General features: G+C 73.2%; 102 protein-coding genes and 5 pseudogenes (2 of these 107 cut by a window edge). 50 read left to right on the top strand and 57 right to left on the bottom strand.

The genetic code is table 11. The features are described from left to right. On the bottom strand, positions 1–3790 hold the 5' portion of the coding sequence (locus tag ABD981_RS35580; protein WP_046910757.1) for a GH92 family glycosyl hydrolase. 38 nt of this gene lie to the left of the window's left edge; only the first 3790 of its 3828 coding nucleotides appear in the window; it begins with the start codon at positions 3788–3790; its stop codon lies beyond the left edge, outside the window. Positions 3791–4172: 382 nt separating this feature from the next. Between ABD981_RS35580 and ngcE the strand changes: the two genes are divergently transcribed. The 9 genes from ngcE to ABD981_RS35535 all read left to right on the top strand — a co-directional run bounded on the left by ngcE (position 4173) and on the right by ABD981_RS35535 (position 16155). Further along, positions 4173–5612, top strand: coding sequence for an N-acetylglucosamine/diacetylchitobiose ABC transporter substrate-binding protein (gene ngcE, locus ABD981_RS35575; RefSeq protein WP_046910756.1), 1440 nt, complete (start codon positions 4173–4175; stop codon positions 5610–5612). Between the two features lie 44 nt (positions 5613–5656). Beyond that, positions 5657–6586 (top strand): carbohydrate ABC transporter permease, encoded by a 930-nt coding sequence (locus ABD981_RS35570; RefSeq protein ID WP_046910755.1) that lies wholly within the window; start codon positions 5657–5659, stop codon positions 6584–6586. 15 nt (positions 6587–6601) lie between these two features. Next, a complete protein-coding gene (locus ABD981_RS35565; RefSeq protein ID WP_046910754.1) occupies positions 6602–7555 on the top strand; it encodes a carbohydrate ABC transporter permease in 954 nt (317 codons plus the stop codon). 157 nt (positions 7556–7712) lie between these two features. After that, positions 7713–8924, top strand: coding sequence for an ROK family transcriptional regulator (locus ABD981_RS35560; RefSeq protein WP_046910753.1), 1212 nt, complete (start codon positions 7713–7715; stop codon positions 8922–8924). A 122-nt stretch (positions 8925–9046) separates the two neighbouring features. Next, complete coding sequence (locus ABD981_RS35555; protein ID WP_046910752.1) at positions 9047–10147, top strand: sugar ABC transporter substrate-binding protein; 1101 nt, start codon at positions 9047–9049, stop codon at positions 10145–10147. Positions 10148–10296: 149 nt separating this feature from the next. Next, positions 10297–11091, top strand: coding sequence for an ATP-binding cassette domain-containing protein (locus ABD981_RS35550; protein ID WP_046910751.1), 795 nt, complete (start codon positions 10297–10299; stop codon positions 11089–11091). After that, on the top strand, positions 11088–12389 hold the full coding sequence (locus ABD981_RS35545) for a sugar ABC transporter permease (protein WP_046910750.1): 1302 nt from the start codon (positions 11088–11090) through the stop codon (positions 12387–12389). The genes ABD981_RS35550 and ABD981_RS35545 overlap by 4 nt, the downstream gene beginning before the upstream one ends. 200 nt (positions 12390–12589) lie before the next feature. Then, on the top strand, positions 12590–14509 hold the full coding sequence (gene dxs / locus ABD981_RS35540) for a 1-deoxy-D-xylulose-5-phosphate synthase (RefSeq protein WP_046910749.1): 1920 nt from the start codon (positions 12590–12592) through the stop codon (positions 14507–14509). Positions 14510–14676: 167 nt separating this feature from the next. After that, positions 14677–16155: an amino acid permease gene (locus ABD981_RS35535; protein ID WP_382748022.1), complete on the top strand. Its 1479-nt coding sequence runs from the start codon at positions 14677–14679 to the stop codon at positions 16153–16155. Here the strand turns inward: ABD981_RS35535 and ABD981_RS35530 are convergent. The 6 genes from ABD981_RS35530 to ABD981_RS35505 all read right to left on the bottom strand — a co-directional run bounded on the left by ABD981_RS35530 (position 16152) and on the right by ABD981_RS35505 (position 23329). After that, complete coding sequence (locus tag ABD981_RS35530; protein ID WP_046910747.1) at positions 16152–16508, bottom strand: PIN domain-containing protein; 357 nt, start codon at positions 16506–16508, stop codon at positions 16152–16154. The two genes, ABD981_RS35535 and ABD981_RS35530, sit on opposite strands and share 4 nt — an antisense overlap. Before the next feature lie 67 nt (positions 16509–16575). Beyond that, positions 16576–18714, bottom strand: coding sequence for a 3-hydroxyacyl-CoA dehydrogenase NAD-binding domain-containing protein (locus ABD981_RS35525; protein ID WP_046910746.1), 2139 nt, complete (start codon positions 18712–18714; stop codon positions 16576–16578). After that, positions 18711–19937 carry a thiolase family protein gene (locus ABD981_RS35520; RefSeq protein ID WP_046910745.1) on the bottom strand — a complete coding sequence of 409 codons (1227 nt, stop codon included), beginning with the start codon at positions 19935–19937 and terminating at the stop codon, positions 18711–18713. Before ABD981_RS35520 ends, ABD981_RS35525 begins: the two co-directional genes overlap by 4 nt. Positions 19938–20274: 337 nt before the next feature. Continuing rightward, positions 20275–21558: a ribonuclease D gene (locus ABD981_RS35515; RefSeq protein WP_046910744.1), complete on the bottom strand. Its 1284-nt coding sequence runs from the start codon at positions 21556–21558 to the stop codon at positions 20275–20277. Positions 21559–21697: 139 nt separating this feature from the next. Then, positions 21698–22363, bottom strand: a complete 666-nt coding sequence (locus ABD981_RS35510; RefSeq protein WP_017242457.1) for a response regulator transcription factor — start codon at positions 22361–22363, stop codon at positions 21698–21700. Between the two features lie 261 nt (positions 22364–22624). Next, the gene (locus ABD981_RS35505; RefSeq protein ID WP_046910743.1) at positions 22625–23329 is read right to left on the bottom strand and encodes a DUF3000 domain-containing protein; all 705 of its coding nucleotides are present in this window, start codon (positions 23327–23329) and stop codon (positions 22625–22627) included. A gap of 91 nt (positions 23330–23420) precedes the next feature. Here ABD981_RS35505 and hemE point away from each other — a divergent pair, with 91 nt between their 5' ends. Then, on the top strand, positions 23421–24497 hold the full coding sequence (gene hemE / locus ABD981_RS35500) for a uroporphyrinogen decarboxylase (protein WP_046910742.1): 1077 nt from the start codon (positions 23421–23423) through the stop codon (positions 24495–24497). A gap of 140 nt (positions 24498–24637) precedes the next feature. Here hemE and ABD981_RS35495 read toward each other — a convergent pair whose 3' ends face one another. Both ABD981_RS35495 and ABD981_RS35490 read right to left on the bottom strand, forming a co-directional pair. Next, the gene (locus ABD981_RS35495) at positions 24638–26011 is read right to left on the bottom strand and encodes an FAD-dependent oxidoreductase (protein ID WP_046910741.1); all 1374 of its coding nucleotides are present in this window, start codon (positions 26009–26011) and stop codon (positions 24638–24640) included. A gap of 26 nt (positions 26012–26037) precedes the next feature. Continuing rightward, on the bottom strand, positions 26038–27099 hold the full coding sequence (locus ABD981_RS35490) for a DUF4349 domain-containing protein (protein ID WP_046910740.1): 1062 nt from the start codon (positions 27097–27099) through the stop codon (positions 26038–26040). Between the two features lie 138 nt (positions 27100–27237). Here ABD981_RS35490 and hemG point away from each other — a divergent pair, with 138 nt between their 5' ends. Both hemG and hemQ read left to right on the top strand, forming a co-directional pair. Further along, entirely contained in the window at positions 27238–28698 is a 1461-nt protein-coding gene (gene hemG, locus ABD981_RS35485) for a protoporphyrinogen oxidase (protein ID WP_345530514.1), read from the top strand. Positions 28699–28715: 17 nt separating this feature from the next. Continuing rightward, complete coding sequence (gene hemQ / locus ABD981_RS35480) at positions 28716–29429, top strand: hydrogen peroxide-dependent heme synthase (RefSeq protein WP_046908315.1); 714 nt, start codon at positions 28716–28718, stop codon at positions 29427–29429. A gap of 22 nt (positions 29430–29451) precedes the next feature. On the opposite strand, the gene ABD981_RS35475 is transcribed toward hemQ, so the two are convergent. The 5 genes and pseudogenes from ABD981_RS35475 to ABD981_RS35455 form a co-directional block, all read right to left on the bottom strand. After that, the gene (locus ABD981_RS35475; RefSeq protein ID WP_123954543.1) at positions 29452–31155 is read right to left on the bottom strand and encodes an alpha/beta hydrolase; all 1704 of its coding nucleotides are present in this window, start codon (positions 31153–31155) and stop codon (positions 29452–29454) included. A gap of 69 nt (positions 31156–31224) precedes the next feature. Beyond that, the gene (locus tag ABD981_RS35470; protein WP_046908401.1) at positions 31225–31965 is read right to left on the bottom strand and encodes a TIGR04222 domain-containing membrane protein; all 741 of its coding nucleotides are present in this window, start codon (positions 31963–31965) and stop codon (positions 31225–31227) included. A gap of 86 nt (positions 31966–32051) precedes the next feature. Beyond that, positions 32052–33149: a TIGR04222 domain-containing membrane protein gene (locus ABD981_RS39040; RefSeq protein ID WP_486389394.1), complete on the bottom strand. Its 1098-nt coding sequence runs from the start codon at positions 33147–33149 to the stop codon at positions 32052–32054. Further along, a pseudogene (locus ABD981_RS35460) lies at positions 33123–34460 on the bottom strand (MbnB/TglH/ChrH family RiPP precursor modification enzyme); the annotation flags it as partial. The pseudogene ABD981_RS35460 and the gene ABD981_RS39040, both read right to left, overlap by 27 nt. 115 nt (positions 34461–34575) lie before the next feature. After that, positions 34576–35265, bottom strand: a complete 690-nt coding sequence (locus tag ABD981_RS35455) for an NUDIX domain-containing protein (RefSeq protein WP_046908318.1) — start codon at positions 35263–35265, stop codon at positions 34576–34578. Between the two features lie 49 nt (positions 35266–35314). On the opposite strand from ABD981_RS35455, the gene ABD981_RS35450 reads away from it, so the two are divergent. Continuing rightward, complete coding sequence (locus ABD981_RS35450) at positions 35315–36073, top strand: DeoR/GlpR family DNA-binding transcription regulator (protein ID WP_046908319.1); 759 nt, start codon at positions 35315–35317, stop codon at positions 36071–36073. A 107-nt stretch (positions 36074–36180) separates the two neighbouring features. Then, a complete protein-coding gene (locus tag ABD981_RS35445; RefSeq protein WP_046908320.1) occupies positions 36181–36510 on the top strand; it encodes a hypothetical protein in 330 nt (109 codons plus the stop codon). A 74-nt stretch (positions 36511–36584) separates the two neighbouring features. Here ABD981_RS35445 and ABD981_RS35440 read toward each other — a convergent pair whose 3' ends face one another. Then, positions 36585–37298: an aminoacyl-tRNA hydrolase gene (locus tag ABD981_RS35440; RefSeq protein ID WP_046908321.1), complete on the bottom strand. Its 714-nt coding sequence runs from the start codon at positions 37296–37298 to the stop codon at positions 36585–36587. Between the two features lie 81 nt (positions 37299–37379). Between ABD981_RS35440 and ABD981_RS35435 the strand changes: the two genes are divergently transcribed. Further along, positions 37380–38057 carry an AIM24 family protein gene (locus ABD981_RS35435; protein WP_046908322.1) on the top strand — a complete coding sequence of 226 codons (678 nt, stop codon included), beginning with the start codon at positions 37380–37382 and terminating at the stop codon, positions 38055–38057. 67 nt (positions 38058–38124) lie between these two features. Here the strand turns inward: ABD981_RS35435 and ABD981_RS35430 are convergent, their stop codons facing one another. The 3 genes from ABD981_RS35430 to ABD981_RS35420 are packed head-to-tail and all read right to left on the bottom strand — an operon-like array spanning position 38125 to position 40690. Continuing rightward, entirely contained in the window at positions 38125–39087 is a 963-nt protein-coding gene (locus tag ABD981_RS35430; protein WP_240495260.1) for a polysaccharide deacetylase family protein, read from the bottom strand. 17 nt (positions 39088–39104) lie between these two features. After that, entirely contained in the window at positions 39105–40022 is a 918-nt protein-coding gene (locus ABD981_RS35425) for a PPK2 family polyphosphate kinase (RefSeq protein WP_046908323.1), read from the bottom strand. Positions 40023–40057: 35 nt separating this feature from the next. Next, positions 40058–40690 (bottom strand): TetR family transcriptional regulator, encoded by a 633-nt coding sequence (locus ABD981_RS35420; protein WP_046908324.1) that lies wholly within the window; start codon positions 40688–40690, stop codon positions 40058–40060. Positions 40691–40756: 66 nt separating this feature from the next. On the opposite strand from ABD981_RS35420, the gene ABD981_RS35415 reads away from it, so the two are divergent. Further along, the gene (locus ABD981_RS35415) at positions 40757–41686 is read left to right on the top strand and encodes an oxidoreductase (protein WP_046908325.1); all 930 of its coding nucleotides are present in this window, start codon (positions 40757–40759) and stop codon (positions 41684–41686) included. Between the two features lie 14 nt (positions 41687–41700). On the opposite strand, the gene ABD981_RS35410 is transcribed toward ABD981_RS35415, so the two are convergent. From ABD981_RS35410 to zapE, 3 genes are all read right to left on the bottom strand, one after another. Next, the gene (locus ABD981_RS35410; protein ID WP_046908326.1) at positions 41701–43068 is read right to left on the bottom strand and encodes an alkaline phosphatase PhoX; all 1368 of its coding nucleotides are present in this window, start codon (positions 43066–43068) and stop codon (positions 41701–41703) included. A gap of 120 nt (positions 43069–43188) precedes the next feature. Continuing rightward, entirely contained in the window at positions 43189–43614 is a 426-nt protein-coding gene (locus ABD981_RS35405) for an OsmC family protein (RefSeq protein WP_046908327.1), read from the bottom strand. A 34-nt stretch (positions 43615–43648) separates the two neighbouring features. After that, positions 43649–44734, bottom strand: coding sequence for a cell division protein ZapE (zapE, locus tag ABD981_RS35400; RefSeq protein ID WP_046908328.1), 1086 nt, complete (start codon positions 44732–44734; stop codon positions 43649–43651). Positions 44735–44770: 36 nt separating this feature from the next. Between zapE and ABD981_RS35395 the strand changes: the two genes are divergently transcribed. The 4 genes from ABD981_RS35395 to msrB all read left to right on the top strand — a co-directional run bounded on the left by ABD981_RS35395 (position 44771) and on the right by msrB (position 48036). Next, positions 44771–45541: a pyrimidine reductase family protein gene (locus ABD981_RS35395; protein WP_046908329.1), complete on the top strand. Its 771-nt coding sequence runs from the start codon at positions 44771–44773 to the stop codon at positions 45539–45541. A gap of 106 nt (positions 45542–45647) precedes the next feature. After that, the gene (locus ABD981_RS35390; protein ID WP_046908330.1) at positions 45648–46118 is read left to right on the top strand and encodes a hypothetical protein; all 471 of its coding nucleotides are present in this window, start codon (positions 45648–45650) and stop codon (positions 46116–46118) included. A 93-nt stretch (positions 46119–46211) separates the two neighbouring features. Then, the gene (gene murC / locus ABD981_RS35385; protein WP_046908331.1) at positions 46212–47612 is read left to right on the top strand and encodes a UDP-N-acetylmuramate--L-alanine ligase; all 1401 of its coding nucleotides are present in this window, start codon (positions 46212–46214) and stop codon (positions 47610–47612) included. 16 nt (positions 47613–47628) lie between these two features. Further along, positions 47629–48036, top strand: coding sequence for a peptide-methionine (R)-S-oxide reductase MsrB (msrB, locus tag ABD981_RS35380; RefSeq protein ID WP_046908332.1), 408 nt, complete (start codon positions 47629–47631; stop codon positions 48034–48036). Between the two features lie 54 nt (positions 48037–48090). Here the strand turns inward: msrB and ABD981_RS35375 are convergent, their stop codons facing one another. Next, complete coding sequence (locus tag ABD981_RS35375; protein WP_046908403.1) at positions 48091–48519, bottom strand: Fur family transcriptional regulator; 429 nt, start codon at positions 48517–48519, stop codon at positions 48091–48093. 205 nt (positions 48520–48724) lie between these two features. Between ABD981_RS35375 and katG the strand changes: the two genes are divergently transcribed. Next, the gene (katG, locus tag ABD981_RS35370) at positions 48725–50950 is read left to right on the top strand and encodes a catalase/peroxidase HPI (protein ID WP_046908333.1); all 2226 of its coding nucleotides are present in this window, start codon (positions 48725–48727) and stop codon (positions 50948–50950) included. A gap of 79 nt (positions 50951–51029) precedes the next feature. Here the strand turns inward: katG and ABD981_RS35365 are convergent, their stop codons facing one another. From ABD981_RS35365 to ABD981_RS35325, 9 genes and pseudogenes are all read right to left on the bottom strand, one after another. Then, positions 51030–51665, bottom strand: coding sequence for a contact-dependent growth inhibition system immunity protein (locus ABD981_RS35365; protein ID WP_046908334.1), 636 nt, complete (start codon positions 51663–51665; stop codon positions 51030–51032). 14 nt (positions 51666–51679) lie between these two features. Further along, positions 51680–51988, bottom strand: a complete 309-nt coding sequence (locus ABD981_RS35360; protein WP_046908335.1) for an RNase A-like domain-containing protein — start codon at positions 51986–51988, stop codon at positions 51680–51682. Further along, the gene (locus ABD981_RS35355; RefSeq protein WP_046908336.1) at positions 51989–52597 is read right to left on the bottom strand and encodes a hypothetical protein; all 609 of its coding nucleotides are present in this window, start codon (positions 52595–52597) and stop codon (positions 51989–51991) included. Between the two features lie 14 nt (positions 52598–52611). Continuing rightward, positions 52612–54327: an RNase A-like domain-containing protein gene (locus tag ABD981_RS35350; protein ID WP_131723874.1), complete on the bottom strand. Its 1716-nt coding sequence runs from the start codon at positions 54325–54327 to the stop codon at positions 52612–52614. Continuing rightward, positions 54327–54626: a WXG100 family type VII secretion target gene (locus tag ABD981_RS35345; RefSeq protein ID WP_046908337.1), complete on the bottom strand. Its 300-nt coding sequence runs from the start codon at positions 54624–54626 to the stop codon at positions 54327–54329. Before ABD981_RS35345 ends, ABD981_RS35350 begins: the two co-directional genes overlap by 1 nt. A 31-nt stretch (positions 54627–54657) precedes the next feature. Then, positions 54658–55050 (bottom strand): WXG100 family type VII secretion target, encoded by a 393-nt coding sequence (locus ABD981_RS35340; RefSeq protein ID WP_046908338.1) that lies wholly within the window; start codon positions 55048–55050, stop codon positions 54658–54660. Positions 55051–55141: 91 nt separating this feature from the next. Then, a complete protein-coding gene (locus ABD981_RS35335) occupies positions 55142–55912 on the bottom strand; it encodes an SDR family NAD(P)-dependent oxidoreductase (RefSeq protein ID WP_046908339.1) in 771 nt (256 codons plus the stop codon). Then, entirely contained in the window at positions 55912–56097 is a 186-nt protein-coding gene (locus ABD981_RS35330; protein WP_046908340.1) for a DUF397 domain-containing protein, read from the bottom strand. Before ABD981_RS35330 ends, ABD981_RS35335 begins: the two co-directional genes overlap by 1 nt. Continuing rightward, positions 56094–56252, bottom strand: a pseudogene (locus ABD981_RS35325) (transcriptional regulator); the annotation flags it as partial. The gene ABD981_RS35330 and the pseudogene ABD981_RS35325, both read right to left, overlap by 4 nt. On the opposite strand from ABD981_RS35325, the pseudogene ABD981_RS35320 reads away from it, so the two are divergent. The 5 genes and pseudogenes from ABD981_RS35320 to ABD981_RS35300 all read left to right on the top strand — a co-directional run. Next, positions 56226–56485 (top strand): annotated as a pseudogene (locus ABD981_RS35320) (hypothetical protein). The pseudogenes ABD981_RS35325 and ABD981_RS35320 overlap by 27 nt on opposite strands. A 127-nt stretch (positions 56486–56612) precedes the next feature. Further along, positions 56613–58646: an eCIS core domain-containing protein gene (locus tag ABD981_RS35315; protein WP_240495261.1), complete on the top strand. Its 2034-nt coding sequence runs from the start codon at positions 56613–56615 to the stop codon at positions 58644–58646. A gap of 171 nt (positions 58647–58817) precedes the next feature. Beyond that, a pseudogene (locus ABD981_RS35310) lies at positions 58818–59631 on the top strand (SDR family oxidoreductase). 322 nt (positions 59632–59953) lie between these two features. Next, the gene (locus tag ABD981_RS35305) at positions 59954–60676 is read left to right on the top strand and encodes a dienelactone hydrolase family protein (RefSeq protein WP_046908343.1); all 723 of its coding nucleotides are present in this window, start codon (positions 59954–59956) and stop codon (positions 60674–60676) included. Positions 60677–60821: 145 nt separating this feature from the next. Next, positions 60822–61280: pseudogene (locus ABD981_RS35300) on the top strand (SMI1/KNR4 family protein); the annotation flags it as partial. A gap of 268 nt (positions 61281–61548) precedes the next feature. Here ABD981_RS35300 and ABD981_RS35295 read toward each other — a convergent pair. The 4 genes from ABD981_RS35295 to ABD981_RS35280 are packed head-to-tail and all read right to left on the bottom strand — an operon-like array spanning position 61549 to position 65325. Next, positions 61549–62718 (bottom strand): ABC transporter permease, encoded by a 1170-nt coding sequence (locus ABD981_RS35295; RefSeq protein ID WP_123954546.1) that lies wholly within the window; start codon positions 62716–62718, stop codon positions 61549–61551. Positions 62719–62750: 32 nt separating this feature from the next. Next, on the bottom strand, positions 62751–63629 hold the full coding sequence (locus ABD981_RS35290) for an ABC transporter ATP-binding protein (RefSeq protein WP_123954547.1): 879 nt from the start codon (positions 63627–63629) through the stop codon (positions 62751–62753). Further along, complete coding sequence (locus ABD981_RS35285; protein ID WP_240495262.1) at positions 63626–64822, bottom strand: peptidoglycan-binding protein; 1197 nt, start codon at positions 64820–64822, stop codon at positions 63626–63628. The genes ABD981_RS35290 and ABD981_RS35285 overlap by 4 nt, the downstream gene beginning before the upstream one ends. Next, complete coding sequence (locus tag ABD981_RS35280; protein WP_123954548.1) at positions 64819–65325, bottom strand: hypothetical protein; 507 nt, start codon at positions 65323–65325, stop codon at positions 64819–64821. The genes ABD981_RS35285 and ABD981_RS35280 overlap by 4 nt, the downstream gene beginning before the upstream one ends. Positions 65326–65504: 179 nt before the next feature. Here ABD981_RS35280 and ABD981_RS35275 point away from each other — a divergent pair, with 179 nt between their 5' ends. Continuing rightward, a complete protein-coding gene (locus ABD981_RS35275; protein ID WP_046908345.1) occupies positions 65505–66158 on the top strand; it encodes a response regulator transcription factor in 654 nt (217 codons plus the stop codon). Positions 66159–66166: 8 nt separating this feature from the next. Beyond that, positions 66167–67291, top strand: coding sequence for a sensor histidine kinase (locus ABD981_RS35270; RefSeq protein WP_046908346.1), 1125 nt, complete (start codon positions 66167–66169; stop codon positions 67289–67291). A gap of 152 nt (positions 67292–67443) precedes the next feature. Here the strand turns inward: ABD981_RS35270 and ABD981_RS35265 are convergent, their stop codons facing one another. After that, a complete protein-coding gene (locus ABD981_RS35265; RefSeq protein ID WP_123954549.1) occupies positions 67444–69672 on the bottom strand; it encodes an ABC transporter ATP-binding protein in 2229 nt (742 codons plus the stop codon). 53 nt (positions 69673–69725) lie between these two features. Between ABD981_RS35265 and ABD981_RS35260 the strand changes: the two genes are divergently transcribed. Then, on the top strand, positions 69726–71675 hold the full coding sequence (locus tag ABD981_RS35260; RefSeq protein WP_123954550.1) for a S9 family peptidase: 1950 nt from the start codon (positions 69726–69728) through the stop codon (positions 71673–71675). Between the two features lie 88 nt (positions 71676–71763). Here ABD981_RS35260 and ABD981_RS35255 read toward each other — a convergent pair whose 3' ends face one another. Next, positions 71764–72993, bottom strand: coding sequence for a cupin domain-containing protein (locus tag ABD981_RS35255; RefSeq protein WP_046908347.1), 1230 nt, complete (start codon positions 72991–72993; stop codon positions 71764–71766). Positions 72994–72997: 4 nt separating this feature from the next. Continuing rightward, positions 72998–73144 (bottom strand): hypothetical protein, encoded by a 147-nt coding sequence (locus ABD981_RS35250; RefSeq protein WP_165590942.1) that lies wholly within the window; start codon positions 73142–73144, stop codon positions 72998–73000. Between the two features lie 268 nt (positions 73145–73412). Here ABD981_RS35250 and ABD981_RS35245 point away from each other — a divergent pair, with 268 nt between their 5' ends. Continuing rightward, the gene (locus ABD981_RS35245) at positions 73413–74282 is read left to right on the top strand and encodes a helix-turn-helix domain-containing protein (RefSeq protein ID WP_165590943.1); all 870 of its coding nucleotides are present in this window, start codon (positions 73413–73415) and stop codon (positions 74280–74282) included. 31 nt (positions 74283–74313) lie between these two features. Here ABD981_RS35245 and ABD981_RS35240 read toward each other — a convergent pair whose 3' ends face one another. Beyond that, a complete protein-coding gene (locus ABD981_RS35240; RefSeq protein ID WP_123954564.1) occupies positions 74314–74712 on the bottom strand; it encodes a VOC family protein in 399 nt (132 codons plus the stop codon). 76 nt (positions 74713–74788) lie between these two features. Between ABD981_RS35240 and ABD981_RS35235 the strand changes: the two genes are divergently transcribed. Together ABD981_RS35235 and ABD981_RS35230 are read left to right on the top strand one after the other, a co-directional pair. Next, positions 74789–75448, top strand: coding sequence for a nucleoside/nucleotide kinase family protein (locus tag ABD981_RS35235; RefSeq protein ID WP_123954552.1), 660 nt, complete (start codon positions 74789–74791; stop codon positions 75446–75448). A gap of 34 nt (positions 75449–75482) precedes the next feature. Further along, entirely contained in the window at positions 75483–76067 is a 585-nt protein-coding gene (locus ABD981_RS35230; protein WP_046908414.1) for an isochorismatase family protein, read from the top strand. Here the strand turns inward: ABD981_RS35230 and ABD981_RS35225 are convergent. Then, positions 76064–76831: a CTP synthase C-terminal region-related (seleno)protein gene (locus tag ABD981_RS35225; RefSeq protein ID WP_046908415.1), complete on the bottom strand. Its 768-nt coding sequence runs from the start codon at positions 76829–76831 to the stop codon at positions 76064–76066. The genes ABD981_RS35230 and ABD981_RS35225 overlap by 4 nt on opposite strands. A 96-nt stretch (positions 76832–76927) precedes the next feature. Between ABD981_RS35225 and ABD981_RS35220 the strand changes: the two genes are divergently transcribed. Genes ABD981_RS35220 through ABD981_RS35205 form a run of 4 tightly spaced genes read left to right on the top strand, consistent with a single transcriptional unit; the run spans position 76928 to position 80578 of the window. Beyond that, complete coding sequence (locus ABD981_RS35220) at positions 76928–77467, top strand: tetratricopeptide repeat protein (protein WP_046908349.1); 540 nt, start codon at positions 76928–76930, stop codon at positions 77465–77467. 15 nt (positions 77468–77482) lie between these two features. Further along, on the top strand, positions 77483–78373 hold the full coding sequence (locus ABD981_RS35215; RefSeq protein WP_046908350.1) for a LysR family transcriptional regulator: 891 nt from the start codon (positions 77483–77485) through the stop codon (positions 78371–78373). Positions 78374–78413: 40 nt separating this feature from the next. Beyond that, positions 78414–79385, top strand: coding sequence for a DUF1444 domain-containing protein (locus ABD981_RS35210; protein ID WP_046908351.1), 972 nt, complete (start codon positions 78414–78416; stop codon positions 79383–79385). A 59-nt stretch (positions 79386–79444) separates the two neighbouring features. Further along, positions 79445–80578, top strand: coding sequence for an aminopeptidase P family protein (locus ABD981_RS35205; RefSeq protein ID WP_046908352.1), 1134 nt, complete (start codon positions 79445–79447; stop codon positions 80576–80578). Positions 80579–80664: 86 nt separating this feature from the next. Here ABD981_RS35205 and treZ read toward each other — a convergent pair whose 3' ends face one another. Both treZ and ABD981_RS35195 read right to left on the bottom strand, forming a co-directional pair. Then, positions 80665–82416, bottom strand: a complete 1752-nt coding sequence (gene treZ / locus ABD981_RS35200) for a malto-oligosyltrehalose trehalohydrolase (RefSeq protein WP_046908353.1) — start codon at positions 82414–82416, stop codon at positions 80665–80667. A gap of 89 nt (positions 82417–82505) precedes the next feature. Beyond that, a complete protein-coding gene (locus tag ABD981_RS35195) occupies positions 82506–83462 on the bottom strand; it encodes a GNAT family N-acetyltransferase (protein WP_046908354.1) in 957 nt (318 codons plus the stop codon). 119 nt (positions 83463–83581) lie between these two features. Between ABD981_RS35195 and ABD981_RS35190 the strand changes: the two genes are divergently transcribed. Both ABD981_RS35190 and ABD981_RS35185 read left to right on the top strand, forming a co-directional pair. Further along, positions 83582–84151, top strand: coding sequence for an FHA domain-containing protein (locus ABD981_RS35190; protein ID WP_046908355.1), 570 nt, complete (start codon positions 83582–83584; stop codon positions 84149–84151). A 108-nt stretch (positions 84152–84259) separates the two neighbouring features. Continuing rightward, the gene (locus tag ABD981_RS35185) at positions 84260–85294 is read left to right on the top strand and encodes a cytochrome P450 (RefSeq protein WP_123954553.1); all 1035 of its coding nucleotides are present in this window, start codon (positions 84260–84262) and stop codon (positions 85292–85294) included. A 64-nt stretch (positions 85295–85358) separates the two neighbouring features. Here the strand turns inward: ABD981_RS35185 and ABD981_RS35180 are convergent, their stop codons facing one another. Both ABD981_RS35180 and treY read right to left on the bottom strand, forming a co-directional pair. After that, a complete protein-coding gene (locus tag ABD981_RS35180; protein WP_240495264.1) occupies positions 85359–85904 on the bottom strand; it encodes a hypothetical protein in 546 nt (181 codons plus the stop codon). 11 nt (positions 85905–85915) lie between these two features. Next, on the bottom strand, positions 85916–88282 hold the full coding sequence (gene treY / locus ABD981_RS35175) for a malto-oligosyltrehalose synthase (protein WP_046908357.1): 2367 nt from the start codon (positions 88280–88282) through the stop codon (positions 85916–85918). Positions 88283–88372: 90 nt separating this feature from the next. On the opposite strand from treY, the gene ABD981_RS35170 reads away from it, so the two are divergent. Continuing rightward, positions 88373–89587, top strand: a complete 1215-nt coding sequence (locus ABD981_RS35170; protein WP_046908417.1) for an MFS transporter — start codon at positions 88373–88375, stop codon at positions 89585–89587. Here the strand turns inward: ABD981_RS35170 and glgX are convergent. After that, positions 89556–91676: a glycogen debranching protein GlgX gene (gene glgX, locus ABD981_RS35165; RefSeq protein WP_046908358.1), complete on the bottom strand. Its 2121-nt coding sequence runs from the start codon at positions 91674–91676 to the stop codon at positions 89556–89558. The genes ABD981_RS35170 and glgX overlap by 32 nt on opposite strands. 147 nt (positions 91677–91823) lie before the next feature. Between glgX and ABD981_RS35160 the strand changes: the two genes are divergently transcribed. The 4 genes from ABD981_RS35160 (at position 91824) to ABD981_RS35145 (ending at position 96253) form a co-directional block, all read left to right on the top strand. Then, positions 91824–92657: a Tat pathway signal sequence domain protein gene (locus ABD981_RS35160; RefSeq protein ID WP_123954554.1), complete on the top strand. Its 834-nt coding sequence runs from the start codon at positions 91824–91826 to the stop codon at positions 92655–92657. Positions 92658–92749: 92 nt separating this feature from the next. Next, the gene (locus ABD981_RS35155) at positions 92750–94048 is read left to right on the top strand and encodes a copper amine oxidase (protein WP_046908359.1); all 1299 of its coding nucleotides are present in this window, start codon (positions 92750–92752) and stop codon (positions 94046–94048) included. A gap of 101 nt (positions 94049–94149) precedes the next feature. Beyond that, positions 94150–95403 (top strand): SAV2148 family HEPN domain-containing protein, encoded by a 1254-nt coding sequence (locus ABD981_RS35150; protein ID WP_046908360.1) that lies wholly within the window; start codon positions 94150–94152, stop codon positions 95401–95403. 118 nt (positions 95404–95521) lie between these two features. Next, positions 95522–96253 (top strand): 3'-5' exonuclease, encoded by a 732-nt coding sequence (locus tag ABD981_RS35145; protein ID WP_046908361.1) that lies wholly within the window; start codon positions 95522–95524, stop codon positions 96251–96253. Here ABD981_RS35145 and ABD981_RS35140 read toward each other — a convergent pair. Both ABD981_RS35140 and ABD981_RS35135 read right to left on the bottom strand, forming a co-directional pair. Continuing rightward, a complete protein-coding gene (locus ABD981_RS35140; RefSeq protein WP_046908362.1) occupies positions 96250–97122 on the bottom strand; it encodes an alpha/beta fold hydrolase in 873 nt (290 codons plus the stop codon). The two genes, ABD981_RS35145 and ABD981_RS35140, sit on opposite strands and share 4 nt — an antisense overlap. Positions 97123–97138: 16 nt before the next feature. Beyond that, entirely contained in the window at positions 97139–97996 is an 858-nt protein-coding gene (locus ABD981_RS35135) for a phosphotransferase (protein ID WP_046908363.1), read from the bottom strand. A 110-nt stretch (positions 97997–98106) separates the two neighbouring features. Between ABD981_RS35135 and ABD981_RS35130 the strand changes: the two genes are divergently transcribed. The 7 genes from ABD981_RS35130 (at position 98107) to ABD981_RS35100 (ending at position 104577) form a co-directional block, all read left to right on the top strand. After that, complete coding sequence (locus ABD981_RS35130) at positions 98107–99126, top strand: carbohydrate ABC transporter permease (RefSeq protein WP_123954556.1); 1020 nt, start codon at positions 98107–98109, stop codon at positions 99124–99126. Beyond that, positions 99123–99965, top strand: a complete 843-nt coding sequence (locus ABD981_RS35125) for a carbohydrate ABC transporter permease (protein ID WP_046908365.1) — start codon at positions 99123–99125, stop codon at positions 99963–99965. The genes ABD981_RS35130 and ABD981_RS35125 overlap by 4 nt, the downstream gene beginning before the upstream one ends. Then, positions 99962–101272 carry an ABC transporter substrate-binding protein gene (locus tag ABD981_RS35120; RefSeq protein WP_046908366.1) on the top strand — a complete coding sequence of 437 codons (1311 nt, stop codon included), beginning with the start codon at positions 99962–99964 and terminating at the stop codon, positions 101270–101272. Before ABD981_RS35125 ends, ABD981_RS35120 begins: the two co-directional genes overlap by 4 nt. 33 nt (positions 101273–101305) lie before the next feature. Further along, positions 101306–102499: a macrolide-inactivating glycosyltransferase gene (gene mgt / locus ABD981_RS35115; RefSeq protein WP_046908367.1), complete on the top strand. Its 1194-nt coding sequence runs from the start codon at positions 101306–101308 to the stop codon at positions 102497–102499. A 185-nt stretch (positions 102500–102684) separates the two neighbouring features. Further along, positions 102685–103251: a DUF1697 domain-containing protein gene (locus tag ABD981_RS35110; protein WP_046908368.1), complete on the top strand. Its 567-nt coding sequence runs from the start codon at positions 102685–102687 to the stop codon at positions 103249–103251. Positions 103252–103318: 67 nt separating this feature from the next. After that, positions 103319–103924 (top strand): mycothiol-dependent nitroreductase Rv2466c family protein, encoded by a 606-nt coding sequence (locus ABD981_RS35105; RefSeq protein ID WP_046908369.1) that lies wholly within the window; start codon positions 103319–103321, stop codon positions 103922–103924. An 83-nt stretch (positions 103925–104007) separates the two neighbouring features. Further along, complete coding sequence (locus tag ABD981_RS35100; protein ID WP_046908370.1) at positions 104008–104577, top strand: TIGR03086 family metal-binding protein; 570 nt, start codon at positions 104008–104010, stop codon at positions 104575–104577. A 15-nt stretch (positions 104578–104592) separates the two neighbouring features. Here the strand turns inward: ABD981_RS35100 and ABD981_RS35095 are convergent, their stop codons facing one another. The 10 genes from ABD981_RS35095 to ABD981_RS35050 form a co-directional block, all read right to left on the bottom strand. Further along, the gene (locus tag ABD981_RS35095; protein WP_046908371.1) at positions 104593–105333 is read right to left on the bottom strand and encodes a sirohydrochlorin chelatase; all 741 of its coding nucleotides are present in this window, start codon (positions 105331–105333) and stop codon (positions 104593–104595) included. Positions 105334–105338: 5 nt separating this feature from the next. Next, entirely contained in the window at positions 105339–106238 is a 900-nt protein-coding gene (locus tag ABD981_RS35090) for an ABC transporter permease (protein ID WP_046908372.1), read from the bottom strand. Next, positions 106225–107022 (bottom strand): ABC transporter ATP-binding protein, encoded by a 798-nt coding sequence (locus ABD981_RS35085; protein WP_046908373.1) that lies wholly within the window; start codon positions 107020–107022, stop codon positions 106225–106227. Before ABD981_RS35085 ends, ABD981_RS35090 begins: the two co-directional genes overlap by 14 nt. A 33-nt stretch (positions 107023–107055) precedes the next feature. Next, positions 107056–108168 (bottom strand): aliphatic sulfonate ABC transporter substrate-binding protein, encoded by a 1113-nt coding sequence (locus tag ABD981_RS35080; protein WP_046908374.1) that lies wholly within the window; start codon positions 108166–108168, stop codon positions 107056–107058. 212 nt (positions 108169–108380) lie between these two features. After that, a complete protein-coding gene (locus tag ABD981_RS35075; RefSeq protein WP_046908375.1) occupies positions 108381–109733 on the bottom strand; it encodes a sulfate adenylyltransferase subunit 1 in 1353 nt (450 codons plus the stop codon). Continuing rightward, positions 109733–110668 (bottom strand): sulfate adenylyltransferase subunit CysD, encoded by a 936-nt coding sequence (cysD, locus tag ABD981_RS35070; protein WP_046908376.1) that lies wholly within the window; start codon positions 110666–110668, stop codon positions 109733–109735. The genes ABD981_RS35075 and cysD overlap by 1 nt, the downstream gene beginning before the upstream one ends. Further along, a complete protein-coding gene (gene cysC / locus ABD981_RS35065) occupies positions 110665–111246 on the bottom strand; it encodes an adenylyl-sulfate kinase (RefSeq protein WP_046908377.1) in 582 nt (193 codons plus the stop codon). Before cysC ends, cysD begins: the two co-directional genes overlap by 4 nt. Further along, positions 111246–111962, bottom strand: coding sequence for a phosphoadenylyl-sulfate reductase (locus tag ABD981_RS35060; RefSeq protein ID WP_046908378.1), 717 nt, complete (start codon positions 111960–111962; stop codon positions 111246–111248). Before ABD981_RS35060 ends, cysC begins: the two co-directional genes overlap by 1 nt. Further along, positions 111959–112138 carry a hypothetical protein gene (locus tag ABD981_RS35055; protein ID WP_046908379.1) on the bottom strand — a complete coding sequence of 60 codons (180 nt, stop codon included), beginning with the start codon at positions 112136–112138 and terminating at the stop codon, positions 111959–111961. The genes ABD981_RS35060 and ABD981_RS35055 overlap by 4 nt, the downstream gene beginning before the upstream one ends. Continuing rightward, positions 112135–112760, bottom strand: the end of a protein-coding gene (locus ABD981_RS35050) for a nitrite/sulfite reductase (protein ID WP_046908380.1). The gene runs 1072 nt beyond the window's last position; 626 of the gene's 1698 nt are visible here — the last part of the coding sequence; the start codon falls outside the window, past its right edge — the gene reads right to left on this strand; the stop codon is at positions 112135–112137. The genes ABD981_RS35055 and ABD981_RS35050 overlap by 4 nt, the downstream gene beginning before the upstream one ends.

The raw sequence follows: 112760 nt of genomic DNA, 5'->3' as shown, positions 1-112760 counted from the left end.
CACCGGCCGGCACCAGCCGGTACCTCGCGTACGGCCCCGGCTTCGCCACCGAGAACACCCGGGTCTGCCGGTCCCAGGCGAAGGACTCGCCGGCCCGCCGGTCCAGGTCCCTCCAGGTGACGCCGTCCGCCGAACCCTGGAGCACCCAGCCCGCCGGCGCCTTGGCCCGGTCGGCCGAGGAGGTCAGCGTGTACTGGACGGCCCTCCCCGGGGCCGCCACCGGCAGCTCCACCGCGCCGGCCAGCGGGCCCGCCGTCGCCGACGTGTCGTCGAAGAGCGCGCCCGCGCCGCGGACCAGGTCGCGCCGGGGCGTCGGCACCTCGTCGTCCCGGGTGATCGAGACCGGGGCTGCCGAGCCGCCGGTGCCCCACGCCGAGGGCTTCGGGCCCATGTCGAAGCTCAGCCGGCCGCCCTTCGCGAGCAGGTCGTGCGGCAGCGCGGTCGACGTCCACCGCTTCCCGTTCAGCCTCACCCCCTGGACGTAGACGTTCCGGGCGCTGTTGCGCGGGGCCTCCACGACCAGCGTGCGGCCGTTGTCCATCCGGACCGTCGCCTTCGTGAACAGCGGCGAGCCGATCGCGTACTCCCCGCTGCCCATCACCAGCGGGTAGAAGCCGAGCGCGGAGAACAGGAACCAGGCCGACTGCTCGCCGTTGTCCTCGTCGCCGTGGTAGCCCTGCCCGATCTCGCTGCCGGTGTAGAGGCGGGAGAGGACCTCGCGGACCTTCTCGGCCGTCTTCCACGGCTGCCCGGCCGCGTCGTACATGTACGGCACGTGGTGGGCGACCTGGTTGGAGTGCCCGTACATGCCCATCCGCACGTCCCGCGCCTCGGTCATCTCGTGGATGACGCTGCCGTACGAGCCGGCGACGTCGGGGCTCGCGGTCTCGGGCGTCGAGAAGTAGGCGTCCAGCTTCTTCGCGAGGCCGGCCCGCCCGCCGTACAGGTTGGCCAGGCCCCGGGAGTCCTGCGGGGCGGTGAAGGCGTAGCCCCAGCCGTTGGTCTCCGTGTAGTCGTAGCCCCAGACGCGCGGGTCGTACGTCTCCGAGGGCAGCCGCCAGGCGCCCGCGGCGTCCCGCCCCTGGAAGAAGCCGGCCTTCGCGTCGAAGAGCGAGACGTAGTTCCGGGCGCGGTTGAGGAAGTAGGCGGACTCGTCCTTGTAGCGCTTCTTCCCGGTCTTCTCGTAGAGCGCCCGGCCCATCCTCGCGATGCCGTAGTCGTTGAGGTAGCCCTCGAGGGACCAGGACAGGCCCTCGTGGGTCTCGGTCGACGCGTAGCCGGTGAACGGGGAGGTCTCCATCCCCTTGCGGCCGACGCCCCGGCTGGGCGCGACGACGGTGGCGTTCTTCAGCGCCGCCTCGTACGCCGCCTCCGCGTCGAAGTCGACGCCCTTCACGTACGCGTCCGCAAAGGCCACGTCCGAGGAGGTGCCGGTCATCAGGTCCGCGTAGCCGGGGGAGGACCAGCGGGAGATCCAGCCGCCGTCCTTGTACTGCTGCACGAAGCCGTCGACCAGCTCGCCCGCCTTCCGCGGGGTGAGGAAGGAGTAGGCCGGCCAGGTGGTCCGGTAGGTGTCCCAGAAGCCGTTGTTGACGTACGCCTTGCCGTCGACGATCTTCGCGCCGGTCCGGGTCGGCGTGTCGGGCCCGGCCGGGGCGGAGAAGGGGCTGGCGTACCTGTAGCCCGAACCGACCTTCTCGAACCCGGAGTTGGGGTAGAGATAGAGCCGGTAGAGGCTGGAGTAGAGGGTGACGAGCTGGTCGTGGCTCGCGCCCTCGACGGTGACCCGGCCGAGCACCTCGTCCCAGGCGTCCTGGGCCCGCTCGCGGACGGTGTCGAAGCCGGTGCCCTCCGGGATCTCGTCGGCGAGGTTCGCCTTGGCCTGCTCGACGGAGATCAGCGAGGTCGCGATCCGCAGGCCGACCGTGCGGTCCGGGCCCGGGTCGAAGCGGAAGTGCCCCTTCACGCCCGGCTCGGCCGGCTTCCCGGAACCGGTGACCGGCGCGTCGAAGACGCCGTACACGAACATCCGGCCGGCCCCGGTGGACAGGCCGCTCTTCACGTCCGACCAGCCGGTGAAGGAGCTGCTCGCCGGGTCGAGGGTGAGTCCGCCCTGGTCGGTGACGTTGTCGAAGAGGACGCTCGCGTCGTCGCCGGGGTAGCTGAAGCGCATCGCCGCCGCGTGGTCGGTCGGCGCGATCTCCGCCTTCAGACCGTTCTCGAACGTGACGCCGTAGTAGTGCGGCTTCGCCGTCTCGTTCTCGTGCCGGAAGGGGAGCGCCCGGGCCGTCCGGTCGGCGGGCGGGGCGCCCGCGGCGGCCGAGGGCATCAGCTGGAAGGTCTGCCGGTCGCCCATCCAGGGGCTCGGCTCATGGCTCGCGGACAGCGCCTGCAGGGTCGGCAGGTTGTCGGCGTTGTTCCCCCGCGCGTACTCGTACAGCCAGCTCTGCGAGGCCGCGTTGGTCACCGGCGTCCAGAAGTTGAAGCCGTGCGGCACGGCCGTGGCGGGGAAGGTGTTGCCGCGCGAGAAGGAGCCGGAGGAGTTCGTGCCGCGGGTCGTCGAGGCGTAGTCGGAGAGCCGGGCGAGCGGCCGCTCCGGCGCCTTCGGGGCGAGGGACAGGTCGTCGATCCAGCCCTGGAACTTCGCCGGGCCCTTGGCGGAGTCGTACGCCACGAGGATCCGGTCCACGGTCTTCCCGTTCGCGAGCTCGCCGATCCGGGCGGTGACCTGGTTCCACTGGTTGACGTAGAGCCGCTTGGCGGCGCCCTGGCCCTGTGGCGTGAGGAGCCCGCCGTGGCTGTCGGTGGCGCCGAGCCCGCTCAGGTAGGTGCCGTCGGTGAAGGCCAGGTCGACGGCGACGTTCGTCGCCGGGTAGTTCAGGTCGGTCTCGTTCATCGCCGGGAAGATCCGGTACGACAGCTCGGTGTTCCGGACGATCCGGGTGTCGACGTCGAAGACCTTGTTGTACGACCAGGCCCGGCCCTCGCCCTTGTGGGTGCCCGCGTAGCGCAGCGCCCGCTTGCCGGTGAACCCCGCGCCGGCCTTGGCGGTGGGGGAGCCGCTGGGGCCGCGGTCCACCTGGCTGCGCATCTCCTCGGGGACGGGCTGGGAGGTGTCCCCGTTCGAGAACTGGACGTCGGCGAGCTGGGTCAGGCCCGCTCCCGCGTTCTTGGCGATCTCCAGGCGGTAGTGGGCGTAGGCCGTGCCGGCGCCGCCCGCGAGGTCGAACGAGCGGGTCTCGAAGCGCTTGGCGAAGGACTCGCCCGCGCGCGTGTCGAGGACCGTCCACTCCCTGCCGTCCGCCGAGCCCTTGAGGGTCCAGTCGCGCGGGTCGCGCTCGGCGGCGTCGTTCGCCGAGGTCAGGGCGTACGTGGCCAGCTTCACGGGCGCGTCGAGGTCGAACTCGATCCACGCGGTGGGCTCGAACACCAGCCACTTGGTGCCGGGTTGGAGGTCGACCAGGTTCTCCTTGACCTCGCCCGCGCCCGCGTGCTCGCCGCTGGCGCGCAGGGCCGTCACGCGGTCGGTGACGTTGCCGGGGATGCCGGTGACGAAGCCGCCGTCCACCCCACTCGTCCGCTTCTTGCCGTCCGGGCCGACTTCGACGGTGTTCCGCCAGGTCGGCTGGGTTTCGTCCGCTTCGAAGGAGGTGCTGAACTCCCGTACCGAGGTGTCCTGTTCGGTCGATTGGTCCGTTCGGCCCGGAAGCGCCTGAGCCACCGCGGGGGTGAGGCTCAGTACCAGTGCCGCCGAGGCTGCCAGGGAGACCGCTCTGAGAGGGGGACGCATGCCGTGTCGTCGCTCCTGCCGCTGATTCTAGACAACGTTGTCATCATCGCCGAGCAAGTCCCCAGGAGAAGGCCAAGTGAGGGGTGCTGTCAAGGGTGTTGACGGCAAAATCGGGGAGGAAACGGGGCAGAAGCACCCGCTGGATTCCGCAGGTCTCAACTCGGAGACGACTACCCGGGAAAGCTTGTTTCGATCTTGCTCCGGCAGCGGGAAGTGGACTATACCTGTCGGCATCTCGCCCGTCGTACCACTGCGCACGACGGCCCGACCCTTGTACGACCCAGCTGCAATTGACCGCGGTGGCGGGGCCCTTCGCCTGTGGCGAATCTGTACGGGCGACCGGTACACCGCCTGAGTCCTGAATGAAGGCGAGGACTTGAGCATGGGATCCACCTCCGCCCAGAACCATGAGGGCCTCGGCCGTCGCGACCTGATCAAGCGTTCCGCCGCGCTCGGTCTGATCGCCGTGCCGACCATGAGTTTCCTGTCCGCGTGTGCCTCCAGCGGAGGCGACGACGCGGGCAAAGACAAGCCCAAGGGCGAGAAGACGAAGGACAATCCGTTCGGCGTCGCCAAGGGCGGCAAGATCGACGTCGTCGTCTTCAAGGGCGGGTACGGCGACGACTACGCCAAGGCGTGGGAGGCCAGCTTCAACAAGAAGTGGGACATCACCGCCACCCACACCGGCACCCAGGAGATCACCGGCAAGCTCCAGCCGCGCTTCAACGCCGGCAACCCGCCGGACATCGTCGACGACTCCGGCGCCCAGAAGATCAAGATCGACGTGCTGGCGAAGAACGGGCAGCTGCTCGACCTCGCCGAGGTCCTCGACGCGCCGTCCGTCGACGACCCCGCCAAGAAGGTCCGCGACACCCTGATCCCCGGCACCATCGACGCCGGCCTCCAGGAGGGCAAGGTCGTGGCCCTCAACTACATCTACACGGTGTGGGGCCTGTGGTACTCCGGCAAGCTCTTCAAGGAGAAGGGCTGGACGGAGCCGAAGACCTGGGACGAGTTCATGGCCATCTGCAAGGAGGCCACCGCACAGGGCATCGGCGGACTCGCCCACCAGGGCAAGTACCCCTACTACATCAACGTCGCCATCATGGACCTGATCGCCAAGAAGGGCGGCCTGGATGCCATGAAGGCGATCGACAACCTCGACCCCAAGGCCTTCGTCGGCTCCGCCGCGGCCAAGGAGGCCGTCGAGGCGGTCTACGAGCTGGTGGAGAAGGGCTACCTGATGGCCGGCACCAACGGCCTCACCCACACCGAGTCGCAGACCCGCTGGAACCAGTACAAGGCCGCGTTCATCACCTGTGGCTCCTGGCTGGAGAACGAGCAGCTCAAGCAGACCCCGGCCGACTTCGACATGAAGTTCATGCCGATGCCGCTGCTGCCCGGCAGCGCGATGCCGTACGAGGCCATCCGCGCCGGATCCGGCGAGCCCTTCATCATCCCCTCCAAGGCCAAGAACCTGGCGGAGGCGAAGGAGTTCATGCGGATGATGCTCTCGAAGGAGTGGTCGACGCTCTTCGCGAAGGAGGCCAACTCCCTCACCATCCTCGCCGACGGCGTGGACCCGAGCGTCAAGCTGCGCCCCGGCACCCAGTCGACGGTCGTGGCCTCCAAGGCGGCCGGCACCAACACGTTCCGCTACCTGTACACCGAGTGGTACAGCGAGATGGACACCGAGATCCAGAACGCCTCCAACGAGCTCATGGCCAAGCGCATCCAGCCGGCCGAGTGGCTCAAGCGGGCCCAGGCCGCCGTCGACAAGGCCGCCAAGGACCCGGCGTCCAAGAAGAACCACCGCGACTGACCGCGACCGCGTAGCACACCGGGGACATCAGGGACAGGAACGCCATGCGCAAAGGGCAGTACCAGTTCGTCACGGGATTCCTCTTCATACCCGTGGCCCTCTATCTGGTCTTCGTCATCTGGCCGTACATCCAGACGATCGGCTACTCGCTGACCGACTGGAAGGGCCAGTCGCAGACCTTCTCCTTCGTCGGACTCGACAACTACGTCGCCCTGTTCCAGGACGACGTCTTCCTGGGAGCGGTCTGGCACAACATCCTGTTCCTGGTGTTCATCCCGGTGATCACCATCCTGCTCGCCCTCTTCTTCGCCTTCATGGTGAACGCGGGCGGGCGCAGCAGGGCCGGCGGCGTCGCGGGCGTCTCCGGGTCCAAGTTCTACAAGGTCGTCTACTTCTTCCCGCAGGTGCTCTCGCTGGCGATCCTCGCGGTGCTCTTCGGCGCCGTGTACCGCAGCGACACCGGCGGCATGCTCAACGGCCTGCTGCTCAAGCTCGGCCTCATCGACGCGGCCGAGCCGATCGAGTGGCTCAACGAGCCCGACTTCGTCCTGTGGGCGCTCATGGCGGTCGTCGTCTGGCACGGCGTCGGCTTCTACCTGGTGCTCTTCTCGGCCGCCATGCAGTCCATCCCCCGGGACATCTACGAGGCCGCGCTGATCGACGGCGCCGGCCGCGCCCAGTCCTTCTTCCGCATCACCCTGCCGTTGCTGTGGGACTCCGTGCAGACCGCCTGGGTCTACCTCGGCATCGTGGCCATGGACATGTTCGTCCTGGTCTCCACGATGACCTCGGGCGACTACGGCGGCGGCCCCGACCACCACAGCGAGACCATGTCGACGGTCATGATGCGCAACTTCCTCTACTTCGGTAAGAGCGGTTACGCCTGCGCCATGGGCGTGGTCATGCTGCTCCTCACCCTGATCGTGTCCGTGGTCACGCTGCGCGCCACCCGCCGCGAGCGCCTCGAGTTCTGAGCGGGAGAACAGACGATGACTGCACCCATCCAGAAGTCCGACGCGAGCCCGGCCGCCGGCCCGGGCGAGGGCTCCGTGCCCCGGCAGCGCGCGGCACGTACGGCGCACCCCCCGGCCCCGGGCCCCGCCCGCGAGGGCGTCGTCCTCAACGTCTTCTCGCACGGCTTCCTCGCCGTGTGGGCCCTGCTGATCGTGCTGCCGCTGCTGTGGCTGGTGCTCAGCTCCTTCAAGACCGACTCCCAGATCGCCGGATCGGCCTTCGGCTGGCCGTCCAACTGGTCGCTGGACGTCTTCGGCCGGGCCTGGAACAAGGGCATCGGCGACTACTTCGTGAACACCGTGATCGTCCTGGTGTTCTCGGTGCCGCTGACCATGCTCTTCGGCTCCATGGCCGCGTACGTCCTGGCGCGCTACCAGTTCTGGGGCAACCGGGTCATCTACTACTTCTTCGTCGCCGGCGCGATGTTCCCGGTCTTCCTGGCGCTGGTCCCGCTCTTCTTCATGGTGAAGATGCTCGGGATGCTCAACAGCTACCAGGGCCTGATCCTGGTGTACGTCGCCTACTCGATGCCGTTCACCGTCTTCTTCATGCACTCCTTCTTCAGGACGCTGCCGACGGCGGTCTTCGAGGCGGCGATCCTGGACGGGGCCTCGCACACCCGGGCCTTCTTCCAGGTGATGCTGCCGATGGCCAAGCCTGGCCTGCTCAGCGTGGGCATCTTCAACACGCTCGGGCAGTGGAACCAGTTCGTCCTGCCGACCGTGCTGATGCAGCCGCAGAGCGGTGACGATCCCGAGCGGTACGTGCTCACCCAGGGCCTGATCCAGCTCCAGCAGCAGCAGGGGTACGAGACGGACCTGCCGGTGCTCTTCGCCGGCGTCACCATCGCCATGATCCCGATGCTGGTGGTCTACCTGTCCTTCCAGCGGCAGGTCCAGGCGGGTCTCACTTCGGCCACGCTCAAGTAACGACACCGGCGCCCACAGGTCCGGTCCGGGGGACTCGTCCCCCCGGACCGGACCTTTTGCGTCCGGTTTCGGCTACCGTCGAGGACTTGACGGCGACAAGCCCTACGAAGGAGCTTGGAGTTCATAACTTGTACACGTCGTAGGGTGGAGAGAGTCAATGGAGACTCCGGGGTCGCAGTCGTCGCTGCACCGGGCCAATCTGGAGCGGGTCGTCCGGGCGGTCCGGATGGCCGGATCGCTCACCCAGGCGGAGATCGCCCGCGCGACGGGCCTGTCCGCCGCCACGGTCTCCAACATCGTGCGGGAGCTGAAGGACGGCGGGACCGTCGACGTCACCCCGACCTCCGCGGGCGGCCGCCGGGCCCGCAGCGTCTCGCTGAGCGGGGACGCGGGCATCGTCATCGGCGTCGACTTCGGCCACACGCACCTGCGGGTCGCGGTCGGCAACCTGGCCCACCAGGTGCTCGCCGAGGAGGCCGAGCCGCTGGACGTGGACGCCTCCGCCGCGGAGGGCTTCGACCGGGCCGAGCAGCTGGTCACCCGGCTGATCGCGGCCACCGGCATCGGCCGGGACAAGGTCGTCGGCGTCGGCCTCGGCGTGCCGGGCCCGATCGACGTCTCCTCGGGCACCCTGGGGTCCACCTCGATCCTGCCGGGCTGGAGCGGGATCAACCCCGCCGACGAGCTCTCCGCCCGCCTGGGCGTCCCCGTGCACGTGGACAACGACGCCAACCTCGGCGCCCTCGGCGAGCTGGTCTGGGGCAGCGGCCGGGGCGTGAAGGACCTCGCGTACATCAAGGTGGCCAGCGGCGTCGGCGCCGGTCTGGTGATCGACGGCCGGGTCTACCGGGGTCCGGGCGGCACGGCCGGAGAGATCGGCCACATCACCCTCGACGAGTCCGGTCCGGTCTGCCGCTGCGGCAACCGCGGCTGCCTGGAGACCTTCACCGCCGCCCGGTACGTGCTGCCGCTGCTCCAGTCGAGCCACGGGCCCGATCTGACCATGGAGCGGGTGGTCCAGCTGGCCCGGGAGGGCGACCCCGGCTGCCGGCGGGTGATCGCCGACGTGGGGCGCCACATCGGCAGCGGCATCGCCAACCTCTGCAACCTCCTGAACCCGAGCCGGGTGATCCTCGGCGGCGACCTGGCGGAGGCCGGGGAGCTGGTCCTGGCGCCCATCAGGGACTCCGTCTCGCGCTACGCCATCCCCAGCGCCGCCCGGCAGCTGTCGCTGGCCCAGGGGGCGCTGGGCGGCCGCGCGGAGGTGCTGGGCGCGCTCGCCCTCGTCCTCAGTGAAATGGGCGATTCGACGCTTTTGGAGGGCGGCTCCGGCGGTGCCGTGAACGCGGCCACGCTTGCGTTCACTTAGATAACGGATGGCACCGTTGTCATCTCGTTAAGGATTTACTCCTTGACGTCGACCCTGCGGCCGAGTTGACTTCCAGCCACCTCGGCCGCAACGTCGCGGCCTCGTCAGGGAGGCAACCCCACATGAACGCAATGACGCGTCGCGTCGTCATAGGCACGGCCGCGGTTTCCATGGCCCTCTCCCTCGCCGCCTGTGGCCAGGCGGGCGACAACGGCTCGGGCGATGCGAACGGCGGCGACGGCAAGACCATCGGTCTGCTGCTTCCGGAGAACAAGACCACGCGCTACGAGACCTTCGACCGCCCGATCATCGAGGCGAAGATCAAGGCCCTCTGCAGCGACTGCGAGGTCAAGTACAACAACGCCGCGCAGGACACCGAGACGCAGAAGAAGCAGTTCGACGCGCTCGTCACCCAGGGCGTGAAGGTCATCATCCTGGACTCGGTCGACTACAAGGCCACCAAGTCCTGGGTCCAGCAGGCCGAGAAGAAGGGCGTCAAGGTGGTCGCGTACGACCGCCTGGCCGAGGGCCCGATCTCCGCCTACGTCTCGTACGACAACGAGAAGATCGGCCGCCTGCAGGGCGAGGCCCTGGTGAAGGCGCTCGGCGCCAAGGCCAAGGACGCCAACGTTGTCATGATCAACGGCTCGCCGACCGACCCGAACGCCCCGCTGTTCAAGAAGGGCGCCCACAGCGTCCTCGACGGCGGCGTGAAGAAGGTCGTCTACGAGCAGGACATCCCGGACTGGTCCCCGGACGAGGCCAACAAGAAGATGGGCGCCGCCATCGACTCCCTGGGCAAGGAGGGCTTCCAGGGCGTCTACTCCGCCAACGACGGCATGGCCGGCGGCATCATCACCGCCCTCGGCAAGCAGGGCGTCAAGGTCCCGGTCGGCGGCCAGGACGCCGAACTCGCCGGTCTGCAGCGGATCCTGAAGGGCGATCAGTCCTTCACCATCTACAAGCAGATCAAGCCCGAGGCCGAGACCACCGCGGAGATCGCGGTCAAGCTCCTCAAGGGCGAGAAGATCGACGACCTCGTCCCGGTGAAGGTCACCAGCCTCACCGGCGAGTTCAAGGACATCCCGGCCAAGCTCTACGACGCGCAGATCGTGACCAAGGAGAACATCGCCTCCACGATCATCGCGGACAACGTCTACAAGGCGGCCGACATCTGCACCGCCGAGTACAAGGCGGCCTGCGAGGCGGCGGGCATCAAGTAGCCCGCCCCGCCCCCCACGGAAGACCGTCCGGCGCTCCCCGCCCCGTTCCACGCCCCGCAAGCGGGGGCGGGGCGCCGGACTCCCTCGCGGTTCCCGCGGTACTCCGCGGCACTTCGCACCACATCCCCGCCGGTCAGGCGGCGAAGGAGATGATTCACGTGTCCGCTACGCCCGTGCTGGCGTTGCGCGGGGTCTCCAAGCGGTTCGGCGCCGTCCAGGTGCTCACCGATGTCGATCTGGAGATCCACGCCGGAGAGGTCGTCGCCCTGGTGGGCGACAACGGCGCCGGCAAGTCGACCCTCGTCAAGACGATCTCGGGTGTCCACCCGATCGACGAGGGCACCATCGAATGGGACGGCCGCCCCGTCCAGATCACCCGGCCCCACGACTCCCAGAACCTCGGAGTCGCCACCGTCTACCAGGACCTGGCGCTCTGCGACAACCTCGACGTCGTCGCCAACCTCTTCCTCGGCAGCGAGCTCAGCTCCGCCAAGGTGCTCGACGAGATCGCCATGGAGAAGCGCGCCCGGGAGCTCCTGGACACCCTGTCCATCCGCATCCCCTCGGTCCGCATACCCGTCGCCGCCCTCTCCGGCGGCCAGCGGCAGGTCGTGGCCATCGCCCGCGCCCTGATCGGCGACCCGAAGGTCGTCATCCTGGACGAGCCCACCGCCGCCCTCGGCGTCGAGCAGACCGCACAGGTGCTCGACCTGGTGGAGCGGCTGCGCGAGCGCGGCCACGGCGTCATCCTCATCAGCCACAACATGGCCGACGTGCGCGCCGTCGCCGACAAGGTCGCCGTGCTCCGGCTCGGCCGCAACAACGGGGTCTTCGACGTCGAGGACACCACGCACGAGACGATCATCGCCGCCATCACCGGCGCCACGGACAACGCCGTGACCCGCAGGCAGGCCCGTACCGCAGCGAAGGAGGACTCCCAGTGAGCGACCTCGCCAAGACCCCCGAGGCCCCCGCCGAGGGGTCCGCCGCGCCCGCCCCGGCCGGTCCCGCCGTCCCCGCCGTGGACCCCCGCCTCCTCGTCCGCGAGGAAGGCGTCAAGGGCTACTGGACGGAGTTCACCCGCAAGATCCGCGGCGGCGAGCTCGGCTCCCTCCCCGTGATCCTCGGCCTGATCGTCATCGCGGTCGTCTTCCAGCTCCAGAACAGCAACTTCCTGTCCGCGAGCTCCGTCGCCAACGTCGCCGTGTACGCCTCCGGCCTCGGCATCATGGCCGTCGGCATCGTCTTCGTCCTCGTCCTCGGCGAGATCGACCTGTCGATGGGCTCCGTCGCCGGCGTCGGCGCCGCCGTCTGGGCCGGCCTGCAGGTCAGCAACGGGATGAACCAGTGGCTGTCCATCGTGCTCGCCGTGCTCGCCGGCACCGCGATCGGAGCGCTGCACGGCTTCTTCTTCGCCAAGATCGGCGTCCCCGCGTTCGTCGTCACCCTGGCGGGCTTCCTGGGCTGGATGGGCCTCCAGGAGTGGCTCATGGGCGGCGAGGGCTCCATCAACACGCCGTCCGGCAGCGTGGTGGAGAACCTCACCAACTACTTCTTCGCCGACAAGATCGCCGCCTACGGCCTCGCCCTGGCCGCCGTCGCCGTGTACCTGGTCTCGCTCCTGCGCGACAGCAGCCGCCGCAAGGCGGCCCTGCTCCCGGCCCGCCCGATCGCCGAGATCGCCCTGCGCACCGGCGTCGTCGCCGTCCTGGTCTTCGTCGTCGCGTACGTGATGAACGAGCCCGCCGGCGCCCGCGGCCTGCCGCTGGCCCTGGTGCTGTTCCTGGCCGTCCTCGTGATCGCCGACTTCGTCGCCCGCCGCACCCTCTTCGGCCGCAAGGTCTTCGCGGTCGGCGGCAACGCCGAGGCGGCCCGCCGCGCCGGCATCAACGTGGACCGGGTCCGGATCGCCGTCTTCGCGATCTCCGGCACCCTCGCCGCCTTCGGCGGCCTCTTCATCGCGAGCCTCTCCGGCGGCGCGACCAAGAGCCTCGGCGGCGGCAACACGCTGATGCTGGTCATCGCCGCGGCCGTGATCGGCGGCACCAGCCTCTTCGGCGGCCGCGGCAAGGTCTGGTCCGCGCTCCTGGGCATGATCGTGATCCAGTCGATCCAGCAGGGCCTGAACATGATCGGCATGTCCAACGCGATCCAGAACATGATCACCGGCGCGGTGCTGCTCGCCGCCGTCGTGATCGACTCGGTCTCCCGCCGCACGCAGAAGACCGCCGGACGCGCGTAACGCTCGCCACACTCCGCCCGGCGCCGAGAACCGGCGCCGGGCGCTGCTGCGTCCGGACCAGTGCACCGGCCGTGCGGATCAGCGGTGTGTCGGCCAAGCGGGTGGCGCTCGATCACCCGGCCCGATGCCCACGATCCAAGACGGAACATTAGACTCGACAAATCGGCAAGCTCGACCAGCTCAAACGCAAGGAGGCACGGGTGGCTCTGCTGACCCGTATCAGGGGACCGCGAGATCTGGACCGGCTCTCCTCGGAGCAGCTGGACCAGCTGGCCGGGGAGATCAGGTCGTTCCTCGTGGACGCCGTCTCCAAGACCGGCGGGCACCTCGGCCCCAACCTCGGCGTGGTCGAGCTGACCATCGCCCTGCACCGCGTCTTCGATTCGCCCAAGGACAAGGTCCTCTTCGACACCGGGCACCAGAGCTACGTCCACAAGCTGCTCACCGGCCGCCAGGACTTCTCCAAGCTCAAGATGAAGGGCGGCCTGTCCGGCTACCCCTCGCAGGCGGAGTCCGAGCACGACGTCATCGAGAACTCGCACGCCTCGACCGTCCTCGGCTGGGCCGACGGACTCGCCAAGGCCAACGAGATCCTCCGCAAGGACGACCACGTCGTCGCGGTCATCGGCGACGGCGCCCTCACCGGCGGCATGGCCTGGGAGGCGCTGAACAACATCGCCGCGGCCAAGGACCGGCCGCTCGTCATCGTGGTCAACGACAACGAGCGCTCCTACGCCCCGACCATCGGCGGCCTCGCCAACCACCTGGCGACCCTGCGCACCACGGACGGCTACGAGCGCTTCCTGGCCCGCGGCAAGGACATCCTGGAGCGCACCCCGGTCGTCGGGAAGCCGCTCTACGAGACCCTGCACGGCGCCAAGAAGGGCCTCAAGGACTTCATCGCCCCGCAGGGCATGTTCGAGGACCTCGGCCTCAAGTACGTCGGCCCCATCGACGGGCACGACATCGAGGCCCTGGAGTCGGCCCTCACGCGCGCCAAGCGCTTCGGCGGCCCGGTGATCGTGCACTGCCTCACCGAGAAGGGCCGCGGCTACCAGCCGGCCCTCCAGGACGAGGCCGACCGCTTCCACGCCGTCGGCAAGATCCACCCCGACACCGGTCTCCCGATCGCCTCCTCCGGCGCCGACTGGACCAGCGTCTTCGGCCAGGAGATGGTCGAGCTCGGCAAGGAGCGCGCCGACATCGTCGCGATCACCGCCGCCATGCTCCAGCCGGTCGGCCTCGACAAGTTCGCCAAGGCCTTCCCGGAGCGCGTCTTCGACGTCGGCATCGCCGAGCAGCACGGCGCGGTCTCCGCGGCGGGCCTCGCCACCGGCGGCCTCCACCCGGTCTTCGCCGTCTACGCGACCTTCCTCAACCGGGCCTTCGACCAGGTCCTGATGGACGTGGCCCTGCACAAGTGCGGCGTCACCTTCGTGCTGGACCGGGCCGGCGTCACCGGCACCGACGGCGCCTCCCACAACGGCATGTGGGACATGTCGATCCTCCAGGTCGTGCCCGGCCTGCGGCTCGCCGCCCCGCGCGACGCCGACCAGGTCCGCGCCCAGCTGCGCGAGGCCGTCGAGGTCACCGACGCCCCCACCGTGGTCCGCTTCTCCAAGGGCGCGGTCGGCCCGGCCGTTCCCGCGCTGCGCCGGGTCGGCGGCATGGACGTGCTCCGCGAGCCGGGCAGCCGGAAGCCGGACGTCCTCCTGGTCTCGGTCGGCGCCCTCGCGCCGATGTGCCTGGAGATCGCCGACCTCCTCGACAAGCAGGGCATCTCCACGACCGTCGTCGACCCCCGCTGGGTCAAGCCGGTCGACGAGGCCCTCGCCCCGCTCGCCGAGCAGCACCGCGTGGTCGTCACCGTCGAGGACAACAGCCGCGTCGGCGGCGTCGGCTCGGCCGTCGCCCAGGCGCTGCGCGACGCGGGCGTGGACGTCCCGCTGCGCGACTTCGGCATCCCGCCGCGCTTCCTCGACCACGCCTCCCGCGGCGAGGTCATGGCGGAGATCGGGCTCACCGCCCCGGACATCGCGCGCCAGGTCACCGGCCTGGTGTCGCGTCTGGACGGGCGCTTCGAGGCCAGTGCCAAGGCCGTGGAGCCCGCCCGGGACTGACCCGGCGACCCGGGAGAGAACTCACCCAGCGTCACCTTTGGGCCGGTCGGCTCACTCTTCGGAGTGCCGACCGGCCCATTCGCGTGCATTCTGGCCTGAGGGCGGGCAGCCCACTGGCAGGAGGTGCGACGGTGAGTACGGACCAGCAGCCACGCGCGAGTTCAGGGATGTTCCGGACCAAGACGGTCGAGCAGTCCATCCGCGACACGGAGGAGCCGGAGCACGCGCTCCGGAAGTCCCTCTCCGCCTGGGACCTGACGGTCTTCGGCGTCGGCGTCATCATCGGCACCGGCATCTTCGTCCTCACCGGCAAGGTCGCCAAGGAGAACGCGGGCCCGGCCACCGCGCTCGCCTTCGTCGCGGCCGGCATCGTGTGCGCCCTCGCCGCCCTGTGCTACGCGGAGTTCGCCTCCACGGTTCCGGTGGCGGGATCGGCGTACACCTTCGCGTACGCCTCCATCGGCGAGCTCCCCGCCTGGATCATCGGCTGGGACCTCGTCCTGGAGTTCGCGCTGGGCACCGCGGTGGTCGCCGTCGGCTGGTCCGGGTACGTGCGCTCGCTCATGGACAACATCGGCTGGCATCTGCCGGCCTCGCTCGAAGGCCCCGACGTCGCCGGCGGCACCTTCGACATCCTGGCCTTCCTGCTGGTCCTGGTGCTGACCGCGATCCTCGTCCTCGGCATGAAGCTGTCCGCCCGGATCACCGCGGTCGTCGTGGCCATCAAGGTGACCGTCGTGATGATCGTGATCATCGCCGGCCTGTTCTTCATCGTCGGCGACAACTACAAGCCGTTCATCCCGCCGGCCATCACCCCGCCCGGCGGCGGCTCCGGCTGGAACGAGCCGCTGGTCCAGCTGATGTTCGGCTACGAGCCGACCAACTTCGGCGTGATGGGCATCTTCACCGCCGCCTCCGTCGTCTTCTTCGCCTTCATCGGCTTCGACGTGGTCGCCACCGCCGCCGAGGAGACCAAGCTGCCGCAGCGCGACATGCCCCGTGGCATCCTCGGCTCGCTCGTCATCTGCACGATCCTGTACGTGGCGGTCGCGCTCGTCGTCACCGGCATGCAGAAGTACACCGAGCTCTCCACCAGCGCCCCGCTGGCCGACGCCTTCAAGGCCGTGGGCCATCCGTTCTACGCGGGCGTCATCAGCTTCGGCGCCGCCGTCGGCCTCACGACGGTCTGTCTGATCCTGCTGCTCGGCCAGACCCGGGTGTTCTTCGCGATGAGCCGCGACGGACTGCTGCCCCGCTTCTTCTCGGTCACGCACCCGCGCTTCAAGACCCCGTACCGGCCGACCATCCTGCTCGGCGTCATCATCGCCGTCGTCGCCGGCTTCACCAGCATCAACGAGCTGGCCACCCTGGTGAACATCGGCACCCTCTTCGCCTTCGTCGTGGTCGCCGTCGGCGTGATCGTGCTCCGCCGCACCCGCCCCGACCTGCACCGCGCCTTCCGCACCCCGTGGGTCCCGGCGCTGCCGATCATCTCGATCGCCGCCTCGGTCTGGCTGATGCTCAACCTGCCCGGGGAGACCTGGTTCCGCTTCGCCGTCTGGATGCTGATCGGCTTCGTCGTCTACTTCCTGTACGGACGCAAGCACAGCCGCCTCGGCAAGGAGAACCAGGAGGCGAGGTACTAGCCCGGCAGGCTACGGGGCCCGGCGCAGCGTGCGCCCGTCTCCTCCACCCGCCGCCGCAGCTCCCGGTCGGCCGTGATCACCAGACACGGCCGGCCGGCCGCGTTCCGGGCCAGTTCCACGATCAGGTCGTCACCGCTGCCCGGCGCCTCCTCGACCCGCACCCCCGGCACCGGGGCCACGCCCCGCGCACGGCCCTCCACCACGAGCACGATCTCGTACGGACCGCCCTCCGGGGGCCCGCCGTGCGCGGCCAGCCGGTCCCGCAGCCGCTCGGCGGCCCCGCGCCGGTCCTTCCACCATCCATCCGGAACGGACCCGACCACATTCGCCCCGTCGACGACCAGAAGCTCCATGCGCACAGCATGACGGCCCCGGCACCGCCGAAGCGGTACCGGGGCCGTCCTCACCCGTACGGGGGTGTTACGCGGGGACGCTCGCGACGCCCTGCGCGAGGAACCGCTTGCCGTTGACGCGCTCGGAGACGCCCTCACGGTCCAGGTACGGCGTGATGCCGCCCAGGTGGAAGGGCCAGCCCGCGCCCGTGATCAGGCAGAGGTCGATGTCCTGCGCCTCGGCGACGACACCCTCCTCCAGCATCAGGCCGATCTCCTGCGCGACCGCGTCCAGGACGCGGTCGCGGACCTGCTCCTCGGTCAGGACGACGTCGCCCTGCTTGAGGAGCGCGGCGACCTCGGGGTCGAGCTCCGGCTTGAAGCCGTTCTCCGGCTTGTAGACGTAGAAGCCGCGCTTGCCGGCCTCGACGACCGCCTTCAGGTTGGGGGAGACGACGAAGCGCTCCGGGAAGGCGCGGTTCAGGGTCTCGGAGACGTGCAGACCGATCGCCGGGCCGACCAGCTCCAGGAGCACCAGCGGCGACATCGGCAGGCCGAGGGGCTCGACGCCCTTCTCGGCGACGGCCACCGGGGTGCCCTCGTCGATGACGTTCTGGATCTCGCCCATGAAGCGGGTCAGGATGCGGTTCACGACGAACGCCGGGGCGTCCTTCGTGAGCACGGCCGTCTTCTTCAGCTTCTTGGCGACGCCGAAGGCCGTGGCCAGCGAGGCGTCGTCGGTCTGCTCGCCGCGGACGATCTCCAGGAGCGGGAGGATCGCGACCGGGTTGAAGAAGTGGAAGCCGACCACGCGCTCCGGGTGCTGCAGCTTCGAGGCCATCTCGGAGACCGACAGCGAGGAGGTGTTGGTGGCGAGGATCGCGTGCGCCGGGGCGACCGCCTCGACCTCCGCGAACACCTTCTGCTTGACGGACATCTCCTCGAACACGGCCTCGATGATGAAGTCCGCGTCCGCGAAGCCCTCGGCCTTGTCCAGGACGCCGGAGACCAGGCCCTTGAGGCGGTTGGCCTTGTCCTGGTTGATGCGGCCCTTGCCGAGCAGCTTCTCGATCTCGCCGTGGACGTAGCCCACGCCCTTGTCGACGCGCTCCTGGTCGATGTCGGTCAGGACGACCGGCACCTCCAGACGGCGCAGGAAGAGCAGGGCCAGCTGGGAGGCCATCAGACCGGCGCCGACGACACCGACCTTGGTGACCGGGCGGGCCAGCGACTTGTCCGGCGCGCCGGCCGGGCGCTTGCCGCGCTTCTGCACCAGGTTGAAGGCGTAGATGCCGGAGCGGAGCTCGCCGCCCATGATCAGGTCCGCGAGGGCCTGGTCCTCGGCGTCGTAGCCCTTCTGCAGGTCGCCGTCCTTGGCGGCCTCGATGATGTCGAGGGCGCGGTAGGCGGCGGGGGCGGCGCCGTGCACCTTGGAGTCGGCGATGGCGCGGCCCTTGGCGACGGCCTGGTCCCAGCCCTCGCCGCGGTCGATCTCCGGGCGCTCGACGGCGACGGTGCCGTTGAGGACGCCGGCCGTCCAGATGAGCGACTGCTCCAGGAAGTCGGCACCCTCGAAGAGGGCGTCGGCGATGCCGAGCTCGAAGACCTGCTTGCCCTTGAGCTGACGGTTCTGGTTGAGGCTGTTCTCGATGATGACCGAGACGGCCTTCTCCGCGCCGATCAGGTTCGGCAGGATCGTGCAGCCGCCCCAGCCGGGCACCAGGCCGAGGAAGACCTCGGGCAGCGAGAAGGCCGGCAGGGCCTTGGAGACGGTGCGGTAGGTGCAGTGCAGACCGACCTCGACACCGCCGCCCATGGCCGCGCCGTTGTAGTACGCGAAGGTCGGCACGGCCAGGCCGGCGAGACGCTTGAAGACGTCGTGGCCGCCCTTGCCGATGGCGAGCGCGTCGGAGTGCTGCTTGAGCAGCTCGACGCCCTTGAGGTCGGCGCCGACGGCGAAGATGAACGGCTTGCCGGTGATGCCGACGCCGACGATCTCACCGTTCGCGGCCTCGGCCTCGACCTGGTCGAGCGCGGTGTTCAGGTTCGCCAGCGACTGCGGGCCGAAGGTGGTCGGCTTGGTGTGGTCGAAGCCGTTGTCCAGCGTGATCAGCGCGAACCGGCCCGCACCCGCGGGGAGTTCGAAGTGACGTACGTGGGCCGAGGTGACGACCTCGTCCGGGAAGAGCTCGGCGGCGCCCTTCAGAAGCTCTGCGGTGGTGCTCACTTGCTGCCTCCGGCGTCCTTGTGGTTCGGGTTCTCCCAGATGACCGTGGCGCCCATGCCGAAGCCGACGCACATGGTGGTGAGGCCGTAGCGGACCTCCGGCTGCTCCTCGAACTGGCGGGCCAGCTGCGTCATCAGACGGACGCCGGAGGAGGCGAGCGGGTGGCCGTACGCGATGGCGCCGCCGTACTGGTTGACGCGGGCGTCGTCGTCGGCGATGCCGTAGTGCTCCAGGAAGGCGAGGACCTGGACCGCGAAGGCCTCGTTGATCTCGAAGAGCTGGATGTCCTCGATCGACAGACCGGCCTTGGCCAGCGCCTTCTCGGTGGCCGGGATCGGGCCGTAGCCCATGACCTCGGGCTCGACGCCGGCGAAGGCGTAGGAGACGAGGCGCATCTTCACCGGGAGGTCGTTCTCGCGGGCGAAGTCCTCGGAGGCGATGATCGAGGCGGTGGCGCCGTCGTTCAGGCCGGCCGCGTTGCCCGCGGTGACGTTGCCGTGGACGCGGAACGGCGTCTTCAGGCCGGCCAGCGACTCCAGCGTGGTGCCCGGGCGCATCGGCTCGTCGGCGGTGACCAGGCCCCAGCCGGTCTCGCCGGCCTCGGCGTTGGTGCGGCGCACCGAGATCGGCACCAGGTCCTGCTGGATCTTGCCGTCGGCGTACGCCTTGGCGGCCTTCTCCTGCGAGCGCACGGCGTACTCGTCGGCGCGCTGCTTGGTGATGGTGGGGTAGCGGTCGTGCAGGTTCTCGGCGGTCATGCCCATGAACAGGGCGGACTCGTCGACCAGCTTCTCGCTGACGAAGCGCGGGTTCGGGTCCACGCCCTCGCCCATGGGGTGACGGCCCATGTGCTCGACGCCACCGGCGATGACGGCGTCGTAGGCACCGAAGGCGATCGAACCGGCCACCGAGGTGACGGCGGTCAGCGCACCGGCGCACATGCGGTCGATGGAGTAGCCGGGCACGGACTGCGGCAGACCCGCGAGGATGCCCGCGGTACGGCCGAGGGTCAGGCCCTGGTCGCCGATCTGCGTGGTCGCGGCGATGGCGACCTCGTCGATCTTGGCGGGGTCGAGGCCGGGGTTGCGGCGCAGCAGCTCCCGGATGGCCTTGACGACGAGGTCGTCGGCGCGGGTCTCGTGGTAGATGCCCTTCGGGCCCGCCTTGCCGAACGGGGTACGGACGCCGTCGACGAAGACGACGTCCCTGACGGTACGAGGCACGATGGCTCTCCTCCAGGGTGCGGGATGGCACTGCTGCGGGCGCGCTGCCCGGCACGCGGCTAAGCGCGCGCTTGCTCCCCCCATGCTACTTGCGGGTAACCAGACTGCCCAGTCCCCCCGCCCCAAGCGGCGAAGGTCACACCCGGAGGGCCGCCCCCCGAGAGGGTCGCGGCCGGACTCCCGCCCCGTGATCCGGCTCCGGACGCGACGGAGCCCCCGGACCGGGATCCGGGGGCTCCGTCACGTCCGTACGAGCTCGCGTCCGTACGGACTCATCCGTACGAGCTCACATCCGTACGACGTCACATCCGTACTACGTCAGGTCCGTACGTCCTGGTCAGGCCTTCGCCGCCAGGGCGGTGACCAGGAGCGGGGTCACCAGGCCGACCTGCCACGGGCGGGCGCCGTGGCCGGTGAGGGCGGCGGCGACGGCGTCCGGGGTGACCGGGGCCGGCGGCTCCCAGCAGACCCGGCGGACCGTGTCCGGGGTGATCAGGTTCTCCTGCGGCAGGTTCAGCTCCTCCGCGAGCGCCGACACCGCGGCGCGCGCCGCGGAGAGCCGGGCCGCGGCGGCCGGGTCCTTGTCGGCCCAGGCGCGCGGCGGGGGCGGCCCCGCCACCGGCTGACCGGGCTGCGGCAGCTCCGACTCGGGCAGGGCCTTCGCCCGGTCCACGGCGGCCTGCCACTGCTCCAGCTGGCGCTTGCCCATCCGCTGGCCGTAGCCGGGCAGCGCCGACAGGGCGCCCGCGTTCGGCGGCAGCGCGAGGGCGGCCTCGACGATCGCCGAGTCGCTCAGCACCTTGCCGGGGGAGACGTCACGCCGCTGCGCGATCTTGTCGCGGGCCGTCCACAGCTCGCGGACCACCGCCATCTGGCGGCGCCTGCGCACCTTGTGCATGCCGGAGGTGCGGCGCCAGGGGTCCTTGCGCGGCGGGGCCGGCGGGGCCGAGGCGATGGCCTCGAACTCCTCCAGCGCCCAGCCCAGCTTCCCCTGCCGGTCGAGCTCCTTCTCCAGCGCGTCGCGCAGGTCGACGAGGAGCTCCACGTCGAGCGCGGCGTAGCGCAGCCAGGGCTCGGGCAGCGGGCGGGTGGACCAGTCGACCGCGGAGTGGCCCTTCTCCAGGGCGTACCCGAGGACGGACTCGACCATCGCGCCGAGGCCGACCCGGGGGAAGCCCGCGAGCCTTCCGGCGAGCTCGGTGTCGAAGAGCCGCGTCGGCACCATGCCTATGTCCCGCAGGCACGGCAGGTCCTGGGTCGCGGCGTGCAGGATCCATTCGGTGCCGGCCAGCGCCTCGCCGAGGGAGGACAGGTCCGGGCAGCCGACCGGGTCGATCAGCGCGCTGCCCGCGCCCTCGCGGCGGAGCTGGACGAGGTAGGCGCGCTGCCCGTAGCGGTAGCCGGAGGCGCGCTCGGCGTCCACGGCCACGGGGCCGCGGCCGGCGGCGAAGGCGGCGACCACCTCGGCGAGGGCCTCGTCGGTCGCCACGACGGGCGGAATGCCCTCGCGGGGTTCGAGCAACGGGATCGGCAGCCCATTCGCAGGGACGTCGTCGTCCGAGGGGGCGCCCCCGGTGGTTCGCAGCGCTGTGTCGCTTGCGGTGTCTTGGGCGTCGGTCACCTGTCAAGGGTATCTGCGAATGGCAAGCACCCGCCGACGGAACGGCCGGAACGACCGGTGTGGTCGCAGCGGAGGGAACGTTCCGTCGACAGGTGCCGGTCGTGTGTCGACCCTGTCGGCCCTCAGGGGGTCGACGTGCTCAGTGGATGATCCCGGTGCGCAGGGCCACGGCGACCATGCCGGCCCGGTCGCCGGTGCCCAGCTTGCGGGCGATGCGGGCGAGGTGGCTCTTCACGGTGAGGGCCGACAGGCCCATGGAGACGCCGATCGCCTTGTTGGACTGGCCCTCGGCCACCAGCCGGAGCACCTCGACCTCACGGCCGGAGAGCTCGCGGTAGCCGCCCGGGTGGCTCGGGGCACCCGGGGGGCGGCGGTGGCCGAGGCGGGCGGCCGCGGAGCCGATGGGGGCGGCGCCGGGGCGGGTGGGGTGACCGATGTTGGTGCGCGTACCGGTGACGACATAGCCCTTGACTCCGCCGGCCAGGGCGTTGCGCACGGCGCCGATGTCGTCGGCGGCGGACAGGGCGAGGCCGTTGGGCCAGCCCGCCGCGCGGGTCTCGGACAGCAGGGTGAGTCCGCTGCCGTCCGGGAGGTGGACGTCGGCCACGCAGATGTCGCGCGGGTTGCCGACGCGGGGACGGGCCTCCGCGATGGACGACGCCTCGATGACGTCGCGCACTCCGAGCGCCCACAGGTGGCGGGTGACGGTGGAGCGGACGCGCGGGTCGGCCACGACGACCATGGCCGTCGGCTTGTTCGGGCGGTAGGCGACCAGGCTTGCGGGCTGCTCGAGGAGAACGGACACCAGGCCTCCTGGAAAGGGGGTGCGGGACGGAGCCGGCTCGGGGAAGAAGCCGGGGGGCGAACCCGTGCTGTGAAGGGTCACTGACTCCTTCGGCAGCTGGGCCGCCCGCCTTTAGGGAAAGATCACGATTTGGTGAGTAATAATTGGGGCAATTCGGACGCGTGATCGATCATCGTACGAGCCGTACGCGCTCCGCGGCCGCATCTGTCCGGAAATCGACGTTACGAACGGGTCCCCACGGCTTCGGATGGCTTCGGACGGCTACGGCTGCTGCGGTCCCCGCCGCTGGGGCAGCGAGACGACCCCCGCGCCCGACGTCGTCCCCGCCCCCGGATCGGCCGACGACGGCGGCAGCCCGGCGATCTGGCAGAGCAGATCGCACCAGGCCGCCAGGTGGGCGCCGGTGTCCGGCACCCCGGCCGGCCCCTCCTGCGGCGTCCACGAGGCCCGGATCTCGATCTGGGTCGCGGGCCGGCGCTCCGCCAGCCCCCCGAAGTAGTGCGAGCCCGCCATCGTGACGGTCCCGCTCGCCTCCCCGTACGCCAGACCGCGCGCCTCGAAGGCCCCCGTCAGCCAGGACCAGCAGACCTCCGGCAGCAGCGGGTCGGCGGCCATCTCCGGCTCCAGCTCGGCCCTGACCAGCGTCACCAGCCGGAACGTGCCCTTCCAGGCCTCGTGCCCGGCCGGGTCGTGCAGCAGCACCAGCCGCCCGTCCGCGAGGTCGTCCTCGCCGTCCACCACGGCCGCCTCCAGGGCGTACGCGTAGGGGGCGAGCCGCTGCGGCGGCCGGGTCGGATCGACCTCGATCTCCGGCCGCAGCCGGACCGCGCGCAGCCCCTCGACCGCCCGCCCGAAGGCGGGGGGCACCGGGTTCGTCTCCGTGGGGTCCACCCTGTCGCCCGCCGTCTTCTCCGTCCCTCGATTGCCGTCGGAATGATCGGAAAAATGTCCCTGAGCCGCAGCCATGCGGGGAAGAGTAGGCGGAACGGGGCCCGTGCGCAGGGAGGGACACCCGGGCCGGGCGAGCGGCTTCTCGCCACATGCGAAGATTCTGGGCGTGAGCGCCATTGACAGCCCGAAGGGCCAGCAGACGAAGCACCAGCCGCAGACGTACGACTCCGCGTTCCTGAAGGCGTGCCGCCGCGAGGCCGTGCCGCACACGCCGGTCTGGTTCATGCGGCAGGCCGGGCGGTCGCTGCCCGAGTACCTCAAGGTCCGCGAGGGCATCCCCATGCTCGAGTCGTGCATGCGGCCCGAGCTGGTCACCGAGATCACCCTGCAGCCCGTGCGCCGCCACAAGGTCGACGCCGCCATCTACTTCAGCGACATCGTCGTCCCGCTGAAGGCCATCGGCATCGACCTCGACATCAAGCCGGGGGTGGGCCCGGTCGTCGCCGACCCGATCCGCACCCGCGCCGACCTGGCCCGGCTGCGCGACCTGACCCCCGAGGACGTGCACTACGTCACCGAGGCCATCGGGATGCTCACCGGCGAGCTCGGCGCCACCCCGCTCATCGGTTTCGCCGGTGCGCCGTTCACCCTCGCGAGCTACCTCGTGGAGGGCGGCCCGTCGCGCAGCCACGAGCACACCAAGGCGCTCATGTACGGCGACCCGCAGCTGTGGGCCGACCTGCTCGACCGCCTCGCCGAGATCACCTCGGCCTTCCTCAAGGTCCAGATCGAGGCCGGCGCCTCCGCCGTCCAGCTCTTCGACTCCTGGGTGGGCGCGCTGGCCCCCGCCGACTACCGCCGCTCGGTCATGCCGGCCTCGGTGAAGGTGTTCGACGCGGTCGCCTCGTACGGCGTCCCGCGCATCCACTTCGGCGTGGGGACGGGCGAGCTGCTCGGCCTCATGGGCGAGGCGGGCGCGGACGTGGTGGGCGTCGACTGGCGCGTCCCGCTCGACGAGGCCGCCCGCCGGGTCGGCCCCGGCAAGGCGCTCCAGGGCAACCTCGACCCCGCCGTGCTCTTCGCCTCGCGCGAGGTCGTGGAGGCCAAGACGGACGAGGTCCTCGCCGCCGCGAAGGACCTGGAGGGGCACGTCTTCAACCTGGGCCACGGCGTCATGCCGGCCATGGACCCGGACGCCCTGACCCGGCTCGTCGACTACGTGCACACCCGCACGGCCGTCTGACCGGCACCGGCCCGCACGGGCCGTACCGAGCCCGGCCGTCCGTCTGACCGGCACCGGCCGGCGCGGCGCGCGGCCGTCCGATCGGCCGGCACCGCCCGGGCCGCCCCCGCACCGCGAGGGGCGGCCCGGGCGGGCGTGGTTCAGCCCGCCGCCCGCACGGCGGCCACCGCCTTGCGGGCCGCCACCAGGACCGGGTCCCACACTGGCGAGAACGGCGGCGCGTACCCCAGGTCCAGCGCCGTCATCGCCTCGACCGTCATCCCCGCGGTGAGCGCCACCGCGGCGATGTCCACCCGCTTCGCGGCGCCCTCCCGGCCCACGATCTGCACCCCGAGCAGCCGCCCGGTGCGCCGCTCGGCCAGCATCTTCACCGTCATGAGGGCCGCCCCCGGGTAGTAGCCCGCCCGGCTCGTCGACTCGATCGTCACGGTCACGTACTGCAGGCCCACCGCCCGGGCGTCCTTCTCCCGCAGCCCGGTCCTGGCGATCTCCAGGTCGCAGACCTTCGACACCGCGGTGCCGACCACCCCGGGGAAGGTCGCGTAGCCGCCGCCCACGTTGGAGCCGATGACCTGGCCGTGCTTGTTGGCGTGGGTGCCCAGCGGGACGTGCCGCTCCCGGCCCGACACCAGGTCCAGGACCTCCACGCAGTCACCGCCCGCCCAGATGTTCCCGTGCCCGCGCACCCGCATCGACAGGTCCGTCAGCAGACCGTCGTACACGCCCAGCGGCAGCCCCGCCGCCCGCGCCAGCGAGGTCTCCGGCACCACCCCGGTGCCGAGCACCACCACGTCCGCCGGGTACTCGCCCGCCTCGGTCGCCACCACGCGGACCCGCCCGTCCGCACCGGTCAGGATCTTGGTCACCGGCGAGGAGCCCACCGTGGTGATGCCGAGCCCGTCCATCGCCGCGTGCACCAGGCGCCCCATGTCCGGGTCGAGCGTCGCCATCGGCTGCTCGCCCCGGTTGAGGACCGTCACCTCGAAGCCACGGCCGAGCAGCGCCTCCGCCATCTCCACGCCGATGTACCCGGCGCCCACGACCACCGCCCGGCGGCCCCGCGCCAGCCCCAGCGAGTCGAGCAGCGCCTGCCCGTCGTCCAGGTTCTGCACCCCGTGCACGCCCGGCGCGTCGATGCCCGGCAGCGGCGGGCGCAGCGGCCGGGCGCCGGTCGCGATCACCAGCTTGTCGAAGCCGGTCCACTCCTCGGCGCCCGACTCCAGGTCCCGGCTGCGCACCCGCTGCCGGTCCAGGTCGAGCGCGGTCACCTCGGTGCGCATCCGCAGGTCGATGTCCCGGGCCCGGTGCTCCTCCGGGCTCCGGGCGATCAGCTCGTCCCGGGCGGCGACGTCGCCGCCGACCCAGTAGGGGATGCCGCAGGCCGAGTAGGAGCTGAAGTGCCCCCGCTCGAAGGCGACGATCTCCAGCTCCCCGGGCCCCTTGAGCCTGCGTGCCTGGGACGCGGCGGACATGCCCGCCGCGTCACCGCCGATGACCACCAGTCGTTCCGTCATACGAACACGCTACGACGGGACGGGGGTTACGGGGCGTTCCCCCCGGCGCGGGAGCCGTCGACCGGCGCCTCGCCGGACTCCTCGCCGGACTCCTCGCCGGACGCCTCGGCCGGCTCGTCGGCGCGCGCCGCGGGAACGGGCACGCCGGTGGCGAGCCGTTCCACGCCGGCCGTCCAGGGCCGGGCCTCCGGCTCCGGACGCCGGGTGCGCCGCGGCAGCCGCGGCCGGACCACCCACCGCCACACCGCGTACCCCAGGACGAGCAGCGCCAGCCACGGCGCGAGCGCCGCGAGCACCACCAGCGTCCAGGCGATCGCCCCGACCAGCGCGTCCCAGCCGCCGCCCAGCGCCTCCAGGAAGCCGGGCCGGTCCTCGTCCTCGGCCGTGGCCGACTCCGGTTCCGACAGCTGGAGGGTGATCGTCGCCAGCGTCGTGCTGTCCTTCAGCGCGGCCTGCTGGGCGAGCAGCGACTCCAGGTCCGCCTGGCGGCGGCTCAGCTCCCCCTCCAGGGTGACCACGTCGCCCAGCCGGGTGGCCTTCTCCATCAGGGCCCGCACCCGCGCCACGCTCGCCCGCTGGGTGGCGATCCGGCTCTCCACGTCCACCACCTGGCCGGTGACGTCCTTGGCGTCCGCCTTGCGCGACAACAGCTTGCCCGTGCCCGCCAGTTCGGCGAGGACGGAGTCGTACCGCTCCTGCGGGACCCGGAGCACGACCCGCGAGTTCACATGGGACTCGTCCATCCGCTCGGTCGTCTCGTTCTCGACGTGGCCGCCCGCGCCCGCCGTCACCCGCCGGGCCGTGGCCAGTGCCTTCGTCGCGTCCTCGACCTCGACGTAGATCTCGGCGGTCCGGATCACGTGCTGCGGGGCCTGGACCGGCGCCCGGGTGCCCGGCTTGGCGTCGGGCGCCTTCTCGGACCCGTTCGCGCCGGCCGGCCCGGAGGCGGCGTAGGCGGGCTTGTCCGCGCCCGCGTCCGACTTCGCGTCGGCGGCCATGGTGTCCGACCCGCCCGATCCGGCGCAGCCGGTCAGGAACAGACCGCCCGCCAGCAGCACGGCGGCGACCGCTCTTCTCGAACCCCGCATACGTGACCCCCCAAGGTCGTGGTGACTGATGCCGGTTGGACGCGGGGCCCGCGCGGCGGGTTGCGGTCCCGGGATAGCGAAGCGGTCACGGTCCGGCCTCGGAACGGGGGCGCGTGGGCGATTTGAGAGAGTGGTCCCATGAACGCGAACGCGCAGCCCCCGGGCGGACCGGACGTCGTCGTCGTCGGAGGCGGCATCGCCGGCCTCGCCGCAGCCCACCGCCTCGTCACCGCGGGCGCGAGAGTCACCCTCCTCGAAGCGGACGGCCGGCTCGGCGGCAAGCTGCTCGCCGGGGAGATCGCCGGCGCCCCGGTCGACCTCGGCGCCGAGTCGCTGCTCGCCCGCCGCCCCGAGGCCCTCGCGCTGGCGGAGCGGGTGGGCCTCGCCGACCGGCTCCAGGCCCCCGCCACCACCACCGCCTCCGTCTGGTCCCGCGGCGAGCTGACCCCCATGCCCAAGGGGCACGTCATGGGCGTCCCCGCCGACGGCCGGGCCGTCGAGGGGCTGCTCTCCGCGGAGGGCGTCCGCCGGATCGCCCGCGACGCGGAGCTCCCGCCGACCGGGATCGGCGAGGACGTCGCCATCGGCGCGTACGTCGCCGAGCGCATGGGCCACGAGGTCGTCGACCGGCTCGTCGAGCCCCTCCTCGGCGGGGTCTACGCGGGCGACGCCTACCGCATCTCCATGAAGGCGGCCGTCCCCGCCCTCTTCGACGCCGCGCGCAGCCACCCCACGCTCGCCGCGGCCGTCCGCGCCGTCCAGCGGGCCGGCGCCGCCACCCCGGCCGACGCGGCGGGCGCCGCCACCGGACTCGGCGGCGCGGCCTTCGCCGGGATCCGCGGCGGCGTCGGCACCCTGCCCGGCGCCGTCGCCGACGCGATCCGCGCCGCCGGCGGCGAGATCCTCACCGGCACCCCGGTCACCGCGCTGCGCCGCACCGGCCCGCACGGCTGGCAGGTCGTCACCCCCGAGCGGGTCCTCACCCCCGAGGCCGTCGTCCTCGCCACCCCCGCCGGGCCCGCCGCCGCGCTGCTCGCCGACACCGCGCCCGGCGCCTCGGCCGAGCTCGCGGCCGTCGAGTACGCCTCGATGGCCCTGGTCACCCTCGCCTTCCGACGCGCGGACCTCCCCGACCTGCCCGGTTCGGGCTTCCTGGTCCCGCCCGTCGACGGGCACACGATCAAGGCCTCCACCTTCTCCAGCCGGAAGTGGGCCTGGGTCGCCGAGGCCGCGCCCGAGCTCTTCGTGCTGCGCACCTCCGTCGGCCGGCACGGCGAGGAGGAGCAGGTGCACCGCGAGGACGCCGACCTGGTCGACGTCTCCCTGAAGGACCTCGGCGCCGCCACCGGCCTCGCCGCCCGGCCGGTGGCCTCCACCGTGACCCGCTGGACCGGCGGCCTGCCGCAGTACCCGGTGGGCCATCTCGACCGGGTCGCCCGGATCCGCGCCGCCGTCGCGGGGCTGCCCGGACTGCACCTCGCGGGCGCCGCGTACGAGGGCGTCGGCATCCCCGCGTGCATCGCCTCGGGCCGGCGTGCGGCGGACGAGATCATCGCCACGTCCGAAACGGGCGACCCTGGTGCCGGGCACTCTTCGTGACGGGCGAGAATAGGCGTATGAGTGCGCCCGAAAAGATCCCGAACGCCGGTAAGAAGGCGAAGGACCTCAACGAGGTCATCCGCTACACCCTGTGGTCCGTCTTCAAGCTGCGCGACAACCTTCCCGAGGACCGCGCCGGCTACGCCGACGAGGTCCAGGAGCTGTTCGACCAGCTCGCCGCCAAGGACATCACGATCCGCGGCACGTACGACCTCTCCGGTCTGCGCGCCGACGCCGACGTCATGATCTGGTGGCACGCCGAGACGAGCGACGAGCTCCAGGAGGCGTACAACCTCTTCCGCCGCACCCGCCTGGGCCGCGCCCTGGAGCCGGTCTGGTCGAACATGGCGCTGCACCGCCCGGCCGAGTTCAACAAGTCGCACATCCCGGCCTTCCTGGCCGACGAGACCCCGCGCGACTACGTCTCGGTCTACCCCTTCGTGCGCTCCTACGACTGGTACCTGCTGCCGGACGAGGACCGCCGCCGGATGCTCGCCGACCACGGCAAGATGGCCCGCGGCTTCCCGGACGTGCGGGCCAACACGGTCGCCTCGTTCTCGCTCGGCGACTACGAGTGGATCCTGGCCTTCGAGGCCGACGAGCTGCACCGCATCGTCGACCTGATGCGCCACCTGCGGGCCTCCGAGGCGCGGATGCACGTCCGCGAGGAGATCCCGTTCTACACCGGCCGCCGCCGCAGCGTGGCGGACCTGGTGGCCGGCCTGGCCTGACGGCCCGGCCCACCGAACCCGGTCACCGCCCCGCTCCCAGCCGGGCGGCGACCCCTCGACCCGGAAGATCAGACGGCCGGCGGACCTCCGCCTGCCGCTCCAGCGACACCGGGTCCGGCTCCGGGTGCGGCGCGCACGACGCGCGCCGCACCGGCGTCCCTCCCTGCGGCTCCGCCGTCCCGCCGGGCACCGCCCCGGTGAGCAGATAGCGCTCCAGATGGCCGTTCACGCACGCGTTGTCCCCGCCGCCGATGCCGTGGGTCCCCGCGTCCCGCTCGGTCACCAGCGCCGCGCCCCACAGCCTGCGCTCCAGTTCCCGCGCCCCTTCGTACGGGGCCGCCGCGTCCCGCTCGGCCGCCAGGATCAGCACCGGCGGCAGCACCCCGGGACCGGTCCGCACGTCCAGCGGCTTCTGCCGCGGCGCCTTCCAGTACGCGCAGGGCAGGTTGGCCCACACGTTGTCCCAGGTCTCGAACGGGGCCAGCCGCGCGAGCCGGGTGTTGTCCCGGTCCCAGAGCGCGAAGTCCTCCGGCCAGGGCGCGTCGTTGCACTCCACGGCCGTGTACACGGCCGCCGCGTTCCCCGGGTCGGCGGTCCCCTCCTCCCCGCTGAGGGGCGCGTCGCCGGGTCCGGCCTGGGCGACCAGCGGCTTCGTGTCGCCCTTCAGGTACGCGCCGAGGGCGCCCGCCCGGGCCGCCCAGAAGCGGTCGTCGTACAGCGCCTGGAGCATCGCCCCGTGCAGCTGCCCGGGGCCGACCCTCCCGCCCGCCGGGGCGGCGGCCAGCTCGACCCGCACCTTCTCGTAGTTCTCGCCCACCTCGGCGGCCGTCGCGCCCAGGCCGTACACCGCGTCGTGCTTCGCCGCCCAGGTGCGGAAGTCGGCCCAGCGGCGCTCGAAGGCGAGCGACTGGTCGAGGTTGTTGGCGTACCAGATCTGTCGCGGCGCCGGGTTCACCGGCGCGTCGAAGACCATCCGGCGCACCCGGTGCGGGAAGAGCGTCGCGTACAGGGCGCCGAAGTACGTGCCGTAGGAGGCGCCCATGTACGTGAGCCGCGGCTCCCCGAGCGCGGCCCTCAGGACCTCCAGGTCGCGGGCGTTGTTGAGCGAGTGGTAGTGCCGCAGTGCCGTGCCGGTCCGGCGGGCGCAGCCCTGCGCGTAGGTGGTGGCGCGGGCGGTGCGCTCCTTCTTGTAGACCTCCGAGGGCAGCGTCGGCGCGAGCGTCGGGCCCTTGGTGCGGTCGGCCGGGTCCTGGCAGGAGACGGGCGCCGAGCGGCCCACCCCGCGCGGGGCGTAGCCGACCAGGTCGTAGGCGGCGGCGATTCGCTTCCATGCGGGGAGGCCGGCGGCCAGCGGGAAGTACGTGGAGGAGGCGCCGGGTCCGCCCGGGTTGTAGACCAGCGCGCCCTGACGGTCGCCGGCCGGTCCGGTGGCCCGGACCCGGCTGACGGTGAGCGGGATGCGGGTGCCGTTCGGGTCGGCGTAGTCCAGGGGCACCCGGACGGTGCCGCACTCGACGGGGGCCGGCAGCCGCTCCGCCGCCGGGCACGCCCCGAACGCGATGCCCTCGGCGGCCGCGGCCCGCGCCGCGACCGTGGTGCCCCGGGCCTCGGCGGGCGGCGCGTCGAGCCGCGGCAGGGCGACGGCGGGGGCGACGGCGCCCGGGGCGACCAGGACGGGGGTGACGAGGGCGGACAGCAGGAGCGTGTGCAGCGCGACGGACCTCATCGGCGCTTCCCTTCTAGCCACGGCAGCGTGACGACCAAGGGACCCCGGCGCGCGGACGAAGTAAAGGACCTACGGCAGGTGTTGCCTGTCATGTACCCGAAAGGCGGCACGCAGCTCCGGCTCCAGCACCCCGGTGCCCCGCTTCGCGAGCGCCGTCAGCGGATCGGCGAGCGAGAGCCCCGACAGCAGCCGCCGGCCCGCGGGCGAGGCCCAACAGGCGTAGCCGGGCGTGTCGGCGCGGGCGATCAGCAGACAGAGCCCGGCCGCCACCAGCGGCAGCGCGAACCAGGCGAGCACCTCGCCCCGCTCGCCCGCCGGCACGAGCAGCCCCGCGCCCGTCCCCAGGACCAGGGTCAGCAGGAACGCCGCCCGGACCGCCCGGGCGCCCGAGGCCACCGAGCGGCGTGCCTCCTCGGGCAGCGCGAGCCCGCGTGCGACCAGGCCGGCCGCCAGCGCCCGTACGCTCTCGTCGTCGGCGACCAGCGGCCGTACCGCCGGGATCCGCGACTGTCCGTCCGGGCCGATCGCCCCGAGCACCGCCCGCTCCAGCTCGTCCCGGCCACCCGTGTCGGCGACGACCGTCGCCCAGCCGGTGTGCGCGAGGAGCAGCAGCCGGGCCCGGTGCATGGAGACCAGGGTCAGATCGGTGACCCGCAGCGGCCCGCCCGCGAGATACGCCGCCTCGCAGACGTTGAGCTCGCCGCCGTCCCCGCCCGCCCGCGTGTCGGCCGCCACGGCGGCCCGGCACACCCGGGCGCAGCCGACACCGGAGACGACGAGGGCGACGAGGAGCAGCGGGACCCAGACCATGACCCGGTTGTACGGGAGGAGCGGGCGCCCCGCCACCGGAACGGGTGAGCGGGCGGACCGGGCGGCCCGGGACCGCCCGCGCGGGATCAGGAGCTGCTGCCGCAGGAGCTGCTGCTGGACGAGCAGGAGCTGGACGAGCAGGAGCTGGAGCTGGAGGAGCAGGAGCCGGACGAAGAGGAGGAGCAGGAGCTCCCGCCGCCCGAGCAGGAGCTGCCGCTGGAGCACGAGGTGCCCCCGGAACCCCCGGAGCAGGAGCCGCCGCTCCCGCAGCCGCCCCCTCCGCCGCTGTCGCCCCCGGCCGCCGCCGCGCACCACACGACCGGCAGGAGGGCCGCGTCCTGGGAGTCGGAGGATCCCGAGGAGTGGCGGTGGCTCCGGGGGAACGGGGTCGCGGGCCGGGACCTGGCCGCCGTCGCCAGCACCCCCCGCAGCACCGGGTCGCGCAGCGCCCGCAGCCCGTGCAGGGCGACCCGGGTGCCCGGGTCGTCCCGCCCGGCGTGCGCCCGCCCGAACGCGGACACGGCGGCCCGGCCCGCGGCCGACACCCGGCTCGACGCCGAGGCCCCGCACACCACGGCCGTGATCAGCACCCCGGCGATCACCGGCAGCACCTTCAGGATGAACGGCACCGGCGTGTCGCCCGCCGCGAACTGCACGACGGTGAGGACCACGGCGACCGGGATCATCGCCACGGCCGCGATGCCGAGGCCCACGCTCCAGCGGATCACCGCGCGCCGGGCCGAGGGCGCGGAGAGCAGTCCGCGCGCCGAGAGCCCGTCGCCGGTCTCCTGGACCGCCGGGTGCCGCATCACGGCGAACCGCAGGGTGGCGAGGTCGCCGTGCGGGGCGGCGGCGAGCTCCTGGAGCACGGCGCGCTCGACGGGGTCGTGCGCGGTGGTGCGGCGGACCCGGACGATGCCGGGGCCGCCGATCGCGATCCGGCCGTCCGCCTGGAGGGAGACGAGGGCGGAGTCGACGACCCTGGCCGGGCCGCCGTTCAGGAACGCCGCCTCGTAGCGGTCGTGGACCGGCCCGCCCGGGCCGCGCCGGGCGCGCCGCGAGAGGACGATCAGCAGGGCGACGGCGGCGGCGCCGACGGCGTAGAAGAGGACGACGGACGTGCTCACGGCCGCTTCCCCCCCTTTCCCGGAGTTTCCCAGAGCGGTACGGACACGGTGGGCCAGGCGCGCGGCGGGACCGGGCGGACGGATGCCGGCCCGGTCCCGCCACCAGGCGGTGAGGGCCCGGCGGGCCGCCGGGTCCTCCGGGCGGCCGGCGACGAGCAGCCCCTCGACGAAGTCCAGGGCGTCGTGCCGGTAGCCGTCGGTCATGGGGCGGTTCCTGGCGTACGAGAGGAACGCGGGCCGGTACTCCTCGCCGAGGATCTCCGGCAGCTCGGGCGCGACCTTGGCCACGACGTCCGCGCGCTTCGCGGCGAGCGCCCGGCTCTGCACCCCGAGCCGCCGCACGTCGAAGCCCTCCGGCGCGGGGGTCCCGGCCACCAGCGCGGACAGCAGCGAGGCCTGGGCGAGCCCGACCCGCTGGCGGGCGCCGGCGTCGGGAGCGGCGGACCGGCGGGGCGCCGCGGCGCGCGGCGCCGGGACCGGCACCCGTACCGGCATCGCCCCGCCCGAGACCCGGGCCCCGGCCCCGATCAGCAGCGGACGCCGGGCGGCCGTCGCCACCGTCGTGCGGATGGCGTCGAGTTCGGCGGCCAGCTCCTCGGGCGCCGGGAAGAGGTCGTCCCGTTCGAGCAGCACGCCCGGCGGGGAGACCCGCGAGGCCAGGTCGGCCAGGATGTCGAGGACGGGCCGGGACACCGGGTGGGCATGGGTGTCGTGCCAGACCCCGTCGCGCTCCAGGCCGCCGGCCACGTGCACGTACGCGAGGGCCTCGACCGGCAGCCCGGCGAGCGCCTCGGCGGGGTCCTCGCCGCGGTTGACGCGGTTGGTGTGCAGGTTGGCGACGTCGATGAGGAGCCGTACCCCCGTACGCTCCACCAGCTCCGCCAGGAACTGCCCCTCCGTCAGCTCCTCGCCCGGCCAGGAGACGAGGGCCGCGATGTTCTCCAGGGCCAGCGGCACCGGCAGGGCGTCCTGCGCGATCCGGACGTTCTCGCACAGCACGTCGAGCGCGTCCCGGGTCCGGGGCACGGGCAGCAGGTGGCCCGCCTCCAGGAGCGAGGATGCGGTCAGCGGCCCCCCGGCCCGTACGAACGCGATGTGCTCGGTCACCAGCGGTGCGCCGAGCAGCTCCGCCTTCCGCGCGAGCGCGTCGAGCCGCCCCGCGTCCGGCCGGTCGGCGCCGCCGAGCCCCAGCGAGACCCCGTGCGGGACGACCGTCACCCCGCGCGCCCGCAGCCGCTCCAGGGAGCCGGGCAGGTGGTCGGCGCACAGGTTCTCCGCGACGACCTCCACCCATTCGACCCCGTCCAGCGCCTCCACCGCGTCCGCGATCTCGGGGCGCCAGCCGATGCCGATACCGAGTTCCTTCATGTCCCCCTCCTTCGGTCCCTGAGCTGATGGCCCGGAATGCGACGTTCGAATCCGGACAGGGGGACGTTCAGAGGTTCATTTGAGGTTTCACGCCGGCGTGCTCCAGAGCGGGGCTTCACGCCGCCCGGGAGAAGGGCCCCTCCAGCGCGGCCCACTGCAGCAGCAGGATGGTCTTGCCGTCGGCGATCCGCCCGTCCCGGACCATGGCGAGGGCCTCGGTGAAGGGCAGTTCGAGCACCTCGATGTCCTCGCCGTCCTCCTCCAGGCCGCCGCCGCTCCCGGTGCGGTCGGCCGGGGTGTAGGGAGCAGCGTAGAAGTGCAGGCGCTCGGTGACCGAACCGGGGCTCATGTAGGCGTCGAGGACGTGGGTGAGCGGCCCGAGCTCGACCCCGAGCTCCTCGGCGCTCTCGCGGCGGATCGCCGCGAGCGGCTCGTCCTCGTCGAGCAGCCCGGCCGCCGCCTCGACGAGCATCCCGTCCGGGTGGTCGTTGACGTAGGCCGGGTAGCGGAACTGGCGGGTGAGCAGCACGACACCGCGTGCGGTGTCGTACGGCAGGACGACGGCGCCGTCGCCCCGGTCGTAGGTCTCGCGCTGCTGGGTGACCCAGCGCCCGTCGCGGCGCCGGTGCTCGTAGGTGGTGCGGCGGAGCACGTGCCAGCCCTGGGAGGTGAGCTCCACGTCGCGGACCACGACGTCGGGGTTCCGGTCCAGGTCGCGGCCGGCCCGGTCGAGGCCGGTCCGGCCGCGGTGGTCGGGGACGTCGATGCCGGGGCGGGGGCTCGCGGAGTCTGCGGTGTCGGTCATGGTGCGCTACCGTACACGCAGAAACGTGCAAGAACGGGAGAGAGTACGGATGCTGGCTGCTGAACGGCGCGACCACCTGCTCGGTCTGCTCGCCCGCGAGGGCAAGATCGTCGCCAAGGAGGTCGCCGCCGAACTGGGCATCTCGGAGGACAGCGTGCGGCGCGACCTGCGCGACCTCGCCGCCGAAGGGCTCTGCCACCGCGTCTACGGCGGCGCGCTGCCGGTCTCCCCGGCCGTGGCGGACTACGCGGCCCGCGCCGGCGTCACCCCCGAAGGCAAGCGGAAGGTCGCCGCGGTCGCCGCCGGTCTCGTCCGGCCGGGGAGCGCCCTGATCCTCGACGGCGGCACCACCGCCCTCGCCGTCGCCCGGGCCCTCCCGCCGGAGCTGGACTGCACCGTGATCACCCACAGCCCGACCATCGTGGCGGCACTGCTCGACCACCCGCGGGCCGGGCTCTACCTGCTCGGCGGCCGGATCTTCAAGCACTCGGCGGTCGCGTGCGGCGCCGCCGCGGTGGAGGCGGCACAGAACGTTTCGGCCGACCTCTGCCTGCTCGGCGTCACCGGCGTCCACCCGGACGCGGGGCTCACCACCGGCGACGCCGAGGAGGCCGCGATGAAGCGCGCGCTGGCCGCCCGGGCGGCGGAGACCTACGTCCTCGCCTCCTCCGAGAAGGTGGGCGCGGCCTCGCGCTTCCGCGTCCTGCCCTGGGCGGACGTCGCCGGCCTGATCACCGACGCCGACCCCCGCCACGAGGTCCTCGGACAGCTCGCGGCACGCGGCGTGGAGGTCCTGGCGGCGGGGTGAAAGTCGGTCAACCTCCCCGGGGCGCCCTGGTGATCGGCGACGGCCGCCCGTAGGTTCCCCGCCGGTGCCGCACACCGCGGTCACCCCGATGATCCGGGAGGCTCCACATGCAGGCACGTCAGCGCGTAGCGGGAGCCGTCGCCGCCCTCGTCCTCGGGGCGGGCGGCCTCCTGACGGCCGCGCCGCCCGCGGCGGCGGCGCCGTCCTCGGAGACGGCACTGAGCTGCTCGGCCCAGCTGATCACGGGCAGCGCCGGCCACAAGGGCGCGAACATCCGGTGCACCGGAGGGTCGTTCACCGGGGTCATCGACTGCCAGCGGACCGACACCGGCTACACCTACCGGCACTTCGGCAACCGCGCCGGCTCCGGCGGCACCTCCACCGTCTGGTGCGACCTCACCGCCCGGGTGATCTACGCGGGCGGCACGCCGAGCTGACCGGGCCCGCCACGGCCGCGACGGAGGGGCGGCCCTGTCTTGCGGACCGGCGCGCCCGACCCGGAAGACAGGGCCTAGCCGACCAGTCCCGCCGCCCCGTACTCGGACACCACCGTGCACGAGCCCGGCGCGATCTCGGTGAACCCGGCGTCCCGGACCACGGGCAGCCCGCTCGACGTGAGCCGCGCCCAGCGCTCCGGGTCCGCCGTCCGCACCGCGACGGGGAATCCGGCCTCGCGCCAGGTCTTGCGGGCGGCGTCGGACAGCGCCCACCACAGGAGCTGCGCCCCGTGGCCGGTCTGCGCCATCGTCTTGCCGGCGGACATGTCGAGCTCGGGGTTGAGCCACAGCACGGCCGCGCCCTCCGGCACCGGGCCCGGCTCGGCGGGGTCGTCCAGGTCGGTGCCGGAGACCTGGAGCTTGGCCAGCTCCTTGGGCCAGCCGTCCAGCGGGACCGGCGGGAAGACCCGTACCTCCGAACCGCCGGCGCCCGTCACCGTGATCCCCGGCAGGGCCACGGCCCGGCGCCACTCCGCACCGCGCGCCCGGCGCACCACCTTGCGGATCCGGGCGTCCTGCCAGTCCGTCATGGCCTGCGCCCACTCGCCCTCGCCCAGCGACCGGTCGTCGGCCAGGATCTCCAGGACCGCGCGGGCGGAGGTCTCCAGGGCGTCGGTACGGGCCGGGGGAGCGTCCCGCTCGATGCGGACGACCAGGGGGAGGACGTACTGCGGCTTCTCGTCGCGGGGGTCGGGGGAGGCGTCGGGGGCGGTGTCGTTGCTGCTCACCCGGCAAGTCTGCCACCGGCCCGGGCGCGGCCCGCACGCGTTTGTTGTGGGAATGAGGGCTTCCGGGCCAGGATGCCCTCCATGAAGAGTGATCTTTTCGCCAGCGAGCACCTCGCCGAGGCGGCGACGTTCCCGGGGATGACCCTCCAGAACGCCAAGTCGGTCAAGTACACCGTCCAGGGGGAGATGCAGGCCCTCCAGGGCTCGATGATCGCCTTCCGGGGGAACCTCCAGTTCGAGCACAAGAGCCAGGGCCTCGGCGGCCTGCTCAAGCGGGCCCTCACCGGCGAGGGCCTGCCGCTGATGACCGTCCGCGGCCAGGGCGAGGCGTGGTTCGCGCACGAGGCGCAGAACTGCTTCATCGTCGAGGTCGAGCCGGGCGACGCGCTGACCGTCAACGGCCGCAACGTGCTGTGCTTCGACTCGTCGCTGTCGTACGAGATCAAGACGGTGAAGGGCGCCGGCATCACCGGCGGCGGCCTCTTCAACAGCGTCTTCACCGGCCAGGGCAAGATCGCCCTGATCTGCGAGGGCAACCCGGTCGTCATCCCGGTCGCCCCCGACGCCCCGGTCCACGTCGACACCGACGCCGTCGTCGGCTGGAGCGAGCAGCTGCGCACCTCGCTGCACCGCTCGCAGTCCCTCGGCTCGATGGTGCGCGGCGGCTCCGGCGAGGCGGTCCAGCTGAAGCTGGAGGGCCAGGGCTTCGTCATCGTCCGCCCGAGCGAGCTCACCCCGCAGAAGAAGTCGGCCAACTGACCCCGGTCCGGCCTTCCCCCTGATCGCCGGCGCCCGCGCCGCCGTCACCCACCCCCCTGGCCGACCCTCAGCGGCTCATCAGCTCCGACACCTTCACGAAGCGGTAGCCCTTGGCGCGGAGTTCCGGGACGATGCGGCGGATCGCGCGCTCGGTGACCGGGGCGGCGCTGCGGGTGCAGTGCATGACGACGAGGGAACCGGGCTTCACGCCGTCGAGGACCTGGTCCGCGACCGCGTCCGGGTCCTTCGCGAAGGCGTCGCCGCTGACCACGTCCCACTGGACGGCCGTGACGCCGAGCGGGCCGAGGGCACGCAGGGCGTCGTCGTCGTAGCAGCCGCCGGGGAAGCGGAAGTACGGGACCACGTGGGTCGCCCCGGCGTCGCGGAAGGCGTCGAAGGCGCGCTGCACGTCGGCGGCCATGTCGGGGGCGGCCACGGTCGGGAGGCCGTAGCAGGGGGTCGCGAAGGCGTAGTGGCTGTAGGAGTGGTTGGCGATCTCGAAGCGCGGGTCGTTGCCGATGGACCGGGCCTGGTCCGGGTACTCCTCGGCCCAGCGGCCGGTCATGAAGACCGTCGCGTCGACCTTCAGGCGGCGCAGGGTCGCGATGAGCTGCGGGTTGTCGAAGTGCTCGCCCTTGGCCGCGCGCGGGCCCTGGTCGGCCGTCATGTCGGCGTCGAAGGTGAGCGCGACGACCTTCTCCGGGGCCCCTGAGGCCGGGGCCGGCGTGGCGCGGCGGCTGTAGACCGGGGTCAGGCCGCCCGGGCCCGGGGCCAGGGTCGGCGGGGCCTTCGGGGCGGGGGCCGCCTGGCGGCCCGGGGCGGGCGAGGCCGGCCCCGTGGGGCGGGGCGGCTTCGCGGTCGGCGCCGGTGTGCTCTTCGCGGATGCGGATGCGGATGCGGATGCGGATGCCGAGCCGGATGCCGCCGCGGGCGGTGCGGCCGCGGGCGCTTCGGCCGCGCCCCCGTCGCAGCCGACGAGAACGGCGCCCAGCAGGGCGAGCGCCGACAGTTTTCGTGCAGGAATGGTCACCCAGGGAAATTAACCGATCATCCGGCGAGCAATCGCCTCCGGCACTCCGCCACGTCGAAGTCGCCCTTCGGGTACTGCGGGTCCAGCTCCGCCAGGTGCTCCCCGAGCAGGGTGCTGATCGCCCAGTTGCGGTACCACTTGCGGTCGGCCGGGACCAGGTACCAGGGCGCCGCCCCCGTCGCGCAGCGTTGCAGGGCGATCTCGTACGCCTCCTGGTACGCCGGCCACAACGCGCGCTCCTCGATGTCGCCCGGGTTGAACTTCCAGTGCTTCTCCGGGTTGTCCAGGCGCTCCAGGAGCCGGTCGCGCTGCTCCTCGTACGACAGGTGGAGGAAGACCTTCACGACCGTGACGCCGTCCTCGGCCAGCGCCTTCTCGAACGCCTCGATCTCGCCGTAGCGCTCCTCCAGCTCCGCCGGCGGGGCCAGTGAGCGGACCCGGGCGATGAGGACGTCCTCGTAGTGCGAACGGTCGAAGATGCCGATCTCGCCCGGCTGCGGGAGCGCCTTGGTGACGCGCCAGAGGAAGGGGTGGCTCCGTTCCTCCGCCGTCGGGGCCTTGAAGGCCTGGATGCGGCAGCCCGACGGATTGAAGAGGCCGATCACGTGCTTGACCGTGCCGCCCTTCCCGCTCGTGTCCATGCCCTGGAGGACGAGCAGCAGCCGCCTGCGGTCGCCCGCCGTGCTCGCCGCGTACAGGCGTTCCTGCAGTCCGGCCAGGCCGGGGCCGAGCGCCGCCGTGGCGGCCAGGCCGGCCGCCTTGCCCCCGGGGCCGCCGGGGGTCGCGGCCGCGTCGTACGCGGAGAGGTCGATCCGCTCGCCCACGGGGAGCCGCAGCAGCTCGCGCAGCCCTCCGCCGGGGAGGGCGGTCCCGTTCCGGTCGCCGTCCTTCCGGGCTTCCCTCCGCCCGCCCTTCCGGGCTTCCCTCTTCGCCACGTCGGCCCCTTCCCGTCCGTTCGATCAGCGCGCCTTCACCGATCGTGCGCGTCCAGCGCCGGGGCCACCACCGCGAACGCCCGATCGAGCAGGACCGTCGGGTCCTCCGCCGCCCCGCTCTCGCTCCACCGCTGCAGCGCCGTCCGGAACGCGACCAGCGCGGTGCCGGCGGCCAGGCGCGGGTACAGGTCCGCCGGCGCGGCGCGGCCCTCGCGGCGGGCCAGCTCCTCCGCGAGCGTCTCCTGCCAGGCGGCCTGCCGCTCCAGGAAGCGGGCGAGCAGGGCGGGCGTGCCGAGGATCAGCCGGACCACGTTCAGCGCCCGGGCCGCGTGGTCCGGGTGCGCGTGGGTGCAGGCCAGCAGCGGGACCGCGACGGCGTGGCGCAGCGACAGGGACGCCGGCTCCGCCGCCGGGCGGCCCGCCAGCGCCGCGTGGATGTCGCTGCCCATGCCCGACAGGAACTGGACGACCACGTCCTCCTTGGACGCGAAGTAGCGGAAGAAGGTCCGCTTCGAGACCCCGGCGGCGGCCGCGATCTCGTCCACCGTGACCGCGTCGAAGCCCTTCTGGGCCAGGAGCTGGAGCGCCGATTCGGTGAGTTCGCCGGCGACGAGCAGGCGCTTGCGTTCCGCCAGGCTGACGGTCGGTTCGGTGGGCATGGGCCCCATCGTAGCCCGCGGTGTCACTCGGGGAACAGCTTGACACCGAGTGACACCAGAGGCAGCGTGTGACACATGACAGAGCAGCGGCGCTGGAACGCCGACCTCATCCCCGACCTGACCGGACGCGTCTTCGTGGTCACCGGGGCCAACAGCGGGCTCGGCCTCGCGACCACCCGGGAGCTCGCCCGGCGCGGCGGGCACGTGGTCCTCGCCGTCCGCGACGAGCGCAAGGGGCGGGCCGCCGCCGACGACGTCCTCCGGGCCCACCCGGGCGCCCTCCTCGACGTCCGCCGGCTCGACCTGGCCGACCTCGACTCCGTACGGGACTTCGCGGGCGGGCTGCGCGCCGAGCACCCGCGCATCGACGTCCTCGTCAACAACGCCGGTGTGATGGCCCCGCCCCGCACCCTCAGCGCCCAGGGCCACGAGCTGCAGTTCGCCGCCAACCACCTCGGCCACTTCGCCCTCACCGGACTGCTGCTCGACCGCCTCGCGGCCGGCCGCGACCCCCGGGTCGTCACGGTCAGCTCGCTGGAGCACCGCAGGGGGCGGATCGACTTCGACGACATCGACGGTGCGCGCCGCTACTCGCCCATGGGCGCCTACCGGCAGGCCAAGCTGGCCAACGCCGTCTTCGGCCGCGAACTCCAGGAGCGCCTGACGGCCGCGGGAAGCCCCGTGCGCAGCCTCCTCGCCCACCCCGGCTACACCGCCACCAACCTGCAGAAGGACACCCCGGTCGCCGTCGTCCGGCTGGTCTTCGGCCGGGTCCTCGGCCCGCTGCTCGCCCAGCGCCCGGAGACCGGGGCGCTCTCCCAGCTGTACGCGGCGACCGCACCGGACGCCGAGGGCGGCGCCTTCTACGGGCCGGACGGCCCGGGCGAGCTGCGCGGGGCGCCGCGGCGGGTCGCCCTCGCGCCGGCGGCGGCCGATCCGGGGACCGGCCGCCGCCTGTGGGAGCTCTCCGAGCGGCTCACCGAGGTCGTGTACGGGCGCTCCTGATCAGCGCCGGGGGCTCAGCGCCAGGGGCCCGTCACCGCGAACGTGGTGCCCGGGGTGTAGCAGTTGACGTACATGGTGCGGCCGTCCGGCGAGAAGGTCACGCCCGCGAACTCGCCCCACTCCGGGGCGTCCGGGGTGCCGATGTTCTGCGCACCGCGGGCGACCGCGTACACCTCGCCCTTCCGGTTCACGCCGTAGACGTGCTGGGCCCCGTCGCCGTCCTCGCAGACCATCAGGCCGCCGGACGGCGTCAGGCAGATGTTGTCCGGCGACTCGCCCGGCAGCTGGATGTCGGTGTCCGGGCCGAAGACCACCACCAGGGTGAGGCGGCGGCGGTGCGGCTCGTACTTCCACACCTGGCCGAAGTGGGTGGCGCCGGAGCCGTCCTTGGCGCGCGCGAAGGAGGACACGAAGTACACGGACCCGGGACCTCCGGCGCGCCCCGCACCCCAGTAGCAGCCCTCCAGCTTCTGCGCGTGGGTGATGCCCCGGGGCCCGAAGTCCTGGAGCCTGATGGGGGTCGTGGCGGCCGACGGGTCGGGCACCGGCACCCACTCCACGCCCTCGAAGCGGGCCCCGGTCTCCTGGATCACCGACAGGTCCGGCACCCCCGGCACCCGCATCGCCTCCAGTGCGCCGCCCGCGCGCAGCGAACCGGTGCCGCCGAGCGGCTTCGCGGGCAGGAAGCGGTAGAAGAGGCCGAAGGGGTGCTGGAAGGCGTCCTCCGTCTCGTAGACGATCCCGCTCCTCGGGTCGACGGCGACCGCCTCGTGCTGGAAGCGGCCCATCGCGGTGAGCGGGACGGCGCCGGTGCGGCGCGGGTCGGCGCCGTCGACCTCGAAGACGAAGCCGTGGTCCTTGGTGTAGCCGTTGGTCCCGGCCCGGTCCTCGGTCTCCTCGCAGGTGAGCCAGGTGTTCCAAGGGGTGGGCCCGCCCGCGCAGTTGACGGCGGTGCCGGCGACGGCGACCCGCTCGCCGAGGACCCGGTTGCGGCCGTCGAGTTCGAGCGCCGTGCAGCCGCCCTTGGCGGCCGGGTCGTAGGTGAGGCCCTCGACGGTGGGCACCCCGATCTTCCCGGTGACCCGGTTCTCGTGGTTCCGGACCAGGTGCACCCGGCCGCGGCGCCCCGGGAAGGCGGCCATGCCGTCGTGGTTGCTCGGGACGAGGCCCTCGCCGGAGCGGAGCGGGTCGCCCTGCCGGGAGAGGACCGTGTACGAGAAGCCGGCCGGGAGGTCGAGCAGGCCGGCCGGGTCGGGGAGCAGCGGGCCGTACCCGGCGTGGCCGCCGAGCGCGGCGGCGGAGGCGCTGCCGGCGAAGAGTTCGGAGACGGCGCCGGTGAAGACGATTCCCGCGGCGAGGATCTGACGTCGTGTTGCGGACATGAGGCAACCCACTTCCTGTTGGCGGACAGGGGGTGTGACGTGTGACCCGCACGTGTGTACCACGCGGTGGGGTGACAGGTGAACCGTGCGGGCCCCCACGGCCTCATGTGACGAGCGAGGTCAGAGCAGCTCGGCCGTCAGCGTGATCGTCGTGCCCGTCAGCGCCTGGCTCACCGGGCAGTTCTTCTTGGCCTCCTCGGCGAGGGCCTTGAACTGGTCGGCGTCCAGGCCCGGCACCTCGCCGCGCACGGTCAGGTGGATGCCGGTGATGCCCTGGCCGGGCTGGAAGGTGACGTCCGCCTTGGTCTCCAGGCGGACCGGCGGGTTGCCGGCCTTGGCCAGGCCGTTGGAGAAGGCCATCGAGAAGCAGGACGAGTGCGCGGCGGCGATGAGCTCCTCGGGACTGGTCTTCCCGTTGGGCTCCTCGGACCGGGCCGGCCAGGAGACCTCGTAGGAACCGATGCCGGAGGAGTCGAGCGTGACGACGCCCTTGCCCTTGAGGAGGTCGCCCTCCCAGACGGTGTGGGCGTGACGCACGGTGGCCATGGTGAATCCCTTTCGATCGGGTACGGCCCCCAAGCTACTGCGCGACCAGCCCCTTGGCGTCCCGGGCGAGCGCGGTGAGCCGGGAGATCGCCCGGAAGTACTTCTTCTTGTACCCGCCGTTCAGCATCTCGTCGCTGAACAGCCGGTCGAAGGGCATCCCGGAGGCGAGCACCGGTATCTCGCGGTCGTAGAGCCGGTCGGCGAGGACCACGAGCCGCAGCGCGGTCGACTGGTCCGGGACCGGCTGCACGTCGGTGAGGCAGACGGCCGCGAGGTCGTCGGTCAGCGCGCCGTAGCGGCTCGGGTGCACCCTGGCCAGGTGCTCGAGCAGGTGCGGGAAGTCGTCGAGCGAGGCGCCCGGGGTGGCGTACGCCGCCTTCGCGACGACCTCGTCGGTGTACGGGGCGGGGGCCTCCGGCAGACCGCGGTGGCGGTAGTCCTCGCCGTCGATCCGCAGCGGCCGGAAGTGCGCCGACAGGCCCTGGATCTCGCGGAGGAAGTCGGCGGCGGCGAAGCGGCCCTCGCCCAGCTTGCCGGGCAGCGTGTTCGAGGTGGCGGCGAGCGCCACGCCCGCCTCGACCAGCTTGCCCAGGAGCGAGGAGACGAGGACGGTGTCGCCCGGGTCGTCCAGCTCGAACTCGTCGATGCACAGCAGCCGGTGTCCGCTGAGGGTCTGCACGGTCTGCTGGAAGCCGAGGGCGCCCACCAGGTTGGTCAGCTCCACGAAGGTGCCGAAGGCCTTGAGCGAGGGCTCGGCCGGGGTGGCGTGCCAGAGGGAGGCGAGCAGGTGGGTCTTGCCGACGCCGTAGCCGCCGTCGAGGTAGATCCCGCGCGGACCTGCCGGGGCGGCCGGCTTCTTGGAGAACCAGCGCCGCTTGCCCGCGCCGGAGGCGTGGGCGCCGCCGAGCCCCTCGGCGAAGGAGGAGAGGACCTTGACCGCGTCGATCTGGCTGGGCTGGTTGGGGTCCGGTATGTAGGTGTCGAAGCGCACGCCGTCGAACCGGGGCGGCGGCACCATCTCCGCCACGAGCCGGTCGGCGGGGACATGGGGCTCTCGGGAGCAGAGCGAGAGCGGGGCCGCTTCGGTGGAAGCCGCTTCGGTGATGGCACGGGTCGACACAGTTCCCCACTGTAAGCGCCATGTCAGACTGCGAGGATGCGACGCCTGTTCCCTGTGACGGACATGACAGCCACGGCCCCGGACAGGGAGTGGTCCCTCGACGAGCTCGCCGACGCCTACGCGTACCCCGCGGAGGCCGCCTCCGGTCCCTGGCTCCGGGCCAACATGGTCTCCTCGCTGGACGGGGCCGGCCAGCACGACGGCCGCTCCCAGCCGCTCTCCTCCGACACCGACATGCGGATCTTCGGGACCCTGCGGGCGCTGGCCGACGTGGTGGTCGTGGGGGCGGAGACGGTACGGCTCGAGGGCTACCGCCCGGCCCGCGCGCGGGAGGCCTTCGCGGCCCGCCGGGCGGCGGCGGGGCAGGGCCCGGCGCCGGTGATCGCGGTCGTGACCGCCTCCCTGGACCTCGACTTCTCGCTGCCGCTCTTCACCTCGCCGCTGGTGCCGACCCTGGTCCTGACCGGGGCGGAGGCGCCCGCGGACCGGGTGGCGGCGGCCCGCGCGGCCGGGGCCGAGGTGCTGGTCGCGGGCGAGGGGCGCGGGGTCGAGCCGGAGCGGGCGGTGGCGCTGCTCGCGGAGCGCGGGCTGCGGCGCCAGCTGACCGAGGGCGGTCCCCGGCTGCTGGGGCAGTTCGTGGCCGCCGGGGTGCTCGACGAGCTGTGCCTGAGCCTCTCGCCGACGATGACGGCGGGAGGTGCCCAGCGGATCGCCGGAGGCCCCTCCGTAGCGGTTCCGCAACGCTTCGCCGTGGCGTCGCTGCTGGAGCAGGACGGCTTCCTGTTCACCCGCTACCGTCGGATCTGACAATCGGCGGAATTTGTCGTTCCGCTTTGCTTCCGCTGGGCACACTTACTCACGCAGTCCCCGTGCGGGCACGGGGAAGGATGGTTTCCGCAGAAGGGCTCCTGAGGTGTTCACAAGCGTTCTGATGATCGAGAAGCCCCTGACGGCCGTCGACGTGGATTTCGTCACCACCCTGCACGGCGAGGAGGGCGTTTCCTTCATCGTCCTGATGCAGCCGCGCGGTGACCAGGCCGATGTACTGCTGCGTGCCATCGACGACGTGGCCATGGGCGAGCTCAAGGAAGCCGCCCACGAGGGCGACGAACCGGAGGGCAAGGATGCCCGCAAGCCGGCCGAGCAGGCCCTGGAACACTCCCTCCAGGCGCTGAGAGACGCCGGCTGCGAGGCCGTCGGGCAGGTGGTCGAGGACCACCCCCTGAACAAGATGAAGTCCGTCGTCGAGGAGGCCGAGGCCGACGAGGTGATCGTCCTGACCGCCCCGCACTACGTGGAGGAGTTCTTCCACCGCGACTGGGCCTCCCGGGCCCGCCACAAGGTCGGCGTGCCCGTCCTGAAGCTCTTCGCGCACAGCGAGTAGCCGCGCGCCGTCGGGGCGGGCGTCCCGGGACGCCCGCCCCGACGCACTAGGCTGGAGGCTTCCAGCACAGACGCACCCCGGGGAGAGATCCGCATGGCACCCGCCATCCCTGCCGCCATGGAACGGCCGCACTTCATCGGCATCGGCGGTGCCGGAATGTCGGGCATCGCGAAGATCCTCGCCCAGCGCGGCGCCAAGGTGGCCGGCAGCGACGCCAAGGAGTCCGCGACCGCCGAGTCGCTGCGCGCCCTCGGCGCCACCGTGCACATCGGCCACGCCGCCGAGCACCTCGCCGACGACGCCTCCGCCGTGGTCGTCTCCAGCGCCATCCGCGCCGACAACCCCGAGCTGGCCCGCGCCGCCGAGCTCGGCATCCCGGTCGTGCACCGCTCCGACGCGCTCGCCTCCCTCATGGACGGCCTCAGCGCCGTCGCCGTCGCGGGCACCCACGGCAAGACGACCACCACCTCGATGCTGGCCGTCGCGCTCACCGAGCTCGGCCTCGACCCCTCGTACGCCATCGGCGGCGACCTCGCGGGCCCCGGCACCAACGCCCGGCACGGCGAGGGCGGGGTCTTCGTGGCCGAGGCGGACGAAAGCGACCGCAGCTTCCAGAAGTACGACCCGCAGGTCGCGATCGTCCTCAACGTCGAGCTCGACCACCACGCGAACTACGCCTCCATGGACGAGATCTACGAGTCCTTCGAGGCCTTCGCCGCCAAGATCCGCCCCGGCGGCACCCTCGTCGTCGGCGAGCACGCCGGCGCCCGCGAGCTGGCCCGCCGGGTGGCCGGACGCGAGGGCCTGACGGTCGTCACCGTCGGCGAGTCCGAGGACTCCGAGGCCCGCATCCTCAAGATCGTCCCCAACGGGATGAAGAGCGAGGTCACGGTCGCCCTCGACGGCGTCGAGCACACCTTCACGGTCTCCGTGCCCGGCCGCCACTACGCCCACAACGCGGCCGCCGCGCTCGTCGCGGGCTCCCGCGTCGGCATCGACCCGGCCGAGCTGGCCCAGGCCCTCACCGCGTACACCGGGGTCGGCCGCCGCCTCCAGCTGAAGGGCGAGGCCGCCGGCGTCCAGGTCATCGACTCGTACGCCCACCACCCCACCGAGATGACCGCCGACCTGGAGGCCATGCGCGGCGCCGCCGGCGCCTCCCGGCTCCTGGTCGTCTTCCAGCCGCACCTCTTCTCCCGCACCCAGGAGCTGGGCCGGGAGATGGGCGAGGCCCTCGCGCTCGCCGACGGCTCCGTGGTCCTGGACATCTACCCGGCCCGCGAGGACCCGATCCCCGGCATCACCAGCGAGCTGATCGTCGCCGCGGCCCGCGCGGCCGGCGCCGACGTCACGCCCGTCCACGACAAGACCGCCGTGCCCGACGTGGTGGCGGGAATGGCGAAGCCCGGCGACCTCGTTCTCACCATGGGCGCGGGTGACGTGACGGACCTGGGTCCGCGGATCCTGGACCGCCTGGACGAGTCGGCGAAGTAGCAGAGGGAGCGAGCTCATGGCGTACGAGGTCGAGAAGACGGACGCGGAATGGCAGGCCGAGCTGACTCCGTCGGAGTACCAGGTGCTCCGGCTGGCCGGCACCGAGCCCGCGTTCCGTGGTGAGTACACGGACACGAGGACCAAGGGCGTCTACTCCTGCCGGGCCTGCGGCGCCGAGCTCTTCACGTCCACCGAGAAGTTCGAGTCGCACTGCGGCTGGCCGTCCTTCTACGACCCGAAGGACAGCTCCGCGGTCGAGCTGGTCGCGGACACCTCCCACGGCATGGTCCGCACCGAGGTGCGCTGCGCCCGCTGCGGCTCGCACCTGGGCCACGTCTTCGAGGGCGAGGGCTACCCGACCCCGACCGACCAGCGCTACTGCATCAACTCGATCTCGCTGACGCTGGAGCCGACGGAGGGCTGAGCGGCGGCGGAGAGCGGAGCGGCAGTGGAGGGGCCCCCGGAAGGGGGCCCTTCTTCATGCGTGCTCCGGGTCCTCCGCGCACTCCGGACACAGCCCGCGGTACGTCACCTCCACCGCCGTGACCGTGAAGCCGAAGCGGTCCGTGTCCGCCAGGCCCGTCAGCGGGTCCCCCTCGGGGCGCACGTCCCGGACCGCGCCGCAGCCCGAGCACACCAGGTGCTGGTGGGACTCGTGGGCGTTCGGGTCGTAGCGCTTGGCGCGGCCGACGCTGGACACCTCCAGGACCTCGCCGAGCGAGACGAGCTCGCCCAGCGTGTTGTACACGGTCGCGCGGGAGATCTCCGGCAGTCTCGCGGTGGCGCGGGCCAGCACCTCGTCGGCGGTGAGGTGGATGTGCTCGCCGGAGAGGACCTCGGCGACCACCCGGCGCTGGGCCGTCATCCGCCAGCCGCGTCGACGGAGCCGCTCCAGAAGGTTGCTCATGATCACCAGCCCTTGCAGCGCGATTCGGCGCGAGTCAGCGCCGGTGCGGCGCGAGTAATCCGTACGGGTCCGGCTGTCGTATTGACTTGGACTGAGTCCACCATAGGATCGACTCCAGTAGTAGCCAAGAGGGTGTGCGCCGGTCACACCGACGCCTCAGCAGTTCCCGAGCTCCGTGATCCGAATGGTTCGGAAGGAAAGACCGATGTCTGAGCAGAAGCACGATCCGCTTGTCACCGAGGACGAGGCGGCGGCACAGGGTACGGGCGGCTGCCCGGTCGTCCACGGCCGCGCCGCGCACCCCACGCAGGGTGGTGGGAACAGGCAGTGGTGGCCGGAGCGCCTCAACCTGAAGATCCTCGCCAAGAACCCCGCCGTGGCGAACCCGCTCGGTGAGGAGTTCGACTACGCGGCGGCCTTCCAGGGCCTGGACCTCGCCGCCGTGAAGCAGGACATCGCCGAGGTGCTCACCACCTCGAAGGAGTGGTGGCCCGCCGACTTCGGCAACTACGGCCCGCTCATGATCCGGATGGCCTGGCACAGCGCCGGCACCTACCGCATCAGCGACGGCCGCGGCGGCGCCGGCGGCGGTCAGCAGCGCTTCGCCCCGCTGAACAGCTGGCCGGACAACGCGAGCCTGGACAAGGCCCGCCGCCTGCTGTGGCCGGTCAAGAAGAAGTACGGCAAGGCCATCTCCTGGGCCGACCTGATGGTGCTCACCGGCAACGTCGCCCTGGAGACCATGGGCTTCGAGACCTTCGGCTTCGGCGGCGGCCGCGTCGACGAGTGGGAGCCGGACGAGGACGTCTACTGGGGCCCCGAGACCGAGTGGCTCGGCGACGAGCGCTACACCGGCGACCGCGAGCTGGAGAACCCGCTCGCCGCCGTCCAGATGGGCCTCATCTACGTCAACCCCGAGGGCCCCAACGGCAACCCGGACCCGATCGCCGCCGCCCGCGACATCCGCGAGACCTTCGCGCGCATGGCGATGAACGACGAGGAGACCGTCGCCCTCATCGCCGGTGGCCACACCTTCGGCAAGACCCACGGCGCCGGCCCCGCCGACCACGTGGGCGCCGACCCGGAGGCCGCGCCCATCGAGCAGCTCGGCCTCGGCTGGAAGAGCTCCTACGGCACCGGCGTCGGCAAGGACGCGATCACGTCCGGCCTCGAGGTCACCTGGACCGAGACGCCCACCCAGTGGGGCAACGGGTTCTTCAAGAACCTCTTCGAGTACGAGTACGAGCTCTCCAAGAGCCCGGCGGGCGCCCACCAGTGGGTCGCGAAGAACGCCGAGGCGGTCATCCCCGACGCCTTCGACGCGTCGAAGAAGCACCTGCCGACGATGCTCACCACCGACCTGTCGCTCAAGCTCGACCCGATCTACGGGCCGATCTCGCGCCGCTTCTACGAGAACCCCGACCAGTTCGCGGACGCCTTCGCCCGCGCCTGGTACAAGCTCACCCACCGTGACATGGGCCCCGTCGTGCGCTACCTCGGCCCCGAGGTCCCGAGCGAGGAGCTGCTCTGGCAGGACCCGCTGCCGGCGCGCCAGGGCGAGCTGCTCGACGCCGCGGACGTCGCCTCCCTCAAGGAGAAGATCCTCGGCTCCGACCTGACGGTGACCCAGCTGGTCTCCGCCGCCTGGGCCGCCGCCTCCTCCTTCCGGGGCAGCGACAAGCGCGGCGGCGCCAACGGCGGCCGCATCCGCCTGGAGCCGCAGCGCAACTGGCAGGCCAACAACCCGGACGAGCTGGCCCAGGTGCTGCGTGTCCTGGAGGGCGTCCAGTCCTCCTTCAACGCGGCCGGCGGCAAGCAGGTCTCGATCGCCGACCTCGTGGTCCTCGCGGGCGGCGCGGCCGTCGAGAAGGCCGCCAAGGACGCCGGCTTCGCCGTCGAGGTCCCGTTCTCCCCGGGCCGCGTCGACGCCTCCCAGGAGCAGACGGACGTCGAGTCCTTCGCCGCCCTGGAGCCCCAGGCGGACGGCTTCCGCAACCACCTCGGCAAGGGCCAGCGCCTGCCCGCCGAGTACCTGCTCGTCGACAAGGCGAACCTGCTCACGCTGTCCGCCCCGGAGATGACGGTGCTCGTCGGCGGTCTGCGCGTCCTGGGCGTCACCCAGCCGCAGTCCTCCCTCGGCGTCCTCACCGAGACCCCGGGCAAGCTGACGAACGACTTCTTCGTCAACCTGCTCGACCTGGACACCGAGTGGCAGTCCACCTCCGACGACCAGACCACCTTCGAGGCCCGCGACGCCTCCGGCGCGGTCAAGTGGACCGGCACCCGTGCCGACCTGGTCTTCGGCGCCAACGCCGAGCTGCGCGCGGTCGCCGAGGTGTACGCCTCCGACGACGCCGGCCAGAAGTTCGTGACGGACTTCGTCGCGGCCTGGGCGAAGGTCATGGACCTGGACCGCTTCGACCTGCGCTGACCCTCCCGGTCACCGCGACCGCAGCGGACGCGGAGTGACGACGGCCCCGCCCCTTCCCAGGGGCGGGGCCGTCGTCCGCTCAGCGCAGCCGGTCCGCCAGTTCCGTCAGCCAGGCGCCCGGGCCCAGGGGTTCGGGCGGGTCGACCTCCATGCCGAGCTCGATCAGGGCGAGGGCGTGGTCGGACTCGTCCAGCGGGAGGGTGAGCAGGTCCCGGAGCTCGCCGACCAGCTGGGCGACCAGGCCGGGGTCGGTGGTCGCGAGGTAGTCGGCGAGGGCCGCGTCGTGGTCGCCGAACTCCTCCGGCATGTCCTGGCCGAACCAGCCGCCCAGGAACTGGGCCAGCTCCGGGAAGCGGGCCTGCCACTCCCAGTGGGTGCGCGGGGTGGCCGGCGGCGGGGCCTGGCCGGTCTCGACGCTGGCGCGCAGCCGGTCCGCGAGGCCCCGCAGCCAGTCCTGGAGCTCCTCGTCGGGCAGGCCCACGTCCGGCACCGGGTAGTACTCGCCGAGCCGCAGCCGCAGCCGCCCCGGCGGGTTCTGGGCGTACTCCCGCAGCTGGTGCTCGGCCACGCCGATCACCCACGGGCGGGTGCGCCAGCAGTGCCGGAGGTACGCCTCCAGGGCCTCGGGGTCGTCGGCGCGGCGCCCGAGGTGGGCGCGGACGACCTGGTCCAGCTCGCCGTACTTCCGGTCGTGTTCGAGGGGCTTGAGGGGCATGCGCTGCGGCCTCCCTACAGGTCGATCGGGACGGTGGAGTGCACGGTGAAGCCGAGCGGGCTCGTCCCGCTGCGCCGCAGCACCACGCGGGCGGCACGGACCTCGACGGAGTCCCGGCCGGCCAGCGCCATCGGGTCGGTCAGCACCCGCCCGACCGGCTCGGGGCGCGAGGGCCAGGCCGCCTCGATGACGAGCCGCTGCCGGGTGGACTGGGCGAGCCAGCGGTGGATCACCTGCTCGTTGCGGGTCACCACCTGCTGGGTGGCCCACTGGGCGGTCTCCCGGTCCGGGTAGGTCGCGGCGCGGTTCCGGCGCGCGGTCATTCAGTGCTCCCGCTGCATGTGGTCGTCGACGGTGGCCGTGATCGCGAGAAGCGCCTCGCGGTCGGCCCAGGACAGGCGGGGCCGCAGCCCCTGGGCGCCGGGGAACAGGACGCGGGCCCGCTGGGCCTCGCCCGCGTACCCGGCCGCGAGTTCCGTGCAGAACGGGTGCTCGTTGCCGAGCAGGGTCCCGACGACCTCGCCGACCGGGCCGGGCTCGTCCATGAGAAGGGCGTCGAGACCGAAGAGGAGCGGAAAGGTCTCCAGGAATTCCCAGCCGTCCAGCGGGATTTCCGAGAATTCCGCCACCCCGGCCCGGTCCTGCTCCCGCAGCGCTTTCGCGAGGGCCCGGAGGAATTCCGCCGGATCCGTGTCACCGGCGGCTCGCACGGCCTTCTCGCGGAACGCGGCGGGCGCCCCGCCGAGACCGTCGGCGGCCAGCTCCAGGGCCCCGGCCGCCGCGTACGGCGAGCAGTTCCACCGCGCGACGGCGTCGCCGCGCACCAGCCGTACGTACCGCCTGAGCTCGGTGTCGAGGGAGAGGCGGCCCGCCGAGTCACGTACCGACACGGCGAGGTCGAGGAGCCGGACCACCGGCCCGTCCGAGAACATGGCACACACCTCTCTCACGGTCCCTTGTGCGGCATGGCGGTCAGCACGATGAACGGCGGGTCGAGATCGTGCTTGTAGATGAGCCGCACCTGGACCCAGTCCGGGTTCGAGGCCTGGGCGTTCATGCCGTGCGTAGTGTAATCGTCGCGCGAGACGCTCTTGCCGACCTGGTCCCCGGGGAATTGCAGATAGAGCGGGGGCTGGATCTCGGATTTGTTCGGGTCGTAGTTCGGATTGTTCTGGATCTTCTTGCGGGTGCTGTCGATCCAGTCCGCGATCCGGTTCTCGTTCGCGTCGTTGCTGATCACGGCCTGGGTGTACTTCTGCGCCGCGGCGAGGTCCGTGAAGGACGAGGCCGCCGGCGCGCCCGGCTGGTCGCGCAGCCGCATCCGCAGCTGGTCCTCGGTGAGTCCGACGTGCTTGTCGATGGGATGGCTGTCGTAGAGCCCTTCCTGGCCGGCCAGGTCGATCGGGTAGTAGAAGTCGTCCTCGTTCTGCCCGGGCACCATGAACCTGTGCTCGTGCTTGAACTCGTTGAGCGAGCGCGCCCCGAAGGCCTGCGCGCGGGCCTGCTCGGACTGGTAGGTGGGGACGGCCCGTTGGGCCTCCTCCAGGGCGGGGATCAGCTTGTCGAGCCGCGCCACCACCGCCCGGCACTCGTTCTCGTACGTCGTCACGGCCCGGTTCATCGCGGCCTGGTCGATCTCCAGGGTGATGTTGATGCCGAGGTCGCGGCCCATGGAGAGGATGCTCTTGCCGATCTTCTTGAGATCGCCCATGTCGATGCCGTCCTTGATGTGCGGCAGCGCGTCCCAGACGGCCTTCTTCCAGATCCGCCACAGCTCGTGCCGCATCTTCGACGCGGCCACGGCGAAGGCCCGCAGCGCCTGGCTGACCTCCTGGGTGGTGTCGAAGAGGACCGACATGACGGGGTGGCTGGCGCTGGTGCCGGCCGAGGTCCCGGCGCCGCCGGAGTCGTGCTTCCACTCGTACCCGGCGGTCGAGGTGCCCCAAGCCGTCGTGCCCCACAGAGAACTGGTGAACGTGCGCATGGCGGCCTGCCATTCGCCGTTGTTCGGGTCGGAGATCGAGCTGACGGCCTGGTTGAGCATGCCCTCGACCTGGCCGACGGAGAAGCCGGGCTGCAGCCAGGCGAGCGCCAGCTTGTCGATCTCCTGGTAGTCGGGCAGCGGCAGGATGTCGGCCGCCTTGCCCCAGCGGAACACGTGGTGGAGCAGCTTGCGGATGATGTCCATCGCCCAGTCGGGCACGCCCTCCAGCAGCCAGGAGATGAGGCCGCTGGAGTAGTCGTCCATGTCGCCCCACTTCAGATCCGTGATCCGGGAGTAGTGGGGCGGGCTGTCGATGACGTGGGGGAGGGGGAACTGCTGCGGCTGGGCGGTGCCGGAGGGGTGGCTCGCGGCCTCGGCCCGCGCGTAGTTGTTGGCGGTGGTGACGAAGCCGGTGGCGACACCGCCGATGCCGGCGACGGCCTTGGCCCAGGTGTCGAGGAACGCGTTGCCGACCTTCACGTACGAGGCGGAGACGGCTTCCGCCGCCGAACCGTAGCCGCCGCAGTCCATGTACTGGCTGACGGCGTGCAGGAAGTCCTTGGCGGCTTTGTCCAGGTTGCCCTGCTGGATGACGACGGTCCCGGCCACCCCGTTCAACTGGGCCGGTGTGACGTCGAATCCGGCACCCTGGGCGGGCGGAGCGGTGGGGGTGCCCATCAGGCCGCCCCCCATCCGCGCAGCACCGCGCGGTGGGCGGAACCGTAGTTGGCCTGCCCGTTGGTCACGACCGCGTGCAGCCACTTCTGGGCGGCCTGGAGGTCCTGCATCTGCCGGTCCCACTGGTCGAGTTCGTCGACGAACGCGTCCCGGGCCTCGCCGTCCCAGGCGAGCACGACCTTCTCGGTGCGCTGGTAGAGCGTCTCCAGTTTGCTGTTGAGCTGCTTCAGGATGTCTTCGAGTTCGGTGGCGAGTTCGCCGAGCGTGCCGAAGTCGACGCCTATGTGGTCATCGGACAAGAGAGCCCCCGTGCTCTTCCGTGATGCGCGATCAGATGTCCAGGATGCCGCTGCGCGGCCCGGCGGTACCTGCCTCGGGAGCCTGGAGCTTGGCGGCCTCCGCCGCCACGTCCACGGAGCTCTCCATCTTCCGCAGGCTCCGCAGGTTCTCCATCTCCTGCTCGGTGAAGCCGTCGCGGCTCAGCCGCACGGCCTGTTCGAGCACGACGAGGATTTCGCGTATGCGTACGGCGTCCTCGGACGCGGCCCGGTGCAGGGACCGGTACGCCTTGCCGGTCTCGCCCTTCCAGCCGGCCTCGATACGATCGACGATGCCGTCCATCCGCCGTACCTGGCCGTCGATATGACGCTGCATCGTGTCGAGGTCGTCGGCGAGCCTCGTCAGATCGTCTTCCGAGGTCTTCAGGTGCGCGTCGATGGTCATGGCCCCCGCCTTTCGTCGCTGTCGCAACCTTAGCAACGGGCTGCGACAGCCGTTCGAGAGGCCGGGGCCATGAGGGGAGGCGGGCGTGGGGTCAGTGCACGGACAGCCCGCCGTCCACGAACACCGCCTGCCCCGTGACGTACCCGGAGGCCCGGCTCGCCAGGAAGACGGCGGCCCCCTCGAAGTCCTCGGCGAGCCCGTTGCGCCCGACCATCGTCCGCGCCGCGAGCGCGGCGACCCGGTCCGGATCGGAGCTCAGTCGCTCGTTCAGCGGCGTCATCACGAAGCCCGGCACGAGGGTGTTGCAGGTGACCCCGTGCGGCGACCAGGCCTCGGCCTGCGAGCGCGCCAGCGACTCCAGGCCGCCCTTCGACACCCCGTACGCCCCCGACTGCACGAACGCGCGGTGCGCCTGCTGCGAGGTCACGTGGATGATCCGCCCGAACCCCCGCTCGGCCATCTTCGGCCCGAACCGCCGGCCCAGGAGGAACGGCGCCTCCAGGTTCACGGCCATCGTCGCGTCCCAGACCTCGTCGGAGAGCTCGCCCATGGGCGGACGCAGGTTGATCCCGGCCGAGTTGACCAGGATGTCCGGCTCGCCGTACACGGCCACCGCCTCCTCGGCGGCGGCCCTCACCCCCTCCCGGGTGCCGAGATCCGCGCTCACCCATGCGGCCGTGCAGCCCTCCTGCGCGAGTTCGTCGACGGCCGCCTTCAGCTCCGCCTCCCGCCGCGCCACGATCACCACGGACGCCCCCGCCCGCGCGAGCGCCCGCGCGATGGCCTTGCCGATGCCGGAGCTGCCGCCGGTGACGAGGGCGGTGCGGCCGGCGAGGGAGAACAGCTCGTCGAGGTAGCCCATCAGATGCGCCCGCAGCCCGCGAGGAACGCGCCCCAGGCGGCGGGCCCGAGGGCCAGCTGCGCGTCCTGGGGGCGCTTGGAGTCGCGGACGTGGACGGTGGTGGGGCAGGCGGCGACTTCCACGCAGTCGCCGTCTCCACTGCTGCTGTAACTGCTCTTGAACCAGGCCAGGTCTGTGTCGCTCATGTGGCTCCTCGCATCTCCCGCAACAGGCTCTGGGAGTCTTCCAGGGTAAGAGCCTGCGAGCGCATCCTGGCATATCGAATCTGAAGGATGCCGACCTCTTTCGGGTCGGAGAAGAGGAGCCCGGAGCGCTGCCCTTCCCCGTACCCGAACCAGCGCGGCTGGCGCGCCGGCTCGCCCTCCATCAGCTCGACCGCTGGGGGGTCGCGCACGGGAGCGCCGCCTCGGACGCGACCGCCCAGATCGTCGCGGAGCTCGCCGCGAACGCCGTGACCCACGGGCGGGTGCCGGGGCGGGGCCTGCGGCTGGTCGACGCGCTCGCCATCCGCGGGAGGTCCTGGCGCGGGTGCCGGTCGGGAAGACGGTGCGGGCGGAGGTGGACCTGGCGTAGGGGGGGGCGGTGCGTGTGCCCGTTCGGTCAGCAGACACTGCCCGCACGCACCTGGCCCCGGCGGCGCTCCACCGCATAGGCAGGAGGGGACGTCAGGCATCCACGCCACACCACACCGGGGACCCCATTGCGTGACCACGAGAACGCCGCGACCGAACGGGCGGCCGACGCCGTACGTGCCCCCGCGAAGCAGCGGCCGACGGGCCTGTCCGGCCTGCAGGCCGCCGCCGGGAACGCCGCGGTCGTCCAGATGCTGCGCCAGGCCGGGCACGCCTGGGCCCAGCCCGACCAGCACCAGCACTCCGCCGGCTGCGGTCACCAGCAGAACGTGCAGCGGTCCGCCGTCCACGACGTCCTGCGGACGTCCGGACGCCCCCTCGACAGCGCCACGCGCGACGAGATGGAGGCACGGCTGGGGGCGGACTTCTCCGACGTGCGCGTCCACACGGACGCGGCGGCGAAGGCGTCCGCGGCGGAGGTCGGCGCCCGCGCCTACACGTCCGGGAGTCACGTCGTGATCGGCGAGGGCGGCGGCGACAAGCACACCCTCGCCCATGAACTGACCCATGTGATCCAGCAGCGGCAGGGCCCGGTCGCCGGCTCGGACGACGGGAGCGGGCTGAAGGTGTCCGACCCCTCCGACCGCTTCGAGCGCGAGGCGGAAGCCAACGCCACCCGGGTCATGTCCGGCCCGGTGCCGTCCGAGCCCGGACACGAGCACGCGGTCCAGAAAGCGTCCGCGCCGACGGGCGGTTCCGCCCGGGCGGTGCAGCGCCTCGTCGGGTTCGAGGTCGAGGTGAGCGCGCCGAGCTACGAGTACGTCGCGCCCGACGCCCGTCTGGCGACCCACCCCGGGGTCGACGCGCAGGCCATGGGAGCGATCAACACGCTGTTCTTCGGTGGCCTGCCCTATGCGACCCAAGTCCTCGACAGAAGCGGCGACGGGTGGTCCTTGACCACCGACCACAACCCGCTCCAGCGGCACGGAAGGAACCTGTACCTCGCTATCGCGCGGGCGGGGCTCCAGCGCAATCAGAAGATCGTCTCGGATCCGTCGGGATACGTGTCGGTCAGCAACCTGGAGTACGTCAGCCATCCCCTGGACGAGATGGCGGCCGGGTCCGACCGGATGTTCACACACCAGCTGGACAGCATCAGCCAGCACATCGGCGCGATCTTCGCCGGACAGCCGCGTGTCGGGATGCAGCCCCTGCCCGGCAGCCAGTACCTCACGGGATTCCCCGACCAGGCCCTGCGGCAGTGGCTGGGCGACGACATCTACAACGCCGTGAAGGCGGAGCGCGAGGCCTTCGCCAACGCCATCGACGTGTCGCTGAGCATCCAGGCCACGGCCGGTGTGCTGCCTTCGGGGATGCCGGACCTGTACGCCACGCAGGCCACCCGGCTCGGCGCGGAGGGCGCTGCTCCCGGTGCGGTGGACGCCCTCCGGGCACGCGGGGACGCGGCGGCGGCGGTGCCCCACTACATCACGACGCTCTTCGACGACCCGGCCTTCCAGCAGCAGTTGGGCGGCATGGACGAGTTCCAGCGCAGGCAGGTCCACGGACTGCTGAGCCTCGGTCTCTCGTACGTCATCGGAAACGCCATGAACCAGACCCAGCTGTTCGGTGCGACCAGCACCACCAAGAACGCGGTCCCGCTCCTGGTCAAGCTGGAGGACCTCGCCCAGGTCCACAGCTCGGCGTTGGGCGACGCCGGGGCCGTCACCGCGTCCCCGCAGCTGATCGATCACATCGCGGACTGGTTCCACAACGCCGTTCCCCAGACCTCCACCGCCTACTGGACGCAGACGTACAAGGTGGGCATGGGCACCTCCGACAGCCGTGGTCCGATCCACGGGGACGCGAGCGATCCGAGGGCGGGCACCAGGCAGCTGCTGAGGGCGCTGTTCCGTGGCGAGACGGGCTTCGAGACCGTCAGGCCCGGCCGGCCGCTCGCCCGCCCCGACCAGCCGTCGCCGCAGATGGGAGCCCAGGCTCGTGGCCAAGGGGGTGTCCCGATGGAGTTCCGCTGGGGCGGCAAGGCCGGAAGCATCGGGGAGTTCCAGAACAAGACCCGGCAGTTCATCGAGGAGGTCCGTGCGGCCAACCTGGCGCACCTGGGCGAAGCGGAACGGAACGCTCTGCGGCAGGCGTTCTGACCGTAGGACCTTCGCGGACGGGGGGAGCGGACGCGGGACCGGACGACTGCGGAGGCGCAGAAAGGCCGCCCGCCGGCGTGTCGATGTCACATTCGGGAGGGCTCGCACGGTCCTCCTGGTGGCGGGCGCTCCATCGGGGGGCGTCCGCCCTGTGAAAGGACGGCGACTGCGATGACCACGATCCTGGTGACCGGCGGCACCGGAACCCTCGGCCGGCTCGTCACCGAGCGGCTGCGCGCGGACGGGCACGAGGTGCGGGTGCTGAGCCGGCACGCGCAGCCGTACGCCGTGGACCTCCGGGCGGGCGGGCCGGGGCTGGCCCGGGCGGTGGCGGGGGTGGACACGGTCGTGCACTGCGCGAGTTCGCCCAAGGGCGGGGACGAGGAGGCGGCCCGCCATCTGATCGAGGCGGCCCGCGCGGCCGGGGTGCGGCACCTGGTGTACATCTCGATCGTCGGGGTCGACCAGGTCCCGCTCGGCTACTACCGCAGCAAGCTCGCCGTGGAGCGGCTCGTCGAGGAGTCGGGGCTCGGCTGGACCGTGCTGCGCGCGACCCAGTTCCACGAGCTCGTGCTGCGGGTCCTTCAGGGCGCGGCGAAACTGCCCGTGATGCTGCTCCCGGCCGGCGTCTCCGACCAGCCCGTCGAGGTGGCCGAGGTGGCCGCCCGGCTCGCCGCCCTGGCCGCCGCCGCTCCCGCGGGCCGCGTCCCCGACCTCGGCGGCCCGGAGGTCCGCACCCTGCCGGACCTGGCCCGCTCCTACCTGCGGGTGAGCGGCCGCCGCCGACGGGTGGTGGAGGTGCCGCTGGCCGGCGGGGCCTACCGCGGTTTCCGGGCGGGCGGACACCTCGTACGGGAAGGAGCGGGAGAGCCGGAAGGGGGGGCACGGCAAGGTCACGTTCGAGGAGTTCCTGACCGAGCGGGCCGAGCGTGCCGGGCGGGCCGGGCGTGCCGGGCGGGCCGGGCGTGCCGGGCGGGCCGGCTGAGGCCGGGCTTCCGCGCGGGGATGAGGCCGGCCGTGCCGGTCGGCGCTCCGGTGCGGCCGCTCGTGACCACGGTGGTGCCGGGTTCGGCGGAGGGCCTGGCACAGCGCATGGCCGACCTGACGAGGCGGCGGCGCGGATGCTGGTGGAAAACCGTTGGTGACGCGCGGCGGGCGTTGTTAGCTTGGCGGTGACCGTGTGAGGAAAACGAGGAGGTGGTACCCGTGATCGCAGTATCGACGTGGGTGCTCCCCTCCGGGGTCACGGTCGGGCGATAGGCAGGTCGTCCGGGAGCGCCGTTCATGAGCTCCCGAAAGGCACGACCATGCGTCTCACCTCCGAGCAGCGCCTCGACGACGGCGTCCTCGAAAGCGAATTCACCCTCGGCGAGATTCCCGGCACCCTCTGGACGCCCGGATCCGCCGCACCCGTCCCGCTGGTCCTGATGGCCCACAACAACGGGCTGCCCAGGAAGGACCCCCGGCTGGTGGCCCGCGCCCGGCACACCGCCGCGGCCGGGTACGCGGTGGCCACCATCGACGCCGCCGGGTGCGGCGACCGGCCCCGTTCCGCCGCCGACGAGCGGATCCGGGCCGAGCTGCGCCGGGCGGTGCAGGCCGGCGAGCCGGTCGACGAGATCTTGGAGTCGCTCGTCGGCCCGCTGGTCGAGAGGGCGGTCCCGGAATGGCGGACCGCCCTGGACGCCCTCCTCGCGCTGCCCGGCATCGGCGGCCCGGTCGGCTACTCGGGGTGGGCCGCCCTCGGCATCCGCCTCGCCGTGGCCGAGCCGCGCATCGCGGCCGCCGGGTTCTTCGCCGGGGGGTACGTGCCCCACGCCCAGCGCGAAGAGGCCCGGCAGGTCACCGTTCCGCTGCTGTTCCTGCTGCAGTGGGACGACGAGGGGAACCCCCGGCAGCGGGCCCTGGACCTGTTCGACGCCTTCGGCAGCGAACGGAAGACCCTGCACGCGAACCTCGGCGGGCACGTCGGCACCCCCTGGTTCGAGGTGGAGGACGGCTGCCGGTTCTACGACCGGCACCTGAGGTGAGCCCGGGCCCCGGGCCCCGGCCCCCTTCCTGACCACCACAGTGCCGAACGCCGCCTCCGCGCGGGACTCGCCGAGGGGACCCTCGCGCGGGCGACGGGGCGGGGGTCACGGGGGTGGCCGCATACGGCGTTGTTACGGTCGTCCCATGGGGATCTGGGACGAGGGCCGCGTCCGCGCCCGGCTGCGCGAGATGGCCGCACGGGACCCGGGGCGGGAGCGCTTCGGGGCCGACACGCACGGGTACGTGCTGGCGCCCCCGCTGCCGGAGGCGGAGATCCGGGCGTTCGAGGAGGCGCACGGCATCGAGCTGCCGCCCGAGTACCGCTCCTTCGTCGCGGAGGTGGGCGACGGCCCCGCCGGGCCCTGCCACGGGCTGATGCCGCTCACCGCGCCCCGGCCCGAGGCCGACGAGGAGTGGGCCGTGGACGCCGAGTGGGCGCTCGACCGCGGGCCGGGCCGGCTCGCCGCCCCGTTCCCCCTCGACGGACCCCGCCCCGGCCGGATCGGAGCAGAGGCGGCGAACGCGCTGACCCCGGGCACCCTCATGCTCGCCGAACAGGGCTGCGGCATGTTCGTCCGGCTGGTCCTGAACGGCCCGCACGCCGGCGAGGTCTGGCAACTCGATCCGGACTGGGGCGGTTTCACCCCGCTCGGCCTGGGTCCGGGGCGGGGCTCCGGCCCGGGCCCAGGCTCCGGCCCGGGCCCCGGCTCCGGCCCGGGCCCGGGTCCTGCCCCGGGTCCTGGCCCCGGTGGCGCGGGCTCCGGCCCCGGCTCAAGTCCCAGCCCCGGCCCCGGCCGCAGCCCCGGCCCCGGCCCCAGCCCCGGCTTCCGTGACTGGTACGTCCGGTGGCTGGAGCTCCCGTGGCCGCGCGTCACACCGCCCCCAGCGCCTCCGTCGGCGTCAGCCGGGCCGCGCGGCCCGCCGGGTAGAGGCCCGCCGCCGTGCCGATCAGGGCCGCCGCCGTCACGCCCGCCAGCAGGATGTCCACCGGCAGTACCAGCGGCCAGCCCTGAGACAGCGACCAGCCCGCCGTGACCAGCGCGCCCAGCGCCACGCCGGCCGTGCCGCCCGCGCCCGAGAGCGCCACGGACTCAGTCAGGAACTGGAGGCGGATCTGGCCCCGGCCCGCACCCAGCGAGCGGCGCAGGCCGATCTCCGGGCGGCGTTCGAGGACGGAGATGACCATCGTGTTGGCCACCCCGACGCCGCCGACGAGCAGCGCGACCGCACCCAGCCCGAGGAAGAGCGACGTGAACGCGGACTTCGCCGCCAGCTGCGCCTCCAGCGCGTCGGACGGGCGGCTGACCTTGACGTCCTGCGGGCTCTCCGGGTTCGCCGTCGCCGCCAGGACCGCGCGGACCGCCTCCACCGACTCGTCGGGGGAACGCTCGTACACCGTCGTCGGATGTCCCTCGAAGCCGAACAGGGTGCCCGCCGCCTCCCAGCCGATCAGGGCCGAGCGGTCGATCTCCGGCGCCAGGGCCACCGGGTCGAGGAGCCCGGTGACGGTGAACCACCGTTCTCCCAGATAGACCTGACGGCCCGTCCGGTCGATGCCGAGGCGCTGGGCGGCCACCGAGCCCAGGACCACCGCCGGGTAGCGTCCGGTGGCCCCGTTGAGGAACTCGCCCTCCCGTACCGTGCCGCCGATCGTGCCGAGCAGATCGGTGCGGGCCGCGCTGACGCCGATCCCGCCGCCGGCGAGAGGGTCGATGCGGTCGGTGCGGCGCACCGTCACGCCCGGGAGCGCGCCGGTCGCGGTCACCGACTGCACCGGGCCGATGCGGCGGACCATCTCGACCGCGTCCTTCGGCAGCCGCGCCTCGTCGCCGAACAGGTCCCGGCCGGGGGAGACCGTCAGCAGGTTGGTGCCGAGCCTGCTGATCCGGTTCATCAGCTCGGCCTGGCCCGCGTTGCTGATGCCGAGGACCGCCACCATCGCGGCGATCCCGATCGCGATGCCCAGGGCCGACAGCACCGCCCGGGTGGGCCGGGCCCGCATTCCCACCAGGCCCACGCGCAGGACGTCGGCCGGCGGCATCCGGGCGGGGCGGGGGAGGGGGGTCGGGGTCCTCACGGCATCACCCCCGGCGCCGGGGCCGGGGCCGGGTCAGGGGTCCGGGCCCGGGGGCGGGCCTGTGTGTCGGCCTGGGGGTGGGCCCGGGCGGCGGTCGCGGGCGGCCGCTCCCCGGCCGAATCGGAGCGGATCCGTCCGTCCAGCACCTCCACCCGGCGCGGCAGGACCGCCGCGAGCCCCGGGTCGTGCGTGATGACCACGATCGTCGTCCCCCGCGCGTTCAGCTCCCGCAGCAGGTCGAGCACGCCCGCCCCCGCCGCCGAGTCCAGGTTGCCGGTCGGTTCGTCGGCGAGGATCACCGAAGGGCGGATCGCGACGGCCCGGGCGATCGCCGTCCGCTGCCGCTCGCCGCCCGACATCTCGTGCGGCCGGTGGTCGAGCCGGTGCCCCAGGCCCACCTGGCGCAGCGCGGCCACGGCGAGCGCCCGGCGCCGCCGGGCCGGGATGCCGTGGTAGAGCAGCCCCTCGGCGACGTTGTCGACGGCGCTGCGGCCGGGCGACAGGAAGAACTGCTGGAAGACGAAGCCGATCCAGCGCGCCCGCACCGCCGAGAGCCGGCGGTCGGTCAGCGTCGCCACGTCGTGGCCGCGCAGCAGCACCCGCCCCGCGCTCGGGGCGTCCAGCGTGCCCATCAGGTGCAGCATCGTCGACTTGCCCGACCCCGAACGGCCCACCACGGCCAGGAGTTCGCCCTCCCGGACGGTCAGGTCGACCCCGTGCAGGGCGCGGACGCCGCCGGGGTACGTCTTGGAGACCGCCTCCAGGGCGATCACGGGCTCGGCCGCGCCGGCCGCCCGGATGGCCGCGGACCCGGTCGCGCCGGCCGCCCCGATGGCCGCGGACCCGGCCGCGCCGCTCCTCACGTGCTCCGTCACGGCAGTGGCACCTCCACCCGCATTCCCTCCCGCAGTCCCGCGCCCGCGACCTCGACCCGTCCCTGTGCGAACACTCCCAGAGTCACCGGCACCAGCCGGCCCTCCGGGGTCTCCACCGCGTACCCGCCCTCCGCCAGGGCCAGCAGCGCCGGGACCGGGACGGCGAGCACGTCGTCGCGGCGCTCGCTCGTGAAGTCGACCTGGACCGGGGCGCCGTCCAGCGCCCCCGCGTCCGCGGGCTTCGACAGCGTCACCTCGACCGGCACGGTCGCCTCGCCCGCCGCGCCCTGCGACGCCTGCCGGTCCGGGCCGCCCGTCGCCGCGGCCCGGGCCACCGTGCCCACCCGGGAGACCTTGCCGTCCGTCGCCTTCCCGCCGGGCAGCCGTACGCGCACGGCGGCGCCGCCCCTGGCCAGTTGCTGGCGCCCGACCGGCATGTCCACCGTCACCACCCGCCGGGTGCCGGAGAGGCGGAGCAGCGGACCCTCGGCCGGGGCCCCGACGATGCCCGGGATCTCCGTCACCCGCACGGCGCCCGGCTCCACCAGCACGTCGCCGGGGGCCACCTTCCCGGTGCGCTCGCGGCCCCGGTCCTCCTGCCAGTCCCGTACCGCCTCCGCCGTGCCGGACGTGAAACGGGCGTCGTCGGCGAGCCCGTCCCCGTACCCGAGCGCCTTCAGGTTGCGCTTGACGACCCGTACGTCCGGGCCGTCGTCCACCCCCTCCTCCAGGGGGCGGTAGAGCGGGGTCGAGCCGTAGAACAGGGGCACGGCGACGCCGTCCACGGCGTACGCGCGCTGCCCGCGGGCGATCGTCACGCCGACGTCCGGCAGCCAGGTCACGATGCCGCCCGCCCGGGGCGCGGTCACCGTGTAGGCGCCGGCGTAGCCGAGCGTGCCGTCGATCCGCTCGCTCTGCACGAGGTCGGTGCGGACCACCGTCGCGGTGCCCGTGCGCGGTCCGGAGGCCGGGGCGGCCGGACCGTCCGTACGGGAGGACAGCACGACCGCGCCGGCCGCGACCGCGCCGAGGACCAGCACGGCGGCGCCGAGGAGGAACCCCCGGCGGCCCCGCCCGGGCCGCCGCGCCGCGCGCTCGTCGTGCTCGTCGTGGTCGCCATGGTCCCCGTGGTCCCGGTGGTCCCCGTGATTCCCGTGTTCCTCGTCGGCGGGGAGGGTCAGCGGCTCCTTCACCGGACCGACGCCCTGCACTCGGTGATCGCGGCCCGCGCCTTCGGGTCGTTCGCCGCGCCGCTCAGCTGCAGCGGCTTGCCCGGCTCCGGGTCCGCCACGTCGAGGCCATTCTCCCGCAGGCACCGGGCCAGCCGGACGGCCTTGTCCTGGGCCGTGGCGTCCGTCCCCTCCTTGCCCCCCGCGCCCAGCAGCCCCTGGCACTCGGCGAGCGCCTTCTGGGTCCGCCCGTCGCCCTTGGTGCCCGGCGGCAGCTGGACGTTCTCGTCGCCGGGGGCCGGGTCCGCCACCTGGATGCCGTGCTCGCGCATGCAGCCCGCGAAGGCCACGAGCTGGTCCTGCCGGCTGCCGCCGGGAGACGCGGAGGCGGAGGCCGACACCGACCTGGTCCCACCGCCGCTCGCCACCCCCGGGGTGTCGCCGCCCCCGCCGCCGCACCCCGTGGCCAGGGCCGCGAGGGCGGCCACCGCCAGGGCCCCGTGCCGGATCCGTCCCGTGATCGCCATGTGCGCTCCCTTCCTCGGTGCTCCGTGGTGACAGATGTACCGAGGGCGGGGTTGCCGGGCCGTCTCCGTACCCGCATACGGTGGCGAAACATCGCGACGGGTATCACGAAGTGCCGTACGGGCCGAGGGCCGTGGTCCGCGGGCCGAGGCGTGACGAGTGACGACGGAAGGACGCGCACATGCGGGTACTGGTGGCGGAGGACGAACGGATGCTCGCGGAGCTGGTCGCGGAGGGGCTGCGCGCCCACGGCATGGCCGTCGACGTGGCCCTCGACGGCGACGCGGCCCTCGAACGGCTCACCGTCAACGACTACGACGTCCTCGTCCTCGACCGCGACCTGCCCGGCACCCACGGGGACGAGGTCTGCCGCGAGGTCGTGGCCTCCGAGGCCCGCACCCGGATCCTCATGCTCACCGCGGCGGGCCAGACCACCGACCTCGTCGCCGGGTTCGCGCTCGGCGCCGACGACTACCTGTCCAAGCCCTTCGAGTACCCCGAACTCGTCGCCCGCGTGCAGGCCTTGGGGCGGCGCGCCACCCGCGCCCTGCCGCCCGTCCTCCAACGGGCCGGGATCACCCTCGACACCCCGCGCCGCCAGGCCTTCCGCGACGGACGCTATCTGCGGCTCTCGCCCAAGGAGTTCGCCGTCCTGGAGGTCCTGCTCGCCGCCGAAGGGGCCGTCGTCTCCACCGAGGAGCTCCTCGAACGCGCCTGGGACGAGAACGCGGACCCCTTCACCAGCGCCGTCCGCATCACCATGAGCAAGCTGCGCGCCAAGCTCGGCGAACCCCAGCTCATCGAGACGCTGCCCGGCAGCGGCTACCGGATCTGAGGGCCCCCGTGACCGCCCTCCGCGTCCCCCGGCCCGGCCAGCGCTCCCTGCGGCTGCGTCTCACCGCGCTCTACAGCGGACTCTTCTCCGTCACCGGGCTGCTCCTGCTCGGCCTCACCTACCTGCTCTTCCGCGAACGCCTCACCGGCACCACCGTCCTCGTGCTCCCCAAGGACGCCCCGTACGCCGACACCGCCCCCTCCCTGTCCAAGGCGCAGGTCGCCGCCCTCGCCCGGCGGCTCCGCGAGGACGCCCTCGACCAGCTGCTGATGATGTCGCTGCTCGCCCTGCTGGTCATGCTCGTCGTCTCCGTGGCGCTCGGCTGGCTCGTCGCGGGCCGCGCCCTGCGGCCCCTCCACACCATCGCCGCGACCGCGCAGCGGCTGTCCGCCGCCACCCTCCACGAGCGCATCGGGCTCACCGGGCCCGACGACGAGCTGAAGAACCTCGCCGACACCTTCGACGCCCTCCTCGACCGGCTCCACGCGGCCTTCGAGGCGCAGCGCCGCTTCGTCGCCAACGCCTCCCACGAGCTGCGCACCCCGCTCGCCGTGCAGCGGGCCGCGATCCAGATCCGGCTCGGCCGGGCCCGCCCGGAGGACCTGCCCCGCATCCAGGAGGAGCTGCTGGAGACCAACCGGCGCAGCGAACGGCTCATCGAGGGGCTGCTGACCCTGGCCACCAGCGACCGGGGGCTCGACCGGCGGGAGCCCGCCGACCTGGCGCGGATCGCCGCCGAGGCGGTCGGGCAGAGCCGTCCGGCGATCCATACGGCGGGGCTGCGGCTCGCCCTCGACCTGCGGCCGCTGCCGGTGACCGGGGACCCGGTCCTGCTGCACCAGCTCGTCGGCAACCTCGTGCAGAACGCCGTGCGCCACAACGTGCCCGGCGGGTCGGTCGAGGTCGCCACCGGGCCGGACGGGGCGCTCACCGTGCGCAACACCGGGCCGGTCGTGCCGGCGGGGGAGGCCGACAGCCTGCTCGAACCCTTCCGGCGGCTCTCCCGCAGCGGCGACGGCGTGGGCCTCGGCCTGTCCATCGTCCGCTCCATCGCCCTCGCGCACGGCGGCACGGTCGACCTCACCGCCCCGGCGGACGGCGGGCTGGTCGTCCGGGTCACGGTGCCGGCGTGACCGGGCCGACGGGAGCCCGGTCACGGGCCGTTTCACAGGCTTGGTCACGGGCCGTTTCACAGGCTTGGTCACGGGCCGGTTCACAGGCTTGGTCACGGACCGGGTCGCGGACCCGGTCACCGGCCCGGTCACGGGCCTGGTTACGGGCCTGGTTACGGGACGATCTTCCCCTTCGCCGCGAGCGCGGCCGCGATGGCGGCGGCCTTGGCCGCACCGGGGCCCGGTCCGGGGCCGGTTCCAGGGGCGGTTCCAGGAGCGGCGCCTGGCCCAGGTCCCGTGACGGGCACGGCGGCCCCCGCCCGCCCGGGCGCCGCGGCACCCGCCGGAGCGACGGCCCCGCCCGCCTCACCTGCCCCGCTCGCGCCGCTCGCCCCGCCCGCCCCGGGCGCGTCCGTGTACGCCGCCGCCTGGAGCGCGAAGAGGCGCGCGTACGAGCCGCCCAGTCGCATCAGCTCCTCGTGCGTACCCTGTTCGGTGGCCCGGCCGTCCTCGATCAGGACGATCAGGTCGGCCCGCCGCACGGTCGAGAAGCGGTGCGAGATGTAGACGGTGGTGCGGCCCGCGGCCAGTTCCCGCAGCCGGGCGAACAGTTCGTGCTCCGCCTCCGCGTCGAGCGCCGACGTCGGCTCGTCCAGGACGAGCAGCGCCCCGCGGCGCATGAACGCCCGCGCCAGCGCGACCTTCTGCCACTCGCCCCCGGACAGCTCGACCCCGGTGTCGAACCACTTGCCGAGCGCCGTCCCGTACCCCTGCGGCAGCCGCTCGACGAGCCCGGCGGCCCCGGCGCGCCCGGCCGCCTCGGCGATCCGCTCGGGGTCCTCGAGGCCGGGCAGGTCGCCGAGCCCGATGTTCTCGGCGACCGTGGCCTGGTAGGTGACGAAGTCCTGGAACATGGCCGCCACTTGGCGCCGCAGCGCCTCCGGGTCCAGCTCGCGGATGTCCGTGCCGTCCAGGAGGATGCGGCCGGAGTCCGGCTCGTACAGCCGGCAGAGCAGCTTGATCAGGGTGGACTTGCCGGCCCCGTTGCGGCCCACGACGGCGAGCGTGGCGCCGGCCGGGATCTCCAGGCAGACGTCGTCGAGGGCCGGCCGCTCGGCGCCCGGGTAGCGGAACGTGACGTGTTCCAGGACGAGATGGCCGCGCACCGGGCCCTCCAGCGGCCGGCCGCCCTCGGAACCGGTGCCGACGGCGAGGAGTTCGTACAGCTTCCGCAGGTAGAGATGGTGCTCGTACATGCCGGAGGCGCCGCCGAACACGCCCTGGACGGCGGTGGCCACGGCGGTCGCCGCCGAGGTGTAGAGGATGAGGTCGCCCAGGCTCAGCCGCCCGCGCACCGCCTGCAGCGCCACGTACAGGTACGTCAGCGCCCCGGCCAGCGTCGTCAGCAACGACCAGGCGTTGCCGACGAGGTGGCGGGCCGTCACCACGCCGCGCAGGCCGCGGTAGGCCGCCGCGCCGAGCAGCCGGAAGCGCTCGGTCAGGAACGGCGCGAGGCCGAAGACCTTGATCTCCTTCGCGTACGCGTCGGTCGACACCAGCCGCGACAGGTACTCCATCCGGCGCCGGATCGGCGAGGACCACAGCGTCACCTGGAAGCCGCGCATCCCGTACCGCGCGTCGGACACGAAGGCCGGGACGGGCGCGAGCAGCGCCACCACCGCGACCAGCGGCCCGAGCCCGAACAGCAGCCCCACCATGCTCGCGAAGGTCACCGTGTGCTGGAGCAGCGTGAACGCCCCGCCGATCATCATCACCGGCCGGGTCGACGCCTCCTGCTGGGCCTGGCGCAGCAGGTCGTACGAGGCGGAGTCCTCGAAGAACGACAGCGGCAGCCGGCCCGCGTGCTCCATCACCCGCACCTGCACGCTCTGCGTCGCCCGCTCCTGCAGCAGCTGCTGGGCGATGCTCCGCACCGCCGTCGCGAGCGCGCTGAGCGCGAACACCCCGCACTGCACGGCGGCCAGCGCCACCAGGGCCGTCACGGTCGTCGTCGCGGGCGGGTGCCAGGTGAATCCGGGGAGGTCCACGGCGAGCCCGATGCGGTCGGGGCGGCCCGAGCCGTGGAGCGCGGCGCCCCGGACCACCGTGTCGACGAGCAGCCGCGCCGTGATCGCGACCGCCGCCGGGACCAGCCCGACCAGGACCGTGGAGAGCGCGAGCGCCGTCGTGAGCCCCGGGCTCGCCGCCCACACCAGCGCCAGCACCCGGCCGAGCCCGGCCACCGTACGGGCCGTCGCGCGCCCCGCGCCCCGCAGCGCGGCCACCGGACCGCGCCGCCCGGACCCCTCCGGGCCGCCCGGGACGGGGAAGTCGACGGGGCCGGTCAGACCGCTGCCGCCACTGCTCGCCGCCTCCCGGGCCGTGAACACCATCTGCCGCATCAGCACTCCTCCCGCTCGCCCGCCGCATGGCCCCACACGACAGGACGTGCTCCATGACGAACACGCCGGACCTGCCCACCGCGACGAGCACGTCGAACGCGCCGGCCGCACCGCCCACTCCGGCCGCACCGCCCACTCCGGCGACGCCGTCCCCGGCGCCCCTCATCCCGCGATCCGTGCTCTTCGGCAACCCGCACCGCATGAGCCCCGCCCTCGCCCCCGACGGCGAGCGGCTGGCCTTCCTCGCGCCCGCCGCCTCCGGCGTCCTCAACGTGCACGCCGGGCCCTGGCGCGCGCGGGACTTCCGCCCCGTCACCGCCGACGCCGGCCGCGGCGTCCGCGCCTTCGCCTGGTCCGGCGACGGGCGGCACATCCTGTACGTCCAGGACCGGGACGGTGACGAGAACACCCACCTGTACGCCGTCGACCCCGCCGAGGGGCCCGGCTCGGCCCGCGACCTCACCCCCTACGAGGGGGTCCAGGCCAGGATCGTCTCCCTCGACCCGCGCCGCCCCGACCGGCTGCTCGTCGGGCTCAACCTGCGGGACCCGGCCGTGCACGACGCCTACCGGCTCGACCCGGCGACCGGGGAGCTCGAACTCGCCGCCGTCGACGAGGGCTTCAGCCGCTGGATCGCCGACGACCGGCTGCTCGTGCGCGGCGCGCTGCGGCCGCACCCGGACGGCTCCGTCAGCCTGCTCGTGCGGGACGGTGCGGCGGCGCCGTGGCGCGAGCTGCACCGGGCCGGGCCCGAGGACGCCCCGGCGCTGCGCCCGTTCGGCTTCACCACCGGCGGCCGGACGCTGCTGCTGCTCTCCTCCGAGGGCTCCGACACCGCCCGGCTGCTGCGCCTGGACACGGTGACCGGCGCGACGGAGGAGGTGTACGCGGACCCGGCGCACGACGTCGAGGGCGTCGGCGCCCACCCGGTCACCGGGGAGCCGCAGTTCGTCCTCGTCCGGCGCGCCCGCAACGACCTCGAACTCCTCGACCCGTCCCTCGCGGCGGACTTCGCGGCGCTGCGGGCCGCCGCCCCCGGCGACGTGAGCGTGCTGGGCCGCGACCGCGCCGACCGGCACTGGCTGGTCCAGCACAACACCGACGACGCGCCCGCCGGTTTCCGGGTGCTGCACCGGGGCGGGGCCGGCCGGGCGGCCCGCACCGAGTACCTGTTCAGCCATCTCCCGGCCCTGGAGGGGCGCCCGCTCGCCCGGGTCGAACCCTTCTCCTTCGCCGCCCGCGACGGGCTGCGCGTCCACGGCTACCTCACCTTCCCGCCGGGCGCGGGCCGCGACCGGCTGCCGACCGTCCTGAGCGTCCACGGCGGACCGTGGACCCGCGACCAGTGGGGCTTCCGCGCCGAGGCGCAATGGCTCGCCGACCGCGGCTACCTCTGCCTCCAGGTCAACTTCCGCGGCTCCACCGGCTACGGAAAGGAGTTCACCCGCGCCGGCGACCGCGAATGGGGCGGACGGATGCAGGACGACCTCCAGGACGCCGTCCGCCACGCCGTCGGCCTCGGGCACGCCGACCCGGACCGGGTCGCGATCTACGGCGGCTCCTACGGCGGCTACGCGGCGCTCGCCGGGGCGGCCTTCACGCCCGGCGACTACCGGTGCGCCGTCGCCGTCGCCGCTCCCTCCTCGCTGCTCACCTTCATCGAGTCCGTGCCCGCGACCTGGGGGCCGATGGCGGCGATGCTGCGCCGCCGGGTCGGCTCGCCGGAGACCGACGCGGAGTTCCTGCGCGCCCGCTCCCCGCTGTTCGCGGCCGACCGCATCCGGATCCCGCTGCTCATCGGCCAGGGGGCACGGGACCCACGGGTGCGGCGCGAGGAGTCGGAGCAGCTGGTCGCCGCGCTGCGCAGGAGCGGCGTTCCCCATGAGTACCTGCTCTTTCCCGACGAGGGGCACGGCTTCGTCCGGCCCCGCAACCGACTGGCGTTCCACGCGGCCGCCGAACGCTTCCTCGCGGAACACCTCGGCGGCCGGTACGAGGAGTAGGGGTCCGCGGCCGGGTCCGGGCCGAGGGCGTGGCCGGGTCCGGCCCGGCCGGGGCGGCCCGGACCCGGCCGGGCCGGACCCGGTCGGCTCACGCCAGGGTCAGCAGACCCTCCTGGACCAGCCGGCGGACCAGGACCAGGCGGCCCTCGACGTCGAGCCGGCCGGTGACGTCGCGGGCCGTGAACGGGGCCCGGGCGTCGAGCACGTACCGCAGCTCGGGCTCGATCCTGGCCGGCAGGCGCACCACCTTGCCGTGGAACTCCAGCTGGAGGCCCGTGTCCTCCGGCCGCAGCGACCACAGCAGCTCGGCCCGGCGCCGCACCCGGGTGTCGGGGCCGAGCGTGCGCAGCCCCTCCAGGTCGAGCAGGTGTCCGTCCAGGACCGGACGGCGGCCCACCAGGGCCCGGCTGGCGGCCCGTTCGACGAGGTCGGCGGGGTCGACGGAGCCGGCGACCGAGGCCAGCAGCTCCGCGAGGGTCGCGGCGGCCCCGGCCCGGAGCTCCGGGTCGAGCGCGAAGCCCGGCGGCAGGGCGGCCCGGTAGCGGGGGTCGCCCTCGATGGCCCGGTCCAGGGCGTCCTTGAGCACCGTCGACCAGAGCACCGGCAGCACGCCGAGCGTGATGTGCAGCGAGGCCTCGTCGTTGGAGGTGGCGTCGTGCACGGTGCCGCGCGGCATGTACATCAGGTCGCCGGGCCGCAGGTCGAACTCGCGGACCGGGGCGCCGGGGCCGTCCTTCGGCCTGCGGTACGGCTGGTTGGCCAGCGGCAGTTCGTCCGGCGACTCGTACAGCCGCCAGTGCTTCGACCCCCACACCTGGAGCACGAAGACGTCGTGGGTGTCGTAGTGGCTGGTGAGGCCCTGGGCGCCGGCCGGGGTCAGATAGGCGTTCGCCTGAAACCCGGCGCTGAACTCGCCCGACAGTGTGCGGCACAGTCGGCCGAGCGGCTCCCAGCGCTCGTGCAGGAACTTGAAGACGACGGTCGAGCCGCGCCGGTAGAGGTCGTAGAGGACTTCGAGTCCATTGCTCGGACCGCCGGGTCCCGACGCGGCCATTTCGACGAGCGGAATCTCCTGCCCGTTCACCACGACCTTGAGTTCGGAGGAACGGACGCTGGAAGTCGAAAGAATATGGTCGACATCGCGGAAACTCAGTGAAGCCGCGTAATGGTCGGGATTCTCCCGGTGGACGACCAGGGGTTCCCGTTCCCAGTAGGAGCGCTTGAACTCGTCGGGGGTCACGGGGGACAGGAGGCTGCTGAGGCCGAGCGAAGGCTGCGCCTGGGGCGCAGCCTTCCACCCGCCGTGGGTCACGGCCATGCGGTCAGATCACCGGGTCCGACGGGTCGTTGTCGGCGATCACGAAGACCGGGTCGGTCGGGTCGTTGTCCGAGATCACGAAGTCGGGCGTCGCGATCGGGGACGGCGAGACCTCGATCTCGTCCGGCCGCAGCGAATTGCGCTCTTCCATGTTCCCTCCCGTTTCCTGGTGTTTCAGGAACTCCGTACGACGGTGCGGAGCGGCACCGATACTCGTCAGCGGCGCGGAGCGGTGTCAACGCTGCAAGGTTTAATGTCCAATTACCTTCCCGGGGGTTTTGGAGGGGGTCCCGTGTCAGGAGTTCCACGACATTCCTGACATGGTTCCGGCGGAACGGAGACATCGCTGAAACGTGCCGTGGTCTACACCGTTAGACGGGAGTCGGACCGGAGCGCTCCGACGCGAGGGAGGGGGATCGGTGACCCGACACGTGAGCGCGGCACAGCGCCACCGGGCCGTGCGGGAGGTGCTCGCCGGGCGGCCCGTCGCCGAGGTCGCGCGCCGCCACGGCGTCTCGCGCCAGACGCTCTACGCCTGGCGGAAGCGGTACGCGGCGCACGGCGAGGGCGGTCTGGCGGACCGGTCCCGGCGCCCGCACGAGAGCCCGGCGCGGATCCCGCCCGCGGTGGAGGCGCTGATCTGTTCGCTGCGCGAACGGCACCCGGACTGGGGTGCGGGACGGCTGCGCGGGGCCCTCGACCGGCTGGGTGTGCCGGACGCGCCCTCGCGGACCACGATCCACCGGGTGCTGGTCCGCAACCGGCTCCTCGTCCGCCCGGACCCGGCGGCCGGCGAGGAGCTCGGCGGGCTGATCGCGGCGGCCCGCGAGGCCCTGCGGCAGCTGGGCGCGGCCCTGGACGGGCTGGAGGCGGAGGCGGCGGGGGAGCCGGAGGAGGGCGTGGGCGAAGGGGAGGCGGTGCGGCTCGGGAGGGAGCCCGGGGCGACGCTCGGGAAGGAGCTCGCGGCGGCGCCCGGGAGGGAGCTCGCGGCGGCGCCCGGGAGGGAGCCCGGGGCGGCGCCCTCCCGTCCTTCCGTGCCCTCGGTGCCTCCTGCGCCTTCCGGTGAGGAGGCCGGGGGAGGGGGGACCGGGGGAGGGGAGGAGCCCGGTGCCGGGCCCTGCGGGACCTGCGCGGTGTGCACCCCGCCGGTACGGCTCTTCGAGCGGGGCCCGGTGCCGCCGCCCGCGTCAACCATCTCCCGGTACGGTACCCTCATCCCCACCCCGCGCGAAGTCGGCCGCAGGGCGGGCCCGTTGACCGAAACCGCACGGTGCGCGTCCGACGGCTGAGATCCGCCGGGCGCGTCCGTGCGGGCCGGGGTCAGGCTCCGGAGGGGGCCGGCTGGAGGAGGTCCCAGCGGTTGCCGTACAGGTCCTCGAAGACGGCGACCGAACCGTACGGTTCGTGGCGCGGGGCTTCCAGGAAGCGGACGCCGGCGGCGGTCATCCGGGCGTGGTCGCGCGCGAAGTCGTCGGTGTGGAGGAAGAAGCCGACCCGGCCGCCGGTCTGGGCGCCGACGGCCGCCGCCTGGGCCTCGTCCTTGGCACGGGCGAGCAGCAGGCCGGTGCCGTGGGCGCCGCGCGGGCGGACGACGACCCAGCGGGTGCCGTCGCCGCGGTCGGTGTCCTCGGCGAGGTCGAAGCCGAGGGCGCGGGTGTAGAAGTCGACGGCCTCGTCGTAGTCGCGGACGACGAGGGTGACCAGTGCGAGGGCGGGCAGGGCGGGGGGCAGGTCGCTCATGAGGGAAACGTAATACGTATGACGTCGCCGACGCCAACGGACGCGCGGTGCGACAATGCCCCGCATGGACACGACGGGACTGGAGACGGGACTGGAGACGGGACTGGACCGGCTCGTCGAGCGGGCCGCGGCGCTCGCCGACGCCGGAGGACGGCGGGTGCTCGGGATCGCCGGGCCGCCCGGCGCCGGCAAGTCGACCCTCGCCGCCCGGCTGGCCGCCCGGCTCGACGGGCGGGCCGTCCTCGTGCCCATGGACGGCTTCCACCTGGCCCAGGCCGAACTGGAGCGGCTGGGGCGGGCCGGCCGCAAGGGCGCCCCGGACACCTTCGACGCCGCCGGGTACGTCGCCCTGCTCGCCCGGCTGCGCGCCGCCGAGCCCGGCACCACCGTCTACGCGCCCGCCTTCGACCGCTCCCTGGAGGAGCCCGTCGCCGGCTCGACGGCGGTGCCGCCCGAGGTCCCGCTGGTGATCACCGAGGGGAACTACCTCCTGCACGACGAGGGCCCCTGGGCCGCCGTGCTCCCGCTCCTCGACGAGGCCTGGTACCTCGACCTCGACGCCGGCCGCCGGGTCCCCCGGCTCGTCGCCCGCCACGTCCGCTTCGGCAAGGACGAGGAGCACGCCCGCCGTTGGGTGGCCGACTCCGACGAGGCCAACGCCCGCCTCGTGGAACGCGGGAGGGGGCGGGCGCACCTGGTGGTGCGGGGGGAGTGAAGGCCTGCGCCGGGTGGGCGCGTACGGTGACCCCATGACCCACGCGCCGGCGCTCCTCGTCATCGACATGCAGAACGCCCTCGCCGAGATCGCGCACCGCGCCCCCGAGACCATCGCCGTGATCGCGGGGCTGCGGGCCCGGGCCCGCGCCGCCGGGGTGCCCGTCGTCACCGTGCAGCACCACGGACCGGCCGGCGGCGAGCTGGCGCCCGGCAGCGACGGCTGGCGGATCGTCCCCGAACTGGCCCCGGAGGACGGCGAGTCCGTCATCGCCAAGACCAGTGCCGACGGCTTCCTCGACACGGAGCTCGACGCCGCCCTCGCCGCCCTCGGCGTCACCGAGCTCCTCGTCACCGGCTTCGCCACCGAGATCTGCGTCGACACCACGGCCCGGCAGGCCCTCAGCCGCCGCTACGACCTCGTCCTCGTCGCCGACGGGCACACGACCTCGGTGCGCGGCGCCGACGGGCCGTACGCCGAGCCCGACCGGTCCGTCGCCCACCACAACGAGATCTTCCGGCACCTCGACTTCCCCGGCCGCAGCATCCGCGTGCTGCCCGCGGCCGAGGTCGACTTCGGCGCCCCCGTACCCGCGTCCGCCCCCGCCGGAGCGCGCTAGCGCGCCGCGCGCACCCCGGCCGCCCGGGCGAGCGCCCGCACCACCGGGTGCGGCCTGCTGCCGTCGCCCGCCAGCTCCGGCTGGAACAGGGTCGCCAGGAAGAAGGGGTGGCCGGGCAGCTCCGCGATCCGGATCTGCCCCTCGTCGTCCGCGCCGGTGAACCGCATCCCGTGCCGCTCCAGCGTGTCCAGGTGGCGGCCGTCCGGGCCGTACGCGCAGTGGTAGCGCTCGGTGGTCCGCTCCGCGCCGAACACCGACTCCGCGAGCGAGCCGGGCGTCACCCGCACCGCGCCCTCGTGGCCGATGAGCGAGCAGGCGAGCGGGGCGAGCAGCAGGTCCTCCGGGTCCGCCCCGGGGTCGTTCTCGGCGTGCGCGGCCCGCTCCAGACCGCACACGTTGCGCGCGAACTCGACCAGCGCGTGCTGGAATCCGGCGCAGGTCCCGAGGAACGGGATGCCCTCCTCGCGCGCCGTGCGGATCGCCGCGAGCGCCCCGGCCTCGCTCGCGTACGGGCTGCCCGGCAGCAGCCACACCGCGTCGAAGCCGCTCACCGCGCCGGGCTCCACCGCGTCGCCGGACGGGATCCAGTACGCGTCGAGGACGAGCCCGTCCCGCTCGGCCAGCGCGTCGAGCAGCAGCGGGACGCGGACGTGGGACTTCACGTGCGGGGAGCGGTCCCCGACCAGGGCGATCCGGGGGGTCCGGGAGGCTCCGGCGGGGCGGGCGGGCGGCAGGGTGCCGGTGGCGGCTGAGATGGAGTTCATGGCCACCATGCTCGGCGCCCGCTCACGTTCACGTCCAACGATGATTCCTGCACTCTCCATCACGATCACTGATCTCGCGGTCGGTAGGCTGACGCCATGACGACCAGCAGCGACACCGGGGACTGGGAGCGCCGCGTCGACGCCCTCTGGGCCGCGCTCGACACGTACGAGGATCCCGCCGCCTTCCGCGCCCGGATCGCCGAACTCGCCGACGAGCGCCCGGCCGACGACCCCGCCGCCCTCTTCGAGCGCGGCGCCGCCCACGACTCCACCGGGCTCCCGGAGGAGGCCGTGGGCCTCTACCGCCGGGCGCTCGACGGCGGCCTCACGGGGCTGCGGCGGCGCCGGGCCGTCGTCCAGCTCGCCAGCAGCCTGCGCAACCTCGGCCGTCCCGACCTGAGCGTCGAACTCCTCACCGAGGAACGGGCGATCCCCGCCGAGCGGCTCGACGCCGACGAGACCGCCCTGGCCGGCGCCGTCGACGCGTTCCTCGCGCTCGCCCTCGCCGACACCGGCCGCGACCGCGAGGCCGCCTCCCTCGCGCTCGGCGCCCTGGCCCCGCTGCTGCCCCGCTACAACCGCTCCCTCGCGCACTACGCCCGGGCGCTGCTGCGCGCCGAGCCCGACGCCTCCTGACCCGAGCCGCCCCCCATGGACCCCCACCTCCTGCGCACGTACCTCACCGTCGCCCGGCTCGCCTCCTTCTCGGAGGCGGCCCGGACGCTGGGCTACACCCAGTCCGCCGTCTCCCAGCACATCGCCGCGCTCGAAGCGGACCTCGGCCTCCCGCTGCTCACCCGCAGGCCCGTCGGCCCGACCCCGGCCGGTGAACGGCTCCTGGAGCACGCGGGCTCGCTGCTGCTGCGGCTCGACGCGGCCCGGGCCGACCTCGCGCGGTTCGCCGCCGCGCCCCGCGAGACGCTCACCCTCGTCGCCGCCCCGCTGGCCCTGTCGCCGCACGCCCTCGCCGCGCTGCCGGCCACCGGGGTCACCCTGCGGACGCTGCCCCGCGACGAGGTGCCGGCCGCCGTCGCCACCGGGGACGCCGACCTCGGGCTCGTCGACGGCATCGCCGCCCCCAGCGACCCGCTGCGGCTCCCCGACGTCGCCCCGTACACCGCCCGGCGGGTCGCCGAGGAGCCGCTCGCCGTCGTCCTGCCCGCCGGCCACCCGCTCGCCGGGCGCCCCGGGCTCCGGCTCGCCGATCTCGTCGACGCCCGCTGGCTCGACGCCCCCGGGGCGGCCTTCCCGCTCGACCGGCTGCGCGCCGCCCACGCCGGGCCCGCGGGCCACGGCTTCCGGCCCGCCCTGCGCTACGAGGGCACCGACGCCCGGACCGTCGCCGCCCTGGCGGCCGCCGGCCACGGGCTGGCCCTGCTGCCCTTCTCGGCGGCCGCCGGGATCCCGGGCGCCGCCGCCGTGCCGCTCACCGCGCCGCGGCTGGTCCACCGCACCGAGCTCCTGCGTCCGAACGGTGAACCCACGGGCCTCGCCGCCGAGTTGATCGCCCGACTCGGTGCCCCGCCCCCGGCCACTCGCTAGTCTGACCCGAACGGGTACGGACGACGAGAGGCGGGCGGACGTGGGGTGGTTCCGGCGAGGGCCCAGGAGGGACGACGAGGACGCCCCCAGGGACCCGGGCTTCTCGTACTTCTCCGAGCGCGAGGCCGCCCTCTTCCGCGGCCGGGTCCGCGAGGCCTTCGCGGAACTCGGGCTCGAAGTGACCGTGTACGCCGACGCCGTGACCGACGACTCCGGGCGCCGCTTCGGCCTCGGCACCCTCGCCGCCGTCTGCCACCAGGACCCCCGCGGCACCCCCGTCTGGCCCGAGCTGGTCCGCCGCCACGTGCGGCTGTGGGTGCGCGCCCTGGACGGGCCCTCCGCCCTCGACACCCTGCCGCCCGAGCAGATCCGCGCCCAGCTCTACCCGCGGGTGGTCAGCGGCGAGGGCATCGACCCCGGCACCTTCGGCTACGCCCGTACGGTCGCCCCCGGCCTGTACGAGGTGCTGGCCCTCGACCTGCCGGAGAGCGTGATGACGCTCACCGATGAGGCCCTCGAACGCCTCGGCGACCCCGCGCGGCTGCGCGAGCGGGCCCTCCACAACCTGCGCGACCTGCCGGTGGAGGGGCACGAGACCGTCAAGGACACCGACGGCATGCGCTTCGAGGTCATCCTCGGCGACTCCTTCTACACGGCCAGCCGGGTGCTCGACCTCGACGCCGTCGTCCGCCGGGTCACCGGCCGGGCGCTCGGCGAGGACGGCGCGCTGGTCGCGCTGCCCTTCCGGCACCAGCTCGCCTTCCACCCCATCCGCGACACCAGCATCGTGCCCGCGCTCGGCGCGATGGCCTCCTTCGCCGCCTCCGGCTACGAGGACACGCCGGGCGCCATCAGCCCGTACGTCTTCTGGTGGCGGGCCGGGACGCTCACCCAGCTCAGCGAGCACGCCGAGGAGGACGGCCAGCTGCGGATCGTCGTCGGCGACGACTTCCAGGAACTCCTGGAACGGCTCATCGTGCGGGGCCCCGGACGGTCCGGCGAGCGCGGCTGACCGGTCGCGCCCGCCGCCCGGGCCGGGCAGGATGCTGTACGTCGAGGAGGAGATCCCCCATGTCCGAGAGCACCGCACCCGCCCCCTTCACCGCCGAGGACTACCGGGCCCGGATGGCCCGCGCCGCCGACTCCGCCGCCGAGGCGGGACTCGCCGGCGTGCTCGTCGCACCCGGCCCCGACCTGGTCTACCTGACCGGCTACCAGCCCACCGCGATCACCGAGCGCCTCACCGTCCTCGTCATCGCCCCCGGCCAGGACCCCGTGCTCGTCGTCCCCACCCTGGAGGCCCCGGACGCGGAGAAGGCCGTCGGCGCCCCCGCGCTCACCCTGCGGGACTGGACCGACGGCAAGGACCCGTACGCGGTCACCGCGCCGCTGCTCGACGTCGAGGGCCGCTTCGGCGTCAGCGACAACGCCTGGGCCATGCACCTGCTCGGCCTCCAGCAGACGCTGCCCACCACCTCGTACGTGTCGCTCACCGAGGCCCTGCCGATGCTGCGGGCGGTCAAGGACGAGCACGAACTGGCCCGGATCGCCGCCGCCGGGGCCGCCGCCGACCGGGCGTACGGGGAGATCCTCAAGGTCCGCTTCGCCGGCCGGAAGGAGACCGAGGTGGCCGCCGACCTGGCCCGGCTGCTCATCGAGTTCGGCCACTCCCAGGTCGACTTCACCGTCGTCGGCTCCGGCCCCAACGGCGCCAACCCGCACCACGAGGCCGGTGACCGGACCATCGAGCGCGGCGACATGGTCGTCCTCGACTTCGGCGGTCTCAAGCACGGCTACGGCTCCGACACCACCCGCACCGTGCACGTCGGCGAGCCCACCGACGAGGAGCGGCGCGTCCACGACCTCGTACGGGAGGCCCAGCAGGCCGGGTTCGAGGCGGTCCGCCCCGGGATCGCCTGCCAGGACGTGGACCGGGCCGCCCGCAAGGTCATCACGGACGCCGGCTACGGCGAGTACTTCATCCACCGCACCGGTCACGGCATCGGCGTCACCACCCACGAGCCGCCCTACATGATCGAGGGCGAACAGCGCCCGGTCGTCCCCGGCATGTGCTTCTCCATCGAGCCGGGCGTCTACCTGCCGGGCCGCTTCGGCGTGCGCATCGAGGACATCGTGACCCTCACGGCAGACGGCTCCGGCCACCGCTTCAACAACACGCCGCGGGAGATGGCGATCGTCGAGTAGGCGCCCGCCGCGTTGCACGGCCTTCCGCGCTGCGTGGTGGCGAGCCCGCTCGCCGTGGAGGTCATGCCCTCCTGGCGGCGCCGCCCTCAGCCGTCCGTCAGGATCACCGCCGACTCCGCCGGCAGCCGCAGCAGGCCGTCGCGGCCGGGGGGCTCCGTGCGGTCCCAGGCGGCGAGGACCCGGTCGCGGCCGTTGGAGCCGAGTGGGATCTCGGCCGGCCCCCGCGCCAGGTTGACCGCCACCCGGACGTCACCGCGCCGGAACACCAGCCAGCGGGCCTCCTCGTCGTACGCCACCCTCACCCCGGCCAGGTCGGGGTCGGTGAGGTCCGGGAGGGTGCGGCGGAGCGCGATCAGCTCGCGGTACCAGGCGAGCAGCCGTTTGTGCGGGTCGCGTTCGCGCTCGGTGCGGTCCAGGACCGAGCGGTCGCGGGTGGTGGGGTCCTGCGGGTCGGGGACGTCCTCCTCCGCCCAGCCGTGCGCCGCGAACTCCCTGCGCCGGCCGCGCCGGACGGCCTCCGCGAGCTCGGGGTCGGTGTGGTCCGTGAAGTACATCCAGGGCGTCCGCGCCCCCCACTCCTCGCCCATGAACAGCATCGGCACCGAGGGGCCGGTCAGGACGAGGGCGGCCGCGCAGGCGAGCAGGCCGGGGGAGAGGGTGGCCGAAAGGCGGTCGCCGGTCGCCCGGTTGCCGATCTGGTCGTGGGTCTGGGCGTAGCCGAGGAAGCGGTGCGCGGGGGTCCGCTCGCGGTCCACCGGGCGCCCGTGGTGGCGGCCACGGAAGCTGGAGTAGGTGCCGTCGTGGAAGAAGACCCGGGTGAGGGTCTTGGCGAGCGCGGCGAGCGGGGCGCGCGCGAAGTCCGCGTAGTAGCCCTGCGACTCGCCGGTCAGGGCGGTGTGCAGGGCGTGGTGGAAGTCGTCGTTCCACTGCGCGTGGACGCCGAGGCCGCCGTTCGCGCGGGGGGTCGTGGTGTGCGGGTCGCCCGCGTCGGACTCGGCGATCAGGAAGTGCTGTCGGCCCTGCTCCCTGGCGAGCTCGTCGACGGCCGCCGACAGCTCCTCCAGGAAGGTCAGCGCCCGGGTGTCGGCGAGGGCGTGCACCGCGTCGAGCCGCAGCCCGTCGATCCGGTAGTCGCGCAGCCAGGCGAGCGCGCTGCCCAGGAAGTACGCCCGGACCTCGTCCGAGCCGGGCGCGTCCAGGTTGACCGCCGCGCCCCACGGGGTGTGGTGGGCGTCGGTGAAGTACGGGCCGAAGGACGGCAGGTGGTTGCCGTCCGGGCCCAGGTGGTTGTGCACCACGTCGAGGACCACGCCCAGGCCGAGGCCGTGGGCCGTGTCCACGAAGCGCTTGAGCGCCTCGGGTCCGCCGTACGGCTCGTGGACCGCCCACGGCGCCACCCCGTCGTACCCCCAGCCGCGCACCCCGGGGAACGGGCACAGCGGCATCAGCTCCACATGGGTGATGCCGAGCCCGGCGAGCTCCCCGAGCCGCTCCGCCGCCGAGTCGAGGGTGCCCTCGGGGGTGAAGGTGCCGACGTGCAGCTCGTACAGGACGCCGCTGCGCATCCGCAGCCGGGGGGCGGCGTTCCGCCAGGTGTACGCGTCGTGGTCGACGACCGCGGCGAGACCGTCCGGGCCGTCGGGCAGGCGCCGGGCCCGGGGGTCCGGCAGCAGGGGGCCGTCGTCGAGGGAGAAGCCGTAGCGGGCGCCGTCCGCCGCGGGGGCGACGCCGGTCCACCAGCCCGGGCGCTCGGCGTCCCGCTCCAGCGGGTGGCCATTGCCGTCGAGCTCCAGCGTCACCCGGTCACGGGCGTGCGGCGCCCACACCTCGAACAGCACGGGACGGTCCCCTCGTCGACTGGTCAACGGCTACGGGACCATCCTGGCAGCCGGAGGCACGCCCCGCCCGACGCATCGGCGATCTTGCGTCAGTGCTGCGGCGGGGCGTCCCACACGTAGTTGACCGCGCGCTCGAAGGTCACGTACCCCGCGCGGGCGAAGGACTTCGCCATGGGGACGTTGCCCAGGTCGGTGGCGGCCCGGATGGTGGGCACGCCCTCGGCGGCGAGGATCCGGGTCCCCTCGGCGAGGATCTCGTCGATGTGGCCGTGGCCGCGATGGGCCGGCAGAACACCCAGGTACGCGATGATCGGGTGGTAGTTGTTGCGCGCGGGGACGACGAAGCCGACCGGCTCCCCGGTCCCCGGCAGCTCCGCGATCCGCCACCAGTCACGGGGCGTCGAGAAGTGCGCGAGCTCCTCGTCGTAGTGCAGCTCGGCCGCCTCGCGCGGCGAGAGGCCGCTCGCGAGGTCCGCCTGCCCGTGCGCGTCGAGGGTGCCCTCCATGACCGGGGCCATCAGCGCGAGCAGGTCCTCGCGGTCCCGGACCGGGCGGAACACCAGCCGTCCGGCCGGCTCCGGCACGGGCCCGCCCGCCCGCCACTCCAGGCGCAGCCGCTCCACCAGCGGCCGGGCTCCCGAGGCCGTCAGCACGCCGAAGAGCGTCTCCAGCGCCGCGCGGGTCTCCGGGACCTCGCGCCAGTCCGCCGGTATGAACCGGCCGAACTCGGGGCGGGCCGCGCCCGCCGGGACGACGGCGGCGGTCGCCGTCTCCAGGAGGCGCAGGCCGACCGCCGCCGCCTCGTCCGCCGGGAGCGCCGGGTCCAGGTCGAAGAAGTCGAGCGCCTGCGGGCCGGCGCCCTCCTGCCCGGTCCACCACGAGATCCGTCCGAGCAGACGGTCGCCGCGCAGCGCCACCCACATCCAGTCGGGGCGGCGGCGGCCGGTGGCCAGGTCCTCGGCGAGCTCGTGGTCGAGCACGTAGTCGAGACGCTGGAAGAGGTCGAGCTCGTCGGGTCCGGCGAGCGGTCGGACGACAACAGTCATGTACGGGGGTCCCCCTGGTAGTCGAATCGGCAGACCGTATCAGCGCAGGTGGGCGGGGCGCCTCCGAGAATTCGGGGCCCTTCTGGACACCCCGGGGCCGTCCGTCCGACAATCACAGGGTGACGACACCCTTCGAGCTCCCGGCCAATCCGCCGGCCGGTCCGCCGGACGCCCCCCGGCTCACCGACGCCGAGCGCGACCGCGCGCTCGCGGTGCTCCGCGAGGGTGCCGCCCAGGGGCGTCTGTCGCACGACACCTTCGTGTTCCGCATGGAGCGGGCGCTCGCCGCCCGGCACTCCGACGAACTCGCCCTGCTCACCGCGGACCTGACGAGCGAGTCGCCCTGGACCCGGCGGGTGGTGGGCGTGGTCGAGAGGATGTCCGCGTTCACCGTGAGCATCCGCCGCGCCTGGCGGGCCGAGCGGCTGCCCAAGCTGCTCCTGCCCCTCCCGGGACCGCAGCCGCTGCGGATCGGACGCGACCCGGTGAACGGGCTGCGGCTCAGCCACGAGACGGTCTCCCGCCTGCACGCCGAACTGTCCCTGCAGGGCGGTCTGTGGGTGCTGCGCGACCTCGGCTCCACCAACGGCACCACGGTCAACGGGCGCCGGGTGACGGGCGCGGTCGTGGTGCGGGCCGGGGACATGGTGGGCTTCGGCCAGATGAACTTCCGGCTCTCGCCGAACTGACGCACCGACACCTCCACGTATCACCCGATCGGCGGTATACCTGCTGCGACCGGGTCTGCCCGGTGATGGGCTGGGGAGACGCGCGCCGCTGACCGACGAGGGGGCGAGATGAGCGACGAGCCGAACCACCCGCACGCACCGTGGCGGGACCACTGGGCCGCACTGCCGACGATGACACCCGCCAGACGCGGGGCCGCCGTCGGTGCCGGGGACCACGCGGTCCGCCGGATCGCACCCAGCCCGCTGGAGCCGGGCGCCACCCGCGACCCGTACCGCACCTACCGGGTGCTGCGGGAGGAGTTCCCGCTCACCCACGACCCGCTGCTGCGGGCCTGGGTGCTCAGCCGGTACGCCGACGTGGCGAGCGCCCTCACCGACGCCCGCTTCACCCACGGGCACCGGCCCGGCGACCCGCCCTGCGCCGAGACCCACGGCGCGCCCGACGCGGCCGCCGGGGCCGAGCTGCGGGCCGCCACCGAACGCACCGCGTTCGTCCTCGCCCGCCGGATCGCCGCCCGCCCGCAGGCCGACCTGGTCGCCGACTTCTGCCACTGGCTGCCCGCCGGAACCGTGGCCGCCGCCGTCGGCGTGCCGTACCGGGACATGATGCGGCTGGTCCGTGGCCGGGCCGCGTCCGCGCTCGTCGGGCAGTGCACCGGCCAGATCGCCGTGCGGGAGAAGGCCCTGGCCGCCTTCCTCGCCGCCGTCCTCAGCGACCCCGACCAGGTCGAGGCGCTCCGGGACGCCCCCTCGGGCCTGGTCGCCCGCGCCTGGACGGAGTCGCTGCGCCGCGACCCGCCGGTCCAGATCGTGATGCGCCGCACTCGCGGCGAGGTGCGCACCGGATCGGGGGTGCTGCCCGCCGGCGCCCAGGTCGCCCTCCTGATCGGCGCCGCGGGCCGCGACCCGGAACGCTTCCGCGAACCGGACCGCTTCGACCCGCTCCGCGACGACCCGGGCCAGCTGACCTACGGATCCGGCCTCTGCCCCGCCGTCGACCTGGCCGCCCTGGAGGCCGAGTACGCCCTGCGCGCCCTCTTCCAGGCCATGCCCCGCCTCCGCCTCGCGGACGGCTTCCGCCCGGAGTGGACCGGCGTCATCACCCGTGCCCCGCGGAGCATCGTGGTCCGGCCGGGCGGCTAGCTCGTGTCCGGAGGGTAGCGCCGTCCGCCCGCAGGCGAGCCGGGCGGGACCTTCCGGACACGCACTAGGACGCCACCGGCGTGGTGGCCGCGGCAGGAGCCGGCCACCACGCCGAACCGAGCAGGAGCGCCCCCGGCAGGATCCCGGCGACCGTCGCGGTCGCGGCCGTGGACGCTCCCGAGGCGGCGAGGGCCAGGCCGGCCGCACCGCAGGCCGCCAGCCCCGCGCCCAGGACGTGCAGCCGCGGCCGTCGCCAGGCGGCCGCGAGTCCGAAGAAGTGCACGCCCACCACGAAGGCGATCCAGCCCACGACGGCGTGCGGGGCGTGCAGGACCCGGCTGATCACGACCAGACCGGCCACCAGGGCGAGCGCCTCGGCCGCCACCACGTACCAGTAGCCGCGGCCGAACCCGGCGCCGCCGCCCGCGGGGCGGGCCGTGTCCCCGGAAGCGCCACGCCGTCCCCCGAACACCACCAGGGCGACGAACGCGGCCCCGGCGAGCCCCCGCAGCGGTGCGCCGATCCGGGTGGGCAGGGCGCCCGCGTTCGCCTGGACGAAGAACAGCCCGAAGGAGGCGCCGATGATCCGGCCGGTTCGATCCCTATTCATGATCATCAGTATTACTCCGCCCGCACCAGCAGCCCCACGGGCCTCCCTTCGAACAGAGACGCCAGCTTCACGGGGGTCTCCGCCCCGCCCGTGAACTCCCGCACCCCGTCCAGGAGGTCGCGCCAGCGGCCCTCCGGGAGCGTCAGGGTCGTGTCCTGCCAGCCGCCCGCCTCGGTGAGGCGCAGCGACAGCCGGGTGACGGCGGTCAGGACGTGGCCGGAACGGGTGAAGGCGAGGCAGTGCGGGGCGGCCGGGCCCGTGGCCGTCACCGGCTGGTACGTGGAGAGCGGGCCGAACAGGCCGGGGCGGGCGCGCCGCAGGCCGAGCGCGGCGCGGACCAGGGCCGTCTTGTCGTCGTCCGGCCCCGGCGCGAAGGGCGCCCGGTTGTCCGGGTCGACCAGGGCCGCGTACGCCCGCTCCGTGCCCTGGTAGAGCTCCGGCACCCCCGGCATCGTCAGGTGGACCAGCGTCGAGCCGAGGATCTGCGCGCGGATGTGGGGCTCCAGCGCGAGCGCCGCGGGCGAGGCGGTGCGCAGCGGGATCCGGCCCGGCCCCGCCGCCACGAAGTCGGCGACCGCCCGCTCGTACGCCTCGTCCGGCTCGGTCCAGCTGGTGTGGAGCCCGGCCTCCCGCACGGACTTCAGGACCGCGGGGACCAGCCGCGCCGCGTCCGGGGCGCCGAAGCCGAAGGCGGTCTGCCAGGCGGTCCAGGCCAGATGGGGGTCGGGCGCGGGCACCCCGGAGGCCTCCTCCAGGAGCTCGGCCCAGCGCTGCGGGCACTGGGCGAGGACCGCGATCCCGGCCCGTACGTCCGCGCTGCGCTTGGTGTCGTGGGTGGTCAGGACCGTGCCCGTGCCCGGCCAGTCGCGCGCGATGCGGGCGCAGTGGGCGTGGAACTCCTCCGGGAGGACCGCGGGGCGGCCCGGGTCGCCGCCGACCTCGTTGGCCGAGAGCAGCGGCGTGTAGCGGTAGAAGGCGGTGTCCTCGACCGACTTGGCCCGCAGCGCCGAGGAGGTCTGCGCGAACCGGGCCCGGAACGCCCGCCGGTCGGGCCCGTCGCCGAGCGTCCCGAGCGCCAGGTCCCGCACGGTGTCCACCGCCGTCGCCTCCTCCGGCACCGCGAACGCCGCCTTCGCGCCGCGCGCCGCCTCGGGGGTGAGCACCCGCTCGCCGCCGCTGCGGTACGTCCGGTACACCGGCACCCGGACCAGGAGTTCGCGCACCGCCGTGTGCAGCGCCCAGGGCGCGTGGTCGCGCAGGCTCGGGTCGGCGGCGCAGATCCGGCCGGCGAGCCGGGTCAGCGCCGCCGTCTCCGCGGCCAGTTCATGGGTGACGACCTTGTACGCGGCGCGCCGCGCGGTCGCCTCCCAGTAGCCGCCCCGGTCCCCGGCCCGTCCCACGAACTCGCGGTAGACGTCGGCCAGTTCGTCGGTGCCCAGCGGGTCGGTGAACAGCCCGTCCAGGTACCGCAGCGCGTCGTAGCCGGTGGTGCCGGCCACCGGCCAGGACGCGGGGAGCGGTTCGGTCCCGGTGAGGATCTTCTCCACCACCGTCCAGCACCGCCCGCCCGTCGCCGCGTCGAGGCGCTCCAGGTAGCCCTCCGGGTCGGCGAGCCCGTCCGGGTGGTCGACGCGCAGCCCGTCGACCACGCCGTCCGCGACGAGTTCGAGGATCTTGGCATGGGTGGCGTCGAAGACCCCTGGGTCCTCTACGCGCACCCCGATCAGCTCGGAGATGGTGAAGAAGCGGCGGTAGTTGAGCTCGGTGCGGGCCAGCCGCCACCAGCCGAGGCGGTACCACTGGGCGTCGAGCAGCGCGTCGAGCGGCAGCCCCTCGGTACCCGGCCGCAGCGGGAACTCCTGCCCGTCCAGGGACAGTACGCCGTCCGCGACCCGCATCCGGTCCCGTACCTCCGGGAGCCGGGCGGGCAGCACCGGCAGCAGCATCCGCCCCTCGCCCGCCTCCCAGTCGATGTCGAACCAGCGGGCGTACGGGGAGTCCGGGCCGTCCCGGAGCACCTCCCGCAGGGCGTGGTTGTGCCGGGGCGAGGCCGCCATGTGGTTGGGCACCAGGTCGAGCACCAGGCCGAGGCCGTGCCCCCGGGCCGTCGCGGCGAGTGCCCGCAGCCCCGCCTCGCCGCCGAGTTCGGCCCGTACGGCACGGTGGTCGGTCACGTCGTAGCCGTGCGTCGAACCGGGCACGGCCTCCAGGACCGGCGAGAGGTGGAGGTGCGAGACCCCGAGACCGGCCAGGTAGGGCACGGCGCGCTCGGCGGCGGCGAAGGGGAAGTCCGGCTGCAGTTGGAGGCGGTACGTGGCGGTGGGCAGCGTCCGCTCAGACGAGGGGAGTCCGGGCCGGACCGGCGAAGAGGACGTCATGCGAACGTACGTACCCGGCCGGGAGGCTTCTGTGTCATCGACGCATGCGCCCGTTCGAGTGCATCGCGTTACGTTCGCGTGATGCTCCGGATGTATCGCGACACGCTGTCCCTGCTCGGGCCGGTCCTGCCGGTCGTCTCCTTCCTCGGGCGGCTGCCGACCGCCATGTGCCAGCTCGGCAGCCTCCTCCTGGTCGCCGAGACCAGCGGCTCCCTGACCACCGCCGGTCTCGCCGGCGGCGCCCTCGCCGCCGGGCAGACGCTGGCCGGCCCGGTGATCGGACGGCTCGCCGACCGGCACGGCCAGCGGCCCGTGGTGCAGGCCGCCGCCCTCGCCAACGCGGTCGCCGTCACCGCCCTCGTGCTCGCCGCCCTCGACCGGGCCGGCACCGGCCCGCTCATGCTGCTCGGCGCGCTCGCCGGGGCCACCGTCCCGCAGATCGGCCCGCTCGCCCGGACCCGCTCGGTGAACCTGGCCCGCGCCGCCGGTGCCGACGACCGTGCCGTGGGCACCGTGCTCTCCTTCGAGGGCACCCTCGACGAGGTCTCCTTCGTCCTCGGCCCCGCCCTGGTCGGCCTGGCCGCCGCCGTCGCCCACCCGGCCGCCGCCCTGCTCACCGCCGCCGCGCTCCTCGCGGGCTGCGGCACCGCCTTCGCCCTGCACCCCACCGCCCGGCCGGCCACCGTCCGCGAGGCCACCCGTACGAGTGCCGCCGAACGGACGCGGCTGCCCGCCGCCACGTACGCCCTGCGGGTCACGATGGTCCTCCAGGGCGCCATGTTCGGCGCCTCCCAGGCAGGGATCACCGCCCTCACCGAACGGCTCGGCGCGCCCGGACAGGCCGGTCTGGTCTACGCCGCCATGGGCGTGACGAGCGCCGCCGCCGGGTTCGCGATGGCCGCCGTGCCCGCCCGGATCGGCCTGCCCACCCGCTGGCGCGCCGCCACCGCCGCCCTCGTGGTGCTCGCCGTGCCCCTGGTCCTCGTCGACACGCTGGGCGGGCTCTACGCGGGCGTCGTCGTCCTCGGCGTCGCCTACGCCCCGCACCTCATCACCGTCTTCGGCCTCACCGAGCGGACCGTGCCGGCCGCCCGGCTCGCCGAGTCCATGGCCTTCCTCACCAGCGGGATCGTCGGCGGCCAGGCCCTCGCGCTGGCCGGCTCCGCCCGGCTCGCCGACACGCACGGCGCCCCGGCCGCCTTCGCGGTGGCGGCCGGGGCGGCCGTGGCCTGCGCCGTGCTCTCCTGGGCGGTCCGGGTCCGTACGGACGGGGTCAGGCCGGCCGTCGCAGCACCGTCAGCGTGAGCGGGGCGAGCGCGACCCGCTCGCCGGCCGTCACCGTCGGGCCCGCCTCGGGCGGCATGCCCTCCGGGTGGGAGGTGTCCACCACGACCTTCCAGGACTCGCCGTGGCTGTCCGGGACCTCGAACTCCAGCTCCTGCGCGGAGGCGTTGAACATCAGCAGGAAGGAATCGTCGGAGATCCGCTCGCCCTGCGGGCCCGGCTCCGAGATCGCGTTGCCGTTGAGGAAGACGGTCAGTGCCTGGGCGTTGCCCGCCTGCCAGTCCCGGGCGGTCATCTCCCCGCCCTCGGGCGTGAACCAGGCGATGTCGGTGAGCTCGTCGTGGGTGCCCTCCACCGGCCGCCCGTGGAAGAAGCGGCGTCGCCGGAACACCGGATGGTCCCGGCGCAGCCGCACCATCGCCCGGGTGAACTCCAGCAGCGTGGCCTCCGGTTCGCCGCCGGGCTTCGGCCAGCGCACCCAGGAGACCTCGTTGTCCTGGCAGTAGGCGTTGTTGTTGCCGCCCTGGGTGCGCCCGAACTCGTCCCCGTGGCTGAGCATCGGGACGCCCTGCGACAGCATCAGCGTGGCCAGGAAGTTGCGCGTCTGGCGGGCCCGCAGCTCGCCGATCCCGATGTCGTCGCTGTCGCCCTCGACGCCGCAGTTCCAGGAGCGGTTGTGGCTCTCGCCGTCCCGGTTGCCCTCGCCGTTGGCCTCGTTGTGCTTGTCGTTGTACGAGACCAGGTCGCGCAGGGTGAAACCGTCGTGGCAGGTCACGAAGTTCACCGAGGCCAGCGGGCGCCGCCCGTCGTCCTGGTAGAGGTCGGAGGAGCCGGTCAGCCGGGAGGCGAACTCGGCCAGCGTCCGCGGCTCGCCGCGCCACAGGTCCCGCACGCAGTCCCGGTACTTGCCGTTCCACTCGGCCCACTGCGGCGGGAAGTTGCCCACCTGGTAGCCGCCCTCGCCCAGGTCCCAGGGCTCGGCGATCAGCTTCACCTGGCTGACCACCGGGTCCTGCTGCACCAGGTCGAAGAAGGACGACAGCCGGTCCACCTCGTGGAACTGCCGGGCCAGGGTGGCCGCCAGGTCGAAGCGGAAGCCGTCCACGTGCATCTCGGTCACCCAGTACCGCAGGCTGTCCATGATCAGCTGGAGCACGTGCGGGGACCGCATCAGCAGCGAGTTCCCGGTGCCGGTGGTGTCCGTGTAGTGCCGGGGATCGTTCCCCAGCCGGTAGTACGAGGGGTTGTCCAGGCCCCGGAACGAGAGCGTCGGGCCCAGGTGGTTGCCCTCGGCCGTGTGGTTGTAGACCACGTCGAGGATCACCTCGATGCCGGCCTGGTGCAGCGCCCGCACCGCCGACTTGAACTCCAGGACCTGCTGGCCCCGGTCGCCCCAGGAGGCGTAGGCGTTGTGCGGGGCGAAGAAGCCGATGGTGTTGTAGCCCCAGTAGTTCGACAGGCCCGCGTCCACCAGCCGGTGGTCGTTGACGAACTGGTGGACCGGCATCAACTCCAGAGCCGTGACGCCCAGTTCCTTCAGATGGCCGATGACCGACGGGTGCGCGAGCCCCGCGTAGGTGCCGCGCAGCTCCTCCGGAAGGTCCGGGTGGAGCATGGTCAGGCCCTTCACATGGGCCTCGTAGATCACCGTGTGGTGGTACTCGGTCCGCGGCCGCCGGTCGTCGCCCCAGTCGAAGTACGGGTTGACCACCACCGAGGTCATCGTGTCCGGCGCCGAGTCGAGGTCGTTGCGCGCGTCCGGCCGCCCGAAGGGGTAGCCGTACACCGACTCGCCCCACTTCACCGAGCCCGACACCGCACGCGCGTACGGGTCGAGCAGCAGCTTCGCCGGGTTGCAGCGCAGTCCGCGCTCCGGCGCGTACGGGCCGTGGACCCGGAAGCCGTACCGCTGGCCGGGCATCACGCCCGGCAGATAGGCGTGCCGCACGAACGCGTCCGTCTCGCGCAGCTCCACCGCCGTCTCCGAGCCGTCGTCGTGGACCAGACACAGCTCGATCCTGTGCGCGGCCTCCGAGAAGACCGCGAAATTCGTTCCCGCGCCGTCGTAGGTGGCGCCCAAGGGGTACGCCTGTCCCGGCCAGACCTGCATAGACGAACTCTTCCATTCCTGATCCGGCTGCAAGGGGTGTACTTCGGCCAGATCCTGCCCGAAAGAGGGGCAACCTCCTAGGACTTCGGCCCGTCCTACCGGGTGACCACAGAGAAATAGGGGAAATCCTGCTTCAAGGGGGGAAGTGTGTACGAAATAGTGCGCCGTCACCTGGGCAAGGTGGTGGCCGGTACGGCCATGGCGGTGACGGGGACCGCCATCGCCGTGGCGGTCGCGGTGCCCGGGAGTGCCGGGGCCGACGACGCTCCGCCGGGCCGCACCGCGGCCCAGGGCTCCCAGGCGGCCGGCGGGAGCGGACAGCAGGGCGGCGGCGCCGGTGACGCCGGGCCCCCGCCCGGCCCGGCGGCCCTCGCCTCGGCCCCGCCCGAGGGGGCGAAGGGCATCGGCACCGACCCGCTCACCGACGACGAGCTGCGCCGCGCCGAGGCCCTGGCCCTCACCCCGCCCGGGGCCGCCGCGCAGAAGAACGTCGAGGGCGGCCGCGGCCCCCAGCACCTCGCCACCGAGCTGGCCGACCCGCTGCCGGGCGAACAGTCCGGGGGCCCGCGCCGCGCCGAGGTCCGCTTCTACGACTACGGGCGCGACGAGCTCATCACCCGCACCGTCAACCTCGACACCGGCAAGGTCGAGCAGTCCGGCACCCAGCGCGGGGTGCAGCCCTCCGCCCATCCCGAGGAGCTCCGCGAGGCCCTGGGGCTCATCCTCGCGAGCCCGCTCGGCAAGGGCGTCAAGGAGGACTACAAGGACGCCACCGGCAAGGAGCTCACCTCCACCGGGCAGCTCTGGTTCAACGGCGACCTCTACCGCACCTACCGCGAGGCGGACGTGCCCCCGCAGCTCGCCGAGTGCGGAGAGCACCGCTGCGTACGGCTCGTCACCAAGGTGCTCAACGGCGCCTGGATCGACACCCGCAACCTGATCGTCGACCTCAGCGCCAGGACCGTCACCCGGGTCGGCTGACCACCGGCCCGGCACTCCCGGCTCCACCCCGGCGCCGGCCCCGAACCGGCCCGGAGACCACCCGCACATCCGTACCGAGGGAGTACGCACCCATGTCCGTACCGCGACTTCGGCGTGCCCGCAGGCGGGGCGCCGTCCTCGCCGCCGGCGCCCTGCTCGGCACCACCGTCGCCACCACCACCGCGGCCACCCCCGCCGGGGCCGCGCCCGCGCCCCCGCGTCCCGACTGCTCCGCCGCCTACCGCATCGAGTCGAAGCTGGACGGCGGCACCGTCTGGCGGATGTGCTGGCGCTACGACACCGACTCCGGGCTCGTCCTGGACAAGGTCACCTACCAGCCGCCCGGCGAGCCCGCCCCGATCCGGGTGCTCAACAGCGCCAAGCTGGCCCAGATCCACGTCCCGTACGACGACGGCAACGCCGAGTACGACGACCTCACCGGCGCCGGCTTCGGCTGGGGCCTGCAGAACCTGAAGCCCGGCGAGTGTCCCGGCGGCACCATCACCTCGGTGAAGGTCCCCGAGGTCGGCAAGGTCAACGGCCTGTGCACCACCACCCGGGCCCGCGGCCACGCCTACCGGATGGCCGCCGACGAGGGCGGCAAGGTCTGGCAGGCCCAGGGCAAGGACCTGCTCGTCTACACGGTGAACAAGGTCGGCTGGTACGAGTACATCACCGAGTGGCGGTTCTCCTCGGACGGCACCATAGGCGCCAACGTGGGCGCCACCGGCAGCCTCTCGCCCGTCGACTACAACGCCACCGACGGCCGCGGCTGGCCCATCGGCAAGGGCGCCCGCGACTACGCCACCAGCCACGCCCACAACGTCTTCTGGAAGCTGGACTTCGGACTGGACGGCAGCTCCAAGGGCCGGATCGAGCAGTACGACTCCAAGGTCACCCCGCCGGTCCGCGGCGGCAGCCCGACCGTGAAGACCACCCGCACCCCGGTCACCAGGGAACTCGCCGGGGACGCGAAGAACATGCGCTGGTGGCGGGTGGTGAGCGCGACCGGCAAGAACAAGGACGGACACGCCCGTTCGTACGAGATCGTGCCCGGCCACACCAACACCTACGCGGGCCGCCCGTTCACCAGGCACGACGTCTACTTCACCCAGGCGCGGGCCTGCGAGCAGTTCGCCAGCAACAACATCCTCAACTGCGGCCCGAACGCGCCCGACAGCGTGGACAAGTGGGTCAACGGCGAGACGCTGACCAATCCGGCCGTCTGGGTCAACATCGGGTTCCACCACATCGCCCGGGACGAGGACCAGCAGCCGATGCCGGTCCACTGGCAGGGCTTCCAGCTCGCGCCCAGGGACGTAACCGCTATGAATCCGCTCACTCCGGCCGATCTCGCCGGGCAGAACGGGGCGCCCCGGCAGCGCAGTTGAGCAACGACCCGGTCGATCCTGCTGCATCGCCTCCCGCTCCCGGAGTACCCTTCCTTGATCGTTGTCAGTGCGGGTGTCCGGGAGCAGAAGGCGGTGCGCGGGTGAGCTCGGGAGGTCTGGAGCTGCCCCCAGGGGACGCGGGTCACGAACCGGAGCCCGCGGATCCGGCGGACGTGCCGCCCGGCGCGGTCTCCGTCGCCCGCCCGGTGGAGATCGGTGCCGAGCTGGACTGGGGCGCGGAGGCGTGGAGCGAGGTGCGCACCCGGGCCCAGCGGGCCGGCCGCGCCTACATCTGGCTCAACCTCGTCGAGCAGCGGCTGCGGGCCGTCGTGGCGGCGGTGCTGCGGCCGGTCTACGAGCCGGTGCACGGCGAGGAGTGGGTGGTGGCCGCGGCCGGGCCGGCCGGGCAGGAGTGGGTCCAGCGGGCCGTGGCGGTCCGCGAGGTGTCGCGCCGCAAGGGCTATCTGCTGGACCCGGCCGACGACAACGTGCTCAGCTTCCTCACCCTCCCGCAGCTGCGGGAGCTGATGGTGCAGCACTGGCCCTGCTTCGAGCCGTACTTCGACGACCGGCGCGAGGTCGAACTGGCCCTGGACGAGCTGGAGGTGACGCGCAATGTCGTCTCCCGCAACCGGGCCCTTTCGCTGACCGTCCTCGCCCAGTCCGAGCGGGCCTCCGCCCGGCTCCTGGAGATCCTCGGCAGCGGGGCGGGGGTGCCCTCCGCCGACCGGCTGCCGGTCGACGCCGTCGAGGACCTGGTCGGCGACCGCTACGCCGACGTCGTCTCCGTCCACCCCGACCGGGTCAGGCTCCAGCGGCAGCTGCCCGCCGAGGACCTGTTCGGCGGGGCCCGGCGGCTCGACGCCACCGGCATAGGCCTGAACCTGCTGGTGCAGAACTTCTCCGGGCGCCGGATGATCCGGCTGGCCGAGTCCGGCTGCCGGATCAGGCTGCTCTTCCTCAACCCGGCCAGCAGCGCGGTCAAGCGGCGGGAGCGGGAACTCGGCCTCAAGAAGGGCGAGCTCAGCCGCTCGGTGGAGATGAACATCCTGCACATGCGCCGGGTCCGCTCCAAGCTGCGCGATCCCGGCGCCTTCCAGATCCACGTCTTCGACGAGACCCCGCGCTTCACCGCCTACCTGGTCGACGGGGACGGCCCGGACGGGGTGGGCGTCGTCCAGTCGTACCTGCGCAAGGCGCGCGGCATGGAGGCGCCGGTCCTGGTGCTGCGCGGCGGCGGGCGGAACGTGGTGCGCGCCGGGCACGGCCCCGACCGTGACGGAGAACACGGACTTTTCGCGACATACCGGGAGGAATTCGAGTCCGTGTGGCTCGATTCCCGGCCCGTCTCCTGACCCTTCGCGCCGCCGGAAGCCGCTCTCGGGCCGCCTTCGGGCCGCCCCCCGGCCGGATTGTCAGTGGCGCGTGCGAGGGTGTTCAGCACCACGGGGGAGATCACGTAAGGAGGACCCGATGGCTTGGCACGCGGAAATGCTGGTCGGCTTCGACCTGGAGACCACCGGCACCGAACCGCTGGAGGCCCGGATCGTCACGGCCTCGGTCGTCGCCGTCCACGGCGGCCGGGTGGTGCGTCGGCAGGACTGGCTCGCCGACCCCGGCATCCGCATCCCGGAGCAGGCCTCCGCGATCCACGGCATCAGCAGCGAGCGCGCGGCGGCCGAGGGCCGGCCGGTGCGCGAGGTCGCCGACGAGATCGCCGAGACCCTCACGGGGTACTGGCGGGAGGGCGTCCCGGTCGTCGCCTACAACGCCTCGTTCGACCTGACCCTGCTCTCCGCCGAGCTCCGCCGGCACGGACTGCCCTCGCTCGCCGAGCGGCTGGGCACCGACGGGGCGAGCCCGACGGGCCCGGTCGTCGATCCGTACACCATCGACCGGGCCGTCGACCGCTACCGGCGCGGCAAGCGCACCCTCGAAGCGGTCTGCGCCGAGTACGGGGTGGAGCTCACCGCCGCCCACCAGGCCGCCGCCGACGCCCTCGCCGCCGTGGAGGTGGCCGTCGCGATAGCCGGGCGGCACGCCTCGGTCGCCGCCCTCGCCCCCGCCGAGCTGCACGAGCGCCAGATCGGCTGGTACCGGGAGTGGGCCGAGGACTTCCAGGCCTTCCTGCGCCGCAAGGGCAGCGCCGACGCGGTGGTCGACCCGCTCTGGCCGCTGCGCACCCCGGCCCCGGTGGCGTCCTAGCCGTTCTCCTTCAGGAAGGAGAGCAGCAGCTCGTTGACCCGCTCCGGCTGGTCCAGCTGCAGCCAGTGGCCGGCGTCCTCCACCCGCTCGTAGCGCCAGGACCCGGCGACGTACGCGGCCGTGCCCGTCATCTGCGCCTCGGTGAGGAAGCGGTCGCCGGACGACCAGACACCCAGTACGGGGAGCTCCTCGGGCAGCCGCGGCAGCGGGAGCACGGGGGCGAACTGGACCTCGGCCGGCACGCCCGAGCGGTAGATGTTCAGCGCCGCCGTCAGCGCGCCCGGCACCCGCAGCCGCTCCAGGACGGCCTCCGCGTCGGGGTGCTCGCCGAGCATGTCGCGCAGGTGGGCGAAGTCGTCGTGGGACAGCCAGTTCTCGGCGACCTCCGGCAGCTGGAACAGCAGCATGTACCAGGAGCGCTGCCGCTGCTCCCAGCCCGCGTCCCGGATGGCCCCGAAGTGGCCGACGGACAGCAGGGACAGGCTCCGCACCAGGTCCGGCCGGACCTGGGCGAGGCCCTGGACGATGCCCGAGCCCCAGTCGTGGCCGACCACGTGGGCCCGGTCGATCTCCAGCCGGCCGAGCAGCTCCACCAGGTCGGCCGCCGAGGCCGCCGGTGAGTAGGCCTCCGGGCCGCCCTCCGGCCGGTCGGAGGCGCCGAAGCCCCGCAGGGTCGGCGCGACCGTCCGGTATCCGGCGGCGTTCAGCACGGGCACCTGGTGCCGCCACAGGTCATGGGCGTCCGGGAAGCCGTGCACCAGCAGCACGGCCGGCCCCTCGCCGCTCACCTCGACGTCCAGCGTGACGTCCGACAGCTCCACCCGCATCACAACACCCCGTTCCCGGAAGCCGGTTCGACAGGGGCTCATGATGTCAGCTCCCCTCTCAGAAGGGGTACCAGCGCACCTCCGGGTCGCCGTCCCGCAGCGAGGCGACCCGTCGCTCGAACTCGGCGAGCGCCTTCGGGTTCGTCGGCGCGTGCTGGGCCACCCAGGCGCAGCTCGCCGTCTCCCGCGCCCCGCGCAGCACGGCGCAGCCCTCCCACTCCCGCACGTCCCAGCCGTACGCCCCGGTGAAGGCGTCGTACGCGGCCGGGTCGAGGCCGTAGCGGTCGCGGGAGAGCGCCAGCACCACCAGGTCGTGCTCGCGCAGGTCCGAGGAGAAGGTCTCCAGGTCCACCAGCACCGGCCCCTCGGGCCCGACGTGGACGTTCCGGGGGAGCGCGTCGCCGTGGACCGGGCCGGGAGTCAGGTGCGGGACGAGCGCGGCCGCCGCCGGGGCGAAGGCGTCGCGGCGCTCGCGCAGGAAGGCCGCGTCGGCCGGGTCGATCGCGTCGCCCGCGAGCCGCAGCCAGCGCTCCACCCCGCCCAGCAGCTCCCGGCGCGGCAGGGTGAACCCGGCCGGTTCCGGCAGCGCGTGCACCAGCCGGAGCAGCGGGGCCAGGTCCCGGGGCTCGGTGGGCCGGACGGCGTCGGGCAGCCGGTGCCAGAGGGTGACCGGATGCCCCTCGGCCACCCGCGGCTTCGGCTCCGCCGCCCGCACGGCGGGGACGCCAGCCTCCTCCAGCCAGCCGGCCAGGGCCAGCTCCCGCTCGGCGCGCGGCAGCAGCTCGGCGTCCCGGCCGGCCTTGACCACCAGCCCGCCGAGGGCGAAGACCGCGTTCTCGCCCAGGGCGAGCAGCTCCGCGTCGGCCGCCCGCAGTCCGGCGGCGGCCAGGATCTCCCGTGCCCGCGCCTCGTCCATCGTTCTCTCCCCACAGCCGTTGCGTTTCCGCCAAAGTCTCGCATCCGCGCAGGTCGCCTTGACGAACCGACGGCCCCTCAGGACGATGACCGCCCTGGACAGCGTGACCGATGCGAGGCGGCGCGCCGGGCGGACCGGCTCCACCGGGTCCACCGGACCGGCCGCGCGAAGGGGGCAGGTCTGTGACCGTGACGACCGCGGACCGGCGGGCCTCAAGCCGCCGGACCACCGGCCGGAGCCCCGCCCGACGCCCCGGGTCCGGACTGCCGCACAGCCCCTGGTTCCTGGTGCTGCCCGCGCTGCTGCCGATCCTGCTGCTGAGCGCCGGCCCGATCCTCTACGGCATCGCGCTGGCCTTCACCGACGCCCAGTCCGGCCGCACCCGGGCCACGAGCTGGATCGGCACCCTCAACTTCCGGGACCTGCTCCACGACACCCTCTTCTGGGACTCCTTCCGCATCGGCCTGGTCTGGGCGGCCGGCGTCACGGTCCCGCAGTTCCTGCTCTCCCTCGGCCTCGCCCTGCTGCTCGACCAGAGGCTCCGGCTGCGCTGGCTGGCCCGGGCGCTGGCGATCGTCCCCTGGGCGATGCCCGAGGTCGTCGTCGGCATCATGTGGCGGCTGGTCTACCAGCCGGACGCGGGCATCCTCAACGAGACCCTGCGCGCCCTCGGCCTGGGCGAGGGCCGGGTCTGGCTCGGCGGACTCGCCACCGCCCTGCCCGCCGTCCTGGTGGTCGGCGTCTGGGCCGGCATGCCGCAGACCACCGTCGCCCTGCTGGCCGGACTCCAGAACACCCCGCGCGAGCTGCACGAGGCCGCCGCCCTGGACGGCGCCGGGGCCTGGCAGCGCTTCCGCACCGTCACCTGGCCCGCGCTGCGCCCGGTCGCCCTCGCCATCAGCGCGCTGAACCTCATCTGGAACCTCAACTCCTTCGCCCTGGTCTACGTGCTGACCGGCGGCGGACCCGGCGGCCGCACCCGGCTGCCCATGCTCTTCGCCTACGAGGAGGCCTTCCGCTACGGCCAGTTCGGCTACGCGGCCGCCATGGGCTGCGTGATGGTCGCGGTGGTCTCCGTGCTCCTCGCCCTGTATCTCGTCGGACGGCTGAAGGGGGACCAGGACCGGTGAGCGCCTTCCGCACCAGCGGGCCCGCGCGGTTCGGCCAGTACCTCGCGCTCCTCGCGTACCTGGTCTTCCTCGCCTTCCCCTTCCTGTGGCTGATCTCCACCGCCTTCAAGCCGGCCGCCGAGCTCGGCTCCCCGCACCCGAGCTGGATCCCGCGCGACCCCACGCTCGACAACTTCCGGCAGGCCTTCGACGAGCAGCCGCTGCTCCGGGCGGCCGGGAACAGCCTGCTCGCGGCGCTCGCCGCCGCCCTCGTCGCGGTCCTGGTCGCCACCCCCATGGCCTATGTGCTGGCCCGGCACCGCTCCCGGCTCACGGCCGCCGCCACCGGCTGGGTCGTGGTCAGCCAGGCCTTCCCCTTCGTGCTGCTGATCATCCCGCTCTTCCTCGTCCTGAAGAACCTGCGCCTGATCGACAGCCTGGCCGGCCTGACGGCGGTGTACGTGGTGTGGTCGCTGCCCTTCGCCCTGTGGATGCTCACCGGCTACGTCCGGGCCGTCCCCGTCGAGCTGGAGGAGGCCGCGGCCGTCGACGGCGCCGGACGGCTGCGCGTCCTCGTCTCGGTCACCGCCCCGCTGCTCGGCCCCGGCATCGTCGCCACCGCGCTCTTCGCCTTCGTCACCGCGTGGAACGAGTTCTTCTTCGCCCTCGTCCTGCTCAAGACCCCCGAGAAGCAGACCCTGCCCGTGGTCCTCACCCACTTCCTCGGCGCCGAGGGCGTCGCCGACCTCGGCCCGCTCGCCGCCGCGGCCTTCCTGGCCACCCTCCCCTCGCTCGTCGTCTTCGCCGTCATCCAGCGGCGGATCACCGGCGGCGTGATGGCCGGGGCGGTGAAGTCATGAGGTACGGGAAGCTGTTCACCGCCGCCGCGGCCGCGCTCACGCTGCTCCTCGCCGGCTGCTCGGGCCCGGACGGACGGGCCCCCGACGACGGCGTGATCCGGCTCCGCTTCCAGTCCCTCGCCTGGCAGCAGGAGTCCGTCGAGGCCAACAAGGAGCTGGTGCGGGAGTGGAACGCGGCCCACCCCGGCATCCAGGTCGACTACGTCCAGGGCAGCTGGGACTCCGTCCACGACCAGCTGCTCACCTCCTTCGAGGGCGGCGAGGCCCCCGACCTCGTCCACGACGCCTCCGACGACCTGGCCGACTTCGCCTACGGCGGCTACCTGGCGGACCTGCGCGGACTGCTGTCCGCCCGGCTGCGCGCCGACATCCCCGCGCGCAGCTGGGAGACGACCACCTTCGGGGACGGGATCTACGGCGTGCCGTTCCTCCAGGAACCGCGCGTGATCATGGCCAACCGGACGCTCCTGAGGCAGGCCGGCGTGCGCGTCCCCACTCCCGAACACCCTTGGAGCTGGGCGGAGTTCCGGCAGGTGGCCAGGGACCTGACGGCGGCGATGGGGAAGGGGCGGTACGCGGTCGCCTGGCCGTTGAAGGAGCCGGTCTCCGTCTCCCTCAACCTCGGCCTGTCCGCCGGCGGCCGGCTCTTCCACCGGGAGCCCGGCGGCAGGGCCGTGCTGCGCTTCGAGGACGGCGACGCCGTCGTGCCCGGCACCGTCCGGGCCATGGTGGACACCGACCGCACCGCCTCCCCGGCCACCCTCGGCAGCGGCGGCTCGGACACCCTGCCCGGCTTCTTCGGCGGGAAGTACGCGATGGTCCCGCTGGGCTTCTCGTACCGGCAGCAGATCGTCCGGCAGGCGCCGAAGGGCTTCGACTGGGTGGTGCTGCCCGCACCCGCGGGGGCCGGCGGGCTCGCCCAGGGCGTCAGCCCGCAGACCCTCTCCATCGCCGAGGACAGCCCGCACAAGAAGGAGGCCGCGCGGTTCCTCGACTTCTTCCTCCAGCCCCGCAACACGGTCCGGCTCGCGCGCGGCGACTGGATGCTCCCCACCTCCACCCGCGCCCTCGCCGACCCCGCCCTGCACACCCCCGCGTACGGCTGGGCCACCGGCGCGGCCGTCGCCCGGCACCTGAGCCCGGCGCCCGCCCCGCCGGTGCGCGGCTACCCGGAGTGGAAGGACAAGGTCGCCACCCCCGCGTTCCAGGAGTACTACAGCGGCGCCATCGACACGGCCGAGCTGAGGCGGCGGCTGGTGGACGACGGCAACCGGGTGCTGGCCCGCTACCAGCGGAATATGAAGTAGACGAGACGTATCGTCTCACCTAGGGTGGAGGGCATGACCACGACCCCCCGCTCGCACATCGCCATGTTCTCCATCGCCGCCCACGGGCACGTGAACCCCAGCCTCGACGTGATCCGCGAGCTCGTCGACCGGGGCCACCGGGTGAGCTACGCGATCCCCGCCGCCTTCGCCGAGAAGGTCGCCGCCACCGGCGCCACCCCCGTCGTCTACGGCTCGACCCTCCCGACCGACGACGACCCCGACGCGTGGGGCACCGAACTCATCGACCACCTCGAACCCTTCCTGGCCGACGCGATCCAGGCGCTCCCGCAGCTCGACGCGGCCTTCGCGGACGACCGGCCCGACCTGGTGCTGCACGACATCACCTCGTACCCCGCCCGCGTCCTCGCCCACACCTGGGGCGTCCCCGCCGTCTCGCTCTGGCCGAACCTCGTCCCCTGGGAGGGGTACGAGGAGGAGGTCGCCGAGCCGATGTACGCGGAGCTCAAGGCCTCGCCGCGCGGCCGGGCGTACTACTCCCGCTTCACCGCGTGGCTCACCGCGCACGGCGTCCGCACCCACCCCGACCCGTTCGTGGGCCGCCCCCGGCGCGGGATCGTGCTCATCCCCAAGGCGCTCCAGCCGCAGGCCGACCGGGTCGACGAGTCCGTCTTCAGCTTCGTCGGCGCCTGCCGGAGCGAGCGCGCCGAGGCGGGGGAGTGGCGCCGCCCCGAGGGGGGCCGGAAGCTGCTCCTGGTCTCGCTCGGCTCCTCCTTCACCAAGCGGCCGGCCTTCTACCGGGCCTGCGCCGAGGCCTTCGGCGGGCTCGACGACTGGCACGTCGTGCTCCAGATCGGGAAGTTCGTCGACCCGGCCGAACTCGGCGAGCTCCCGGACAACGTCGAGGTGCACTCCTGGGTCCCGCAGCGGGCGATCCTGGCCGAGGCCGACGCCTTCGTCACCCACGCCGGCGCGGGTGGCAGTCAGGAGGGCCTGGCGACGGCGACCCCGATGGTCGCCGTGCCGCAGGCCGTCGACCAGTTCGGCAACGCCGACATGCTCCAGGCGCTCGGCGTCGCCCGCCACCTGCCGATGGAGGAGGTCACCCCCGAGCGGCTGCGCGAGGCCGTGCTCGGGCTCGTCGCCGACCCCGAGGTCGCCCGCCGGGCCCGGGCGATCCAGGAGGCGATGGCCCGCGAGGGCGGCACCCGGCGCGCGGCCGACCTCGTCGAGGCGGAACTCCCCTAACGCCCCGATTTGTTATTACGAAACGTTGTTGAATAAGTCACAGCTGCGTGGAGGCCTTGAAGAGACCCCCGCCCATCGGCCAGGGTTTCGGCCAGCTACCGGAGAGCACCGTTCCAGTGGCCCCCACGGCCGGCGGCCGTCGTGCCCTCCCCCACGGGGCGCGGCGGCCGCCCTAGGGTGTGGACATGACGACGACGTACGCGGCCCTGCTCCGCGGGATCAACGTGAGCGGACGCAACAAGGTCCCCATGGCAGAGCTCCGTTCCGTCCTCGAAGGACTCGGCCACCGCGAGGTGCGCACCTACCTGCAGAGCGGCAACGCCGTCTTCACCACGGGCGATGAGGCCTCCGAAGGCACCGAGGACGAGCTCGCCGCCGCCCTCGAAGCCGCGATCGAACGGCACTTCGGCTTCCGCGTGCCCTGCCTCGTCCGCGACCACGCCTACCTCTCCGCCGTCGCCGAGGCCTGCCCCTTCCCCGCCGCCGAACTGGAGGGCAGGCAGCTGCACGCCCTCTACTACTCCGCGCCCGTCACGGCGGAACGCTTCGCCGCGATCGACCAGGAGGCCTTCCGGCCGGAGGCGTTCGCCCTCGGCGACCGGGTCCTCTACCTCTACGCCCCCGGCGGCCTCGGCACCTCCAAGCTCGGCGAGGCCGTCTCCCGGCCCTCCCTGTACAAGGACGTCACCGTCACCGCCCGCAACTGGAACACGGTCGCCAAACTCGTCGAGCTGACCGCCCCCGAGCACTGAGTGGCCCAGTCCGGCGGCACGCCAATGGCCCGGTCCGGCGGGCCACCGGCTGACTAGGGTTGCTCCCATGACGACCACCGTGGACTTCTACTTCGACCCCGCCTGCCCCTTCGCCTGGATCACCTCGCGCTGGATCCTCGAAGTCGAGCGGCACCGCGACCTCGACCTGCGCTTCCGCGTGATGAGTCTCTACCTCCACAACGAGGGCAACGAACTCCCCGACTGGTACCGCACCCTCGTCGACGCCTCCATCGGCCCCGTCCGGGTCGCCGCCGCCGCGGCCGAACAGCACGGCGAGGAGATCCTGCGCCCGCTCTACACGGCCTACGGCACCCGCATCCACGAGCGGAAGAACAAGGACTTCGACGCCGTGACCGCCGAGTCCCTCGCCGAGCTCGGCCTGCCCGCCGCCCTCGCCGAGGCCGCCCACGACCCCGCGTACGACGAGGCCGTCCGCCGCAGCCACGACGCCGGCAAGGACCCCGAGGCCGGGGCCTACGTCGGCACCCCCACCCTGCACGTCGACGGCACCGCCTGGTTCGGCCCGGTGCTGCGGGCCATCCCGCGCGGCGAACGGGCCGCCGAGCTCTTCGACAGCTACCGCGTGCTCACCGCCCACCCCGACCTCTTCGAGCTCAAGCGCACCCGCACCGGCGGCCTCGACTTCGCGTAGCCCCGCGCCCCGCCGGAGCCGCCGGCCGCCCCTGTCGCGAAACTTCAAGACCGGGCCGGGCGGCCCTCCGTAACGTCGACGGCATGAACGAGATCCACGCACACCTCACCGTCTGCGCCGCCGAAGCCGCCCGCGTCACCCGCGGGGTCACCCCGGGGCAGCTCACCGAGCCGTCGGTCTGCGCCGACTGGACGGTCCGCGAACTCGCCAACCACCTCGTCCTCTACAGCGCGCACGGCCTCGAACACCGCGCCCTGCGCACCCCGCTGCCCGAGGAGACCGTCCAGCGCGACTTCACCGCCGAGGCCGACTGGCCCGAGCGGTACGCCGCCCAGCTCGACCGGGCGCTCGCCGCCTGGGCGAAGCCCGAGGCGTGGGAGGGCGAGGTCGACCTCGGCGGCACCCTCATCGCGGCCCCCGAGATCGCCTCGCTCCTCGTCAAGGAACTCGCCCTGCACGGCTGGGACCTGGCCGAGTCCACCGGCGGGCGGTTCGCGGTCCCCGAGGACACCGCGGCCTTCCTGCTCGACGTCGTCGAGCGGTACGCGGAGGTCTTCCGGCAGTACGAGGGCTTCGCCGCACCGGTCGCCGTCCCCGACGGCGCCGACGCCTTCACCCGCGCCCTGGCCCTCAGCGGCCGGACGCCGGCCTGATCCGAACGACCGGGGCTAGCCGGCGGCGGCCGTGAGCCGGTCGGCCGCGGCGGTCGCGTACCGCTCCAGGAGCAGCCGGGCCAGCTCGGGGGAGGGGCCGAGGACGTCCGCGAGGACCTCGGCACCGGCCGCGCCCGCCGCGATCCGGTCCGGGAGGCGGCCCGGCGCGATCACGTACGGGGCCACGGCCACCCGGCGGACGCCCGGATCGGCCCGGAGGGCCCGTACGGCCTCCTCCGTCCGGGGAAGGGATGCGGAGGCGAACGCAGGCCGCACGGAGCACCAACCGGTGCGCCGCAGCTCCCGCGCCGTTTCTGCGATCACTGCGATCGCCTCCGGGTCTGTGGAGCCCGCCGAGGCCAGGACGACCCCGGTCGAACCCTTGTCGCCGGGCGTGAGCCCGGCCTCGTACAGCCGCCGTTCCACCGCCGCGATCAGCAGCGGCGAGGGGCCGAGGACCTCCGCCTGCCGGACCCGCAGCCCGGCCGGTGCCTGCCGCAGCACGGCGGGGATGTCGGCCTTCGCGTGGAAGGCGCGGGTCAGCAGCAGCGGCAGCGCCACCACCTCCCGCACCCCGTCGGCGGCGAGCCGGTCCAGCACCCCCGGCACCGAGGGCAGGTTGAAGTCCAGGAAGGCCGTCTCCACCCGCAGCCCCGCCCGCAGCGCGCCGGCCCCGCGCACCAGCGCCTGGACGGTCGCCGCGTGCCGCGGGTCGCGGCTGCCGTGGGCGATGACGAGGAGGACGGGATCGTTCACGGTGCTCAGGCCTTCACCAGCAGGCCGCGGCGGCGCAGGACGGCACGCTCCACCGGGCTGAAGACCAGCAGGTCGATGGCGACACCGACCAGCAGGATCAGGAAGATCGCCAGGAAGATCCCCGGCATGTCGAAGTTGTTGCGCCCGTTCTCCAGGAGCTGGCCCAGGCCGAGACCCAGGTCGGGGGAGGAGGCGATGATCTCCGCCGCCATGAGCGAGCGCCACGAGAACGCCCAGCCCTGCTTGAGGCCCGCGAGGTAGCCGGGCAGCGCGGCCGGCATCACGATGTGCCAGGCGCCCCTGAGGCCGGTGGCGCCGAGCGTCCGCCCGGCCCGCAGGAACAGCGGCGGCACCTGGTCCACGCCGGCCACCAGGCCGTTGGCGATGGACGGGACGGCACCGAGCAGGATCACCGCGAACATCATGCTGTCGTTGAGACCCAGCCACAGCACGGCCGGGGCCACCCAGGCGACCGAGGGCAGCGACTGCAGGCCGGACAGGATCGGGCCGATCGCCGTCCGCACCACGCCCACCCGGGCGACCAGCAGCCCCAGCGGGGTGCCGATCGCGAGGGCGAGGAGGAAGCCCAGCAGGGCCCGGGACACGCTGGTCCACAGGACGTCGAGGAGGGTGCCCTCCAGCCACATCGTGGACAGGCTGTCCCACACGGCGCCGGGCGAGGGCAGCTTGCCCTCGTCGGCGACCTTCGCGGACACCAGGATCTGCCACACCACCAGGACCAGCACGATGGCGAGGACCGGCGGCAGGACCTTCTTCAGGAGGACCTCGCGCACCGGGGCCCGGCGGACCTGGACGCTGTCGAGCGCGTCGAGCCCGGCCTCCAGACCGGCCAGGTCGTCGGTCTTGACCCGCTCGGCGGGCGGCGTCGTCTCAGTGCTGGCCATGGCGGCGGATCTCCCCACGCAGTTCTTCGGTGATCTCGACGGACAGCTCCGCCACGGCGGCGTCCTCGATGCGGCGCGGCTGCGGAATGTCGATGGTCCACTCGCGGGCGATCCGGCCCGGCCGGGAGGACAGCAGGACGACGCGCTCGGCCAGCCGCACGGCCTCGCGCACGTTGTGGGTGACGAAGAGGACGGAGAGCCGGGTCTCCCGCCAGATCCGGGTGAGCTCGTCGTGCAGCACGTCCCGGGTGATCGCGTCGAGCGCGGCGAACGGCTCGTCCATCAGCAGCAGGTCGCTGTCCTGGGCGAGCGCCCGGGCCAGCGCGACGCGCTGCCGCATGCCGCCGGACAGCTCGTGGACGCGCTTGCCGTACGAGCCGCCCAGCCGCACCAGTTCGAGCAGCCGCTCGGCCTCCGGGCGGCGCTCGGCCTTCGGCAGCCCGCGCAGCTTCAGCGCGAGCTCGATGTTCTTGCCCGCGGTGAGCCACGGGAAGAGGGCGTGCTCCTGGAACATCAGGGCCGGCCGGCCGCCGGGGGTCTCGATGGACCCCGCGGACGGCCGGTCGAGCCCGGCGACCAGGTTGAGCAGGGTGGACTTGCCGCAGCCCGAGGCCCCCAGGAGGGTGACGAACTCGCCCGGCGCGACATCCAGCGAGATGTCGTCGAGGACGAGCTGCCCGCCGGCGGGACCGCCGAAGGACTTCGAGACGTGCTCGATGCGCGCGGCGTGACCGACCGCGCCGACGCGGTCCTCGGCCTTGGCGAGCGTCGTGGTCGTGGCCATGGTCGTCACCTCCTGGGGAGAGCTGCGGTCGGGTTACTTCGCGCCGAGACCGGCGTCGGAGACCTCGGGCTTGCCCGCGGCCTTCAGGACCTTGTTGAGCGGCTTCAGGTCGTAGATGCCGTTCAGGTCGGGCTGCTTGAGGAGACCGGCCTTGACCGCGTGGTCGGCCTGTGCCTGCAGGGTGGCCGCCAGCGGGTCGTCGATGAACTGGATCGACGGCCAGGCGCTGTCGATCACCTTGGCGCCGAGCGGCTTGCCCGACAGCTCCTTCAGCTTGGCGTTGGCCGAGGCCTTCGCCTTGTCCTGGTTGGCGTTGATCCACTCATTGGTCTTCACCGAACCGCGCAGCACCGCCTCCACCACGTCGGGGTGCGCCTTCAGGAACTTCTGCGACACGATGATGTTGGTGATGACGAACTTCTTGTCCGGCCACAGGTCGGACTCGTCGAGCAGCACCTTGCCGCCCTCGCTGACCAGCTTGGACGCGGTCGGCTCCGGCACCCAGGCGCCGTCGATGGAGCCGGACTTGTAGGCGTCCGGGGTGATCTTGTTGTCCGTGCGGACCACGGAGACGTCGCCCTTGCCGCTCTGGGCGTCGACCTTCCAGCCCTTCTCGGAGATCCAGTTGAGGAAGGCCACGTCCTGCGTGTTGCCCAGCTGCGGGGTGGCGATCTTCTTGCCCTTGAGCTCGTCCAGGGACTTGATCTTCGCCGGGTTGACGACCAGCTTCACGCCACCGGAGGCCGAACCGCCCACGATGCGCAGGTTGGTGCCCTTGGACTTCGTGTAGCCGTTGATGGACGGCGAGGGGCCGATGAAGCCGATGTCGATCGAGTCGGCGTTGAGCGCCTCGATCTCGGAGGGGCCGGCGTTGAAGGTCGAGACCTTCAGCTGGGTGCCGCCCAGCTCCTTCTGGAAGATGCCCTCCTGGTCGCCGACCAGGGCGGTGGCGTGCGTCAGGTTGGGGAAGTACCCGAGCCGTACGGTGTCGGCGGAGAGCTTCGCGCCCTCGGCGGCCACCTTCTTCTCGTCGTTCTTCTTGGCGTCGGAGCCGTAGCCGCAGGACGCGAGGGCCCCGATGAGCAGGGGCAGGGCGGCAGCGGCGGCCAGGCCGCGGCGCAGGGTGGTACGGGTGGTGGCAGGCACGGGAGGTGTTCCCCTCGATTCAGCTTCTGCGAAGTCTTCGTCTGTGTCGATGTCGTACGGGGTGGAACGGGTCGAGCGGCATCGCGCCGCCGCAGCGGCGCACGGAGGTCAGCACGCACATCGCGCGACACCTCCCCGGCCCGCGCCGAGCGCACCGGAACCCACCCGGCCGCCCTCCTTCGCGAAGGTGGCCCAGAAGTCCTGAATCATCGTCAGAAGTCCCATCCTTCTTCGTCGTTCTCTACGGCTGCCGGCGCCACGGCCTTGGCCGAGGCGAAGGACTCGCCCGCCATTCCGGCCGCGAGCGTGGTGCCGTCCGCGGGGTCGATCAGCAGGAACGAGCCCGTCCGGCGGGAGTCGGCGTACGCGTCGAGCGCGAGCGGCTCGGCGGTGCGGACCTTGACCCGGCCGATGTCGTTGGCGACCAGCTGCCCGGGCTCCGGGTGCTGGGAGAGGTCGTCCAGGGTGAGCCGGGACGGGATCTCCTTCACGATCGCCTTGACCGTGCGGGTGGTGTGCTTCAGCAGGACCCGCTGCCCGACGGTCAGCGGGGTGTCGGCCACGTGGCAGACCGTCGCCTCGACGTCCTGGCTGGTGGCCGGGGCGTCCCCGACCGGGGCGAGCAGGTCGCCGCGCGAGATGTCGATGTCGTCGGCCAGCCGGATCGTCACCGACTGCGGCGCCCACGCGATGTCCACGGACTCGCCCAGCGCGTCGATCCCGGTGATCGTCGTGGTCCGCCCCGAGGGCAGCACGGTGATCTCCTCGCCGACCCGGAAGGCACCGGCCGCGATCTGGCCCGCGTAGCCCCGGTAGTCGGGGTGCTCGGCCGTCTGCGGGCGGATCACGTACTGCACCGGGAACCGCGCGTGGCAGGCCGTCAGGTCGTGGCTGACCGGCACGGTCTCCAGGTGCTCCAGGACCGTCGGACCGCCGTACCAGTCCATGTTCGCCGACGGCTCCACCACGTTGTCCCCGGCCAGCGCCGAGATCGGGATCGCGGTGATCTCCGGGACGCCCAGCTCGGAGGCGTAGGTCGTGAACTCCTCGGCGATCGCGGCGAAGACGGTCTCCCGGTACTCGACCAGGTCCATCTTGTTCACCGCGAGCACCACGTGCGGCACCCGCAGCAGGGCGGCCACCGCGGCGTGCCGGCGGGTCTGCTCCACGACGCCGTTGCGGGCGTCGACGAGGACCACGGCGAGCTCGGCCGTCGACGCGCCCGTCACCATGTTCCGGGTGTACTGCACGTGCCCGGGGGTGTCGGCCAGGATGAACCGGCGCCGGGGCGTCGCGAAGTAGCGGTACGCCACGTCGATGGTGATGCCCTGCTCCCGCTCGGCCCGCAGACCGTCGGTCAGCAGCGCCAGGTCGGGCGCCTCCTGCCCGCGGGACCGCGAGGCGTGCTCCACGGCCTCCAGCTGGTCGGCCAGGACCGACTTGGAGTCGTGCAGGAGCCGGCCCACCAGGGTGGACTTGCCGTCGTCGACGGACCCGGCGGTGGCGAAGCGCAGCAGGGTGGTGGCCGCGAGCTCGGCGGCCGGCTGCTCGGTGGACGTGCTCATTAGAAGTACCCTTCGCGCTTGCGGTCTTCCATCGCGGCCTCGGACAGCTTGTCGTCCGCCCGGGTGGCACCGCGCTCGGTGAGCCGGGAGGCGGCGATCTCGGCGATGACGGCGTCCAGCGTGGTGGCGTCGGAGTCCACCGCGCCGGTGCAGGACATGTCGCCGACGGTGCGGTAGCGGATCAGCCGGGTCACGACGGTCTCGGACTCCTTCGGGCCGCCCCACTCGCCCGCCGTCAGCCACATGCCGTTGCGCTGGAACACCTCGCGCTCGTGCGCGAAGTAGATCTCCGGGAGCTCGATCTTCTCCCGCTGGATGTACTGCCAGACGTCCAGCTCGGTCCAGTTGGAGAGCGGGAAGACCCGGACGTGCTCGCCGGGGGCGTGCCGGCCGTTGTACAGCTGCCACAGCTCGGGCCGCTGCCGGCGCGGGTCCCACTGGGAGAACTCGTCGCGCAGGCTGAACACCCGCTCCTTGGCGCGGGCCTTCTCCTCGTCGCGCCGACCGCCGCCGAACACGGCGTCGAAGCGGTGCTGCTGGATCGCCTCCGTCAGCGGGACGGTCTGCAGCGGGTTGCGGGTGCCGTCGGGGCGCTCGCGCAGCGTGCCCGCGTCGATGTAGTCCTGCACGGAGGCCACGTGCAGCCGCAGCCCGTGCTCGGCCACCACCCGGTCGCGGTACTCGATGACCTCGGGGAAGTTGTGCCCCGTGTCGACGTGCAGCAGCGTGAAGGGGACCGGCGCCGGGGCGAAGGCCTTCAGCGCCAGGTGCAGCATGACGATGGAGTCCTTGCCGCCGGAGAACAGGATCACCGGCCGCTCGAACTCGCCCGCCACCTCACGGAAGATGTGGACGGCCTCGGACTCCAGGGAGTCGAGGTGCGACAGCGCGAACGGGCTGTCGGTCGCCTCGTGGACATGGGCGACAGTGGTCACAGCAGACCCCTCTCGGTGAGCAGCGCGAACAGCTGCGCCGCGGACTCCTGCACGGTCTGGGTGTGGGACTCGATCCGCAGATCCGGGTTCCGCGGCTCGTCGTACGGGTCGTCGACGCCGGTGAGCCCGCTGATCTCGCCCGCGGCCTGCTTGGCGTACAGCCCCTTCACGTCCCGCACGGAGCACACCTCGACCGGGGTGGCGACGTGCACCTCGACGTACGGGGTGTCCTGGGCCGCGTGGCGCTTGCGGACCGCCTCGCGGCTGTCCTCGTACGGCGCGATGACCGGGACCAGGACCGTGACGCCGTTCGAGGCGAGCAGCTCCGCGACGAAGCCGATGCGCTGCACGTTGGTGTGCCGGTCCTCGCGGCTGAAGCCGAGGCCCGCGGAGAGGAACTCGCGGATCTCGTCGCCGTCGAGGACCTCGACGAGCCGGCCCTCGGCGCGCAGCCGGCCGGCCAGCTCGTACGCGATGGTCGTCTTGCCGGCGCTCGGCAGGCCGGTGAGCCAGACGGTGGCACCGGTCACGTGGTTCTCCTGGGAGGTCTCGGTGTGGGGGGTCTCGGTGGTGGTCATCAGGTGTGCAGTCCGCACTCGGTCTTGGCCCGGCCGGCCCAGCGGCCTGCCCGTGCGTCCTCGCCCGCCTCGACCCGGAAGGTGCAGGGGGCGCAGCCGACGGAGGGGTAGCCGTCCATGAGGAGCGGGTTGGTGAGCACCCCGTGCTCCAGGACGTACGCGTCCACGTCGTCCTGGGTCCAGCGGGCGATGGGGGAGATCTTGACCTTCCCCCGCTTCGCGTCCCAGCCGACGACCGGGGTGTTCGCCCGGGTCGGGGACTCGTCGCGGCGCAGGCCGGTGGCCCAGGCGGCGTAGCCGGCCAGGCCCTCCTCCAGCGGCTTGACCTTGCGCAGCGCGCAGCACAGGTCGGGGTCGCGCTCGTACAGCTTGGCGCCGTACTCCGCGTCCTGCTCCTCGACCGACTGGCGCGGGGTCAGGGTGATGACGTTGACGTCCATGACGGCGTCGACGGCGTCCCGGGTGCCGATGGTCTCGGGGAAGTGGTAGCCGGTGTCGAGGAAGACGACGTCCACGCCGGGCAGGGCGCGCGAGGCGAGGTGGGCGACGACCGCGTCCTCCATGGAGGAGGTGACGCAGAAGCGCTCGCCGAAGGTGCCGGCGGCCCACTGGAGGATCTCCAGCGCGGAGGCGTCCTCCAGCTCACGGCCGGCCTGTTCGGCGAGTGCCTCCAGGTCGGCCGCGGTGGCGTCCTGCGCGATCCGGGTGACCGTCATATCCGTTCCCTCCCAGGGGTGTTGCCCGAAGTCTCCGGGGCGAGGAGCCCCAGGAACTTCAGCTGGAAGGCTCGACTGCAGGCCCTGCATTCCCACGCGCCGTGGCCCTGCTCGTGCGGACGCAGGTCCTCGTCCCCGCAGTAGGGGCAGTGGAAGGGGGCCGCCCGCTCGCTCATGACAGCGCCTCTTCCGAGGCGCGCGCCGCCCAGGTGGCGAAGCGCTCGCCGTCCTCGCGCTCCGCCTGGAAGCGCGTGAGGACCCGCTCGACGTAGTCGGGCAGCTCGGCCGAGGTCACCTTGAGGCCGCGGACCTTGCGGCCGAAACCGGCCTCCAGGCCGAGCGCGCCGCCGAGGTGGACCTGGTAGCCCTCGACCCGGTTGCCGTCGTCGTCCAGGACCAGCTGGCCCTTGAGGCCGATGTCCGCGACCTGGATGCGGGCGCAGGCGTTCGGGCAGCCGTTGATGTTGATGGTGATCGGCTCGTCGAACTCCGGGATGCGGCGCTCCAGTTCGTCGATGAGCGAGGCGCCGCGGGCCTTGGTCTCGACGATGGCCAGCTTGCAGAACTCGATGCCGGTGCAGGCCATCGTGCCGCGCCGGAACGGCGAGGGGGTGACCCGCAGGTCCAGGGACTCCAGGGCGGAGACGATCGAGTCGACCTGCGCCTCCTCGATGTCCAGGACGATCATCTTCTGCTCGGCGGTGGTACGGACCCGGCCCGAACCGTGCGCCTCGGCGATCTCGGCGATCTTGGTCAGGGTGGCGCCGTCGACCCGGCCGACGCGCGGGGCGAAGCCCA

Source organism: Streptomyces showdoensis (assembly GCF_039535475.1).
Classification (GTDB): Bacteria; Actinomycetota; Actinomycetes; order Streptomycetales; family Streptomycetaceae; genus Streptomyces; species Streptomyces showdoensis.
The sequence above is the reverse complement of the archived record's forward strand: the minus strand, read 5'-3'. Positions and strand labels throughout refer to the sequence as shown.

Bases quoted from the DNA above. Each gene is read 5' to 3' on its own strand.
- ngcE (WP_046910756.1), top strand. From the start codon at position 4,173: ATGGGATCCACCTCCGCCCAGAACCATGAGGGCCTCGGCCGTCGCGAC.
- ABD981_RS35570 (WP_046910755.1), top strand. From the start codon at position 5,657: ATGCGCAAAGGGCAGTACCAGTTCGTCACGGGATTCCTCTTCATACCC.
- ABD981_RS35565 (WP_046910754.1), top strand. From the start codon at position 6,602: ATGACTGCACCCATCCAGAAGTCCGACGCGAGCCCGGCCGCCGGCCCG.
- ABD981_RS35560 (WP_046910753.1), top strand. From the start codon at position 7,713: ATGGAGACTCCGGGGTCGCAGTCGTCGCTGCACCGGGCCAATCTGGAG.
- ABD981_RS35555 (WP_046910752.1), top strand. From the start codon at position 9,047: ATGAACGCAATGACGCGTCGCGTCGTCATAGGCACGGCCGCGGTTTCC.
- ABD981_RS35550 (WP_046910751.1), top strand. From the start codon at position 10,297: ATGATTCACGTGTCCGCTACGCCCGTGCTGGCGTTGCGCGGGGTCTCC.
- ABD981_RS35535 (WP_382748022.1), top strand. From the start codon at position 14,677: ATGTTCCGGACCAAGACGGTCGAGCAGTCCATCCGCGACACGGAGGAG.
- ABD981_RS35530 (WP_046910747.1), bottom strand. From the start codon at position 16,508: ATGGAGCTTCTGGTCGTCGACGGGGCGAATGTGGTCGGGTCCGTTCCG.
- ABD981_RS35505 (WP_046910743.1), bottom strand. From the start codon at position 23,329: ATGGCTGCGGCTCAGGGACATTTTTCCGATCATTCCGACGGCAATCGA.
- ABD981_RS35495 (WP_046910741.1), bottom strand. From the start codon at position 26,011: ATGACGGAACGACTGGTGGTCATCGGCGGTGACGCGGCGGGCATGTCC.
- ABD981_RS35490 (WP_046910740.1), bottom strand. From the start codon at position 27,099: ATGCGGGGTTCGAGAAGAGCGGTCGCCGCCGTGCTGCTGGCGGGCGGT.
- hemG (WP_345530514.1), top strand. From the start codon at position 27,238: ATGAACGCGAACGCGCAGCCCCCGGGCGGACCGGACGTCGTCGTCGTC.
- hemQ (WP_046908315.1), top strand. From the start codon at position 28,716: ATGAGTGCGCCCGAAAAGATCCCGAACGCCGGTAAGAAGGCGAAGGAC.
- ABD981_RS35475 (WP_123954543.1), bottom strand. From the start codon at position 31,155: ATGAGGTCCGTCGCGCTGCACACGCTCCTGCTGTCCGCCCTCGTCACC.
- ABD981_RS35470 (WP_046908401.1), bottom strand. From the start codon at position 31,965: ATGGTCTGGGTCCCGCTGCTCCTCGTCGCCCTCGTCGTCTCCGGTGTC.
- ABD981_RS35455 (WP_046908318.1), bottom strand. From the start codon at position 35,265: ATGACCGACACCGCAGACTCCGCGAGCCCCCGCCCCGGCATCGACGTC.
- ABD981_RS35450 (WP_046908319.1), top strand. From the start codon at position 35,315: ATGCTGGCTGCTGAACGGCGCGACCACCTGCTCGGTCTGCTCGCCCGC.
- ABD981_RS35445 (WP_046908320.1), top strand. From the start codon at position 36,181: ATGCAGGCACGTCAGCGCGTAGCGGGAGCCGTCGCCGCCCTCGTCCTC.
- ABD981_RS35435 (WP_046908322.1), top strand. From the start codon at position 37,380: ATGAAGAGTGATCTTTTCGCCAGCGAGCACCTCGCCGAGGCGGCGACG.
- ABD981_RS35420 (WP_046908324.1), bottom strand. From the start codon at position 40,690: ATGGGGCCCATGCCCACCGAACCGACCGTCAGCCTGGCGGAACGCAAG.
- ABD981_RS35415 (WP_046908325.1), top strand. From the start codon at position 40,757: ATGACAGAGCAGCGGCGCTGGAACGCCGACCTCATCCCCGACCTGACC.
- ABD981_RS35410 (WP_046908326.1), bottom strand. From the start codon at position 43,068: ATGTCCGCAACACGACGTCAGATCCTCGCCGCGGGAATCGTCTTCACC.
- ABD981_RS35405 (WP_046908327.1), bottom strand. From the start codon at position 43,614: ATGGCCACCGTGCGTCACGCCCACACCGTCTGGGAGGGCGACCTCCTC.
- ABD981_RS35395 (WP_046908329.1), top strand. From the start codon at position 44,771: ATGCGACGCCTGTTCCCTGTGACGGACATGACAGCCACGGCCCCGGAC.
- murC (WP_046908331.1), top strand. From the start codon at position 46,212: ATGGCACCCGCCATCCCTGCCGCCATGGAACGGCCGCACTTCATCGGC.
- msrB (WP_046908332.1), top strand. From the start codon at position 47,629: ATGGCGTACGAGGTCGAGAAGACGGACGCGGAATGGCAGGCCGAGCTG.
- ABD981_RS35375 (WP_046908403.1), bottom strand. From the start codon at position 48,519: ATGAGCAACCTTCTGGAGCGGCTCCGTCGACGCGGCTGGCGGATGACG.
- katG (WP_046908333.1), top strand. From the start codon at position 48,725: ATGTCTGAGCAGAAGCACGATCCGCTTGTCACCGAGGACGAGGCGGCG.
- ABD981_RS35365 (WP_046908334.1), bottom strand. From the start codon at position 51,665: ATGCCCCTCAAGCCCCTCGAACACGACCGGAAGTACGGCGAGCTGGAC.
- ABD981_RS35360 (WP_046908335.1), bottom strand. From the start codon at position 51,988: ATGACCGCGCGCCGGAACCGCGCCGCGACCTACCCGGACCGGGAGACC.
- ABD981_RS35355 (WP_046908336.1), bottom strand. From the start codon at position 52,597: ATGTTCTCGGACGGGCCGGTGGTCCGGCTCCTCGACCTCGCCGTGTCG.
- ABD981_RS35350 (WP_131723874.1), bottom strand. From the start codon at position 54,327: ATGGGCACCCCCACCGCTCCGCCCGCCCAGGGTGCCGGATTCGACGTC.
- ABD981_RS35340 (WP_046908338.1), bottom strand. From the start codon at position 55,050: ATGACCATCGACGCGCACCTGAAGACCTCGGAAGACGATCTGACGAGG.
- ABD981_RS35335 (WP_046908339.1), bottom strand. From the start codon at position 55,912: ATGGGCTACCTCGACGAGCTGTTCTCCCTCGCCGGCCGCACCGCCCTC.
- ABD981_RS35330 (WP_046908340.1), bottom strand. From the start codon at position 56,097: ATGAGCGACACAGACCTGGCCTGGTTCAAGAGCAGTTACAGCAGCAGT.
- ABD981_RS35305 (WP_046908343.1), top strand. From the start codon at position 59,954: ATGCGTCTCACCTCCGAGCAGCGCCTCGACGACGGCGTCCTCGAAAGC.
- ABD981_RS35295 (WP_123954546.1), bottom strand. From the start codon at position 62,718: ATGCCGCCGGCCGACGTCCTGCGCGTGGGCCTGGTGGGAATGCGGGCC.
- ABD981_RS35280 (WP_123954548.1), bottom strand. From the start codon at position 65,325: ATGGCGATCACGGGACGGATCCGGCACGGGGCCCTGGCGGTGGCCGCC.
- ABD981_RS35275 (WP_046908345.1), top strand. From the start codon at position 65,505: ATGCGGGTACTGGTGGCGGAGGACGAACGGATGCTCGCGGAGCTGGTC.
- ABD981_RS35265 (WP_123954549.1), bottom strand. From the start codon at position 69,672: ATGCGGCAGATGGTGTTCACGGCCCGGGAGGCGGCGAGCAGTGGCGGC.
- ABD981_RS35260 (WP_123954550.1), top strand. From the start codon at position 69,726: ATGACGAACACGCCGGACCTGCCCACCGCGACGAGCACGTCGAACGCG.
- ABD981_RS35255 (WP_046908347.1), bottom strand. From the start codon at position 72,993: ATGGCCGTGACCCACGGCGGGTGGAAGGCTGCGCCCCAGGCGCAGCCT.
- ABD981_RS35250 (WP_165590942.1), bottom strand. From the start codon at position 73,144: ATGGAAGAGCGCAATTCGCTGCGGCCGGACGAGATCGAGGTCTCGCCG.
- ABD981_RS35235 (WP_123954552.1), top strand. From the start codon at position 74,789: ATGCCCCGCATGGACACGACGGGACTGGAGACGGGACTGGAGACGGGA.
- ABD981_RS35230 (WP_046908414.1), top strand. From the start codon at position 75,483: ATGACCCACGCGCCGGCGCTCCTCGTCATCGACATGCAGAACGCCCTC.
- ABD981_RS35225 (WP_046908415.1), bottom strand. From the start codon at position 76,831: ATGAACTCCATCTCAGCCGCCACCGGCACCCTGCCGCCCGCCCGCCCC.
- ABD981_RS35220 (WP_046908349.1), top strand. From the start codon at position 76,928: ATGACGACCAGCAGCGACACCGGGGACTGGGAGCGCCGCGTCGACGCC.
- ABD981_RS35215 (WP_046908350.1), top strand. From the start codon at position 77,483: ATGGACCCCCACCTCCTGCGCACGTACCTCACCGTCGCCCGGCTCGCC.
- ABD981_RS35205 (WP_046908352.1), top strand. From the start codon at position 79,445: ATGTCCGAGAGCACCGCACCCGCCCCCTTCACCGCCGAGGACTACCGG.
- ABD981_RS35195 (WP_046908354.1), bottom strand. From the start codon at position 83,462: ATGACTGTTGTCGTCCGACCGCTCGCCGGACCCGACGAGCTCGACCTC.
- ABD981_RS35185 (WP_123954553.1), top strand. From the start codon at position 84,260: ATGAGCGACGAGCCGAACCACCCGCACGCACCGTGGCGGGACCACTGG.
- ABD981_RS35180 (WP_240495264.1), bottom strand. From the start codon at position 85,904: ATGAATAGGGATCGAACCGGCCGGATCATCGGCGCCTCCTTCGGGCTG.
- treY (WP_046908357.1), bottom strand. From the start codon at position 88,282: ATGACGTCCTCTTCGCCGGTCCGGCCCGGACTCCCCTCGTCTGAGCGG.
- ABD981_RS35170 (WP_046908417.1), top strand. From the start codon at position 88,373: ATGTATCGCGACACGCTGTCCCTGCTCGGGCCGGTCCTGCCGGTCGTC.
- glgX (WP_046908358.1), bottom strand. From the start codon at position 91,676: ATGCAGGTCTGGCCGGGACAGGCGTACCCCTTGGGCGCCACCTACGAC.
- ABD981_RS35155 (WP_046908359.1), top strand. From the start codon at position 92,750: ATGTCCGTACCGCGACTTCGGCGTGCCCGCAGGCGGGGCGCCGTCCTC.
- ABD981_RS35145 (WP_046908361.1), top strand. From the start codon at position 95,522: ATGGCTTGGCACGCGGAAATGCTGGTCGGCTTCGACCTGGAGACCACC.
- ABD981_RS35140 (WP_046908362.1), bottom strand. From the start codon at position 97,122: ATGAGCCCCTGTCGAACCGGCTTCCGGGAACGGGGTGTTGTGATGCGG.
- ABD981_RS35135 (WP_046908363.1), bottom strand. From the start codon at position 97,996: ATGGACGAGGCGCGGGCACGGGAGATCCTGGCCGCCGCCGGACTGCGG.
- ABD981_RS35130 (WP_123954556.1), top strand. From the start codon at position 98,107: ATGCGAGGCGGCGCGCCGGGCGGACCGGCTCCACCGGGTCCACCGGAC.
- ABD981_RS35120 (WP_046908366.1), top strand. From the start codon at position 99,962: ATGAGGTACGGGAAGCTGTTCACCGCCGCCGCGGCCGCGCTCACGCTG.
- mgt (WP_046908367.1), top strand. From the start codon at position 101,306: ATGACCACGACCCCCCGCTCGCACATCGCCATGTTCTCCATCGCCGCC.
- ABD981_RS35110 (WP_046908368.1), top strand. From the start codon at position 102,685: ATGACGACGACGTACGCGGCCCTGCTCCGCGGGATCAACGTGAGCGGA.
- ABD981_RS35105 (WP_046908369.1), top strand. From the start codon at position 103,319: ATGACGACCACCGTGGACTTCTACTTCGACCCCGCCTGCCCCTTCGCC.
- ABD981_RS35100 (WP_046908370.1), top strand. From the start codon at position 104,008: ATGAACGAGATCCACGCACACCTCACCGTCTGCGCCGCCGAAGCCGCC.
- ABD981_RS35090 (WP_046908372.1), bottom strand. From the start codon at position 106,238: ATGGCCAGCACTGAGACGACGCCGCCCGCCGAGCGGGTCAAGACCGAC.
- ABD981_RS35085 (WP_046908373.1), bottom strand. From the start codon at position 107,022: ATGGCCACGACCACGACGCTCGCCAAGGCCGAGGACCGCGTCGGCGCG.
- ABD981_RS35075 (WP_046908375.1), bottom strand. From the start codon at position 109,733: ATGAGCACGTCCACCGAGCAGCCGGCCGCCGAGCTCGCGGCCACCACC.
- cysC (WP_046908377.1), bottom strand. From the start codon at position 111,246: ATGACCACCACCGAGACCCCCCACACCGAGACCTCCCAGGAGAACCAC.
- ABD981_RS35060 (WP_046908378.1), bottom strand. From the start codon at position 111,962: ATGACGGTCACCCGGATCGCGCAGGACGCCACCGCGGCCGACCTGGAG.
- ABD981_RS35055 (WP_046908379.1), bottom strand. From the start codon at position 112,138: ATGAGCGAGCGGGCGGCCCCCTTCCACTGCCCCTACTGCGGGGACGAG.